98 protein-coding genes (1 of these 98 only partly in view) are annotated in these 114705 nt (G+C 64.2%); 50 read left to right on the top strand and 48 right to left on the bottom strand.

Features of this window, described 5'->3' with window-relative positions; genetic code table 11:
- Positions 1-167, top strand: the 3' end of a protein-coding gene (locus AC07X4_RS04875) for an ATP-binding response regulator (RefSeq protein ID WP_291438328.1). Its footprint begins 1732 nt before the window's first position; 167 of the gene's 1899 nt are visible here — the last part of the coding sequence; its start codon lies off the left edge, out of view; the stop codon is at positions 165-167.
- Here the strand turns inward: AC07X4_RS04875 and AC07X4_RS04870 are convergent.
- From AC07X4_RS04870 to pilV, 9 genes are all read right to left on the bottom strand, one after another.
- Positions 139-1578: a coniferyl aldehyde dehydrogenase gene (locus AC07X4_RS04870; protein WP_099730788.1), complete on the bottom strand. Its 1440-nt coding sequence runs from the start codon at positions 1576-1578 to the stop codon at positions 139-141. The two genes, AC07X4_RS04875 and AC07X4_RS04870, sit on opposite strands and share 29 nt — an antisense overlap.
- Positions 1579-1725: 147 nt before the next feature.
- Positions 1726-2079 (bottom strand): hypothetical protein, encoded by a 354-nt coding sequence (locus tag AC07X4_RS04865; RefSeq protein ID WP_099730789.1) that lies wholly within the window; start codon positions 2077-2079, stop codon positions 1726-1728.
- A 75-nt stretch (positions 2080-2154) separates the two neighbouring features.
- Positions 2155-4761 (bottom strand): ATP-dependent chaperone ClpB, encoded by a 2607-nt coding sequence (gene clpB / locus AC07X4_RS04860; protein ID WP_056064941.1) that lies wholly within the window; start codon positions 4759-4761, stop codon positions 2155-2157.
- A gap of 220 nt (positions 4762-4981) precedes the next feature.
- Positions 4982-5560 (bottom strand): GspH/FimT family pseudopilin, encoded by a 579-nt coding sequence (locus tag AC07X4_RS04855; RefSeq protein WP_156379533.1) that lies wholly within the window; start codon positions 5558-5560, stop codon positions 4982-4984.
- Positions 5548-6063, bottom strand: a complete 516-nt coding sequence (locus AC07X4_RS04850; protein ID WP_056064943.1) for a type IV pilin protein — start codon at positions 6061-6063, stop codon at positions 5548-5550. The genes AC07X4_RS04855 and AC07X4_RS04850 overlap by 13 nt, the downstream gene beginning before the upstream one ends.
- A complete protein-coding gene (locus AC07X4_RS04845; protein ID WP_494739416.1) occupies positions 6060-10490 on the bottom strand; it encodes a pilus assembly protein in 4431 nt (1476 codons plus the stop codon). Before AC07X4_RS04845 ends, AC07X4_RS04850 begins: the two co-directional genes overlap by 4 nt.
- A gap of 14 nt (positions 10491-10504) precedes the next feature.
- Positions 10505-11149 (bottom strand): pilus assembly PilX family protein, encoded by a 645-nt coding sequence (locus tag AC07X4_RS04840; protein WP_082522486.1) that lies wholly within the window; start codon positions 11147-11149, stop codon positions 10505-10507.
- Position 11150: 1 nt separating this feature from the next.
- The gene (locus AC07X4_RS04835; RefSeq protein WP_255356918.1) at positions 11151-12155 is read right to left on the bottom strand and encodes a PilW family protein; all 1005 of its coding nucleotides are present in this window, start codon (positions 12153-12155) and stop codon (positions 11151-11153) included.
- A 44-nt stretch (positions 12156-12199) separates the two neighbouring features.
- Positions 12200-12850, bottom strand: coding sequence for a type IV pilus modification protein PilV (pilV, locus tag AC07X4_RS04830; protein WP_494739415.1), 651 nt, complete (start codon positions 12848-12850; stop codon positions 12200-12202).
- Between the two features lie 415 nt (positions 12851-13265).
- Here pilV and AC07X4_RS04825 point away from each other — a divergent pair, with 415 nt between their 5' ends.
- Complete coding sequence (locus AC07X4_RS04825) at positions 13266-13646, top strand: hypothetical protein (protein ID WP_494739422.1); 381 nt, start codon at positions 13266-13268, stop codon at positions 13644-13646.
- A gap of 78 nt (positions 13647-13724) precedes the next feature.
- On the opposite strand, the gene AC07X4_RS04820 is transcribed toward AC07X4_RS04825, so the two are convergent.
- From AC07X4_RS04820 to AC07X4_RS04780, 9 genes are all read right to left on the bottom strand, one after another.
- A complete protein-coding gene (locus AC07X4_RS04820; RefSeq protein ID WP_494739414.1) occupies positions 13725-14843 on the bottom strand; it encodes an acyltransferase family protein in 1119 nt (372 codons plus the stop codon).
- A gap of 240 nt (positions 14844-15083) precedes the next feature.
- Positions 15084-16214 carry an ABC transporter substrate-binding protein gene (locus AC07X4_RS04815; RefSeq protein WP_494739413.1) on the bottom strand — a complete coding sequence of 377 codons (1131 nt, stop codon included), beginning with the start codon at positions 16212-16214 and terminating at the stop codon, positions 15084-15086.
- Between the two features lie 282 nt (positions 16215-16496).
- Positions 16497-17450, bottom strand: a complete 954-nt coding sequence (locus AC07X4_RS04810; RefSeq protein ID WP_494739412.1) for an NAD(P)H-dependent flavin oxidoreductase — start codon at positions 17448-17450, stop codon at positions 16497-16499.
- 134 nt (positions 17451-17584) lie between these two features.
- Positions 17585-19375, bottom strand: a complete 1791-nt coding sequence (locus AC07X4_RS04805; protein ID WP_494739411.1) for an acyl-CoA dehydrogenase — start codon at positions 19373-19375, stop codon at positions 17585-17587.
- 76 nt (positions 19376-19451) lie between these two features.
- Entirely contained in the window at positions 19452-20405 is a 954-nt protein-coding gene (locus AC07X4_RS04800) for an electron transfer flavoprotein subunit alpha/FixB family protein (protein ID WP_494739410.1), read from the bottom strand.
- The gene (locus AC07X4_RS04795) at positions 20406-21155 is read right to left on the bottom strand and encodes an electron transfer flavoprotein subunit beta/FixA family protein (protein WP_015015119.1); all 750 of its coding nucleotides are present in this window, start codon (positions 21153-21155) and stop codon (positions 20406-20408) included.
- Between the two features lie 225 nt (positions 21156-21380).
- The gene (locus AC07X4_RS04790) at positions 21381-22709 is read right to left on the bottom strand and encodes a mechanosensitive ion channel family protein (RefSeq protein ID WP_056058390.1); all 1329 of its coding nucleotides are present in this window, start codon (positions 22707-22709) and stop codon (positions 21381-21383) included.
- Positions 22710-22720: 11 nt separating this feature from the next.
- Positions 22721-23512 (bottom strand): enoyl-CoA hydratase, encoded by a 792-nt coding sequence (locus tag AC07X4_RS04785; RefSeq protein ID WP_494739409.1) that lies wholly within the window; start codon positions 23510-23512, stop codon positions 22721-22723.
- Positions 23513-23652: 140 nt separating this feature from the next.
- Entirely contained in the window at positions 23653-24558 is a 906-nt protein-coding gene (locus AC07X4_RS04780) for a histone deacetylase family protein (RefSeq protein ID WP_056058384.1), read from the bottom strand.
- Positions 24559-24659: 101 nt separating this feature from the next.
- Between AC07X4_RS04780 and AC07X4_RS04775 the strand changes: the two genes are divergently transcribed.
- The 6 genes from AC07X4_RS04775 (at position 24660) to AC07X4_RS04750 (ending at position 31979) form a co-directional block, all read left to right on the top strand.
- On the top strand, positions 24660-25580 hold the full coding sequence (locus AC07X4_RS04775; RefSeq protein WP_056058381.1) for an AAA family ATPase: 921 nt from the start codon (positions 24660-24662) through the stop codon (positions 25578-25580).
- Positions 25581-25583: 3 nt separating this feature from the next.
- Positions 25584-26627, top strand: coding sequence for a DUF58 domain-containing protein (locus AC07X4_RS04770; protein ID WP_494739408.1), 1044 nt, complete (start codon positions 25584-25586; stop codon positions 26625-26627).
- Between the two features lie 125 nt (positions 26628-26752).
- On the top strand, positions 26753-28792 hold the full coding sequence (locus tag AC07X4_RS04765; protein ID WP_494739407.1) for a transglutaminase TgpA family protein: 2040 nt from the start codon (positions 26753-26755) through the stop codon (positions 28790-28792).
- Between the two features lie 139 nt (positions 28793-28931).
- On the top strand, positions 28932-30044 hold the full coding sequence (mltB, locus tag AC07X4_RS04760; RefSeq protein ID WP_494739406.1) for a lytic murein transglycosylase B: 1113 nt from the start codon (positions 28932-28934) through the stop codon (positions 30042-30044).
- Positions 30045-30219: 175 nt separating this feature from the next.
- On the top strand, positions 30220-31212 hold the full coding sequence (locus AC07X4_RS04755; RefSeq protein ID WP_056058370.1) for an ABC transporter ATP-binding protein: 993 nt from the start codon (positions 30220-30222) through the stop codon (positions 31210-31212).
- Between the two features lie 5 nt (positions 31213-31217).
- On the top strand, positions 31218-31979 hold the full coding sequence (locus tag AC07X4_RS04750) for an ABC transporter permease (protein ID WP_056058402.1): 762 nt from the start codon (positions 31218-31220) through the stop codon (positions 31977-31979).
- Between the two features lie 60 nt (positions 31980-32039).
- Here AC07X4_RS04750 and AC07X4_RS04745 read toward each other — a convergent pair whose 3' ends face one another.
- Positions 32040-33383, bottom strand: a complete 1344-nt coding sequence (locus AC07X4_RS04745) for a branched-chain amino acid ABC transporter substrate-binding protein (RefSeq protein ID WP_082522338.1) — start codon at positions 33381-33383, stop codon at positions 32040-32042.
- A gap of 92 nt (positions 33384-33475) precedes the next feature.
- On the opposite strand from AC07X4_RS04745, the gene AC07X4_RS04740 reads away from it, so the two are divergent.
- Complete coding sequence (locus tag AC07X4_RS04740; RefSeq protein ID WP_099730807.1) at positions 33476-33865, top strand: Hsp20/alpha crystallin family protein; 390 nt, start codon at positions 33476-33478, stop codon at positions 33863-33865.
- A 152-nt stretch (positions 33866-34017) separates the two neighbouring features.
- Here AC07X4_RS04740 and AC07X4_RS04735 read toward each other — a convergent pair whose 3' ends face one another.
- The 5 genes from AC07X4_RS04735 to AC07X4_RS04715 all read right to left on the bottom strand — a co-directional run bounded on the left by AC07X4_RS04735 (position 34018) and on the right by AC07X4_RS04715 (position 40162).
- Complete coding sequence (locus AC07X4_RS04735) at positions 34018-35223, bottom strand: ABC transporter permease (protein WP_494739405.1); 1206 nt, start codon at positions 35221-35223, stop codon at positions 34018-34020.
- Positions 35223-35999: an ABC transporter ATP-binding protein gene (locus AC07X4_RS04730; protein WP_494739404.1), complete on the bottom strand. Its 777-nt coding sequence runs from the start codon at positions 35997-35999 to the stop codon at positions 35223-35225. The genes AC07X4_RS04735 and AC07X4_RS04730 overlap by 1 nt, the downstream gene beginning before the upstream one ends.
- Complete coding sequence (locus AC07X4_RS04725) at positions 35996-37360, bottom strand: efflux RND transporter periplasmic adaptor subunit (protein ID WP_298432374.1); 1365 nt, start codon at positions 37358-37360, stop codon at positions 35996-35998. The genes AC07X4_RS04730 and AC07X4_RS04725 overlap by 4 nt, the downstream gene beginning before the upstream one ends.
- Before the next feature lie 156 nt (positions 37361-37516).
- Entirely contained in the window at positions 37517-38968 is a 1452-nt protein-coding gene (locus AC07X4_RS04720; protein ID WP_494739403.1) for an efflux transporter outer membrane subunit, read from the bottom strand.
- A 198-nt stretch (positions 38969-39166) separates the two neighbouring features.
- Positions 39167-40162 carry an AraC-like ligand-binding domain-containing protein gene (locus tag AC07X4_RS04715; RefSeq protein WP_494739402.1) on the bottom strand — a complete coding sequence of 332 codons (996 nt, stop codon included), beginning with the start codon at positions 40160-40162 and terminating at the stop codon, positions 39167-39169.
- A 219-nt stretch (positions 40163-40381) separates the two neighbouring features.
- On the opposite strand from AC07X4_RS04715, the gene AC07X4_RS04710 reads away from it, so the two are divergent.
- Genes AC07X4_RS04710 through AC07X4_RS04685 form a run of 6 tightly spaced genes read left to right on the top strand, consistent with a single transcriptional unit; the run spans position 40382 to position 46359 of the window.
- Complete coding sequence (locus AC07X4_RS04710) at positions 40382-41590, top strand: amino acid ABC transporter substrate-binding protein (RefSeq protein WP_494739401.1); 1209 nt, start codon at positions 40382-40384, stop codon at positions 41588-41590.
- 4 nt (positions 41591-41594) lie between these two features.
- Positions 41595-42473, top strand: a complete 879-nt coding sequence (locus tag AC07X4_RS04705; RefSeq protein WP_494739400.1) for a branched-chain amino acid ABC transporter permease — start codon at positions 41595-41597, stop codon at positions 42471-42473.
- Complete coding sequence (locus AC07X4_RS04700; protein WP_494739399.1) at positions 42470-43402, top strand: branched-chain amino acid ABC transporter permease; 933 nt, start codon at positions 42470-42472, stop codon at positions 43400-43402. Before AC07X4_RS04705 ends, AC07X4_RS04700 begins: the two co-directional genes overlap by 4 nt.
- Complete coding sequence (locus AC07X4_RS04695) at positions 43395-44153, top strand: ABC transporter ATP-binding protein (protein ID WP_494739398.1); 759 nt, start codon at positions 43395-43397, stop codon at positions 44151-44153. The genes AC07X4_RS04700 and AC07X4_RS04695 overlap by 8 nt, the downstream gene beginning before the upstream one ends.
- On the top strand, positions 44150-44860 hold the full coding sequence (locus AC07X4_RS04690; RefSeq protein ID WP_494739397.1) for an ABC transporter ATP-binding protein: 711 nt from the start codon (positions 44150-44152) through the stop codon (positions 44858-44860). Before AC07X4_RS04695 ends, AC07X4_RS04690 begins: the two co-directional genes overlap by 4 nt.
- A 47-nt stretch (positions 44861-44907) precedes the next feature.
- Positions 44908-46359 (top strand): aldehyde dehydrogenase, encoded by a 1452-nt coding sequence (locus AC07X4_RS04685; protein WP_494739396.1) that lies wholly within the window; start codon positions 44908-44910, stop codon positions 46357-46359.
- Between the two features lie 63 nt (positions 46360-46422).
- On the opposite strand, the gene tsaD is transcribed toward AC07X4_RS04685, so the two are convergent.
- Together tsaD and AC07X4_RS04675 are read right to left on the bottom strand one after the other, a co-directional pair.
- A complete protein-coding gene (tsaD, locus tag AC07X4_RS04680; RefSeq protein ID WP_494739395.1) occupies positions 46423-47463 on the bottom strand; it encodes a tRNA (adenosine(37)-N6)-threonylcarbamoyltransferase complex transferase subunit TsaD in 1041 nt (346 codons plus the stop codon).
- 44 nt (positions 47464-47507) lie between these two features.
- The gene (locus tag AC07X4_RS04675) at positions 47508-48668 is read right to left on the bottom strand and encodes a branched-chain amino acid ABC transporter substrate-binding protein (protein WP_056743995.1); all 1161 of its coding nucleotides are present in this window, start codon (positions 48666-48668) and stop codon (positions 47508-47510) included.
- 257 nt (positions 48669-48925) lie between these two features.
- Here AC07X4_RS04675 and AC07X4_RS04670 point away from each other — a divergent pair, with 257 nt between their 5' ends.
- From AC07X4_RS04670 to AC07X4_RS04655, 4 genes are all read left to right on the top strand, one after another.
- Entirely contained in the window at positions 48926-49552 is a 627-nt protein-coding gene (locus tag AC07X4_RS04670; protein ID WP_056058325.1) for an ANTAR domain-containing response regulator, read from the top strand.
- Between the two features lie 518 nt (positions 49553-50070).
- Positions 50071-51315 carry a CmpA/NrtA family ABC transporter substrate-binding protein gene (locus tag AC07X4_RS04665; RefSeq protein WP_056743994.1) on the top strand — a complete coding sequence of 415 codons (1245 nt, stop codon included), beginning with the start codon at positions 50071-50073 and terminating at the stop codon, positions 51313-51315.
- Positions 51316-51378: 63 nt separating this feature from the next.
- Positions 51379-52341 carry a nitrate ABC transporter permease gene (gene ntrB / locus AC07X4_RS04660; RefSeq protein WP_494739394.1) on the top strand — a complete coding sequence of 321 codons (963 nt, stop codon included), beginning with the start codon at positions 51379-51381 and terminating at the stop codon, positions 52339-52341.
- Positions 52338-53171, top strand: coding sequence for an ABC transporter ATP-binding protein (locus AC07X4_RS04655; RefSeq protein ID WP_260668096.1), 834 nt, complete (start codon positions 52338-52340; stop codon positions 53169-53171). Before ntrB ends, AC07X4_RS04655 begins: the two co-directional genes overlap by 4 nt.
- Before the next feature lie 227 nt (positions 53172-53398).
- Here the strand turns inward: AC07X4_RS04655 and AC07X4_RS04650 are convergent, their stop codons facing one another.
- Positions 53399-53836: a CBS domain-containing protein gene (locus tag AC07X4_RS04650; protein WP_436077855.1), complete on the bottom strand. Its 438-nt coding sequence runs from the start codon at positions 53834-53836 to the stop codon at positions 53399-53401.
- A 42-nt stretch (positions 53837-53878) separates the two neighbouring features.
- Positions 53879-54133, bottom strand: a complete 255-nt coding sequence (locus AC07X4_RS04645; protein WP_494739393.1) for a hypothetical protein — start codon at positions 54131-54133, stop codon at positions 53879-53881.
- Positions 54134-54372: 239 nt separating this feature from the next.
- On the opposite strand from AC07X4_RS04645, the gene AC07X4_RS04640 reads away from it, so the two are divergent.
- Entirely contained in the window at positions 54373-54663 is a 291-nt protein-coding gene (locus AC07X4_RS04640) for a DUF4148 domain-containing protein (RefSeq protein WP_056058312.1), read from the top strand.
- Between the two features lie 84 nt (positions 54664-54747).
- A complete protein-coding gene (locus AC07X4_RS04635) occupies positions 54748-55041 on the top strand; it encodes a hypothetical protein (protein WP_056743987.1) in 294 nt (97 codons plus the stop codon).
- A 159-nt stretch (positions 55042-55200) separates the two neighbouring features.
- Here AC07X4_RS04635 and AC07X4_RS04630 read toward each other — a convergent pair whose 3' ends face one another.
- Genes AC07X4_RS04630 through AC07X4_RS04615 form a run of 4 tightly spaced genes read right to left on the bottom strand, consistent with a single transcriptional unit; the run spans position 55201 to position 58594 of the window.
- On the bottom strand, positions 55201-56220 hold the full coding sequence (locus AC07X4_RS04630) for a TRAP transporter substrate-binding protein (RefSeq protein WP_015015151.1): 1020 nt from the start codon (positions 56218-56220) through the stop codon (positions 55201-55203).
- 48 nt (positions 56221-56268) lie between these two features.
- On the bottom strand, positions 56269-57561 hold the full coding sequence (locus AC07X4_RS04625) for a TRAP transporter large permease (protein ID WP_494739392.1): 1293 nt from the start codon (positions 57559-57561) through the stop codon (positions 56269-56271).
- Positions 57562-57563: 2 nt separating this feature from the next.
- Entirely contained in the window at positions 57564-58076 is a 513-nt protein-coding gene (locus AC07X4_RS04620) for a TRAP transporter small permease (protein WP_192419845.1), read from the bottom strand.
- Entirely contained in the window at positions 58073-58594 is a 522-nt protein-coding gene (locus AC07X4_RS04615) for a gluconokinase (protein ID WP_494739391.1), read from the bottom strand. The genes AC07X4_RS04620 and AC07X4_RS04615 overlap by 4 nt, the downstream gene beginning before the upstream one ends.
- 168 nt (positions 58595-58762) lie before the next feature.
- Here AC07X4_RS04615 and gntR point away from each other — a divergent pair, with 168 nt between their 5' ends.
- The 7 genes from gntR to AC07X4_RS04580 all read left to right on the top strand — a co-directional run bounded on the left by gntR (position 58763) and on the right by AC07X4_RS04580 (position 66660).
- On the top strand, positions 58763-59788 hold the full coding sequence (gene gntR / locus AC07X4_RS04610) for an HTH-type transcriptional regulator GntR (RefSeq protein ID WP_494739390.1): 1026 nt from the start codon (positions 58763-58765) through the stop codon (positions 59786-59788).
- A 538-nt stretch (positions 59789-60326) separates the two neighbouring features.
- Entirely contained in the window at positions 60327-61094 is a 768-nt protein-coding gene (badH, locus tag AC07X4_RS04605) for a 2-hydroxycyclohexanecarboxyl-CoA dehydrogenase (protein WP_494739389.1), read from the top strand.
- Positions 61095-61131: 37 nt separating this feature from the next.
- Positions 61132-61914 carry a 2-ketocyclohexanecarboxyl-CoA hydrolase gene (badI, locus tag AC07X4_RS04600; RefSeq protein WP_494739388.1) on the top strand — a complete coding sequence of 261 codons (783 nt, stop codon included), beginning with the start codon at positions 61132-61134 and terminating at the stop codon, positions 61912-61914.
- Between the two features lie 20 nt (positions 61915-61934).
- A complete protein-coding gene (aliB, locus tag AC07X4_RS04595) occupies positions 61935-63092 on the top strand; it encodes a cyclohexanecarboxyl-CoA dehydrogenase (protein WP_494739387.1) in 1158 nt (385 codons plus the stop codon).
- A 71-nt stretch (positions 63093-63163) separates the two neighbouring features.
- A complete protein-coding gene (aliA, locus tag AC07X4_RS04590) occupies positions 63164-64807 on the top strand; it encodes a cyclohexanecarboxylate-CoA ligase (RefSeq protein WP_494739386.1) in 1644 nt (547 codons plus the stop codon).
- A gap of 60 nt (positions 64808-64867) precedes the next feature.
- Complete coding sequence (locus AC07X4_RS04585) at positions 64868-65860, top strand: Bug family tripartite tricarboxylate transporter substrate binding protein (RefSeq protein WP_395453475.1); 993 nt, start codon at positions 64868-64870, stop codon at positions 65858-65860.
- Positions 65861-65883: 23 nt separating this feature from the next.
- On the top strand, positions 65884-66660 hold the full coding sequence (locus tag AC07X4_RS04580) for an enoyl-CoA hydratase-related protein (protein ID WP_494739385.1): 777 nt from the start codon (positions 65884-65886) through the stop codon (positions 66658-66660).
- Between the two features lie 50 nt (positions 66661-66710).
- Here AC07X4_RS04580 and AC07X4_RS04575 read toward each other — a convergent pair whose 3' ends face one another.
- The gene (locus tag AC07X4_RS04575; protein ID WP_056743974.1) at positions 66711-67208 is read right to left on the bottom strand and encodes a MarR family winged helix-turn-helix transcriptional regulator; all 498 of its coding nucleotides are present in this window, start codon (positions 67206-67208) and stop codon (positions 66711-66713) included.
- A 316-nt stretch (positions 67209-67524) separates the two neighbouring features.
- Complete coding sequence (locus AC07X4_RS04570) at positions 67525-69174, bottom strand: methyl-accepting chemotaxis protein (protein WP_146871537.1); 1650 nt, start codon at positions 69172-69174, stop codon at positions 67525-67527.
- Positions 69175-69662: 488 nt separating this feature from the next.
- Between AC07X4_RS04570 and AC07X4_RS04565 the strand changes: the two genes are divergently transcribed.
- Positions 69663-70877, top strand: coding sequence for an MFS transporter (locus tag AC07X4_RS04565; protein WP_056058267.1), 1215 nt, complete (start codon positions 69663-69665; stop codon positions 70875-70877).
- A 258-nt stretch (positions 70878-71135) separates the two neighbouring features.
- On the opposite strand, the gene AC07X4_RS04560 is transcribed toward AC07X4_RS04565, so the two are convergent.
- On the bottom strand, positions 71136-72917 hold the full coding sequence (locus AC07X4_RS04560) for a bifunctional protein-serine/threonine kinase/phosphatase (protein ID WP_494739384.1): 1782 nt from the start codon (positions 72915-72917) through the stop codon (positions 71136-71138).
- A 332-nt stretch (positions 72918-73249) separates the two neighbouring features.
- Here AC07X4_RS04560 and nirB point away from each other — a divergent pair, with 332 nt between their 5' ends.
- The 7 genes from nirB (at position 73250) to AC07X4_RS04525 (ending at position 82833) form a co-directional block, all read left to right on the top strand.
- On the top strand, positions 73250-75697 hold the full coding sequence (gene nirB, locus AC07X4_RS04555) for a nitrite reductase large subunit NirB (protein ID WP_494739383.1): 2448 nt from the start codon (positions 73250-73252) through the stop codon (positions 75695-75697).
- 20 nt (positions 75698-75717) lie between these two features.
- On the top strand, positions 75718-76530 hold the full coding sequence (locus tag AC07X4_RS04550) for a type IV pili methyl-accepting chemotaxis transducer N-terminal domain-containing protein (RefSeq protein WP_056743962.1): 813 nt from the start codon (positions 75718-75720) through the stop codon (positions 76528-76530).
- Between the two features lie 68 nt (positions 76531-76598).
- On the top strand, positions 76599-77000 hold the full coding sequence (gene nirD / locus AC07X4_RS04545; protein ID WP_005798149.1) for a nitrite reductase small subunit NirD: 402 nt from the start codon (positions 76599-76601) through the stop codon (positions 76998-77000).
- Positions 77001-77127: 127 nt separating this feature from the next.
- Entirely contained in the window at positions 77128-79965 is a 2838-nt protein-coding gene (locus tag AC07X4_RS04540) for a nitrate reductase (protein WP_494739382.1), read from the top strand.
- A 168-nt stretch (positions 79966-80133) separates the two neighbouring features.
- Positions 80134-81057 (top strand): DNA-binding protein YbiB, encoded by a 924-nt coding sequence (ybiB, locus tag AC07X4_RS04535; RefSeq protein ID WP_494739381.1) that lies wholly within the window; start codon positions 80134-80136, stop codon positions 81055-81057.
- Positions 81054-81887: a uroporphyrinogen-III C-methyltransferase gene (cobA, locus tag AC07X4_RS04530; RefSeq protein ID WP_494739380.1), complete on the top strand. Its 834-nt coding sequence runs from the start codon at positions 81054-81056 to the stop codon at positions 81885-81887. The genes ybiB and cobA overlap by 4 nt, the downstream gene beginning before the upstream one ends.
- A 241-nt stretch (positions 81888-82128) precedes the next feature.
- Entirely contained in the window at positions 82129-82833 is a 705-nt protein-coding gene (locus tag AC07X4_RS04525; RefSeq protein ID WP_288851533.1) for a methyl-accepting chemotaxis protein, read from the top strand.
- Positions 82834-82921: 88 nt separating this feature from the next.
- Here the strand turns inward: AC07X4_RS04525 and AC07X4_RS04520 are convergent, their stop codons facing one another.
- Positions 82922-83410 (bottom strand): acyl-CoA thioesterase, encoded by a 489-nt coding sequence (locus AC07X4_RS04520; protein WP_056058237.1) that lies wholly within the window; start codon positions 83408-83410, stop codon positions 82922-82924.
- A gap of 118 nt (positions 83411-83528) precedes the next feature.
- Here AC07X4_RS04520 and AC07X4_RS04515 point away from each other — a divergent pair, with 118 nt between their 5' ends.
- Positions 83529-84662: a sterol desaturase family protein gene (locus tag AC07X4_RS04515; protein WP_494739379.1), complete on the top strand. Its 1134-nt coding sequence runs from the start codon at positions 83529-83531 to the stop codon at positions 84660-84662.
- A gap of 27 nt (positions 84663-84689) precedes the next feature.
- On the opposite strand, the gene AC07X4_RS04510 is transcribed toward AC07X4_RS04515, so the two are convergent.
- Positions 84690-85172, bottom strand: a complete 483-nt coding sequence (locus AC07X4_RS04510) for a DUF4124 domain-containing protein (RefSeq protein WP_494739378.1) — start codon at positions 85170-85172, stop codon at positions 84690-84692.
- A gap of 232 nt (positions 85173-85404) precedes the next feature.
- Here AC07X4_RS04510 and AC07X4_RS04505 point away from each other — a divergent pair, with 232 nt between their 5' ends.
- The 3 genes from AC07X4_RS04505 (at position 85405) to AC07X4_RS04495 (ending at position 90511) form a co-directional block, all read left to right on the top strand.
- A complete protein-coding gene (locus AC07X4_RS04505) occupies positions 85405-86589 on the top strand; it encodes an ABC transporter substrate-binding protein (protein WP_494739377.1) in 1185 nt (394 codons plus the stop codon).
- 319 nt (positions 86590-86908) lie between these two features.
- The gene (locus AC07X4_RS04500; protein ID WP_494739376.1) at positions 86909-89131 is read left to right on the top strand and encodes a TonB-dependent siderophore receptor; all 2223 of its coding nucleotides are present in this window, start codon (positions 86909-86911) and stop codon (positions 89129-89131) included.
- 132 nt (positions 89132-89263) lie between these two features.
- Complete coding sequence (locus tag AC07X4_RS04495) at positions 89264-90511, top strand: BaiN/RdsA family NAD(P)/FAD-dependent oxidoreductase (RefSeq protein ID WP_056058225.1); 1248 nt, start codon at positions 89264-89266, stop codon at positions 90509-90511.
- Between the two features lie 120 nt (positions 90512-90631).
- Here the strand turns inward: AC07X4_RS04495 and AC07X4_RS04490 are convergent, their stop codons facing one another.
- Positions 90632-93883, bottom strand: a complete 3252-nt coding sequence (locus AC07X4_RS04490) for an EAL domain-containing protein (protein ID WP_121942335.1) — start codon at positions 93881-93883, stop codon at positions 90632-90634.
- 309 nt (positions 93884-94192) lie between these two features.
- Here AC07X4_RS04490 and rpsU point away from each other — a divergent pair, with 309 nt between their 5' ends.
- Positions 94193-94405, top strand: coding sequence for a 30S ribosomal protein S21 (gene rpsU, locus AC07X4_RS04485; RefSeq protein ID WP_007833691.1), 213 nt, complete (start codon positions 94193-94195; stop codon positions 94403-94405).
- 213 nt (positions 94406-94618) lie between these two features.
- On the top strand, positions 94619-95065 hold the full coding sequence (locus AC07X4_RS04480; RefSeq protein ID WP_055400197.1) for a GatB/YqeY domain-containing protein: 447 nt from the start codon (positions 94619-94621) through the stop codon (positions 95063-95065).
- Between the two features lie 89 nt (positions 95066-95154).
- On the opposite strand, the gene AC07X4_RS04475 is transcribed toward AC07X4_RS04480, so the two are convergent.
- A complete protein-coding gene (locus tag AC07X4_RS04475) occupies positions 95155-96099 on the bottom strand; it encodes a LysR substrate-binding domain-containing protein (RefSeq protein ID WP_436074746.1) in 945 nt (314 codons plus the stop codon).
- A 124-nt stretch (positions 96100-96223) separates the two neighbouring features.
- On the opposite strand from AC07X4_RS04475, the gene AC07X4_RS04470 reads away from it, so the two are divergent.
- The 3 genes from AC07X4_RS04470 (at position 96224) to AC07X4_RS04460 (ending at position 99245) form a co-directional block, all read left to right on the top strand.
- Positions 96224-97327, top strand: coding sequence for a tartrate dehydrogenase (locus AC07X4_RS04470; protein WP_494739375.1), 1104 nt, complete (start codon positions 96224-96226; stop codon positions 97325-97327).
- A 136-nt stretch (positions 97328-97463) separates the two neighbouring features.
- On the top strand, positions 97464-97877 hold the full coding sequence (locus AC07X4_RS04465) for a hypothetical protein (RefSeq protein ID WP_494739374.1): 414 nt from the start codon (positions 97464-97466) through the stop codon (positions 97875-97877).
- Positions 97878-98348: 471 nt separating this feature from the next.
- Positions 98349-99245 (top strand): LysR family transcriptional regulator, encoded by an 897-nt coding sequence (locus tag AC07X4_RS04460; RefSeq protein ID WP_099730850.1) that lies wholly within the window; start codon positions 98349-98351, stop codon positions 99243-99245.
- 22 nt (positions 99246-99267) lie between these two features.
- Here the strand turns inward: AC07X4_RS04460 and AC07X4_RS04455 are convergent, their stop codons facing one another.
- Genes AC07X4_RS04455 through AC07X4_RS04445 form a run of 3 tightly spaced genes read right to left on the bottom strand, consistent with a single transcriptional unit; the run spans position 99268 to position 100477 of the window.
- Complete coding sequence (locus AC07X4_RS04455; protein WP_146871551.1) at positions 99268-99525, bottom strand: hypothetical protein; 258 nt, start codon at positions 99523-99525, stop codon at positions 99268-99270.
- Complete coding sequence (locus tag AC07X4_RS04450) at positions 99522-99947, bottom strand: VOC family protein (RefSeq protein ID WP_494739373.1); 426 nt, start codon at positions 99945-99947, stop codon at positions 99522-99524. Before AC07X4_RS04450 ends, AC07X4_RS04455 begins: the two co-directional genes overlap by 4 nt.
- Positions 99947-100477 carry a helix-turn-helix domain-containing protein gene (locus AC07X4_RS04445; RefSeq protein WP_494739372.1) on the bottom strand — a complete coding sequence of 177 codons (531 nt, stop codon included), beginning with the start codon at positions 100475-100477 and terminating at the stop codon, positions 99947-99949. The genes AC07X4_RS04450 and AC07X4_RS04445 overlap by 1 nt, the downstream gene beginning before the upstream one ends.
- 237 nt (positions 100478-100714) lie before the next feature.
- On the opposite strand from AC07X4_RS04445, the gene AC07X4_RS04440 reads away from it, so the two are divergent.
- Positions 100715-101476, top strand: a complete 762-nt coding sequence (locus AC07X4_RS04440; RefSeq protein WP_494739371.1) for an NAD(P)-dependent oxidoreductase — start codon at positions 100715-100717, stop codon at positions 101474-101476.
- A 115-nt stretch (positions 101477-101591) separates the two neighbouring features.
- Here AC07X4_RS04440 and pmbA read toward each other — a convergent pair whose 3' ends face one another.
- The gene (pmbA, locus tag AC07X4_RS04435; RefSeq protein ID WP_116747641.1) at positions 101592-103034 is read right to left on the bottom strand and encodes a metalloprotease PmbA; all 1443 of its coding nucleotides are present in this window, start codon (positions 103032-103034) and stop codon (positions 101592-101594) included.
- A gap of 64 nt (positions 103035-103098) precedes the next feature.
- On the opposite strand from pmbA, the gene yjgA reads away from it, so the two are divergent.
- The 3 genes from yjgA to AC07X4_RS04420 all read left to right on the top strand — a co-directional run bounded on the left by yjgA (position 103099) and on the right by AC07X4_RS04420 (position 105481).
- Entirely contained in the window at positions 103099-103770 is a 672-nt protein-coding gene (yjgA, locus tag AC07X4_RS04430; RefSeq protein WP_056058197.1) for a ribosome biogenesis factor YjgA, read from the top strand.
- A complete protein-coding gene (gene mog / locus AC07X4_RS04425; RefSeq protein ID WP_494739370.1) occupies positions 103763-104362 on the top strand; it encodes a molybdopterin adenylyltransferase in 600 nt (199 codons plus the stop codon). The genes yjgA and mog overlap by 8 nt, the downstream gene beginning before the upstream one ends.
- A gap of 63 nt (positions 104363-104425) precedes the next feature.
- The gene (locus AC07X4_RS04420) at positions 104426-105481 is read left to right on the top strand and encodes a hypothetical protein (protein WP_494739369.1); all 1056 of its coding nucleotides are present in this window, start codon (positions 104426-104428) and stop codon (positions 105479-105481) included.
- A 32-nt stretch (positions 105482-105513) separates the two neighbouring features.
- On the opposite strand, the gene cysE is transcribed toward AC07X4_RS04420, so the two are convergent.
- Together cysE and AC07X4_RS04410 are read right to left on the bottom strand one after the other, a co-directional pair.
- A complete protein-coding gene (gene cysE / locus AC07X4_RS04415; protein WP_494739368.1) occupies positions 105514-106296 on the bottom strand; it encodes a serine O-acetyltransferase in 783 nt (260 codons plus the stop codon).
- Between the two features lie 36 nt (positions 106297-106332).
- Positions 106333-107145 carry an RNA methyltransferase gene (locus AC07X4_RS04410; RefSeq protein WP_494739367.1) on the bottom strand — a complete coding sequence of 271 codons (813 nt, stop codon included), beginning with the start codon at positions 107143-107145 and terminating at the stop codon, positions 106333-106335.
- A gap of 175 nt (positions 107146-107320) precedes the next feature.
- Between AC07X4_RS04410 and AC07X4_RS04405 the strand changes: the two genes are divergently transcribed.
- The gene (locus AC07X4_RS04405; RefSeq protein ID WP_146871559.1) at positions 107321-108274 is read left to right on the top strand and encodes an inositol monophosphatase family protein; all 954 of its coding nucleotides are present in this window, start codon (positions 107321-107323) and stop codon (positions 108272-108274) included.
- A 200-nt stretch (positions 108275-108474) separates the two neighbouring features.
- On the opposite strand, the gene AC07X4_RS04400 is transcribed toward AC07X4_RS04405, so the two are convergent.
- The 3 genes from AC07X4_RS04400 to AC07X4_RS04390 all read right to left on the bottom strand — a co-directional run.
- A complete protein-coding gene (locus AC07X4_RS04400; protein ID WP_056743920.1) occupies positions 108475-109605 on the bottom strand; it encodes a response regulator in 1131 nt (376 codons plus the stop codon).
- A 24-nt stretch (positions 109606-109629) separates the two neighbouring features.
- Positions 109630-114498 carry a PAS domain S-box protein gene (locus tag AC07X4_RS04395; protein WP_494739366.1) on the bottom strand — a complete coding sequence of 1623 codons (4869 nt, stop codon included), beginning with the start codon at positions 114496-114498 and terminating at the stop codon, positions 109630-109632.
- 45 nt (positions 114499-114543) lie between these two features.
- Positions 114544-114705 (bottom strand): EAL domain-containing protein (locus AC07X4_RS04390; protein WP_494739421.1); only part of this gene is annotated, 162 nt, incomplete at its 5' end.

Below are 114705 nucleotides of genomic sequence, written 5' to 3'. Positions count from 1 at the left end.
TACTGCACAAGCCGGTGTCCACCGGCCAGCTGCGCGATGCGATGGTGCAGCTCATCACCCAACCGCCGCTGCCTGCTGCCAGGGTGGACGACGAACCGGAAGACGGTCAGACAGCACCCGGGCAACTCACACAAAGCACTACAACCAGCGGCGCAGCAGCCCCATGACCTGGTCGAACTTGGCCCCATAGGGCGGATAGAACAGCGAGCCCATGGCCCAGCGCGACTGCACCAGCACCGACTTCTGGTGGCAGAAGCGCAGGAACCCCTGCTCGCCGTGGTAAGCGCCCCAGCCACTGTCGCCCACACCGCCAAACGGCAGGTTGTCGTGCGCAATGTGCATCAGCGTGTCGTTCACCGTCACCCCGCCGCTGACGGTGCGGCGCAACACGTCGTCGCGCACGGCCTCGCTCTGGCCAAACCAATAAAGCGCCAACGGGCGGGGCCCGCTGTTGATGTGGGCAATGGCATCGTCCAGCCGCTCGTACAAGATCACGGGCAGGATGGGACCAAAAATTTCCTCCTGCATGAGCTGCATTTGCGAGGTGGCACCAAACACCAGCGTGGGCAGCATCTGGCGGCTTGCACCGTCGCCCAGCGTTCCCACGGTGGGCACCACAGGTTTGCCGTCGGTAGGGTCGATCGTGTGCACCTCTGCCCCTTGTGTTTGCGCCTGCTGCAGCATCGTGCGCAAACGGGCATGGTGGCGGGGCGTGATGATGGAGGCGTAGTCGGCGTTGCCCTCGATGGTGGGGAACAGGCGCGCCACTGCGGCCCGGTAAGCCTGCGCAAATTCGCCCTCACGGCCGCGCGGCAGCAGCACGTAGTCGGGGGCAATACAGGTTTGCCCCGCATTGAGCAGTTTGCCGTGCGCAATCTTGACGGCCGCGTCCGCCATGTCGCAATGGCCGTCGATGATGCAGGGCGACTTGCCGCCCAGCTCCAGCGTGGTCGGTGTCAGGTTCTGCGCTGCCGCCTGCGCCACCTTGCGGCCCACCGCCGTGGAGCCTGTGAACACCAGATGATCGAAAGGCAACGAGGCAAAGAATGCGGACAGGTTGGCGTCTCCCTGCACCACACAGAATTCGTCGGGGGCAAAGAACTGCGCCACCAGTAGCGCCAATTGGGCCGAGGTATGGGGCGTCAACTCGCTGGGCTTGAGCATCACGCGGTTGCCCGCAGCCAGCGCGGTGATGGCAGGTGCCAGGGCCAGTTGCACCGGGTAATTCCACGGTGCAATCACCCCCACCACCCCCATGGGCTGGCGCTGGATGAAGGCGTGGGCCGGCTGAAGGTGAATCGGCGTATGCACCTTTCGGGGCTTGACCCACTTTGCCAAGTGGCGCAGCGTGTGCGACAGCAAGGTGCGCAGCACCAAGAAGTCTGCCACCTCCGTGAGGCGGGGTGACCGCATGCCAAAGTCGGCCTGCACGGCCGCCGCCAGCACAGGCCCATTCTCATCGAGCAACTTGCGCAAGCGCAGCAAACGCTCTCGCCGCACGAGCAGCGGCACGTCCACGTGCGCACGGCTGGCCTGGAACTGAAGATCGAAATGTGCGCGGATATCGGCTGGTGTCATGGACGGATGATAGGAGACACCCCCGATGGGCGCGTCACAAAAAGGCAGGCGCCCTAGGGTTGACGCCCGTAGGCTTACGCTCGTACCACGGGGCTCTCATGCAATGGGGTTGGTGGCAGCCAAAGTGCAGCGGCCGCCACTGCCACGTCAACGCACTTCGCGTGCTTCTACGTCAGTGACCTGTGCCGCCCCCGGCAGGATGCCGCCACGGCGCGATGCGGCGGCGTCTTCACTGGCGCCTTCAGGCGCACTATTGCCTCGGCGGCCAGCAGACCACCGCTGCGTAGACCGAAAGACCGTGCTGAAGCCTGTGCGTGGGTCCACACCCATCACCCACGGCGTCACCGGTCGTCCTGTCAGGCGCGCCCAGCCTGCACGCAGCACCCACACCAGCGCAAGCAACATGGCTGCGACCAAAAGGCTGGCAAACAGGACCAAGCCCATGGCAATGACGACCAGACGCAACAGAAAGCTCACGACACCCGCAACAAAATCATTCAAACGACACCTCTCCTTCACAACTTGGGATGCAGATTGCGGTGCTGAATCACACCGCAACCGCTTCCCGAGCCCACATCACTCTTGCGGGGCGACTCCGAACTGGAACACGCCAGGCTCCAGAACAGGGTTGACGGTGACCGGAATCACACTCTTGGGTGGGAATCGCCCTTCCAGCAACAGCTTGGACAGCGGATTCTCTATGCGCTGCTGAATCGCCCGCTTGAGCGGCCGTGCGCCAAACACGGGGTCGAACCCCACCTTGGCCAATTCTGCCAAGGCAGCGTCGGACACCTGCAACTCCAAATCCATCTTCGCCAACCGGGATTGCAACAGCTGCAGCTGGATCTTGGCGATCGAGGCAATGTGCTGGGCATCCAGCGCATGGAACACCACGGTCTCATCAATGCGATTCAGGAACTCAGGCCGGAAGTGGTTCTTGAGTTCACCCCAGACGGCTTCCTTGATGTCTTCCGAATCCTGCCCCACCATGGCCTGGATCAGATGCGAGCCGATGTTGCTCGTCATCACGATCACCGTGTTCTTAAAGTCCACGGTGCGGCCCTGGCCGTCGGTTAGGCGGCCGTCGTCCAGCACCTGCAGCAACACGTTGAAGACGTCGGGGTGGGCCTTCTCCACCTCGTCGAGCAGCAGCACGCTGTAGGGCTTGCGGCGCACGGCCTCGGTCAGGTAGCCACCCTCCTCGTAGCCCACATAGCCGGGCGGCGCACCGATCAGACGGGCCACCGAGTGTTTCTCCATGAACTCGCTCATGTCGACGCGGATCAGGTGGTCTTCGCTATCAAACAGGAAGCCCGCGAGCGCCTTGCACAGCTCGGTCTTGCCCACGCCCGTGGGGCCGAGGAACAGGAACGATCCAGTGGGCCGATTGGGGTCACTCAGCCCCGAGCGCGAACGACGAATCGCATTGGCCACTGCGGCAATCGCCTCTTGCTGGCCCACCACACGCTCGTGCAGCTTGGACTCCATCTGCAGGAGCTTGTCTTTTTCGCCCTGCATCATCTTGGCCACGGGAATGCCCGTAGCGCGGCTCACCACTTCAGCGATTTCCTCAGCGCCCACCTGCGTGCGCAGCAGGCGGCGCGTGGCGGGCGCGCCGTCCTTGCCAGCCTCTTGCGCTTGGGCTTCCTTCAGCTGCTTTTCCAACTCAGGCAGCTTGCCGTATTGCAACTCGGCCACCTTGTTGAAGTCGCCTTTGCGAGTGAATTCCTCGATCTGAAACTTGAGCTTGTCGATGGCCTCGCGCACATGAGCGCTACCTTGCGCCTGGGCCTTTTCAGACTGCCAGATCTCGTCGTAGTCGGCGATTTCCTTTTGCAGCTTGGTGATCTCTTCCTCGATGAGCGCAAAGCGTTTTTGTGAGGACTCGTCCTTCTCGCGGCGCACCGCTTCGCGCTCGATCTGCAGCTGAATCAGGCGGCGGTCGAGCTTATCCATCACCTCAGGCTTGGAGTCCATCTCGATCTTGATCTTGGACGCGGCCTCATCGATCAAGTCGATCGCCTTGTCAGGCAGGAAGCGGTCCGTGATGTAGCGATTGCTCAGCTCGGCCGCAGCGACGATCGCTGGGTCGGTAATGTCCACGCCGTGATGGACCTCATACTTCTCCTGTAAGCCGCGGAGGATAGCAATGGTCGCCTCCACGGTGGGCTCGCCGACCAGGATCTTCTGGAAGCGCCGCTCCAGTGCTGCATCCTTTTCGATGTACTTGCGGTATTCGTCGAGTGTGGTGGCCCCCACGCAGTGCAGCTCACCACGCGCCAGCGCGGGCTTGAGCATGTTGCCCGCGTCCATCGCGCCCTCGCCCTTGCCCGCGCCTACCATGGTGTGCAGCTCGTCGATAAAGACGATGGTCTGGCCTTCGTCCTTGGCCAGTTCGTTGAGCACGCTTTTCAGGCGCTCTTCAAACTCGCCCCGGAACTTGGCACCCGCAAGCAGCGCGGCCATGTCGAGGCTGAGCACGCGCTTGCCCTTGAGGCTCTCGGGTACTTCGCCCGCCACAATGCGCTGGGCCAGGCCTTCTACGATGGCGGTCTTGCCCACGCCGGGCTCGCCGATCAGCACAGGGTTGTTTTTGGTGCGGCGCTGCAGCACCTGGATGGCACGGCGGATTTCGTCGTCGCGGCCAATCACGGGGTCCAGCTTGCCAAGGCGAGCGCGCTCGGTGAGATCCAGGCAGTACTTGGCCAGAGCACCACGCTGGCCTTCGGCCTCTGCGCTGTCCATCTTCTGACCGCCGCGCACGGCCTCGATGGCGGCCTCCAGGCTCTTGCGCGTGAGGCCGTTGTCCTTGGCGATCTTGGCGGCTTCGCCCTTGCTGTCGATCACGGCTAGCAAAAACAGCTCGCTGGCGATGAACTGGTCACCGCGCTTGATGGCCTCTTTCTCGGTGGCCTGGAGCACACGCCCCAGCTCGGGGCCACCTTGTACCTGGTCGTTGCCTTGCACCTGGGGCAGGCGCTTAACCGCCACCTCGGCCCCCGCCAACAGGCCGGGTACGTTGGCGCCCGCACGCTGCAGCAGCGCCTTCGGGCCATCGTCCTGTTGCAGCATGGCCTGCAGCACATGTACCGGCTCGATGTAAGCGTGGTCATTGCCTAGTGCAATGCTCTGTGCATCGCTCAGGGCTTCCTGGAATTTGGTGGTGAATTTGTCGAGACGCATGGTCTATGTCCTCCGAATTGCACTGAACTTGAGGCAGGGGGTGCCTGATTTCAAGACAGTTTTTCGTTTGGATATTGACCTGCATCAGCTGCAAGTTGCGGTTGAAGCTGCAGCTCAAGGCGGACCGCTCAAACAATTTAAAAACACTCAACATTGAACGTATCGCCCAAAATTTCAGGGAACGCGATAGCCTAAATACGTGCGGTGCTCCTCGGATTGTTTATTGCGTCGCTGAACTGGTGCAGCTTGTATCGGCACTCGGTTTGCACGCCCTCACCCGGCCCGTACGGGCCACTACCACACGCCGGGTTTCCTCCAGCGCACTGGTACTAGGTGCGTCCGTCCTAGCGATGGTCAAACTAAGTGCCACAGGGGCAGCGCTGTTGTCCACGGAATAGCCCGAGTTATCAAATTTAATATAAGGGGTCGAACCTGCGGCAATATTGTTACCGGTGATGCTGAAATAACTCTTGAGCGCGTCTTGAGTTTGAACGGCTATGTCAGTCCCCTCAGTGTAAGCATTATCACGATTCGTATCCACGTAAACGATCCAACCACTATTCCAGCCAGTTCCCTTGGGAACAACAAACGCATTCCTACCTGTCTTCATGGCCTCACCTTTCGCGGCATTCACCGCGGCCAATAACGAATTGGTTAGCGAGGTAAGCTCTGAATTACGCTGATATTGAACAAAACTAGGCACAGCAAGCGCTGCCAAAACTGCTGCGATAGCTATTGTGACAATAAGTTCAATAAGGGTAAAACCAGCATTACGATTTTTCATAATCATGGCCAACATAGTTTCGGGTCCGTTGCTGCAGCCGTACCCGTGCACGATTTCGTACCGGTAGTCGTCATCTGCAACGCCCCCACCTGGGGATCGGCCTTCACTGGTGTCGCTATCACTCTAACGCAATCGCCAATGGAAAGGGTACTAGAACCGGCAGGACAAGTATCTGAACTTAATATGTAATGAGAATTTGCCAACGTATCACCCGAAAAGGTCTTAAACGGCACAGACGTTGCGGTAACTCCCCCACAAGCTGAGCCGGGGGAGGTGGCAGTCGCGGCGCCCGTCGAAGAATTCGTGGTGAACCCGAGGTAGCAATTCTGCTGAGTGGCGTAGCGCTCTTGTTGCTGAATTAACTGCGCCACGGCAGTCCTGCCCTGTGCTCTACGGCCCTTGAGGACAGAGTCAGTGTAAGCAGGATAAGCAACAGCAGCTAGTATGCCAATGATTGCTACAACAATCATGAGTTCAATTAACGTGAACCCTGCGGAATATTTTTTTACTCTATTCATGGCGCATTCTTCATATCTTGATAATTAAAAATTTGCCGCCAATTTAAGCGTCCAATAGTTTCTTTTGTCGTAACTGGAGGCGCGCTCGTATCAATGCCGCTCTGCGCTTGAGTAAAGCGACGCAATGTTGTCGTGCGAACGCGCCGCCCGGTGCTATCGGAAGGAGTAACCACCGTCTCTGAATCGCTCGATAGAAGCACTGGGGGGCCAAGTAAACCGAGGCTAGAGGGAACATAGGACCCCGACCCACTGTTAATACTCAAGAAATATTGGTTGCCACTACCCAGAGTGTTAGAGCAAGAACCCGCCCCCGAAGTAGTAGAGCCGGGGATCTTAGAGTTGACAGCAGCCGACAATGTTCCTAGATCAAGTGCAGCTTGATCGATTCTTTCTCCAGACACTGGCAAATCAAAATACCAACCAGCTCGGCTAGTTGTATCGGCATTGGTCGCCGGGCGCCCCCACTTGAAGGCGCTTACCGCAATGGCCTTGGTGGTAGTGTTTACTGTACCTGCTTGCAGGCGCCCTCGGCCGGTAATAACACTCGCCCCTGCCGGTGAATCATCGGCAGTAGTAGTGCCATTGTCATAGACAGCATATAAAGACTGGGTTGTTGTGGAAATATTATCACCTGACTCCAAATATTTACCAGTTCCGAAAACCACATAAAAAGACTCCAGCCCACCGACAATTGGACCGGCAAAAGGAGTTGGAGCTGCAAAAATAGGCTGCACCTTAGGACTCGCGTCTCCGGTACGGGCGATGTATAACGGATAAGGAACAGGGCTGCCGGCGCTCCCCTTATCAAAGAACGACAATTTATCCATATTCCAATCTGAAGGCGCCTTGCCTGCAAATTTGAGTCTCCAAAGAGCGCCATGAAGGTCACCCATGTAGATATCGGTCATCTCGCCTTGGGTACCATATAGAGCGCTAAAGTTGGCTAATCCAGTGGCATTGCTTGAAATCAAACTGGAATCCGTGGGGACGGAAACCTTGTAGTAGTTATTACCCAATGACCACGCTGCGCCAGAAGGCTTATCTAGCGCAAGCAGAAAGAGTGCAGGCTTACCAGTAGCGCTAAATCTACCATCCGCATCAGGAACATAGTTATTCACCCCGCTACCAACTACAGCAAACCAGCGATATGTAACTGTTGAGCTAGTGCCACTGGTCTTTATTTTTAGTATCTTTGGCTCGCCTACAACCTGACCCATATCTTCATCGTCGGCGCGAGTGAACTCCCACATTACACTGGATGCACTAAAATTGGAAGGATTGGATACGTCCAATGCGAAAACTCCGGAGCCCCCTCCTCCAGTACCAGATACGAGAACCGTCTTCCAATCAGTACTTGCCCCTGTATTCGCGACTTGAGCTTCTGAAACTACCGATGGGGCATCAACATAGTTTTGGTGATTATTAGCAAAAGAAGGATCAGTTAAGGCTGATAAATTACGTCCAAGCCAACTGGGAATGTAAGAGAACAACTCATCGCCTGTCGTGGCGTTAAATGCATGCAGCATCCCGTCGTTTGCCCCTGCAAAAACGGCTGGCGTACGCGAATCGTAGGCGGCCCGGAATGCGGTGTACCCGGTTCCGGTGAACGCCTTTGACGGCGCACCAGAATATGAAATATTGGAATTTACGATATCCCCTAACAAAGAGCTACGGACTCTGAAGGGAGCCCCTTCTTTGGTTCTGTCACCACGGAGATAGGCAAGCCTGTCAGCCCCAAGACCATCTGAAGCAGCAGCAGGGCTTGACTTATTCAACTGATCTTGCAGCGCCGTGTCAATAGCTGTCCAAGTAAATGCGGTGGCAGTGGTGGTGGATGTAGCCCCCACACGGCCCACGAAGATCTTGCGATTGGTGGCCGGCGAAATCATATTATCCAACCGCTGAGCGGCACTCCAAAGCTGAGTGCCGACAACAAGATTATTGCTGGCGTCCTGCGTAACAGGCTCGGCAACCACATCGCCGCTCCAGTTACTGGTATCGAATTTCGCAGAGTAAGAAACAGAGTTACTAGTAACCTTGCTTCCAGTACTCAACCCCCCGCCCGCAACGCTTCGGGCACTTGTAGAAGCTCTACTGAAGATCTCATCGAAAGCGGTGAGCACCTCCCGAGCCGGAGAAGTTTTCGACGTGTTATAAACATAATAAGTATTAGCCTCACCCGCCTCGTTGGCTTTCTGCCAGACATTATTATTATTTACATTGTTTTGATCTTTGAATGGATTACCTTTGACATTGTATGGTTTTTGACCGGGATTGGTAGGATCTGTTTCAAATCCACCATATTTAGCAGCCATAAAGAATTGATTGGCTGTGCGGCGAGTATTGTCGTCGTTCTGAGCACCATATTCATTCACGTCAAACACGAAAGTTTTGACACGTAGCCCAGGACGCTGTTTAGCTGAATCAGCTGTCCACCCTGTACCTCGGATGTCATGCGTCCTTGCCCAATACGCCGAGCCCATAATTTGACTACGATCAGTCCCAGTAGGCACACTGTTATTTGCCGTATTTGGATTTGAGATAGACTGCGTATTCCCCTGCCCATCCAAATAGGTACCAGTGGTATTTTTTTCGAACTTCTGAACAATACCCCGCCAATAATTTATGTCAGGAATATTATTGGCAGCACTGGCAGTAGGAAGACGATTGCCATCGTGGGTGTTTATATCACCCACAACCACAATATTACTCTTTACGCAAGAGTAGTCGCTAGCATTGCTACGACCATCTCCGTATGGGTCAGTCCAAGATGTAAAGTAGGGGAAGCCATCTGCCATCGTTGCTGTAATGGTGCCGCTGATAGAGTCGGCGCTCGGCTGCAGGCCTTGCAAATAACGAAGTGTCTCGTAGTGCAACTCACCAACGGGGTCATATTTCTTGTATACCCCGGGTGTAGGCCCAGTGCGACCGAATTTATTCAAATAATTGATAACCCCGCTGATGGCGGGCGAAGAATTAGAGTCCGGATTATCGTAAAAAACCCCTGTATTCGCATTCCACTCAGCTTTTGGATTTCCACCCGACGGAGTATTATCCTGCCCAGTAATACTATAAGTCTTCGCCCCGACATATTTCATGGGTGCGCGAAGAACTCCACCATAGCGCCCACCAGAGTTATAACTGGCTGTTTGATCCAGCAAATAACCAAATGCTGCGAGCCGCATTTGATCACTGTATTTTTGAATTACACCGGTAGGTTTGTAGTTACCGCTTGGGTATTGCTTGCAAAAATTATAGTTACGAGAATCCTGCAAAGTGCCAGATACAGCATTACATACTTGTACCCGAGCATAGAAAAATCCATCAGAATTTAGCGCTGCTGTGGATGTTGGCGGTGTCCAAGACCCGGAGTAGTCAGCAATATAGCAACTCTTGGATTGACCCGACCAAGGATCTCCAAAAACCGCATTGGTGCATGAAACACCATTGTATGCGGGCGCTACTTTCCACTTATTGGTTCCACCAGATTTTGCACCATACCAGACCTCTTTCACGCCTGTGAAACTGCATGTTGCATTTTCAGCAGCACATAGTGTGGAGCTGCTGGGCCGATTGGACGTGCTGTTTGTAATCGGACCAATGGCCGTGGAACTGGTACTTGCACCCAATGTATATGCTGAAGTGTTGCCACAACCTCCCGTTTGGGAAGTTCCAAAATAAATACGATTCAGAGTGTTGGCAACGTAGATGTCACTGCCGTTAGCGGCAGTGATCATGGCAGTGGGAACGGCCCCCCAGTAAGTCCCAGCGCCACCACCATCTTTTGACAATTGCTTCGCTGGAAAGTTGGTGCTGTTCCACATACAAGTGGGATCACCATTAGGAATAACGGCACGCTGCAAAATTGTCAGAGATGCCGTATCGATATACCGATCCCCGCCGGACAGAGCGAGGCGAAGCATGTCAATCGCTGAACTCGACGCCCAATTCAAAAAATTACCACTGAATGCATTCGAACATTTACGAGCCGCAGCCGCGCCGATACGGTCAAAGCGCTTGTAGTCGGCAACAGTTTGTGTACCAGTAGGCGTCTCTAAAGGGGCATCATTATAAGAATAGCAACTTTCAGCATCATAATAACCCAGATACTCCTTTGCAGAGTTGTAGGTATTATCCGTACTGCCACCAGGAGTGTATTGGGCTCCAACAGTTGGAAATTCGACAGACAACGCAAGCGCCAAAGCTGGCTTATCGACGACGACAGCCGCATACAAAGGCTCTGTGGCAAGCGCCACAGCCGGAATCGCAGGGGGAGTTCCGCTTCCAATTGCGACAAAAGAAACAGCGATAACAAGTGGCGCCAACCCCCACGCAAGATATGCGGCTCGCGTGCCGGGCAATACATCTTGAAATTTCCGACGCATGTTTGCGCCGACAATCACCAGATTTTCAGACAATTTTGACATATTCGTTTCACCACTCAATTTCTATAAATCATCTGAACCACACCTTGCGTCTCTCCATTAGGACCAAACCCCATCGATGTGACTCTATAGATATAGGAGGGACCAGACCCTGCCGTGGGATCGGTGGTTCTATAAGATTTCACGCCGTATCGGTCAAGAATGGGTTCTATGACATAGCGAGGTGGCTTTGCTGGCTGTATACCCTTGACTCCCGACGGAAAATCCCGTCCTGTGTATGTGCCCAACTGTACCGACTTCGCACCAGTGCTCGAATCCGTGAAATCAACAGTCAACCATGCAGGTTTACCAGCTTCTTTCAGCGCACATAGACCAACACTTTGTCCCGAGTCGCCACAGTTGTCTATGAACTTAGCGAGATCTACATCACCTCGCTTGAATATAGTATTGCGCTTGTTTGGAGAGGCTGCAGGGAGGCCTTCAATATCAAACTCTGCATCTATCAAGCCTGCTTCAGCCCCCTGCCAAGCGATCTGCATATCTCTTTCATTTCGAGTCCCACGCTCGCCCATCATGGATATCTGTATGCCCCCCACACCAAGCACCGAAACCACGATAAGAATTAGCATCACAACGATCAGCGAGAGCCCGTGCTGATTCATTGATATTTGATTTATTTTCTGCGAATATGCTTTTTTCATATCAGTACTCGCCCTGAAAATTGCGCAGATGTACCGTAAACGTAACGACTTGCCTCAAACGATTATCCGTTGTAGGCGTGTAAACAGTACCTGGGTCTGTCGTGTTGTTGGCAAAACCGGATCCTTTGGTGCCACTCGCAGATCCTTTAGAAATTCCCAGGGGATAAAAAGTTTGGCTGCTGCTATCGATAGCAGAGCCAGGTGGTCCACGCAGTACGACGCCAATTCTTATACTTCTGACACGCTGCCAATTAGCATATGTAGCAGCATCATTGCCAGCGACCGTAAGCTGATCTGCCCGTAAATATCGCTCGGGAATCGAGTCAGCTGAAGTGGATGGAATAGGTACAGTTGTGTTCCCTGGCGCAATACCATCGACGCCATAAAGAACCTGAAAATTCTCGACCCCAGAAATAATAGGCTGCACGTCATAAGGCGCTGCACCAGTATCCGATCGCGAGCACAAAAGAGAAGGCTCGCCGTCTAATCCGACGCCCACATGGAGAATACTGACCAGTTTATCATCCAGTCCTGTAGGGATCGCCGTAGATGCAACACCCGCGCAGTCAATCATGGTACTGTCTGAGGCTGTAGCATCCGGAGTTGACGAGCTAGTTTGATGCCTCAGTACCAGAATATCACTTCCATAGCCAACCTGTCCGGATGTGCGTGTAGTACCTGAATCCCAAGTCGCAGTAGATGTACGGGAGGCATTATTCAATCCAAAAACGTTTGGCGGGGGAGTGCCCGCTCCGTACGATTGATTTGTTTTGGCAGTTGTATCGGTTGCAAACCTGATATCTCTATAACCAGCCTGCACGCCGAGGCGCTGGGTAAGGCTTTGCAAATACCGCCCGTTATCACGCAACTGCGAGGCTGCATCAACTGCAGTAAACCCTTGGCGAGAAATCAACAAAGAAGCAGCGGCCGCAAGAGCAATCAACAAGCCTAGAGCCATAGCCACCATCAGTTCAATGAGAGTGACCCCTTTTTGGAGGCTAGTCACTCGGTGGCGCCTCCCAAATCCATCACGGAAAGTTGAGCGCTTAATCATGTCACGTTCCCACTGGTCACAGGAACCACTACGTAGGGTCGGCTCGCGCTGTCGCTTGCCCTTTCGAGTGCTGCGCTGCCGGTTTGGCTTTTGTCCGTCACAGTCCGCGTCCAACCGATTTTGATGAACACGATTTCATCAGCCCCCGTTGCGTTGCAGGTCCATTGAGGAAGGCCACTGGAGTCGTATGGAGTGCCGTCAAAACACACAGTGACGCGAGCGTCGGGCAGATCAGCCGCTACGCGAGCCAGCCAATCCGTCATTTCTGCAGTGGCAACATCCAGCGTGGATGTGCAACCGGTAGATGCATTACCGACAGCCATGCAATAGCTAGGCGATGAAATAGTCATTGACGTCACCAAGTAGGGATTAGCAGCCGCAGTGGTTTTTACGGCAATTTCTTTGTTGCCACGCATCATTTCAGCTAACTCGCGGGCATAAACCACTGCCTGAGCTTGAAGACGGGCATCACGATTAGCCTGAAGTGCAAATGCTTGCATGCCCACGGTCCCCAACATGCCGAAGGCCAAAATTACGATGGCTACCAAGATCTCCACCAAAGTGAAGCCGCCTTCGTTTCGGCGAGTATCCACATTTTGAGCGGATGGTTGGTAGCGGATTGCGCCACATGAAGATCGAGATTTCATGCACATATCTTACGAAGCGACTGGTATTTAGGGTAGGCGCAGCCGAACCGCTTGTGCGCTCGGATTGACCGTCGAGCGCCAAAGAGAAGTTCAACAGCCTCGAGCATGCAGTTGCGTCCTCACACTGCGCTGACAAGTTCCATCAAAGACAAGTACGCGGGCGGGAGCCCAGTGCCCCTGTCTGAACTCCATGCGCTCAGAGCCGCGCTAACCACTGGTTGACTAATGTTTGTGGCGATGCCTGCGCATTAGGTTTTTGCTTCACGCAAGCGATCGTGACTTGAGGCCGTCTGCGGACCCCTCGAGCATGTTTACAACCAAACCGTCAGCAAAGGTCCATTTGCGCAGTTGAAGTATGTTTCAGCTCAATGTCCATTTGTTGTTACCTGCATCTCCAGAGACAATGCTGCTCAACATGACTTCTTCGCAGCGCCCCGAACGCCAGCAAACTTCCGACGCATTCGACCCGGATTCAACCTTGGCATTCCAGCGTCGCATGGAACGGGCGCCGGAATGGTTTTGTTCTTTTCTCGCGGGCAACAGTCGGGAAAAGAGCCGCTTGCGCCGCGAGATGGCCACCATGAGAGGCTCGGTGGTCTGGCTGGTGCAGCAGCGCCGCCAGGGCACCTGGAGTGCCGAGGAACGTGCCCACCTGCGGGATGTGATGCGGTCTGCCTCTTCGGTCAGCCCTTATCTTTTTATTTGGGTGATCCCCGGCTCGATGCTGCTGCTGCCCTTCATGGCGTGGTTTCTGGACAAGCAGCGCAAACGGCGGGAACGCAAGCTTTTGCGATAGCACTGCACTGAGCTGAAGGATATAGCGCGCTCAAAAAGACAGCCCAGTCGGCCTGCCCCTGCGGTCCCAGCCTAGGGGCTACGCCCAGTTGCTGGTAATGACCACCAGCATGCCAGCCCCCACCAGCCCCAGTTGCCAGCGCAGGGCCGTCGACCACGATGGCACATGACGCTCCACTCGCAGATACAACAGACGCCCAGCTGCCAGCGACAGCACAAACGCCAGGAGCATGCCCACTGCGTTCAGCGCTGGTGATGCAGGCCAGAGGTGGCTGACCACCGCGTTCACGAGCAAGCACACGGCAAAGTGCACCAGAAACACCGAGTACGACATCTGGCCGAGCTTTACGAGCGGCGACACACCGGAAAAGCTGCGCATGCGCGCAGAGCGCATCGCCACCACCAGGCACAAGGCCGTGACCGCAGCTACGGCAATGCGTGCCCGGAAATCCACCGCCAGCGCTGCCCCCACCAGCAGCGCCATGAGGCAGACCCATGCCTGGGCCTGCGGGGCCCGCACCGCCCAGTAGGCCAGCATGCCCAGGCCGTAGGCACCAAAAAAGTACAGCGCCCACATGTCCAACCCCGCGATGCGGTTGAAAACCCATAGAGAGGCAGCAGCCACCAACAGCACCAGCCCCTGAGACAAGGCCGCTGCATGGTGCTGTACCCAACGCACAGGCAGCGCACGTACCCCGGCCAGCATCAGCACGGTCAGCGCAAAGAGTTGAAAGTCGATGGCCACGTACCACACGCCAGCCGACAAAGCGCCTTCACCCACGATATCCTGTAGCAGCAAGGCGTTTGCCAACAGTTGGGACAAGGTGGGTTGGTCGGGCACAGAGTGGTGCTCCATCCAAGGCCGCACGAGGGCGGCGACCACCACCGCCAGCATCAACGCCACGGCGTAAGGCACTACCAGACGCACAAACCGCTTGGCAATGGCGGCGCCGGCGTGGTCAAAACGGGCTACGCCCTGGGGCGCAAGGCTCGCAGCAGCCAGGTACCCACCCAACACCAGAAACACCTGCACCGCCATGCGCCCATAGTCATATAGCCACGCTATGAGTGCTGGAGCCAAGGGATGGGCGATGTCTGACATCGGGCCATAGAAGGCCAAGTGGTGCCACACGATGGTGGCGCAAGCCATGCCCTTGATCATGTCGATCAAGGGTGTGCGGGATGTGGACGAGGACATAGGGCGAGGTGTTGAATCCCTGCGGACAGTGCGCCGCTGGATATCCGGGTTCCCTCCGCGCTGATTCGCCTGCTGCGCAAAGCAGCAAGGCGAACTGGACCGAGGATGGAACAACAAAACCCGCTATTGTCCTCCGTTAGAGGATTTTTTGCACAGCTGCACTGTCTCCCGCTGGTCTGCCATCACCTGCAGCGGGCTCGATGAACGAGAGTCCGCCCACCGCACGAAGCGTGGAGACCCTCAGTAACGCAGACTGCCTTCCGCGTCCACGATAGCCAGCTCCACATAGGTCGATCCATTGTGGTTGCGCGGCGAATACTTCACGCTGAAACGACCAAAAGCAATTTCACCAGCTTCTTCCATCGTTTTGGAGAACGACTCGGTAGTTAGGTTGCGCCCCGCGCGGCGTAGCCCTTCCACCAGCAAGCGTGCGTGGACAAAACCTTCAAACTGTGAAGCCGAGGGCTGAGCGCCGGGCGACTTGGCACGCAGCAGGCTCAGATATTCGGCCACCACCGGGATGGTGGTGTTGCGCAGCGAAGGCATGATCTGCGCCAGGATGATGCCCCGCGCCTTGTCCCTGAGTTCGCGCTGGATCACGTCCATGCTGGCCACCGAGAACCCGTAGTAAGCAGGCCGCGCTGCCGTGGCCTGCACGGCCTTGATGTAGCTGGTGAAGGTGGTGCCGCCCGTGGCCACGATCACAGCCTGGGGCTGGGCTTTCTCGGTTGCTTGCGCGGCTGCGGCAAAGTCGGGCTGCTTGGGGTCCACCTTGATCTCGGCCAGGAAGGGCAGCTTCTCCTCTTCCGATGCTTTCTTGAGCTCGCCCGCCAGTGTCTTGCCCAGGCCATCGTCCTGAAAGAACACGGCTACACGGGTGATGCCTTGCTGGCGCAACTGCGACACGATCTTGCTGGCCTCGTTCGCATAACCCGCACGCACATGGAACACATAGGGATTGAACGCCTCCCGGAACACCGAGGCACCCGTGACGGGGCCAAACAGCACAGTGCGCTGCTCCTTGATCAGCGGCAGGATGGCCGCCGTCTGCGCCGTACCGGTGCTATGGAAAATCATGAACACCTTGTCGTTCTCCAGCAACTGGCGCGTGTTTTCCACGGCCTGTTGCGGGTCGAAAGCATCATCGAGTGTGATGTACCGGATCATGCGGCCATGTACCCCCCCCTGCGCGTTCACCGCGTCGAACAGCAGTCGCGAGCCCTCGCCGTACTGCGCCGTCTGCGGCCCGAGCGGTCCCGACAGCACGACCGAGGCACCCAGCCGGATTTCATCGGCGGTCACGCCTTCATTGCGGGCATGAACCAGGGTGGTGGCGCACACGGCCAGCAGGCACACAAAAGCACGGAACATCAGGCATCTCCCTCGCAACATGGTGACAAGGCCGGCGAACGTGGCACCGGCATTCATTGATTATTTTTCATCACCATTATCGGTAGGGGACTTCTCCTCCTCACGCGGGTTTCCCCTCGGGTGCGTCACCGCAAAGACACCGCTCGAACACCTCCCACAAAGACATTCGCCCGCCATGTGTGGATACGCATGGCGGGCGAAACAAACGGCGGGGTGAGGGAAGAAGGACGGCCGAACGCCCCCAGAGGCACAAAGCCAGCGCCCCTCACACAGAGCGCAGATTCAGAGCTTGAGACGGGCCCGGGCTGCCTCGTATTCACCGCGCAACTTGGTGACCAGTTCGGCGGTGCTGGTCACGGCGCTGATTGAGCCGATGCCCTGGCCGCAGCCCCAAATGTCCTTCCAGGCCTTCTTGGCGTCGCCGCCAAAGTTCATCTTGCTGGGGTCGGACTCTGGCAGGTTGTCCGGGTCCATGCCGGCCGCGCGGATCGAGGGCGCCAGGTAGTTGCCATGCACGCCCGTGAACAGGTTGCTGTAGACGATGTCGTCCGAGTTGCCGTCCACGATGGCTTGTTTGTAGGCCTCGCTGGCGCGGGCCTCATGGGTGGCGATGAAGGCCGAACCGATGTAGCCAAAGTCTGCCCCCATGGCCTGTGCAGCCAGCACCGCGCCGCCACTGGCGATAGAGCCGCTGAGCGCCAGCGGGCCGTCGAACCACTGGCGGATTTCCTGGATCAGCGCAAACGGGCTCTTGGTGCCAGCATGACCACCAGCACCGGCCGCCACGGCGATCAGGCCGTCAGCGCCCTTCTCAATCGCCTTGTGCGCGAACTTGTTGTTGATGATGTCGTGCAGCACCACGCCGCCCCAGGCATGCACGGCCTGGTTCACGTCCTCGCGCGCACCCAGGCTGGTGATGATGATCGGCACCTTGTACTTGGCGCACACCTGCATGTCGTGCTCCAGCCGGTCGTTGCTCTTGTGCACGATCTGGTTGATGGCAAACGGCGCAGCAGGCTTGTCGGGATTCGCCTTGTTGTAGGCCGCCAAGGTCTCGGTGATCTCGGCCAGCCACTCGTCCAGCAGTTCGGCAGGGCGGGCATTGAGCGCGGGCATGGAGCCCACCACACCGGCCTTGCACTGCTCGATCACGAGCTTGGGGTTGCTGATGATGAACAGCGGCGAACCGATGACGGGCAGCGACAGGTTTTGCAACACGGGAGGCAGTTTGGACATGGCAACAACTTCCAGAACAAGAATAGGGATGGAATAGGCCGGATGCGCTAGTGAATCATGCGTCCGTAGCTATCATTTTTATATCAAGGCCCCTGCCCCGCAGGTGGCCTGTCTCCTCACGGCACGTCAGTCCTTCAGAAGGCTTCCAGCGCCAGCTCGGTCACGCTGGCCGCGCCTTCCACAATGCTGTCGCGCAGGCCTGGGGCCTTCACCAGGATGTGGTCGGCATAGAACTGGGCCGTGGTGATTTTTGCGCGCATGAAGGCTTCGTCCTGTCCCTTGTGCAACAGGTCTTGTGCCACCAGCAGGCTGCGTGCCAGCTGCCAGCCCGCCACCACATTGCCCGCCAGCATCAGGTAGGGCACGCTGCCCGCAAACACGGCGTTGGGCTGGGCCTTGGTGCCACCGGCTACAAAGTCGATCACATCGAGCAGCGCCTTGCGCGCCGCCGTCAGGCGTTTTGCCACGGCCAGCGCAGCGGGCGTGCCACTGGCCAGCAGGTCGGCCTCGGTCTTCTCGATCTGCGCAGCGATGCCCTTGGCCACCTGCCCGCCATCGCGTGCCGTCTTGCGGCCGACGAGGTCGTTGGCCTGGATGGCGGTGGTGCCTTCGTAGATGGTCAGGATCTTGGCGTCGCGGTAGTACTGCGCGGCGCCAGTTTCTTCGATGAAGCCCATGCCACCATGCACCTGCACACCCAGGCTGGTCACTTCCAGGCTGGTCTCGGTGCTGTAGCCCTTGACCAGCGGCACCATGAATTCATAGAACGCCTGGTTCTGCTTGCGCGTGTCGGCATCGGGGTGGTGGTGTGCGGCATCAAACGCCGCAGCCGCCACCGTGGCCATGGCACGGCAACCCTCGACGGTGGCGCGCATGGTCATGAGCATGCGCTTGACGTCGGGGTGGTGAATGATGGCGGCGCTGGCGTTGATGCTGCCGTCCACGGGGCGGCTCTGCACGCGGTCTTTCGCGTACTGCACAGCCTTTTGGTAGGCGCGCTCGGAGATCGCGATGCCCTGCATGCCCACGGCGTAGCGGGCCGCATTCATCATGATGAACATGTACTCCAGGCCCCGGTTCTCCTGGCCCACCAGGTAGCCCACCGCGCCGCCGTGGTCGCCAAACTGCAGCACGGCCGTGGGCGATGCCTTGATGCCCAGCTTGTGCTCGATGCTCACGCAATGCGCGTCATTCCGCGCGCCCAGGCTTCCGTCCTTGTTGACCATGAACTTGGGCACCACGAACAGGCTGATGCCCTTGACGCCCTCCGGCGCGCCCTGCACGCGGGCCAGCACCAGGTGGATGATGTTTTCGGCCATGTCGTGCTCACCGTAGGTGATGAAGATCTTGGTGCCGAAAATCTTGTAGGTGCCGTCGGGCTGGGGTTCTGCACGCGTGCGCACCAGGGCCAGGTCCGAGCCCGCCTGGGGTTCGGTCAGGTTCATGGTGCCAGTCCACTCGCCGGTCACCAGCTTTTCGAGGTAGGCGGCCTTGAGTTCATCGCTGCCTGCTGTCAGCAGCGCCTCGATGGCGCCGTCGGTCAGCAGCGGGCACAGCGCAAAGCTCATGTTGGCGCTGTTGGTCATCTCGATGCAGGCCGCGCCGATGGTCTTGGGTAGGCCCTGGCCGCCAAAGTCGGCGGGGTGCTGCAGGCCTTGCCAGCCGCCTTCGCCATATTGGCGGAAGGCTTCCTTGAAGCCGGGGGTGGTGGTGACCACACCGTCTTTCCAGCTCGACGGGTTCTTGTCGCCTTCCCAGTTGAGCGGCGACAGCACCCCTTCATTGAACTTGGCGCACTCTTCCAGCACGGCGGCGGCCGTGTCCAGCCCGGCATCTTCAAAACCAGGGATTTGCGCGATCTGTTCAATGTTGGCCAGGTGCTCGATGGCGAACAGCATGTCCTTGACGGGGGCGGTGTAGCTCATGGGTGTCTCCGGGAAAGCGAAATTTCGTCAAAAAAAAGGCATCGCGAGCGATGCCTTTGTGTGCACAGGGGCGTTCTTACAGGGCCTTGACCAGTTCAGGCACAGCCGTGAACAGATCCGCTTCCAGCCCATAGTCAGCCACGCTGAAGATCGGTGCCTCAGGGTCCTTGTTGATCGCCACGATCACCTTGGAGTCCTTCATGCCCGCCAAGTGCTGGATAGCACCCGAGATACCGGCGGCCACATACAGCTGCGGTGCCACGATCTTGCCCGTCTGGCCCACTTGCCAGTCGTTCGGTGCGTAGCCCGCGTCCACCGCCGCGCGGCTGGCACCCAGGGCGGCGCCCAGCTTGTCGGCCAGGGGCGTCATGACTTCGTCGAACTTTTCCTTGCTGCCCAGCGCACGACCACCGGAGACGATGATCTTGGCAGCGGTCAGCTCGGGGCGGTCGCTCTTGGCGATTTCGCTGCCCATGAAGCTGCTCTTGCCTGCGTCGGCCGTGGCGGCAGCGGTTTCAACTTGTGCGCTGCCACCGGTGGCGGCTGCGGCGTCAAAGCCGGTGGTGCGCACGGTGATGATCTTGACGGCATCTTGGCTTTGCACGGTGGCAATGGCGTTGCCGGCGTAGATGGGGCGCTCAAACGTATCGGCCGTGCCAGAGGCACCCTGCGGTTGCGTCACTTTGGTGATGTCGCTGATCTGGGCCACATCGAGCTTGGCCGCCACGCGGGGGGCCACGTTCTTGCCGCTGGCGGTGGCGGGGAACAGGATGTGGCTGTAGTTGGATGCGATGGCCAGGACTTGGGCGGCCACGTTTTCTGCCAGGCCGTGTTCCAGGCCAGGGGCGTCTGCGTGGATGACCTTGGCAACACCGGCTATTTTGGAGGCGGCTTGTGCAGCAGCTCCGGCGTTGTGGCCGGCCACCAGCACGTGCACGTCGCCACCGCAGGCCACTGCGGCCGTGACGGTGTTCAGCGTGGCGCCCTTGATGGACGCGTTGTCGTGTTCAGCAATAACGAGTACCGACATTTAGATCACCTTCGCTTCGTTCTTGAGTTTTTCGACCAGGGCGGCCACGTCGGCCACCTTGATGCCAGCGCCGCGCTTGGCGGGCTCGGTCACCTTGAGGGTCTTCAGGCGCGGAGCCACGTCCACGCCGAGGTCTTCGGGCTTGACGGTATCGAGCTGCTTTTTCTTGGCCTTCATGATGTTGGGCAAGGTGACGTAGCGGGGCTCGTTCAGGCGCAGGTCGGTGGTGATGACGGCTGGGAGGGTCAGGGCCAGGGTTTCCAGGCCGCCGTCCACTTCGCGGGTCACGCTGACCTTGTCGGCAGCCAGTTCAACCTTGCTGGCGAACGTGGCCTGGGGCAGGTCGGCCAAAGCAGCCAGCATCTGGCCGGTCTGGTTGGCGTCGTCGTCGATGGCTTGTTTGCCCAGGATGATGAGCGAGGGTTGCTCTTTGTCCACCAGGGCCTTCAGGAGCTTGGCCACTGCCAGGGGCTGCAGTTCCACGTCGGTCTCGACCAGGATGGCGCGGTCGGCGCCAATCGCCATGGCAGTGCGCAGGGTTTCCTGGCACTGGGCCACGCCGCAGGAGACTGCGATGACTTCGGTCACCAGGCCTTTTTCTTTCAGGCGCACGGCCTCTTCAACGGCGATTTCGTCAAAGGGGTTCATGCTCATCTTCACGTTGGCGATGTCCACACCCGTGTTGTCCGACTTCACGCGGACCTTCACGTTGTAGTCCACCACGCGCTTGACAGGGACCAAGACCTTCATTGCTGCGGCTCCTAGAGAGTTGGTTGAATTGACGTTTACGTAAACTAGAACATTCTATGTCGCACTGCAGCGAAAGCGCTACGGAGCCACCACACAGACTGCACAATCACAAAAAAGAACGATCGTGCTTTTTGTGAATTATAGGCGAGTGAACCCGGACAGTGTCTAGAGTTTGCTGTCGCCTGCGCTACCGGGCACCCGCCGAGGTATCGCCCTGCAACTGGATCAGCCCGCCGAAGCCGGTGCTGGCGCGGGAGCCCCGCCCGGCGACATCGCTGCAGGGACTGCGCCATCGACCTGCACATGCATGACCCGCTGGGGGTAAGGGATTTCGATCTGGTGGGCCCGCAGCGCACTCAGGATGGCCCGGTTGATGTCCGAGCGCAGTCCCAGGGATCCGTTTTCAGGGTCTGCAATCCAGAAGCCCACGGTGAACTCCAGCCCATCGGCCCCGAAGGCCGACAGCGCGGCGCTGGGGGCGGGGTCACGCAGCACGCGCGGGCTGACCAGGGCGGCATCGGTGAGCAACTGGGCCACCTGGTCCACATCGCTCTCATAGGCCACGCTGACCACGGTGGACATCCACACGCGCGGGTCTGACAGCGACAGGTTTTCCACCCGCTGGGTGATCAAGAGTTCGTTGGGCACGATGGATTCGCGCCCCGAGGGCGAGCGGATGACGGTGTAGCGGGCATTGATCTGCGTGATGCGCCCCTCGAACGTATCGAGCTTGACGTTGTCGCCGATGCGCATGCTGCGCTCGGCCAGGATCACAAAACCGCTCACATAGTTGGCCGCCAGCTTCTGCAGGCCAAAGCCAATGCCCACGCCGACCGCACCGCCCAGCACCGACAGCGCAGTCAGGTCGATGCCCACCGACGACAAGGCCACCAGCAAGCCCACAAACACCAGCAGCGCCCGCACCGCATTGCTCACCGCCTTGCGCAACGACAGCTCGGCACCCGTGGCCGAGCGCAGCAGCCGCGACTCGATGGCCGCCGAGATCCACAGGGCAATCAGCAGCACTGCCGCTGCGGTGACCGCCCCTTCGATGATGGTGCGCACCGACAGCGTCGCCCCGCCCACTTTCCAGTGGATCTGGTCCAGCTCGTCCAGCACCAGCGGCAGCAGCCCTGTGACCCACAGCACCATGCCTAGCCACGCCATCCAGGAGATGGAGCGCTCGATGGGCCGCACCCAGGCAGCGTCCGGGTAGGCCACCTGCAGCACCTTCACGCCAATGCGAATGACCACCAGCGCCACCAGCACCGGGATCGCAATCTTGAAAGCCGCCAGCGCCACCCAATGGTGCAGCAGGGTGCGCGCGATGTAGGCCAGACTCAGCAGCACCAGGGGGAACAGCGCGCCATCCACGATGCGCACACCAAACAGGATGGAGCGCGGGTCGCCCCGGCGCAGGCCGCGCTGGAGCAGCGCCACCAGCCCCCAGGCCAGGCCCACGCAGACTGCCAAAACAGCCAGCTCCACCAGCACCGTAGGGCTGAGAAAGGCCTGCACCCAGAGGCCCACATCGTCGAGCATCGGCTTGTCCATCGTGCGGCGCCTCAACGCTTCCAGGCGGGCTGGCGTTTTTCGGCAAACGCACGGGCACCCTCCTGGGCGGCCGAGTCCATCATGTTGGTGGCCATGGTCTGGCCTGCCAGCTGGTAGGCGGCATCGATGCCCAGCTCGCGCTGCTGGTACACCAGCGCCTTGCCCATGGCCACGGCCACGCGGGGCTTTTGCAGGATGGATTGCACCAGTTGCTCGACCTCGGCATCCAGCGCATCGGGGGGCACCACCCGGTTCACCAGCCCTTGCGCGAGTGCAGTGGGCGCATCCATGAAGTCGCCGGTGAGCAACATTTCCATCGCCCGCTTGGCGGGCACATTGCGCACGAGCGGCACGCTCGGCGTTGCGCAGAACAGGCCGTAGTGGATGCCACTGGTGGCAAAACTCGCGCTGTCGGCCGCCACGGCCAGGTCACACTGCGCCACCAGCTGGCAGCCTGCGGCCGTCGCCATGCCCTGAACCCTGGCGATCACGGGTACTGGCAGCTTGTGGATGGTCAGCATCATGCGGCTGCATTGTGCAAACAGCTTTTGGTAGTACGCCAGGTCCGGGTTCGCCGCCATGTCCTTGAGGTTGTGCCCGGCACAGAAGGCCTTGCCTGCTGCGGCCAGCACGACCACGCGCACAGCCTCGTCGCGGCCCGCATCGTCCAGCGCCTGTTGCAGGGCTGTCAGCATTTCAGAGCCCAACGCATTGAAGCGTGCAGGGTCGTTCAAAGTGAGGGTGATCACACCGCGCGTATCACGGGTGATCAGCAGCAGCTCGTCAGAATTTGGAATCGTCATGTTGTTTCTCCTGTGCACAGCAATGCGAGGGGCGTTTGAAACAGGCGCGCATGAGGCCAGTGCCACCGTGGAGCTGGCTCCGCCAGGCCACGGGTGGCGTCCCCCTCAGGGGGAAGACGCCGCAGGCGGCTCAGGGGGAGTCAAAGATCAGCCAGGACCCGCAAATGCGCCTCCACACTGCGCGCCAGCGGCCCCATCACGTAGCCACCCTCCAGGCACGACACGATGCGGCCCTTGGAGTAGCGCCGGGCCACGTCCTTCACGCGCTGGGTGATCCAGGTGTAGTCCTGCTCGGTCAGGCCCAGCTGGCCCATGTCGTCCTCGCGGTGGCCATCAAAACCGGCGCTCACAAAAATCATCTCGGGCTTGAAGGCCTCCAGCCGGGGCATCCACATCATCTCGATGATCTCGCGGATGTCCATGCCGCGCGTGTATGCAGGCACCGGCACGTTGACCATGTTGGGGGCCGGGTCGTGGTCGCCGCTGTAGGGGTAGAACGGGTGCTGGAAGATGCTGACCATCAGCGCCCGCGGGTCATTGGCCAGGATGTCTTCGGTGCCATTGCCGTGGTGCACGTCAAAGTCCACCACCGCCACCCGCTGCAGGTTGTAGCGCTGCAGCGCATATTTCACCGCCACCGCCACGTTGTTGAAAAAGCAGAAACCCATCGCCTTGTCGCGGCACGCATGGTGCCCTGGGGGGCGCACGGAGCAAAACGCATTTTCGACCTCGCCCGCCATCACCGCATCGGTGGCGGCCAGCGCGGCACCCGCAGCACGCAGCGACGCCTTCCAGGTGTGGGCGTTGATGGAGGTGTCGGTGTCAATCTGCGCATAGCTGGGGCCGCCGGCCATCAGCTCTTCGTTGAGCCGGTCAGACATCCCGCGCAAGGCGGCGATGTGCATGCGGCCATGGGCCAGTTCGATGTCGGCCAGCGAGGCTTCCGGGGCTTCGTAGCGCTCCAGCGCATCCCCTACGCCGGTGACCAGCAAACGGTCTTCAATCGCATCCAGCCGCTCGGGGCATTCGGGGTGGCCCGGGCCCATCTCGTGCTTCCAACAATCCCGATGGGTGAAATAGCCCGTCTTGCTCACAGTCTTGTCCCCGCGTCTCGCATTTTTTGCCGTTTTTCGGATAACGTCGTGCCATGAATGCACAGCACAAGATCAAATCGCTTCTGGATCAGCTTAACACGGTGATCGTGGGCAAAAAGGCCCAGGTTCAGGACTGCGTGGCCTGCCTGCTGGCAGGGGGGCACCTGCTCATCGAAGACGTGCCGGGTGTGGGCAAGACCACCCTGGCGCACGCGTTGTCCCACACCTTTGGGCTGCAGTTTTCGCGCGTCCAGTTCACTGCCGACCTCATGCCCAGCGACCTGACCGGCGTGTCGGTGTACGAACGCGGCAAGGAAGCCTTTGTGTTCCACCCCGGCCCGGTGTTTGCCCAGGTGCTGCTGGCCGACGAAATCAACCGCGCCAGCCCCAAGACGCAAAGCGCCCTGCTGGAAGCCATGGAAGAAAAGCAGGTGTCGGTCGAGGGCGAAACCCGCGCCCTGCCCCACCCCTTCTTCGTGATCGCCACCCAGAACCCACACGACCAGCTGGGCACCTTTGCGCTGCCCGAGTCACAACTTGACCGCTTCTTGATGCGCATCTCCATCGGCTACCCCGACCGCGCCGCCGAGCGCCTGCTGCTGTCGGGCGCCGACCGGCGCGACATGGTGAGCAGCCTGCTGCCCCTGCTGTCCGCCGACGAACTGGCCGAGCTGCAGCGCCAGGTGCAGGCCGTGCACACCGCAGACCCCCTGCTCAACTACGTGCAGGACCTGATCGCCGCCACCCGCTCGGGGCGCTGGTTCTTGCAGGGCCTGTCGCCCCGCGCGGGCATTGCCATGCTGCGCGCCGCCAAGGCCCAGGCGCTGATCAGCGGGCGCGACTATGTGGCGCCGGACGATGTGCAGGCCGTGCTGCCGCAAACCATTGCCCACCGCCTGGTGCCCGTGGGCGACGCCGGGCGCGGCGCGGTCGAGCAGGTGCGCGCCATGGTCGATGCCGTGCCGCTGCCCTGATCAATGGAATCCGCCGCCCACCCTTCCCTCACGACGACCACGGGCTGGCGCGGCGTGGCCGCGCGGCTCAGCCCCGTGGCGCGCCTTCGCAGGCGCTTCCAGCGCTGGTGGCAGGCACGCCTGCCGCTGTCCGACACGCTGCAGCTCACCCAGCGCAATGTCTACATCCTGCCCACCAGCTCGGGCTGGATGCTGGCGCTCACGCTCGTGGTGCTGCTGGTGGCCTCCATCAACTACCAGCTCAACCTGGGCTACCTGCTGACCTTTTTGCTGGCTGGCAGCGCGGTGGTGGGCATGCACATCTGCCACGCCAACCTGCGCGGGCTGACGCTGCACCTGAAGGCACCCGAGCCACATTTTCTGGGCACCAGCACGGCGTTTGAGATCCAGCTGTCCAGTGATCGCAAGTCGCCGCGTTATGGCATTGCCCTGGCCGTGCACGGCACCGGCAAGGCCGAACACCACTGGGCCTGGACCGACGTGCCCGCCCAGGGCCAGGCCAGCGTGCAAGTGGCCTTCCAGCCCGGGCGCCGGGGGCTGCACCGCGTGCCCACCCTGACGGCCGAAACGCGGTTTCCGCTGGGCACCTTCCGCGTGTGGACCTATTGGCGCCCTGCTGCCGAGGTGCTGGTGTACCCCGCGCCCGAGGTGCCGCCACAACCCCTGCCGCCGGGCGAGCCCCGCGCCGGGGGCACGGGCAACGCGCCGTCGCAGGGCATTGGCGAATTCGACGGCGTGCGGGCCTACCGGCGGGGCGACCCGCTCAAACTGGTGGTCTGGAAGAAAGCGGCGAAGTCGCTGGCCACCGGCACCGATGACCTGGTGAGCCGTGACGCGCAACAGGCCCAGCGGCACGAGCTGTGGCTGGACCTGGCCCACGCCGCCTTGCCCAACCATGAGGCACGCGTGTCGCGCCTGACGGCCTGGGTGCTGCAAGCCGACCGCCTGGGCCTGGACTATGGCCTGCGCCTGCCCGGCACCGAGATCGCGCCCGACACGGGGGCCGCCCACCGCCGCCGCTGCCTGGAGGCGTTGGCCCTGTGTTGACCTGCCACTGCCCATTCCTGCCGAGTTTGGCCCCTATCGGCTCCAAGCGCATATTCTTATTGCCCGAATAGCTATCAAATAAATAGCACCATGAAATCCATCCTCCCCCGTTCCACCGCTCAGCCATGACCCTGCGTCAGACGCTCAACGCACTGCCGCGCGACGCGCGCGACACGCTGTTCCTGCTCGTCGTGATTGCGTGGGTCATCGCCCCGCAGGTCAACGTGTTGCCTGTATGGGCGAGCCTGCTGGCGGCCGGACTGATGCTGTGGCGCGGCTGGCTGGCCTTCAAGGGCCGCCCGCTGCCGACGCGCTGGGTGCTGGCCGTTCCGCTGGTGATCGCGGTGGCGGGCACGCTGTACACCCACCGCACCATCCTGGGCCGTGATGCAGGGGTGACGCTGATCGTGATGCTGCTGGCGCTCAAGATGCTGGAACTGCGCGCGCGGCGCGACGCGCTGGTGGTCTTCTTCCTGGGCTTCTTCACGATGATCAGCAACTTCTTCTTTTCGCAGTCGCTGTTCACGGCCGCTGCCATGCTGGTGGCGCTGCTGGGGCTGCTCACGGCGCTGGTCAATGCCCACATGCCTGTGGGGCGGCCACCGCTGTCGCAGGCACTGCGCACCGCAGGCACCATGGCGCTGCTGGGCGCGCCCATCATGGCGGCGCTGTTCATGCTGTTCCCGCGCATGGCGCCGCTGTGGGGCATGCCCAGCGACACCATGAGCGGCCGCAGCGGCCTGTCGGGTGTGATGAAGGTAGGCAACATTGCCGAGCTGGCGCTGGATGACACGGTGGCCATGCGCGTGCGGTTTGACACCCCTGACGGCGCCGCGCCACCGCAGAGCGACCTGTACTTCCGCGGCCCCGTGTTCGGCACCTTCGACGGCGTCGAATGGCACCCGGTGTCGCCCCGCCCCGGCGATTATTCGCAGGCACGCACCAGCACCGTCGCCAACCTGCGCGTGCAAGGCCAGCCTGTGCGCTACGAAGTGACGCTGGAGCCCCACCAGCGCCCCTGGCTGCTGCTGCTGGACGCTGCGGTGGACAAACCTGCCGTCGCGGGCATGGACACCTTCATGACGCAGGACCTGCAGTGGCTGACCACCCGCGCAGTGACCGATGTGGTGCGCTACAAGGCCGAAAGCTACCCACAGTTTGCCCATGGCCCCAGCGCCCCCAACGCCGCCCTGCGCACCTATACCGAGCTGCCCACCGGCTTCAACCCCCGCACGCTGGCGCTGGCCCAGCAACTGCGCAACGACCCCCAGCTCAACCCCAACCCCGCGCAAGACAACGCCGAGGCCCTCGTCAATGCCGCCCTGAACCGCCTGCGCACCGGCGGATATGTGTACACGCTGGAGCCCGGCGTGTACGGCCAGCACACGGCCGACGAGTTCTGGTTTGACCGCAAGGAGGGGTTTTGTGAACACATCTCCTCGGCCTTTGTGGTGCTGATGCGTGCGCTCGACATCCCGGCCCGCATCGTCACCGGTTACCAGGGCGGCGACCGCAACCCCGTGGACAAGCTCTGGACCGTGCGCCAGAGCGACGCCCATGCCTGGGCCGAAGTCTGGCTCTCCGGCCGGGGCTGGGTGCGGGTGGACCCCACGGGCGCCGTATCGCCCGGCCGCACCGGGGCCTTTCAGAGGCTGCGCGCGCCCCAAGGGGCGTTTGCCACCGCCATGGGCACGGTCATCAGCCCGGGTCTCGCGCAGAACCTGCGCGCCGTGTGGGAGGCCGTCAACAACAGCTGGAACCAGTGGGTGCTCAACTACACCCAGAGCCGCCAGCTGGACCTGCTCAAGTCCCTGGGCTTTGAGTCGCCCAGCTGGCAGGACCTGACCATGGTGCTGGGCATCCTGATCGTCGTGGCGGCCCTTGGGGGCATGGGCTGGAGCCTGTGGGAGCGCAGCCAGCACGACCCCTGGCTGCGCCTGCTGGCCCGCGCGCGCCAGCGTCTGGCCCGCGCAGGCATGGCATTGCCCGACACCTTGCCGCCCCGGGCCATGGCCGAGCGGGTGCAGGCACAATTCGGCGCACCCGCTGCGGCGGTGGCCGACTGGCTGCTGCGGCTGGAGCGCGTGCGCTACGCCCCCCACCCGGAGGCCGCCCTGGGCGATTTGCGGCGGGAGTTCCGCAGCCTCGCCTGGCCGAAACAGTGAATCATCCCCTGAGCGGCTGCGCCGCTTCCCCCAGGGGGACGATGCCCTCGCTGCGGGGCGGCCCTTGCTTGGCATCCCTGGTCTTGGAGCGCGCCGGTATCAGGCGCTGCAGGGAGCCACAACATGACGAACCATTGACATGAAGAAGACAGCATCATGGACCACGGCAGCTATATTTTTGATAGCTGCCTGTGCATTACCCGCTAGCGCAAAGCCCGAAAATCAACCCAAACCGGCGGCCCCGAAGGCACATGCCAAAGCCGGCCAGGCCCACCAGGGGCGGGCCAGTGCCAAGGCCCCGGTGCTCTACGCATCGCGCCCTGAGGCCATGGACTTTGCCGACGACCTAGCCACACGGCGGGACCTGGACCGCGAGTGGGTGCGCCAGGCCATCGGGCAGGCGCATTTCTTGCCGCAGGTGCCCCGCCTCATGCTGCCGCCCGCCAAGGGCACGGCCAAGAACTGGCGCGTGTACCGCAGCCGCTTCATCGACCCCATCCGCATCCGTGCAGGCGTGCGGTTCTGGCAGGAGAACCAGGCCATGCTGGAGCGTGCCGAGCGCGAGTTTGGCGTGCCCGCCGAGATCATTGTGGGCATCATCGGGGTAGAGACTATCTACGGCCAGCAGATGGGCACCTTCCGTGTGATGGACGCGCTGGCCACGCTGGCGTTCGACTTTCCCTCCGCCCACCCGCGCGCCAAGGAGCGCACCGAATTCTTCCGCCGCGAGCTGGAGCAGTTCCTGAGCCTCACCAACCGCAGCAACACCGACCCGTTCGAGCCGCGCGGCAGCTATGCCGGCGCCATGGGCCTGGGCCAGTTCATGCCATCGAGCTGGGTGCGCTACGCGGTGGACTTTGATGGCGACGGCCGCGTGGACCTGTTCAAGAGCCCGGCCGACGCCATCGGTTCGGTGGCCAACTACTTCCGCGGCCACGGCTGGACGCCCGGCATGCCCACGCACTTTGGGGTGCAGTTCGACAATGCGCGCCTGAAGCTGGACGACCTGCTCGCCCCCGACATCCTGCCCACCTTCAGTGCCGCCAGCATGTTGGCCAAGGGCGCTGTGCTGGATGCCCACGGCGTGCAGCACACGGGCCCGCTGGCGCTGGTGGAACTGCAAAACGGCAACGATGCGCCCAGCTACGTGGCAGGCACCGAAAACTTCTACGCCATCACGCGCTACAACTGGTCAAGCTACTACGCCATGGCCGTCATCGAGCTGGGGCGCGAGGTGGCGGCGGCGCGCTGACCGCTGCCCCACCGCTGCGAGCCACTCGCTGAACGGCGCAACCCGGGGGTTTCTGCGGGCTCGGAGCCCCCGCCCAGCACACTTGTGCAAGTCAGTCCACAATGCCCGGCTGTGACCGCTTGCACAGCGGCCCGGCCACGGCGGAACGCCCTGGCCCTCCCAGAGAACCCTCCCAATGCCTGCATCACCTTCTCCAGCACCCGACACGGACGCCATCGTCCGTGTACGCGGCCTGAGCAAAACCTACGCCGGCGGCTTTCAGGCACTCAAGAACATCGACCTGGACATCCGGCGCGGCGAGATCTTTGCCCTGCTGGGGCCCAATGGCGCGGGCAAGACCACGCTGATCAGCGTGATTTGTGGCATGAGCAATGCCACGGCGGGGTCCGTCACGGCCGATGGGCACGACACGGTGCGCGACTACCGCGCAGCCCGCGCTGCCATTGGCTTGGTGCCCCAGGAGCTGCACACCGACTCGTTCGAGACGGTGTGGGCCACGGTGAACTTCAGCCGGGGGCTTTTCGGCAAGGCCCCCAACCCCGCGTACATCGAGAAAATCCTCAAGGACCTTTCGCTGTGGGACAAGAAGGACAACAAGATCCTCGCGCTGTCGGGCGGCATGAAACGCCGCGTGCTGATCGCCAAGGCACTGTCGCACGAGCCCAAAATCCTGTTCCTGGACGAACCCAGCGCCGGCGTGGATGTGGAGCTGCGCCACGACATGTGGCGCCTGGTGCGGGAACTGCGTGACGCGGGCACCACCATCATCCTGACCACCCACTACCTGGAAGAAGCCGAGGACATGGCCGACCGCATCGGCGTGATCCGCAAGGGCGAGTTGATCGTGGTGGAAGACAAGGCCGTGCTGATGCGCAAGCTGGGCAAGAAAGCGCTGGCCATCACGCTGCAGCAGCCCATGGCGCAAGTGCCCGCACCGCTCGCCCGCTGGCCTCTGGCCCTGAGCCAGGGCGGCACCGTCCTGACGTACACCTTCGACACGCAGCAGGAAGACACCGGCATCGCCGCCCTGCTGCGCGCCCTGACCGAGCACGGCATCGACTTCAAGGACCTGCACTCCAGCGAAAGCTCGCTCGAAGACATCTTCGTCAGCCTGGTGCACCAGGACAAGGTCCCAACCCCTTCGCCCCAGAAAGCGATCCCAGCATGACCGGTGTGAACCTGCATGGCGTGCGCGCCATCTACCGCTTCGAAATGAACCGCGCCTTCCGCACCTGGATGCAGAGCCTCATTGCGCCCGTGCTCACCACCGCGCTGTACTTCATCGTCTTCGGCTCCGCCATTGGCTCGCGCATGGGCGACATCGGCGGGGTGAGCTATGGCGCCTACATCATCCCCGGCCTGCTCATGCTGTCGCTGCTCTCCGAAAGCATCTCCAACTCGGCCTTTGGCATCTACATGCCCAAGTGGTCGGGCACCATCTACGAACTGCTGAGCGCGCCGGTCAACTGGGTGGAGGTGCTGCTGGGCTACGTGGGTGCGGCAGCCAGCAAGTCGCTGCTGGTGTCGGTGCTCATCCTGTCCACCGCCCGGGTGTTCGTTCCGTACGAGGTGGCGCACCCCGTGTGGATGGTGGGCTTTTTGGTGCTCACTGCCGTCACGTTCTGCCTGTTCGGCTTCCTCATTGGCCTGTGGGCGGACAGCTTTCAAAAGCTGCAGGTCATCCCGCTGCTGGTGATCACGCCGCTTACCTTTCTGGGTGGGGCGTTTTACAGCATCAGCATGCTGCCACCGTTCTGGCAGACCGTCTCGTTGTTCAACCCGGTGGTCTATCTCATCAGCGGGCTGCGGTGGGCGTTCTATGGCCATGCCGACGTGCACATCGCGGTGAGCACCAGCATGACCTTGGTGTTCATGGCAATGTGCCTCGCCGTGGTGCGGTGGGTGTTCAAGACGGGCCACCGCATCCGGCGCTGAGCGCGATCACCCCGGCCGCCCCGGCCGCCCGGGGCGGACCCACGCATCAGTAACGCTGCATCAATAGCGCTGCATCTGGCAGCTGTGCGGTTGCTGCGCCTTGGCCGCCGCGATCTGCCGCACCACGCGGAAGCCGTAGCCCGAGCCTTCCACGTCGAACTTCACGCCGGGGGCGCCTTTCTTGTCCATCACGCCCACCGCCAAGGCCTGCTGGAACTGGTGGTCGGCCGCGCGCATGGTGCCGCCCTGGCCGGCCAACTGCACATTGGCCGACTCCATCTGGCGCGCAACGGCCACCACATCGGTGCTGCCCGCGCGCTCGATGGACTGGGCGAGGGCCTCCACCATCAGCTGCATACGCATGTGCACGTAGTCGTCCTGCGGCTTGGGAAAGCGTGTGCGGAAGGATTGGTAGAACGCCTCGCTTTGCGCGCCCGGCACGTTGGGCAGCCAGTCGGCCACGGCCACCACCTTGCCGATGCCCGCGTCGCCAATCGCGGCGGGAGCGCCCAGCGCGTTGCCATAGAAGGTGTAGAAGCTGCCCTCGTAGCCCACATCCCGCGCGGCCTTGACCAGCAGCGTGAGGTCATTGCCCCAGTTGCCGGTGACCACGGCCTGCGCGCCGCTGGTCTTGATCTTGACGGCATAAGGCGCAAAGTCCTTCACGCGGCCGATGGGGTGCAGCTCTTCGCCCACCACGGCCACATCGGGGCGCTGGGCAGCCAGCTGCTTCTTGGCCTCGCGCAGCACGGCCTGGCCAAAGCTGTAGTCCTGGCCGATGAGGTAGACGCTCTTCAAGGCCTTGTCCTCGCGCATCACCTCCATCAGCGCGGCCATGCGCATGTCGGCATGGGCATCAAAACGGAAGTGCCAGAAGCTGCACTTCTCATTCGTGAGGATGGGGTCCACCGCCGAGTAGTTGAGGAACAGCACGCGCTTGTTCGGCTCGCGCTCGTTGTGCTTGTTGATGGCCTCGATCAGCACGGCGGCCGTGGACGACGAATTGCCCTGCAGGATGACCTGCGCACCATCGTCAATCGCGGCGCGCAGGGCAGACAGGGCTTCTTCGTTCTGGCCCTTGCTGTCGTAGCGCTCCAGCACCAGCGGGCGGGGGCCGCCGCTGCTGGCAGGCAGCTGCACGCCGCCGCGTGCGTTCACGCGCTCCATGGCCCAGTAGATGTTGCGGTACACAGCCTCGCCCGTGTTGGCAAACGGGCCCGACAGGCTTTCGATGAGCGCCAGCTTGACCGGCCTGGCCTGGGCCACGGCTGCCGAGGGCGGGGTCTGCGCTTGCGTGGCAGGCGCCAACGCCACGGCGCCTGCAAGGGCCAGTGCGGCTGCCCAAACGGTGTGACGTAATGCCGCAGCGCCTGATTTCAAGCCCACAGATTGCAATTTATTCATGGCATTTTTCCCTTGAAATGCGGCGTGGCCGCACACACCTCTCTGCCATGCGGCGACCACGTCGAGAGCCGCGCAGTGTATAGGAGTTACCCATGATCTTCGCCCCCGTGATCCGCCGCGCCGCTTATGCCCAAGCCCCCCGTTCCGCCGACCTGGCGCTGCAACGTTTTCTGATGGGCGCGTTGGCACAGCCTGCCGCAGCACCCGCTGCGGGCTGCACCGTGACGCAGGACGAAAAGGCCACCACCTTGCAGCTGGACGTACCCGGCCTGGCCCGCGAACAGCTCTCGATCAGCATTGAAGGCCAGGTGGTGCAGGTGCAAAGCGTGGAAGGCGCACCGCGCAAGGTGCAGCGCGCGTGGGAGCTGCCCACCGAGATCGATGCCAGCGCCAGCACCGCCAAGCTGGAAAACGGCGTGTTGACCCTGACGCTGGTCCGCCTGGAGCCCGTGAGCAAGGCCACCACGCTGACCATTCACTGAAGCCAGCCGCTCCCAAGGCGATGGCGCATGACAGCCATCGCTATATTTTCAATAGCAATCAAGGCATGATGCACTAGCGCTTCATGCCTTTTTTGCTTGTTTTTTCTTCCAGGGCACCCGGTCAGGCGCCATTCGGCAGCCCACGGCCCTGCTCACTCATGCCGCAGCGCATCGATGGGGTCCATGCGCGCCGCGCGCCGCGCCGGGAAGTAGCCGAACACCACGCCAATCCCGGCCGAGAACACGAACGACAGCAGGTTCACGCCGGGGTTGAAGATGTAGGGCACCCCCATCAACCCCGACAGCGCAAGCGACGCGCCCGTCGCCAGCACGATGCCGATAAGCCCGCCGAGTGCAGCAAGCACCACGGCCTCGATCAGGAACTGCAGCAGCACCTCGCGCTCCAGCGCACCGATGGCCAGGCGCAGGCCGATCTCGCGCGTGCGCTCGGTCACGCTCACCAGCATGATGTTCATGATGCCGATACCGCCCACCAGCAAGCTCACGGCGGCCACGGCGCCCAGCAGCGTGGTCAGCACCTTGGTGGTGCCCGAGAGTGTGTCGGCCAGCTGCTTGGTGTCCAGCACATTGAAGTTGTCTTCGTCCGAATCCGACAGCTTGCGCAGCTCGCGCAGCAGCTGAGTCAGGCTGGCCTTCACCCGCTCGGGGTCGCTGCCATCCTTCATGGACACCAGCAGCGTGTTCACCCGCGTGTTGCCGGTCACCCGACGCTGCAGCGTGCGCAGGGGCACCAGCACGGTGTCGTCCTGGTCGTTGCCAAACGCGCCCTGCCCTTTGGACGCGAGCACACCCACCACCTCGCACGAAAACGCCTTCACACGCAGCTGGCCGCCCACGGCATCGGCCGTGCCAAAAAGCTCGCGCCGCACGGTTTCGCCGATCAGGCACACGGCGGCGCCCGCGCGCAGCTCGGCATCGCTGAACACGCGGCCATTGCGCACCGTCCAGTTGCCAGTCTCCAGCCAGGCGTTGGTGCTGCCGATGACGCTGGTCGTCCAGTTGCGCCCGCCCACCACCGCCGTGGCGGCGGCGCGTGCCTCGGGCGCCACGGCCAGGATGCCGCCGATCTGCTGCGCGATCATGTCGGCATCGGTGTCTTTGAATGCCGGGGCGCTGGTGCCGCCACCGGGCCCCATGCGCTGGCCAGGGCGCACCTGCAGCAAGTTGGTGCCCAGGCCCGATATCTGGTTCTGGATGGCCAGCGTGGCGCCATTGCCCAGCGTGACCATGGTGATCACCGCGCTCACACCGATCACGATGCCCAGGATGGTGAGGAAAGAGCGCATCAGGTTGCGCCGGATGGAACGCAGCGCCAGCAGCACGGTGTTGAGCAGCATCAGTGGCCTCCTGTGTCCGAAACGGTCACAGCCGCTGCGTTCGATCCCGCATCCCCATCCAGGCCCTTGGGATGCGGATTGGCAGCGTCGCTGTCCACCACGCCATCCACAAACCGCACGATGCGTCGGGCGTACTGCGCCATGTCGGGCTCGTGCGTAACCATCAACACGGTGATGCCGTGGTCGACATTCAGGCGCCACAGCAGGTCCATGATCTCGACACTGCGCTGGGTGTCGAGGTTGCCGGTGGGCTCGTCGGCCAGCAGCACATCGGGCTCGGTGACGATGGCGCGCGCAATCGCCACGCGCTGCTGTTGGCCACCCGACAGCTCGGCGGGCGTGTGGTGCTCCCAGCCCTTGAGGCCCACCGCATCCAGCGCCCGAGCCGCAGCGGCGTGGCGCGCCGCTGCGGACTCGCCCCGGTACAGCAGGGGCAGCTCCACATTCTCTTGCGCCGAGGTGCGCGCCAGCAGGTTGAAGCCCTGGAACACAAAGCCAAAGTAGCGCCGCCGCAGCCGTGCCCGCTCGTCGCGCGAGAGTGACTCCACATGCACGCCCTTGAACAGGTATTCGCCCGTGGTGGGCCGGTCCAGGCAGCCCAGCGTGTTCATGGCCGTGGACTTGCCCGAGCCGCTGGGGCCCATGATGGCCACAAAGTCGCCCTGCGCAATGTCCAGGTCCACGCCCTTGAGCGCCTGAAAGGCCAGCGCCCCTTCGCCATAGACCTTGGTCACGCCACGCAGGCGGATGATGGAGGTGTCGCCCGCCACGCTCATGGCTTGGCCCCTGCCGCGCGCTGATCGGTGATCACGGCCATGCCGGGCGTGAGGCCCTCGCCCGTGACCTCGGTATGGCGGCCATCGCTGATGCCCACCTGCACATCGATGGGCTTGGCGGCACCGTCCTGCAGCACCCACACCTGCCGCGTCTTGCCCGCGCCATCGCCCGCCTCGCCCCCCGCACCCGGTTTGCGTGGGCCCGAGCCAGACCGTGGCATGCGCGGCATGAGCTGCGACATGATGCCGCCACCACTGCCGCTGCCAGACGCGCCGGGCTTGGCACCACCCGCTCCGGGCTTCGCATCGGCCCCTGCGGCCTGCGCAGGCGTGAAGCGCAGCGCCGTGTTGGGCACCAGCAGCACGTCCTTGCGTTCAGTGGAAGTGATGGTGGCAGCGGCCGTCATGCCGGGGCGCAGGCTCATGTCGCTGTTGTTCACCTCCAGCCAGGTGATGTAGGTGACCACGTTGTCCGTCTTGGTGGAGCCAAACGAGACGCGCGTGACCTGGGCCGGGTAGCGGCGCGAGGGATAGGCACTGACCGTGAAGCTCGCGTCCTGCCCCACTTTGACCGAGCCCACATCGGCCTCGTCCACGCTCACATCCAGCCGCAGCCGCGTGAGGTCTTCGGCCACGGTGAACAGCGTCACCGCTTGCAGCGAAGCGGCCACGGCGTTGCCAGGCTCCACCGTGCGGGTCAGCACCACGCCGTCGATGGGCGAGCGGATGGAGGCCTTGGACAGGTTGGTCTCGTCGGTGGACAGCGCGGCGCGTGCGTCCTCGACCGTGGCGCGGGCGCTGGTTTCATCGGCGCGGGCGCGGTCCAGCGTGGCGCGACCTGCGTCCAGCTCGGAGGCCGAGGGCACCTTGCCGCCGGACAGGCGGGCCACTTCTTCGAGCCGGCCAAAGTTGGCAATGGCCTCCTTGGTGGTGGCCACGGCCTGGGCCAGGCGGGCCTGCGCCGACGCCAGCGAGGCGCGCGAGCGCAGCACCTGCGATTCGAGCTTGGCGGTGTCCAGCTCCACCAGCAGCTGCCCCTTCTTGACCTTGTCGTTCACATCCACCAACACGTTGCGCACAGTGCCCGACAACTCGCTGCCAATGGTGACCGAGCGCGTGGGCTGCAGCGTGCCATTGGCCGACACAGTGAGTGTGAGATTGCCCCGGCGCAGCTCTTCGGTGACATAGGTGGGTGCAGTGCTGGCACTCTGGCGCGATTGCCAGGCGTACAAGCCACCGCCCACCACCACGAGCGCGGCCACCCCCAGCCACACGGTAGTGCGCTGCCACCAGCGGCGGGGACGGTCGGCACCCAGGAGTGCTTCGAGGCTGGACGGGGGAGAGGAAGGTTTATCAGTCATAAGATCAAATCAGTTACTCATAGCGCATGAAACTGGCGCGGCCAAAGTGCAGGCAGCAAGCCAAGGTCCGCCCCGCAGTGAAGGCTGCGTCCCCCAGCCCGCATTGCGCAGCAATGCGAGAGCGGGGGGAAGGCGCGCAGCGACTCAGGGGGGGCTTCATGTCTTCCAGCCGCCGCCCAGCGCCTTATAGAGGCGCACATGGTCTGCTGCGACCGCAGCGGTGGTTGTGGCCACGCTCTCTTGCGTGGACAGCAGCGTGCGCTGCGTCTCCAGCACCGCCTGAAAGTCGATGAGACCACTGCTATAGCGCTGCTGCGCCAGCAGCGCGGCATTGCGGGCGGCGTCTGCAGCGGCCGTGAGACGCTCCAGTTTTTCCCGGTCGCCACGCAAGGCCACCAGCGCGTTCTCCACATCCTGCAGCGCCGTGAGCACGGTGGCTTCGTAGGCCACACGGGCCTGCTCCAGCGCGGCAGACTGCACGCGCACCTGGGCGCGGGCGGCGCCACCATCCAGCAGCGGGATAGACACGCTGCCCAGCAAGGCACTGGTTACCGCACTGCCCCCCGACAACGCGCCCAGCGTGAGTGCACGCAGGCCCAACGAGCCACCGAGGGAGAAGCTGGGGTAGCGCGCCGCATCGGCCTGCGACACGCGCGCCAGGGCGGCTGCAATGCGCTGCTCGGCCGCACGCACATCGGGGCGTTGGCGCAGCGTCTCGGCCGGGATTGCCAGCGCCAGTTCTGCGGTGGGCTGCGGCACGGGCGCACCGGTGGCCAAGGTTGCGTCGAGCGCGCCGGGCACCTGGCCTGTCAGCACGGCCAGGCTGTAGCGCGACTGCGCCAGGCTGGCTTCCAGGCTGGGAATCTGGGCGGCGGTCTGCTCGGCCGCTGCACGGGCCTGCTCGGTGACGAGCGAGGTGGTGAGCCCGGCCTGCAGGCGCCACTGGGTGATCTGCAAGGTCTCCTGCTGGCTGGCCAGGTTGCTGCGCGCAATGGCCAGGCGCTGCTGCAGCCCGCGCAGCTCGATGTAGTTAACGGCCACCTCGGCGGCCAGCGATACCTGGACGTCAGCCAGGCTGGCCTCGGCCGCGCGGGCGTCAGCCTCGCTGGCGCTCACGCCGCTGCGCAGGCGGCCAAACACATCGGGCTCCCAGCTCGCATCAAAACCGGCCTGGAAGGTGTTGCCCGTGCTGTTGCTGGCCCGGCTGCGCTGCGCCGAAGCCGATGCACCCACGCTGGGCAGCAGGCCGGCCGATTGCACATCCACCTGCGCACGCGCCTGCTGCAGCGCGGCCTGGGCGGTGCGCACGCTGGTGTTGGCGCGCAACGATTGCTCGACCAGCGAGGTGAGCACAGCATCGTCAAACCGCTGCCACCACTGGGCCAGGGACGTAGCCGTAGCCCCTTGTGCTGTGCCGTTGCCCCCCGCAGACCAGGCGGGGGGAACGGCCACTGCGGGCAATGCGCCATCCGTGGGTGCCAAGCTGGCACAGCCCGCGGTGGCCAGCACGCACAACAACAAGGCCGTTTGCCTCCACGGCACAGCACGCAAAGGTGGCGCTGCGCGGGCAGTGGGTGTGCCGGGAGAGGCCAGTGGGAGAAAACGCATGGGCAATGGCTACGCAGGGGAAAACCCCATTGTGAGCAGCGATTGCGCCCACAAGGTACCCACTGGGTCAAGCCCGCGTAAAGAATTGATGCAAGGCAAAGGTCACGCCACTGCATGCCTATGCATGCGTATGGGTAGAAAGGGTGACCGTGCTTTGCCGTACAGACGGCCCCACACGCAAGTGGGCCGGGGCGCCGGTCAGTGGGCGCGCAGCGATTCGTCCCGCAACAGCCCCACCGGTGCCAACACGCGGGCCCGGTATTCGCTGGGGCTGCACCCCACATGCGAGCGGAACGCGCGGCTGAAATGCGCGCTGTTGCTGAAGCCCCAGGACAGCGCAATGTCAGTGACCGAGCGCTGCGCATGCGCCGGGTTGCGCAGGTCGCGCAGGCAGGCCTCCAGGCGGCGGCGCTGGATCATGGCGGCCAGGGTTTCCTCGTCATCAGCCACCGCGTTGTACAGGTGCCGCTTGCTGCAGTTGAGCGCCTGGGCCATGCGGTCGATGGTGAGGTCGGGGTCGCCCAGGTGGCGGTCGATGTACTGGCTGATGCGGTCACGCAGGGCCTCGCGCTGCGACAGCAGGCTCTGCTGCCCGTTGCGCTCCAGCAGCGACAGCTGTACCAGGTGCGTGATCACATCGGCCACGCCATCGGCGGCTGCGTCGGACATGGTGGGCAGCTCGGCAAACGCGGCGCGCATGGTGTCCCAGGCCAGCCGCGACACGCCACTGGTGCCCGAGAACCGCTGCACCATCAGGTCATCGAGCTTGAGCTTGCGCTCGGGCAGCTGTTCCTTGGGGATCATCAACACCATCTGGCGCACGGCCTCGGGGTTGCTCACGGCGTAGGCGCGTGTGGTGTCGTACACGCTCCACTCCCCCGGCGACAACCATACCTGGCGACCGTTCTGCTCAAAGCACGCGCGCCCTTCGAGCTGGGCGACCACCTTGATGTAGGCCCGGTCGCTGCCCCGGATGAGGCTGGGGGTGCGCACCACGCGGTGGCGGCTCACGTCCAGTTGGCACAGGTTCACATAGCCCGCCTGGCCCGAGGTGATGTGGCCTGCAAAGGCATCGTCACCAAACGCGTCGGACTCCAGCCCGCCAATCAGGCGCCACACCGCATCGCCCCACAGGTGCAGGCGGTCGCGCGCAGGCACGGCGTCGGTGGATACCTCGGTCAGGGGGTGGGCCATGGTGTCTCCAGTGCGGGTTGCGCAAGCCTGATGGTTATGCGGCTGAATTATCGGACGCCCCGTTACCCCGTGCCACCGAGGGAAATCCGGGTAAACCCGCTGCCGTCTGCACGCTGAGGCAAGCGTTTTGTGCACGCTGAGCGCAGCGCGCAGGGGCGGGTCTGCCTACGATTCCCGGCACGGCGTGCACCACGCAGGCCCCATCCGAGGAGACACACAATGACAGCACACCAACCCTCCAAGCGCCAGTGGATCAAAGGGGCCGCCGCCACGGTCGGCACCCTGGCCGTGGCACCCCAGCTGTGGGCCCAGGGCAGCAGCGCGGCACCCGTGCGCATCGGTTATGCCATTGCCCGAACGGGCCCCTGGGCGGCCGGTGCCCAGGTGAGCCAGGAGCCCAACTACCTGCTGTGGGCCGAGCAGGTGAACGCAGCGGGGGGCCTGAGCGTGAAGGGCACCAAGCGCCCCATCGAACTCATTGGCTACGACGACCGCAGCGAGACCGAAACCTGCGTGCGCACCTACGAAAAGCTGATGGGCAGCGACAAGGTGGACCTGATCCTGCCACCCTGGGGTTCGGGCGCCAACTTCGCCATCGCGCCGCTGGCCAACCGCTTCGGCTACCCGCTGCTGGCACCCACGGCGCTGTCGCGCAAGCTGATCGACATGAACCTGCCCTACTTCTTCTCGCTGCTGCAGCAGCCCGACAAGATGATGGGTGCGCTGGTGGACATGCTGGTGGCCAACAACGTCAAGACCATTGCCATCGTCTACATGGACGATCTGTTTGGCCTGGAGAACTTCGCCGCGCTGAACAACGCCCTCAAAAAGACCAGCATCCAGGTGCTGGAGCGCAAGAGCTACCCGCTGGGTGTGAAGGACCTGGCGCCCGTGCTGCGCGGCATCAAGGACCAGAACCCCGACGCCTTCATCGGCATCACCTACCCGCCCGACACCATCCTGGCCAGCCGCCAGGCGCGCGAGGTGGGCCTGAACCCCAAGTTCTTTTACGCATCGGTGGGCACGGCCTTCCAGCTGTACAAGAACGTGATGCAGGCCAACACCGAAGGCGTGATCGGCATGGGCTCGTGGAGCGTGAAAACCAGCCCCGAGGCCAAGGCGTACTTCGACGCGCACGTGAAGAAGTTCAACAAGGAGCCCGACCGCTGGGCCAGCGGCCATGCCTGGGCAGGCCTGCAGATCCTGCAGCAGGCCGTGGAGAAGGCGGGCCTGGACCGCAAGGCCCTGCGCGAGCACATCGCCAAGAACGAGTTCCAGACCATCCTGGGCGGCATCCGCTTCCAGGGCAGCGAGAACGCGTCCATCCCCGGCACCGTGAGCCAGTGGCAGGGCAGCGACTTCGAAGTCGTGTGGCCCAAGTACCGAGCCACCGCGCAGTTGAACACCGCGAAACCAGCCTGGAAATAACAAAGTGTCTCTGACTTCCTGGGCCGAACTGGTCGCCAGTGGCCTCATCACCGGTGGCATCTATGCGCTGGTGGCCATGGGCCTGAACCTGCAGTACGGGCTGATGCGCATCATGAACATCTCGCATGGCGAGTTCCTGATGCTGGGCGCCTTCCTCACCTGGTCGGCGCACACCCTGTGGGGCATCTCGCCATTGCTGCTGATGCCGCTGGCTTTCATCGCATTGTTTGTTTTGGGGGTGGTGGTGCACGCGCTGTGCTTCAAGCGCCTGGCAGCGCGCGCGCCCAATGTGGACGTGTTCGAGGCGCGCAGCCTGATGGTGGGCTTTGGCCTCATGTTCCTGGTGCAGAACACTGCCCTGCTGATCTGGGGCGGTGACCTGCGTGGCTATGAATACCTGGCCGACCCGGTGCAGATTGCAGGCATGCGCTTCACTGAAAACAAGCTGGTGCTGTTTGGCGTGGCACTGGCGCTGTCGGCCGCGCTGATTGCGCTGCTCAAGCTCACGCTGCTGGGCAAGGCGGTGAGGGCGCTGATGCAGTCGCCCACGGGCGCGCAGCTGGTAGGTATCAACACGCGGCGCCTGCACCCGATGATGTTTGGCATTGGCCTGGGCCTGTCGGGCGTGGCGGGTGCGCTGCTGTCCATGACGTATGAGATTTCTCCGTCGATGGGTGAGCCCTACACCGTGACGGCGCTCATCGTGATCACGCTGGGCGGCTTTGGCAGCCTCGCGGGCAGCCTGGCCGGCGGCCTGCTGCTGGGTCTGGTCGAGGCCCTGGGCATGCACTTCAGCAGCCCCTCTCTCAAGATGCTGCTGAGCTATGCGGTGTTCATCGGCGTGCTGATCTGGCGCCCCAACGGCCTCTTCTCCAAAAAATGAAATCCATCCATTCCAACAAGCCCTGGCTCGCGCTCGCCGTGGGCACGGCCGTGGTCGGCACCCTGCCCTGGCTGGTGTCCGAGTTCGTGGCCTCGGTGCTGCTCAGCTGCCTGATGTACATCGCGCTGGCCACCAGTTGGTCGCTGTTCTGCGGCGCCACGCGCTACCTCTCGCTGGCTACGTCGGCCTTCTTCGGCATTGGTGCGTACACCAGTGCCACGCTGCTGACAGTACTGCCCTGGCCGCTGGTGATCTTGTCCGGTGCGTTGATTGCCTCCATCGTGGCGGTCGTGATGGGCGCTGCCGTGCTGCACCTGCGCGGCACCTACTTTGCAGTGCTCACCTTCGGTATGACAGAGCTGATACGCCACGCGGTGACCTTTGTCGAAAAACAGGTGTCGGGCACCGTGGGCCGCGTGCTCACGGTGGTGCCCAGCAACGAGACCGTGTACCTCACCGTGCTGCTGATCGCGGCGGCGGCCATTGCCACCGCCATTGCCATCCAGCGCAGCCGTTTTGGCCTGGCGCTCTCGGGCATCGGTGCCGACGAGCAGCGTGCGCAGACCCTGGGTGTGGACACGCGCCTGGCCAAGATCGCGGGCTTTGGCATCACCGCGGCCTTTGCAGGCGCCGTGGGCGCGGCCATGGCCGTGCGCTGGACGTACATCGAGCCCGCAGCGGTGTTCAGCCCCTTTATCGGCTTCCAGACGGTGCTGATCGCGTTGATTGGCGGCGCGACCAGCATTGGCGGCCCCATCCTGGCGGCCATCGTGTTCAGCCTGCTGGCCGAAACCCTGCGCCTGCAGCTGCCTTACGGCTACATGGTGGTGTTGGGCCTGCTGCTGATTCTGTGCGTGATGTACTTGCCCAATGGCCTGGCCACGCTGTGGCAACGGCGCAAGCCTGCTGCGGAGGCGCACCATGGCTGAAGCACTTTTGACCATTGACAGCGTGACCGTGCGCTTTGGTGGCCTGACTGCCGTGGATGGCGTGAGCGCCACGCTGCACACGGGCGAACTGATCGGCATTATCGGCCCCAACGGTGCGGGCAAGACCACATTCTTCAACGCCATCTCGGGCGTGCAACCGCCTACCTCGGGCACGCTGCACTGTGGTGCCGACAACCTGACCGGCAAGGGCCCGCACCACTATGCGGCCCACGGCATTGCTCGCACCTTCCAGACGCCGCGCGTGTTCCCTGACATGACGGTGCGCGACAACGTGCGCTTTGGCATGCAGTTCGCGGGTCGCCACCGCCAGGGGCCCGAGGGCCTGCGCAGCGAGGGCGAGATCCTGGCCATGCTGGGCCTGGCGCACCTGGCCGACCGCCCCGCTGCCGACGTGACGCCGTCGCAGCAGCGTCTGCTGGAGATCGGCATGGCGCTGGGCACACGCCCGCGCCTGTTGTTGCTCGACGAGGTGGCCGCGGGCCTGACAGAAGCGGAGGTCGATGCCATGGCCCAGCGCATCCGCCGCCTGCGCGACGACTGGGGCCTGACCGTGGTGTGGATCGAGCATGCGGTGACCACGCTGCTCCAATACGTGGAGCGCGTGCTGGTGCTACACCAGGGCCGCAAGATTGCCGACGGCACACCCGCCGAGGTGGTGCGCGACCCACAGGTGATCGAGGCCTATCTGGGTGACGAAATGACAGCCACCAACGAAGGAGCCACGGCATGAGCGGCGCACACCTCACCGTGCAGAACCTAACCACGGGCTACCACGGCTTTCAGGTGCTGCAAGACCTGGCACTGGAAGCAGCGCCCGGCATCACCGTCATCGTGGGCCCCAACGGCGCGGGCAAGACCACGCTGCTCAAGGCCCTGGCGGGCCTGCTGCCGCGCCAGGGCGCGGTGACGCTCGATGGCCAGGCCGTGCCTGCGATGAACGCCACGGCCTGCGTGCAACGCGGCCTGGCGCTGGTCGCCGAAGGTCGCCAGCTGTTCCCGCAGATGACGGTGACAGAAAACCTGGAGCTGGGCGGCTGGCTGGTGCCGTCACGCGTGCGCGCCGAGCGGTTGCACCAGGCGTTTGAAGACTTTCCCCGCCTCAAGGAACGCGCCCATCAACTGGCCGGCACCATGAGCGGCGGCGAGCAGCAGATGGTGGCCGTGGCCCGCGCCATGATGAGCGGCCCGCGCCTGTTGATGCTGGACGAGCCCTCGCTGGGCCTGGCGCCACGCATGGTCGATGAGCTGCTGGCCATCGTGCAGCGCATTGCCGCACAAGGCGTCACCGTGCTCATGGTGGAGCAGAACGTGCGCAAGGCGCTGCAGATCGCGCAGCGCGGCTATGTGCTGGAGCGCGGGCGCATCGTGGCCTCGGGCGAGGCATCGACCCTGCTGCAGTCCGACGTGGTGCGCCAGGCCTACCTCGGCGTGGCCTGAATACCTTCCCCCTTTTTTCATCTGTTCTTTTTCAGGAGCTTTCATCCATGACTGCCATTTCCATGCTGATCAACGGCGAGCGCGTGCAAGCCACTGGCGGCGCCACGTTTGAGCGTCGCAACCCGCTCGATGGCTCGGTAGCCACCACGGCCCCTGCCGCCAGCGTGGCCGACGCCAAGGCCGCTGCCGACGCGGCCGCCAAGGCCTTCCCGGCCTGGTCGGCCCTGGGCCCCAACGCGCGCCGCGCGCTGCTGCTCAAGGCGGCACATGCGCTGGAGGCGCGCACGGCCGACTTTGCGGTGGCCATGGCGGCCGAGACCGGCGCCTCGGGTATGTGGGCGGGCTTTAACGTGCACCTGGCTGCCGGCCTGCTGCAAGAAGCCGCCGCCCTGACCACGCAGATTGCCGGCGAAGTGATTCCGTCCGACGTGCCCGGCAGCCTGGCCATGGGTGTGCGCCAAGCGGCGGGCGTGGTGCTAGGCATTGCACCGTGGAACGCACCCGTCATCCTGGGTGTGCGCGCCATCGCCACGCCGCTGGCCTGTGGCAACACGGTGATCCTGAAGGGGTCGGAGCTGTGCCCCGCCACACACGGCCTCATCATCGAGGCGCTGCAGGAGGCCGGTTTGCCCCCCGGTGTGGTGAACTTTGTGACCAACGCACCCGCCGACGCAGGCGCCGTCGTCGAGGCCATCGTGGCCCACCCGGCAGTGCGCCGCATCAACTTCACCGGCTCCACCAAGGTGGGCCGCATCATTGCGCAGACCTGCGCCAAGTACCTCAAGCCCGTGGTGCTGGAACTGGGTGGCAAGGCCCCGCTGCTGGTGCTGGATGACGCCGATATCGACGCCGCCGTGGCGGGCACCGTGTTTGGCGCGTTCGCCAACTCGGGCCAGATCTGCATGTCCACCGAACGCATCATCGTAGACAACGCCGTAGCCGATGAATTTGTGGCGAAGCTCGGTGAGCGCGCCAAGGCACTGCCGCTGGGCGACCCACGCAAGGGCCCCGTCGTGCTCGGTTCGGTGGTGGACATGGCCACCGTGCACCGCTGCAACGCCCTGATCGACGACGCACTGGCCAAGGGCGCCAAGCTGGTCTGCGGCGGCAAGAGCGACAGCACGCTGATGCAGGCCACGGTGCTCGACCATGTGACGGCCGAGATGGACATCTACCGCGAAGAATCGTTCGGCCCCGTCAAACCCGTGGTGCGCGTGAATAGTGTCGAGGAAGCCGTTGCCTGCGCCAACGACAACGAGTTCGGCCTGTCATCCGCCGTGTTCAGCCGCGATGTGGCCAAGGCGTGGAATGTGGCCGCACGCATCGAGTCGGGCATCTGCCATGTGAACGGCCCCACGGTGCATGACGAAGGCCAGATGCCTTTTGGCGGCGTGAAAAGTTCGGGCTATGGCCGCTTTGGCGGCATGGCCGGGGTGCGTGAATTCACCGAATTGCGCTGGATCACCGTGCAGACTACCCCGCGCCACTATCCGTTCTGACCATCAAAAAAGATAGCACCTAGCGCATGATTTACCTGCGCCAGGTGCCACTTTTCTTCAAAATCACATCGTGATGGCATCCAGCGGCCAACGCGGCTTCACGTCAAAGGCGTAGTCGGTGTTGGCCTGCTGCTGCCCAGCCTGCAGCCGCATCGCAGCCGCCATGGCAATCATCGCGCCGTTGTCCGTGCACAAGTGCAGCTCGGGGTAATGCACACGCACCTTGGCAGCGGCACAGGCGGCATTGAGCTGGGCGCGCAAGTGTCGGTTGGCACCCACACCACCGGCCACCACCACGCGCTTGAGGCCGGTCTGCTTGAGCGCGGCCAGCGTCTTCTTCACCAGCACTTCGACAATCGCAGCCTCGGTGCTCGCCGCCAAGTCTGCCTTGCGCGCTTGCAACTCATCGCCCAGCTTCTTGGCCTGCGTGAGCACCGCCGTCTTGAGCCCGGCGAAAGAGAAATCAAGGTTGCCGCTGTGCAGCAGCGGGCGTGGCAGCTTGAAGGCCGTGGCATCGCCCTGCTCAGCCAAGCGCGACAGCGCAGGCCCACCGGGGTAGCCCAGGCCCATGAGTTTGGCGGACTTGTCGAACGCCTCGCCAGCCGCATCGTCAATGGTCTCGCCCAGAATCTCGTAGCGGCCCACGCCATCCACGCGCATCAACTGCGTGTGACCGCCTGATACCAACAGGGCCACAAAAGGGAATTCAGGCGGGTCAGCGCTGAGGAAGGGTGACAGCAGATGCCCCTCCAGATGGTGTACGCCCAGCACCGGTTTATTCAGCGCAGCGCCCAGTGCACATGCCACACCGGCACCCACCAGCAGCGCACCAGCCAGGCCCGGGCCGCGGGTATAGGCCACCACGTCTACGTCAGCCAGCGACTGGCCGGACTCGGTAAGCACCTGCGTGGCCAGCGGCAGCACGCGGCGGATGTGGTCACGGCTGGCCAGCTCGGGCACCACACCACCATAGGCCTGGTGCATCTCGATCTGACTGTGCAGCGCGTGCGACAGCAGCGTAGGCACGGCATTGCCCGTGGAACGGACCAATGCCACGCCCGTCTCGTCGCACGAAGATTCAATACCCAGGATCAGCAAGCTCATGCCCCGAGTGTAAAACCCGGGGCCGATCCGTCCCGGAGGGCTGTTTACCAGCGGTCCGACCGCATGCGCAGTTCCCAGTTGCCGCTGCGCAGCTCGTACACACCCACGGCGCCGTAGCGTTGCTCGCCCTTCTCATCCCAGGTCATGGTGCCAATCACTGGGGCATAGCCGTTGATGCTGTGCAGGGCCTTGGTGATTTCCTTGGGGTCGGCGGACTTGGCTTTCTGGATGGCCGCCGAAAGCACATACGTGCTGTCGTAGCTGTAGTGGCCACCGTAGGCCGGAGGCTTCTTGAAGGCGGCGATGTACTTTTCAAGGAAGGGCTTGCCGGTGGTGAACTCCTTGGCTTCCAGCACTGGCGAGGTGGCGTACAGCCCCTGCACGATGCCCGCGCCCTTGGTCATGTCGGTGGTCTTGATGGTGTCGCCACCCAGCAGGCTGACCTTGGTGTGGTCTACCTTCTTGAGCGCTTCGAGCAGCGCCAGGGCCTGGAAGTCGTTGAGGGTAGAGACAATCACCTCCACGTTGGCGGCCTTGAGCTCACCGGCCAGCTCGTCGAAGGCCACGGTCTTGTCGTCGAACGACTTGCGCACCACTACTTCCTTTTTCTCGGCCTTGAGCTGTTCGGCAGCGCCATCGGCCAGGCCCTTGCCGTAAGGGGTGCCGTCGTCCAGCGCGGCGTAGCGGTTGGCGCCCAGCTGCGTGGCCGCAAAGGAGCCGATGGCGCGCGCCTGCAGGGTGTCGTTGGCCACCATGCGGAACGTGGTGGGGAACCCGAGCTGCGTGAACTTGGGATTGGTGGAGATGGCGATTTGTGGAATGTCCTTGGCGGCGTAGATGGGGGCGGTCTCAATGCTCACGCCCGAGTTGAGGTGGCCCACCACGGCTACCACACCCGCATCCACCAGCTGCTGGGCGACCGCCTTGCCGGTGGTGGCGTCGGCCTTGTCATCCACGGACACAACCTCCAAGGTCACGCGCTTGCCGTCCACGGTGTAGCCGGACTTGTTGAGTTCCTCCACCGCCAGCTTCACGCCATTGAGCAGATCCTGCCCCAGGGCGCCCAGCGGGCCGCTCAAGGGCTGTGCAACACCAATTTTGATGGTGTCCGGCACCTTGCCGCATCCGGTCAGGAGTGCAGCAGTCGCCACTGCGGTCAAGGCCAGGCTGGCCGAGAAGCGCCGCCGGTTCATGTGCTTGTTCATGCAAAAAACTCCATTTCAGTGTGTCTGTGCGACCAGATGTATATGCGACGCCCTGCTGAGCGGGCTACCGGGTATGCCCTCCCACGGTGTCAGTATTAGCAACTTTCAGGCCCCACAACGGGGGCCAGGGCACCCAGGCCTGGCGGGCCTGGGGCTGGTATGGGCCCTGGGTGAAAGCCCATCGCGACGGCGCTCTGGGGCCGTGCACCACCCCGGCGCACCAATTTGTGGCGTAAAAATTGCTTATGCTTACGGGTATGAATGAGGCTTTGCGCATCGTGGTGGTTGCCCCGGATCTGGCAGTCGCCGACCCTGACGACGAACACGCCGTGGAGCAGGCGGAACGGTCGCGGGCGCTGCGCATCGGGCTGCTGGAGAACAACTTCAACCTGGTGGCCACGCTGCCCGCCGACGTGTTTCTGAGCGAGCGCATTGCCCAGCTGCAGCCTGACCTGATCATCGTGGACGCCGAGAGCGAGGCCCGCGACGCGCTGGAGCATGTGGTGATGGCCACACGCGACGAACGCCGCCCCATCGTGATGTTCACCAACGATGAAGACACCTCGCACGTGAAGGACGCGGTGGCGGCCGGTGTGTCTGCATACATCGTGGCGGGCCTGGCACCGCAGCGCATCCGCCCCATTCTGGACGTGGCCATGGCCCGCTTCCAGCACGAACAGGCTTTGCGCGCCGAGCTGGCCGACGCCAAGACCGAGCTCAAAGACCGCAAGACCATCGACCGCGCCAAGGGCCTGTTGATGCAGCGCCAGGGCCTGACCGAACAGGCCGCCTACGAAAAGCTGCGCAAGACCGCCATGGACAAGGGCCTGAAGCTCGTGGACGTGGCCCAGCGCATGCTGGACGTGATGGATCTGCTAGGGTAAAACCAGAGAACAGCCCCCTGAGCGGCTGCGCCGCTTCCCCCTTCTCTCGAATGATTGCGTCATTCGGGAAGGGGGACGATGCCCTCGCTGCGGTGCGGCCCTTGCTTGGCATCCCTCGCCTGGGCCGCGCCCAATTCCAAGGCCCCTCCCAAATGGTGCGCCGCACAAAGGCAGTGCGAACACACTGATCACAACAAGAACATCCCTGCTGCAAGCCCCGCAGGCGTGTAGCGCTTATTGATCAAGCGCAGACAGCTATCTATTCCATAGCAACCAACGCTCCAACATGGCGCAGCGCACGCTGGCACGCGCTTTGCATTGCACAGTGCAAGACCAATGCAGGTCTGACCACTGACAGCACTGACCCAACGGCGGGCCGGTGCTGGCAAGGAGCCCCGGACCCGTTCCAGGCTCCACCCAGGACAAAGGCGTCCCCACCCGCTCCCGGCGTTGCTTTGATGCAGCCAGGCGCAGTGTGAGGACGCCTTTTTTGTTTTTCACGCCACCAGGGATGCCCCATGACCGATCTGTTGAAAACCAGCCTCAACCGCCGCACCGTGCTGCAGGCCGCCACCGTGGGCGCTGTGGGTGTAAGCCCCGCGCTGCGCGCGCTCGTCCACGCAGCGGGCTCCGACGCCCCCGAGAAGAAGGAAGTCAAGATCGGCTTCATCCCGCTGACCGACTGCGCCAGCGTGGTCATGGCTTCGGTGCTGGGCTTCGACAAGAAATACGGCGTGACCATCGTCCCCAACAAGGAAGCCAGCTGGGCCGGCGTGCGTGACAAGCTGGTGAACGGCGAACTGGACTTTGCCCATGTGCTCTACGGCCTGGTCTATGGTGTGCACCTGGGCACCGCCGGCCCCAAGAAGGACATGGCCGTGCTGATGAACCTGAACAACAACGGTCAGGCCATCACCCTCTCCAAGGCCCTGGCCGACAAGGGTGCGGTGGATGGCCCGTCCCTGGCCAAGCTCATGGCCAGCGAGAAGCGTGAATACACATTTGCGGGCACCTTCCCCACCGGCACCCACGCGATGTGGATGCACTACTGGCTGGCAGCGGCGGGCATCAACCCGCTGTCGGGCGCCAAGCTCATCACCGTGCCCCCGCCGCAGATGGTGGCCAACATGCGCGTGGGCAACATGGACGGCTTTTGTGTGGGCGAGCCCTGGAACCACCGCGCCATCATGGATGGCATTGGCATCACGGCAAACACCACGCAGGACATCTGGAAGGACCACCCCGAGAAGGTGCTGGGCACCACGGCCGAGTTCGTCAAGAAGTACCCCAACACCACGCGCGCCGTGATGATGGCCGTGCTCGAAGCCAGCCAGTGGATCGACGCCAGCCTGTCCAACAAGATGAAGATGGCCGAGACCGTGGCCGGCAAGGCGTATGTGAACACGGGTGTGGACGCCATCAACCAGCGCATTCTGGGCCGCTACCAGAACGGTCTGGGCAAGACCTGGGACGACCCCAACCACATGAAGTTCTTCAACGACGGCGCGGTGAACTTCCCCTACCTGTCCGACGGCATGTGGTTCCTGACCCAGCACAAGCGCTGGGGCCTGCTCAAGAGCCACCCCGACTACCTGGCCGTGGCCAAGGAAGTGAACCAGGTGGACCTGTACAAGTCGGTCGCCAGCGCCATGAAGATCAGCGTGCCCAAGGATGTGCTGCGCACCAGCAAGTTCATCGACGGCGTGGTGTGGGATGGCAAGGACCCCGCCAAGTACGCCGACGGCTTCAAGATCAAGGCCTGACGGCAACCCTGCCCCAGCGCCCGCCCGGCCACCCCGCAAGCAAGCCCTGCACAGGAGAACACCATGGTCAGTGCCGTCTTTCACTCCCCGTTGGATGCAGCCCCCGTGGCCGCACAGAATGCTATGAATACTGTAGCTGCAAGCGCATCATCCACTAGCGCAAGAAGCCAAAAGGCTGCGATATCTGCCCCCAAGGCGCCTGCAACGCCCTCCAGCGTGGCCACTGGCCGCGACTGGTCCGCCCTCTCGCGCAGCTTCTGGCTGGCCGTGCTGCCGCCGCTGTGTGGCCTGGGCCTGCTCGTCGGCCTGTGGGCGGTGGTCTCCACCACCACGGGCGGCAGCATCCCCAGCCCCAAGGACACCTGGCTACAGGCGCTGGAAGTGTTCAGCAACCCCTTCTACCGCAACGGCCCCAACGACCAAGGCGTGGGCTGGAATGTGCTGATGAGCCTGCAGCGCGTGGCCATCGGCTTCGGCATGGCGGCGCTGGTGGGCATTCCGGCGGGGTTTGTGATCGGACGCTTCAACTTCCTGTCGCGCATGTTCAATCCGCTCATCAGCCTGCTGCGCCCCGTGTCGCCGCTGGCGTGGCTGCCGATCGGTCTGCTGGTCTTCAAGGGCGCCAACCCGGCGGCCATCTGGACCATCTTCATCTGCTCCATCTGGCCCATGATCATCAACACCGCCGTGGGTGTGCAGCGCGTACCGCAGGACTACATGAACGTAGCGCGCGTGCTCAACCTGAGCGAATGGAAGATCGCCACCAAGATCCTGTTCCCCGCCGTGCTGCCCTACATGCTGACCGGTGTGCGCCTGGCCGTGGGCACCGCGTGGCTGGTGATCGTGGCGGCCGAGATGCTGACCGGCGGCGTGGGCATCGGCTTCTGGGTGTGGGACGAGTGGAACAACCTCAACGTCAAGAACATCATCATCGCAATCTTCGTGATCGGCATCGTCGGGCTGCTGCTGGAGTTTGCACTCATCAAGCTGGCCACCGCATTTACGTTTGAAGAGGTGAAAGCATGAACACGACAGCTCCATCCACCCACCCTTCCATGAGCACCAAGTTCATCGAGATCCACGGCGTCGAGCAGACCTTCAAGACGGCCAAGGGCCTGTTCCCGGCGCTGCGCGACATTCACCTGACGATTGCCAAGGGCGAGTTCGTGGCGCTCATCGGCCACTCGGGCTGCGGCAAGTCCACCTTGCTCAACCTGATTGCCGGCCTGACCACGCCCACCAACGGCGCGCTGCTGTGCGCCAACAAGGAGATCAAGGGCCCGGGGCCGGAGCGCGCGGTGGTGTTCCAGAACCACTCGCTGCTGCCCTGGCTCACCTGCTTTGACAACATCTACCTGGCCGTGGAGCGCGTGTTTGGCGCCAAGGAAACCAAAGCCCAACTCAAGGCCCGCACCGACGCCGCACTGGCGCTGGTGGGCCTGACCCACGCGGGGCAAAAACGCCCCGGTGAAATCTCGGGCGGCATGAAGCAGCGCGTGGGCATCGCCCGGGCCCTGAGCATGGAGCCCCAGGTGCTGCTGATGGACGAGCCCTTCGGCGCGCTCGACGCCCTGACCCGCGCCAAGCTGCAGGACGAGTTGCTGGAGATCGTGGCGCGCACCCAAAGCACCGTGGTGATGGTGACCCACGACGTGGACGAAGCCGTGCTGCTGTCCGACAAGATCGTGATGATGACCAACGGCCCGGCCGCCACGATTGGCGAGGTGCTGACCGTGGACTTGCCCCGCCCCCGCAAGCGCGTGGAGCTGGCCGAGGACCCGCAGTATGTGCACTACCGCAAGGCGGTGATCGACTTTCTGTACACGCGCCAGGGGCACGTCGAAAAAGCCGCTTGAGCGGCCGGTCAGCAGCGCACCCGGCCGCCCAAAACAAAAGGGCTCTGACCAGATCGGTCAGAGCCCTTTTTCGCTGTGTCCGCTTGGCAGAGCCGCCGCACGCGCGCAGCTCCAGACCAGCGCACCCGCGCAAGGGCTGCCCCGCCGCTCTGGGTGCGTCCCCCATCCCGCATGGCGCAGACCTTCGAGAGAAGGGGGAAGGCGCGCAGCGCCTCAGGGGGTTGCTCCTAGTGACTCCCGGTGATGTAGTTCTCCAACTGCTCAATGATGAATTTCTGCTCGGAGATGATGTCCTTGACCAGGTCGCCAATGGAAATCATGCCCACCAGCTTGCCGTTGTCCACCACGGGCAGGTGGCGCAGGCGGTTGTTGCTCATGAGCTGCATGCACTGCTCGCTGGTCTGGTCCGGGCGCACAAACATCACGGCCGAGGTCATCACATCCTTGACCTGGGTGACGGCTGAAGTGCGCCCCATGAGGGCGATTTTTCGGGCGTAGTCCCGCTCGGTGAAGATGCCGACGATGGACGCGCCCTCGGTCACGATGAGCGCGCCAATGCCCTTGTCAGCCATGAGCTGGAGGGCGTCCAGCACGGAAGCAGCAGGGCTGATGGTATGGACGGTGGCATCGGGTTTGGACTGAAGAATCTTGGCGACTGCGGTCATGGAAACCTCCCTCGTGAAAACGGAAACGGGCACAGGGAGATTTCAGCCCATAAGCCCCGTGGGCGCAACCCGCGCAAGCCCCATGTGCGGCGCTTTTTGATCATCTGTTGCACGGCGAATGCAACGGATGTTTCTGCGCAGTTGCATACCGCCTTGCGCGAAACAAACTGAAAAGAAGCGAAACCGCGGCGAGACGACGCCCCCGGCCTGCCCCGGCACGATGGAGCCCATGTTCAACGCACCGACCACGTTCACCTCTGCGGCATCTGTTGCCTGCCAGCGCCCGGCGGATTCCATGGCAAACCGCCAGGGTTCCGAGGGTAGGCAGACACGGCAGACGGCCCGGAAGATTGTTTCCAATACTGGAACAGTTAGTTCGCGACTCAGTGGTTTTTCTCTGAACAGCACCGGCGTACAGTTCATCCCATCGATGAGCCGAACCCGCAAGGCGACTCACCGAACCCGGTGCGAAGCGAGTCGTTTCTGATCTTCACCCGGTTTTTTGAGACGCTTTTTTAACTTCAAGGATTTCCATCATGAACAACACCGCACGTTTCCTGTCTATCGCCGCTGTTGCTGCTTTCGCTTCTTTCGGTGCCCAGGCCGACGAAGCCGACGCTTCGCAGTTCGCCACCCAATTCGAAACCAGCCGCACCCGCGCCGAAGTGATCGCCGAAGCCGCTACGGCTGTGCAAATGCGCAGCCAAGAGCCCGCAGGCTCCCGCGTGGTGACCTACAAGTCCACGGCTGACCGCGCTGCCGTGCGTGCCGAAGCTGCTGCACAAGCCATGCGCACTGGCCGCGTGGGCCCTGCTGAAGGCGGTTGATTCAATTTTTTGAATCCACAGCTTCACCCACCGCGTATTCCAGACACCTCGTTCCCATTTTTCGAATTTCATAGGAGTTTCATCATGAACAAGACTGCCCGTTTCCTCTCCATCGCTGCTGTTGCTGCTTTCGCCTCTTTTGGTGCCCAGGCTGACGAAGCCGATGCTTCGCAATTCGCCACCAAGTTCGAAACCAACCGCACCCGCGCTGAAGTGCAAGCCGAAGCCGCTACCGTGGCTCAAACACGCAGCATTGAACCCGCTGGTTCGCGTGTGGTGACCTACAAGTCCACCGCTGACCGTGCTGCTGTGCGTGCCCAGGCTGCTGAAGCTGTGCGCACTGGCCAGATCTCTTCCGGCGAAATCGGCTCCCTGTAATTGGACCGGCCTGCACTTCGGTGCAGATGAAAGATTGCAAATGCCAAAAGGCCGAGGCCCCAACAGGGGTCTCGGCCTTTTTCATGGCGCTTCGCGACACGGAGAGGTTCGAAGCCTGCCATCGACAGCTCAAAGGCTGCCAATGGCGTCCACCCCGATTTACTTGCCAGCGCGCGCCTGGGCCACGGCCCCTTGCACTTCCTTCCACAAGCCCTCGCCCACGTTGGCGGCAATGCTGGCGTTCACGGCGCTGAGCTTTTCGCGCATGCGGTTGGCTTCGGCGGCGGGCAGTTCGTTGACCTGCATGCCCTTGCCCTTGAGGTCGGCCAGCGCCTTGTCGGCCTCGGCACGCGTGTCCTGGCGCTCGAAGTCGCGGCTCTTCTTGGCGGCGTCGAGCAGCACCTTCTGCTCAGCCTTCGACAGGCCATCCCAGTACTTCTTGCTGACCAGCACGATCCAGGGGCTGTAGACGTGGTTGGTCACCGTGAGGTACTTCTGCACCTCATAGAACTTGCTCGACAGGATGGTGTTGTAGGGGTTCTCCTGGCCGTCCACCGTCTTGGTTTCCAGCGCGGTAAAGAGTTCGGAGAACGGCAGCGGCACAGCGTTGGCACCCAGGGTCTTGAAGCTGTCGAGGAACACGTTGTTCTGCATCACGCGCAGCTTGATGCCGTCCATGTCTTCGAGCTTGTTGACCGGGCGCTTGCTGTTGGTGAGGTTGCGGAAACCGTTCTCCCAGTACACCAGGCCCACCAGGCCCTTTTCCTGCAGCTTGTCCATCACCTTCTGGCCCACGGGGCCATCGAGCACCACGTCGGCTTCCTTGGCGTTGTTGAACAGGAACGGCGTGTCCCAGATCGCCATTTCCTTGGTGATGCCCACCAGCGTGGCCGTGGAGCCCACCATCATCTCCTGCGCGCCGCCGATCAGGGCCTGCTGCATCTGCACGTCAGAGCCCAGCGCAGCAGCACCTATGGCGCGAATCTTCATCTTGCCGCCCGAGGCCTTTTCCACTTCCTGGGCAAACAGTTTGGTGGCCCGGCCCTGGTTGGAGTCCTCGTTGAGGCCGTAGCCAAAACGGATGATGCGCGGCTTGAAGTCTTGGGCTGCGGCCTGGAACGAGCAGGTGATGGCAGCGACCGACAGGGCGGCCAGCAGGGTGCGACGGAAAGTTTTCATGGTTGTCTCCATTGGCAAGAAAAACGGGGAAGAGGAGCAGGCAAACGGCTAGCGCAGCCAGACGACGGGCGCAGTCACGATCTGCGGGAAGACCACCAGCAGCGCCAGGATCAGCACGTAGGTGATAAGAAACGGGTTCACGCCCTTGATGACGCTGTGCATCGAGATGCGCCCCACCCCGGCCACCACGTTGAGCACCGTGCCCACCGGCGGGGTGATGAGGCCGATGGCGCCGTTGAGCACGAACATCAGGCCGAAATACACCGGGTCAATCCCCGCCTTGACGGCGATGGGCAGCATCACGGGCGCAAAGATCAGGATGGTGGGCGTGAGGTCCAGCGCCGTGCCGATGAGCACCAGCACGATCATCATCACAGCCATCAAGAGGCGCGGGTTCTCCACCAGCGGGCCCAGCCAGTTCGTCAGCACATTGGGCAGGTCGGCCAGCGTGATCATGTAGCTGGCCACTTGGGCACCAGCACACAAAAACATCACGATGGAGGTCGTCTTGGCCGCCCGCACCAGCACGCCGTAGATGTCGGCAAGCTTCATCTCGCGGTGGATGAACAAGGCCACCACCAGCGCATAGAACGCAGCCACCACGGCGGCCTCGGTGGGCGTGAACACGCCGGTCTTCATACCGCCGATGATGATGAGCGGCATCAGCATCGCCCAGAAGGCGCGCACGGTGGCGCGCAGGCGGTCCTTGACGGGCAAGGGCTCGCCCTGGGGCAGGTCCATGCCGCGCAACACCCAGCGCCAGGCAAAGATGAGACCCACGCCCATCATCAGCCCCGGCACGATGCCCGACACGAAAAGCGCCGAGATCGAGGTATTGGTCGTCACACCGTAGATCACAAAGGGCATGGACGGCGGAATGATGGGCGCGATGATGCCGCCCGAGGCAATCAGCCCGGCGGATGTGTTCATGGGGTAGCCCTGCTGGCGCATCATGGGCAGCAGGATGGTGGCCAGCGCGGCGGTGTCGGCCAGGGCCGACCCGCTCATGCTCGCCATCAGCACCGCAGCGCCAATGGCCACATAGCCCAGCCCACCCCGGATGTGCCCCACCCAGGCCTGCGCCATGTCGATGATGCGGCGGCTGATGCCGCCGGAGTTCATCAACTCACCCGCCAGGATGAAGAAGGGCACGGCCAGGAGCGGAAAGCTGTCCACCCCGGCCACCAGGTTCTGTGCGAGCAACTGCGCATCCCAGAAGTCGAGCACCCAGGCCATGCCTGCGCCCGTGAGCACCAGGGCCAAGCCCATGTTCATGCCCGTGCCCATCAGCACCAGCATGCCCAGCGAGAAAACGAGAAAAGCCTGCGCTTCGGGTCCCATGGTCACTCCACCTCAGCGCCATGACCGAGGTCCAGCGGCTTGCGTTGAATCAATTCGATGGTTGCCATCACACCAATGGCCACCGCGCACAAAAAGGCCGGCAACGGCAGCAGCGCCGCCGGGTAGGCCATGACGACCGAGCGGCTGCCCATGCCCACCACCACCTGCTGCCAGGCACCCCAGGCCAGCATCGCGCTGGCGGTGATCACCAGCAGCCGGATCACGGCCGTCAGCAGGCCAAAGGCCACCGGGCGCTTGGCCAGCAGGCCAGCCAGGCTGGTGAAGGCCATGTGTTCGCCTGCCGGATACGCCGCTGCGGCACCGATGAACACCATCCAGACGAACAACAGGCGCGACAGCTCTTCGCTGGCTGCCACGCCGCTGCCAAAGCCGTAACGCAGCACCACGTTGATGAACACTGCCACGGCCATCACACCCAGGCAGCTGGCCATGAGCACCTGGGAGATCCGCGCAAAGCGGCTCTGTGGCACGGCATGTTGTGCAGGGGAACTCATGCGGTCTCCTTTGTTGCCAGCCAGGCCGAGGCCTGTTGTTGCAGCGTGGGCAGGTCCAGCAATGCATCCAGGCGCAGCACGCCCGTTTCGCCCACGGGGGATTCCAGCGTGGCGAACTGGCTGTCCACCAAGGCACTGGAGAAAAAATGGGTGCCCGCTCGGGCAGCCACCCGCTGGCCGGCGTTGGCGCGGTCGATCTCCAGAAAGACAAAACGCAGACCGGGGCAAGCATTGCGCAAGCGGTCCCGATAGGCCCTCTTGAGCGCAGAGCAGGTCAGCACCACCCCGCGCGGCTGGTCCTGCAGCAGCTTTCCCAACGTGGCCAGCCAGCCTTCACGGTCCGCATCGGTCAATGCGATGCCCTGGCGCATCTTTTCGCGGCTGGCGGGGCTATGGTGGTCGTCCCCTTCGATCAGAGGCAGGCCCTCGGCCTGGGCCAGGGCGGAACCCAGGCTCGACTTGCCGCAGCCGGCCACGCCCATGACAACCACAAAAGCCGGTGACGCTTGAAAACTCATATTGGTAGCGCTATCCAAACAATCCATAAAAAAGGCATCCGCTCTGGATGCCGCACCATCTGTAGCAACTTCTGCAACTTGATCCAAAATGGCTCCTGTTGCGTTGCCCATCAGCCTGGACAGCGCTATCCTAACCAGATCAAACTCAACCCCCATGAGGGTTAACCCTTGAACAAACCCGAGACAAAACGCCGCTCCAGCGGCCGCATCACGCTGAGCGACGTGGCCAAGGCCGCCGAGGTCAGCCCCATCACTGCCTCCCGCGCCCTGCGGGGAGAACGCGGCGTGGCGCAAGAACTGGTGCAGCGCGTAAAAGCCGCCGCTGAGCAATTGGGCTATGTGCCCGACCCCGCAGCGCGCGCACTCGCTTCACAGCGCAGCGTGCAGGTGCCTGTGCTGGTGCCGCTGCTGTCCAACGCGCTGTTTGTGGACGTGCTGGAGGCCGTGCATCGCACGTTGTTCCCGCAGGGCTACCAGGCGCTGATCGGCGTCACGCACTACGACCCGCAAGAGGAGGAGCAGCTGCTGCGCACCTACCTCGCGCACCGTCCGGCCGGGCTGCTGGTCACCGGCTTTGACCGCACCGAGGCCGCGCGTCACCTGATTGCCGCCAGCAGCGTTCCCTGCGTGCACCTGATGGAGATGACCTCGGCCCCCGGCGTGTTCTGCGTGGGGTTTTCGCAGCAGGATGCAGGCCATAGCATGACGGACCACCTGCTGGCGCGAGGCTACCGAAAGATCGCTTTTGTGGCCGCCCAGCTGGACCCCCGCACCATGCAGCGCGCAGAGGGCTACCGCCGCTGTCTGCGCGAAGCGGGCCTGTACGACCCCAAGCTGGAGCTGCTGAGCCCGCAGCCCTCATCGATGCGGCTGGGTGGGGAACTGCTGGAAGAGCTGCTGCGCACCCGCCCCGGTGTCGATGCCGTGTTCTTCTGCAATGACGACTTGGCCCAGGGCGGCCTGCTGGCCGCGCAGCGCCTGGGTCTGTCGGTGCCCGGCCAAGTGGCCATTGCGGGCTTTAACGACCTGGCAGGCAGCGACCAGATGCTGCCGCCGCTGACCACGGTACACACGCCACGCTCCGCCGTGGGCGAGGCCAGCGCACGCATGCTGCTGGCGCTGATGCGCGGCGAGGTGCCAGAGCACAACTCGGTGAATCTAGGGTTTGAGCTGACGGTGCGCGAGAGCACCTGACCCCTCTCTCCGCGGCGCCCACCGGACGCCACAGCGCCGCACAGACCTACGCCAGGACCCGGCGGCTACGCGGTCGCTCGTCTCGCGCAGACAACCCATCTCCTCACTATCGCTCAGGCCAGGGTGAGCGCCGTCGCACGCCACAACCGTCGCGTGCGCCCCCCCCACTTTGCCCACCTTTGAGCTCACGCCTCCCACCGGCTCTGCAGACGGTACGAGACCCAGACAGTCACGCAGCGCACGCCGTCGCGGCGGTACCTCCTACCCAGCATGCGACTGGAGTCAGCGCACAGAGCTCTCACCTCAATTTAAGACAATATATTTTCACAAAGGCAACAAGAAGTTTTTATCAAAGGTGTTCTTATCCACCGATAAATCTATCGATTATTGGGAAAAATTCGGGTTAACACCTACCCCACCACAAACGACAACTGTTTGACATATTTAATTTGCATCACTAAGATAAGCAAATATGTTGTCTTAATTGCCTTCTGCTGTTGTAGCAGGGGGTGTGCCCCGAACTACTCAGGAGAGAACCATGCGCAATCTGAATGGAAAGACCGTGATCGTGACCGGCGGCGGCGGCGGCATTGGTGGGGCCACCAGCCGCCGCTTTGCCGAAGAAGGCGCCAAGGTGGCTGTGTTCGACATGAACCTGGAGGCTGCGCAGAAAGTGGCCGAAGGCATCCAGGCTGCAGGAGGCGTGGCCCAGGCCTTTCAGTGCGACATCACACAGCGCCCCCAGGTAGACACCGCCGTGGCAGCGGCCGAAGCTGCCCTGGGACCCATCGATGTGCTGGTCAACAACGCCGGCTGGGATGTGTTCAAGCCTTTCACCAAGACCGTGCCTGCCGAATGGGACAAGCTCATTGCCATCAACCTGACGGGTGCACTCCACATGCTGCACGCCGTGCTGCCCGGCATGGCAGAGCGCAAGAAGGGCCGTATCGTCAACATCGCGTCCGATGCGGCGCGCGGTGGTTCGTCCGGCGAGGCGGTGTACTCCGCGTGCAAGGGAGGGCTGGTGGCCTTGTCCAAGACGCTGGCCCGGGAGCACGCCCGCCAGAACATCACCGTCAACGTGGTCTGCCCCGGCCCCACCGACACCGCACTGCTGGCCGGTGTGGCTGAAGGCGCCCGCGACCCCACCAAACTGCTTGAAGCGTTTCGCAGCGCTATCCCCCTGGGCCGCCTGGGCCAGCCCGATGACCTGGCCAGCGCCATTGCCTTCTTTGGCAGCGATGACGCGGGCTTCATCACCGGCCAGGTCATCAGCGTGTCGGGCGGCCTGACCATGCACGGTTGATCCCCGGATACCTCCTTACCTTTACCGAGAGAACACCATGAATTTCGAAGACATCCTGTACGAAGTGCGCAACGGCGTGGCCTGGATCACCATCAACCGGCCCGACAAGATGAACGCCTTTCGCGGTCAGACCTGCGACGAAATCATCAAGGCGCTGAACAAGGCCGGCTATGACCGTGATGTGGGTGCCATCGTGCTGGCCGGCGCTGGCGATCGCGCTTTCTGCACTGGCGGCGACCAATCGGCCCACAGCGGCAACTACGACGGCCGCGGCACCATTGGGCTGCCTATGGAAGAGCTGCACACCGCCATCCGCGACGTGCCCAAGCCCGTGATCGCCCGCGTGCAAGGTTTTGCGATCGGCGGCGGCAACGTGCTGGCCACCATCTGTGACCTGACCATCTGCTCCGACAAGGCGCAGTTCGGTCAAGTCGGTCCCAAGATGGGCTCAGTGGACCCCGGCTACGGCACGGCTTTCCTGGCCCGGGTCGTCGGAGAAAAGAAAGCGCGCGAGATCTGGTACCTCAACCGCCGCTACAGCGGCGCCGAGGCCGTGGCCATGGGCCTTGCCAACTTCTGCTTCCCGCACGACGAGCTGGATGCAGAAGTGCAAAAAGTTGGTGAAGAGCTGTGCGAGCGCAGCCCCACCGCGCTGGCCATTGCAAAGCGCAGCTTCAACGCAGACACCGCCCACCAGGCTGGCATTGCGGGCCTGGGCATGTATGCGCTCAAGCTGTACTACGACACCGAAGAGTCGCGAGAAGGCGTGAACGCTTTGAAAGAGAAGCGCAAGCCCGAATTCCGCAAGTACGTGAAGTAAGCAACCGCCGGAGAAGAACGATGAACCCGAACCCGTACATCAACGAAGACCTGCAGGCACTGGCTGAAACGGTGCGCCGCTTTGCGCAGGAGAAGGTCGCGCCTGGCTTTTTGGAGCGCGACAAGACCCGGGTGCTGGACCGCGCCCTGCTGCGTGAAATGGGCTCGCTCGGGTTCATCGTGCCGGAGTTGCCCGAGCAGTTCGGCGGACTGGGCATGGGGTGTCTGGCTGCGGGCTTGATCCACGAAGAGATTGCCCGCGCCGACCTGAGCTTCTCGTACCTGAATCTGCTGGCATCGCTCAACGCGCAGATCCTGTCCAAGTATGGCAACCCTGACGTGGTCGGCCCCTGGCTGCAGAAGCTCATTCAAGGCGAAGCGATCTGCGCCATCGCCCTGACCGAGCCGCGCGGCGGCTCCGACGCCGCCAACCTGCGCCTGAAGATCGACCGCGATGGCGACCATTACGTCATCAACGGTGAAAAGACCTCCATCTCGGCCGCCGACCAGGCCGACATCACCGTGGTGTTTGGTCGCACCGGCACACCCGAGCAGGCCGCGCATGGGGTGACCGCCGTGCTGGTGCCCATGGATACACCTGGCATCACCACCAACCGCTTTGACTGCCATGGCCAACGCGCCATTGGCCGCGGCTCGATCTTTTTCGAGAACGTGCGCGTGCCCATCAGCCACCGCCTAGGCGACGAGAACAAGGGCTTCGTGCAGGTAATGCACGGCTTTGACTTCTCGCGCTCGCTCATCGGTCTGCAATGCTTGGCCGTGGCGCGCGTGGCACTGGAGGAAACCTGGGAATACATCACCCAGCGCCAGGCCTTCGGCCAGCCGCTGTCGGCGTTCCAGGGCGTGACGCATCCGCTGGCGCAGTACGACACCGAGGTCGAAGGCGCTCGCCTGCTGTGCCTGCAGGGACTGTGGCTCAAGGACAAGGGCCTGCCGCACACCGCAGAAGCCGGCATGGCCAAGTGGTGGGGCCCCAAGCTGGCCTACGACGTGATCCACCAATGCCTGCTGTGCTTTGGCCACGGCGGCTACGACCGCGGACTGATGGAGCAGCGCCTGCGCGACGTGCTGGGCTTCCAGATCGGAGACGGCACGGCGCAGATCATGAAAACCATCATCGCCCGCGCCCGAGCCGGCCGCAAGTTTGTGCCTGCCTGAGCGCCCCCCCTGAGTCACCACAGCTCACCGCAGGCCACGGATCACCCACAACAACACCAGGAGACAAGACCATGGAATTTGACGCTGTACTGCTCCCCCCGCGCCGCACGCAGCGGGTGGCCGAAGGCCACTGGCGTGACCGCACCATCAACGATGCGCTGGACGCCTGCGTGGCCATCTGCCCCGACAAGCTGGCGCTGACCGCGCTGCAAGTGGAAACGGGAGCCACCACCCGCTTTACCTACCGCGAGTTGGCACGCATGGCTGATCGCGTTGCCGTGGGCCTATCGCGCCTGGGCGTGGGCCGGGGCGACATCGTGGCGTGCCAGTTGCCCAATTGGTGGCAGTTCACGCTGACCTACCTGGCCTGCTCGCGCATCGGTGCCGTAATGAACCCGCTGATGCACATCTTTCGCGAGCGCGAACTCTCGTTCATGCTGCAACATGGCGAGGCCAAGGTGGTGATTGCGCCCCAAACCTTTCGGGGCTTTGATTTTGAGCAAATGATCACCGCCCTCCAGCCCACCCTGCCGCACCTCAAGCATGTGGTGGTGGTCGGTGGCAGTGGTGCCAACAGCTTTGACGCCCTGCTCAGCGGTCCCGAATGGGAACAGCAGCCCGATGCGCAAGCCATCCTGACCGCCCACCGCCCCGGCCCCGACGAAGTCACCCAGCTCATCTACACGTCGGGCACCACGGGCGAGCCCAAGGGCGTGATGCACTCGGCCAACACCGTGATGGCCAACATCATCCCGTACGCCGAGCGCTTGCACCTGGGTGCCGACGACGTGGTGTTGATGGCCTCGCCCATGGCACACCAGACGGGCTTCATGTACGGCCTGATCATGCCCATCCTCCTACAGGCCAGTGCCGTGCTGCAGGACGTGTGGGAGCCCACCAAGGCCATTGCACTGATCAATGCAGAGAAGGCCAGCTTCACCATGGCCTCCACGCCGTTCCTCACCGATCTGGCGCGTACGGTGGCTGACAGCGGCGTAGCCGTGCCCAGCCTGCGCACCTTTTTGTGCGCTGGCGCGCCCATCCCTGGTCCGCTGGTGGAACAGGCGCGCAAGGCGCTGGGCGCCAATATCGTCTCGGCTTGGGGCATGACCGAGAACGGCGCTGTCACGCTCACCCGTCTGGAGGACGACGATGAACGCTCTTTCAACACCGATGGCTGCCCACTGCCTGGCGTGGAGATCAAGGTGGTGGATGTGGACGGCAACGCCTTGCCGCCAGGCGAGCCCGGCAAGCTGCTGCTGCGCTCATGCTCCAACTTTGGCGGCTACCTGCACCGCGCACACCTGAACGCCACCGACGCCGACGACTGGTTCGACACCGGCGACCTGGCCCGCATCGACGAGCGCGGCTACCTGCGCATCACCGGCCGCAGCAAGGACGTGATCATCCGCGGCGGCGAGAACATTCCGGTGGTTGAAGTCGAGTCGCTGCTCTATCGCCACCCCGCCATCGCCATGGCGGCCATCGTGGCCTACCCTGACGAGCGCCTGGGCGAGCGGGCCTGCGCCGTGGTGGTGCCCAAGCCCGGGCAGACCATCGACCTGCCAGGCCTGGTGCAGTTCCTCAAGGACCAGAAGATTGCCGTGCAGTACATCCCCGAGCGCCTGATCGTGCGAGACGTGATGCCAGCCACACCGTCCGGAAAGATCCAGAAGTTCAAGCTGCGCGAAATGCTGCGCGAACAGGCTGCCTGAAGGTTGCCACCGTTTTCCCGTCGATCACTACTACACAACAAACCAGCAGGAGACAACGACATGCTTACACACCAACCTTCCCCCATCCGCAGACGCCTCATCCAGTCTGCCGCCCTGGCACTCTGTGTCCTGGGCGCCATCGGCACGGCGCATGCGCAGGCCTGGCCCACCAAGCCGGTCAAGATCGTGGTCGGCTTTGCCCCAGGCGGCACCACCGATGTGATGGCACGCGTCATGGCCCAGTCGCTCACCGAAGCGCTGGGCCAGCCCGTCGTGGTGGACAACAAACCTGGCGCCAGCGGCAACGTGGCAGCGGCCGAAGTGATTCGCGCACCTGCAGACGGCCACACCTTCCTGATTGCGCCTACTTCGTTCGAAACGGCCAACCCTTTCCTCTTCAAGCAGAGCATTGCCCCGGCCAAGGACCTCACGCCCATCGCGGGCGTGGGCCGCAGCCAGATGTACCTGGTGGTCAAGCCCCAGTCCACCTTCAAGGACGCCAGGGAGTTTGTGGCCTATGCCCGCGCCAACCCGGGCAAACTGTCGTACTCCTCCGCAGGCCCCGGCACGCCACCGCACCTGGCGGGCGAGTTGTTCAAGAAGGTCACCGGCGTGTTTGCAACGCACATCCCTTACCGGGGCGCAGCGCCTGCATTGCAGGATGTGATGGCCAACCAGGCGGACTATGTTTTTGACCCAGGCATTGCCTTCCCGCACGTGCGCGCAGGCAAGGTACGCATGCTGGCCGTGGCAGGGGCCAAGCGGTCGTCGTTCTTCCCGGACGTGCCCACGCTGGCAGAGCTGGGCTTCAAGGGTGCGGAGCTGGACATCTGGTTTGGTATGTGGGCCCCCAATGGCACGCCTGCAGACGTCACGGCACGTATGGCCCGGGAGATCGCCAAGGTGCTGGCCCTGCCCAGCACCAAGAACCGCTATGAATCGCTGGGCGCCGAGCCCGTGGGCCTGGACAACGCCGAGTTCCGCACCCTTCTGACCGAAGAGACCAAGCTGCTGTCTGGCCTGATCCAGGAAGCCAAGATCAACATCGACTGACCCGGCCACCCGCCACACCCACCATGAATGACGCTTTGGTACTGACGGAAACCCGGGGCCGGGTGGGCGTGATCACGCTCCACAGGCCCCAGCAGCTCAACGCACTCAACGACGCCCTGATGGACCAGCTGAGCGCCGCCCTGCTGGCCTTCGATGCGGAAGACGATGTCGGCGCCATCGTCCTCACCGGCAGCACCAAGGCATTTGCGGCCGGTGCCGACATTGCAGCCATGGCCGACTGGTCGTTCATGGATGTGTACCGGGGCGCCTTCATCACCCGCAACTGGGAGACCATTCGCCAAGTGCGCAAACCGGTGCTGGCGGCCGTGGCAGGCTTTGCCATGGGCGGCGGCTGTGAGCTGGCCCTGGCCTGCGACATCATCGTTGCCGCTGAATCAGCCCGGTTCGCGCTGCCTGAAATCAAGCTCGCCATGCTGCCGGGCGCGGGGGGCACGCAGCGCCTGCCGCGCGCCATCGGCAAGGCCAAAGCGATGGACATGTGTCTGTCGGGCCGCATGCTCGATGCGCAAGAGGCCGACCGCTATGGTCTGGTCTCGCGCGTCGTACCCGACGCCGAGTTACTGGACCGCACGCTCACCCTCGCGGCGCAGATTGCCGGCTTCTCGCTGCCCGCACTCATGGCCATCAAGGCATCGGTCAACCGCGCCTGGGAAAGCCCGCTGACCGAAGGCATTCTGTTTGAGCGCCATGCGCTGTACGAGCGCTTTGCCAGTGCCGACGCCCACGAGGGCATGCACGCGTTCCTGGACAAACGCGCCCCAGCGTTCGAACATCGCTGAGCTGAAGGCCCCGATCGCCCCCAACCGGCAGCGGGAAGTCCTTAGCAGGCTCAGCCCTCGGACTCCGCGCCAGTATCCAGGCGCTGCATGTTGTCCAGCAGCTTGAGCAGGTAGTGCAGCGTGTGGGTGATGTCTCCCACCGAGAATTCGTCCAGCGCCTGCTCGTAATATGCATCGATCTTGGGCCGGGCCTTGACCAGCCACGTCATGCGTCCGGACTCGGTCATCTTGATCAGGCGGGAGCGGCGGTCCTTCTCATCGGTCTCCATACAGATGTGGCCATCGCGCTCCAGGCGTCCAATCACCCCCGCGAGGTTCTGGCGGCTGACCAACAGGTAGCGCGCCAGCTCGTTCACCCCCATACCCTGCTGCGCTTCTTCGCGCGAAAGGGCACCCAGCACCGCCCATTGCTGCGTGGTCAGCCCCTCGCTCTCCACCGCTCGCGAACCGGTTTTATGCAACAAGTTCGCACATTGGTACAGCCGAAAAAACAGCCGGTTAGCCAGCTCCATACGGGCAATCTGTGCTTTGGAATCAGGGTGGTGCATACGTGAGTTCTTAGTGGGTTGTGCAGACTGCAACCGCGCGGCAATCAAGTCAACATATTGTCTCACTTCAACATCCACCCCGCACCACTCCATCACGATCAACCCAACCACCGGTTTTGTCTCTTGCCCTTTGAACAGAATGAGTCCATGCACGCGGTGCGCAACACAGTCATTGGCGATCTGCCGCTGATCGAAATCCACAACCCACCGAAAGCGGTTGCGCAACGGGCCAACGCCCTCGGCACTGGGAGCGGGCGGACCATAGGGGAGACAACACCGTCATCGCGCGCTGTAGCTCGTGTGGTTGATTGGGCCCTCAGGCCGCCGCCAGGGCCCTGCTGCTGGATGAGGCCTTCATCTCCTTGCGCAGCGCCACAGCATCGCGCGACTGGGTGGGTGCCGACGCGTCGATGCGGAACACCTGCACCGTCTCGGTCATGGTCTGCGCCTGGCCATTGAGCTGCATGGCCGAGGCGGCGTTCTCTTCCACCAGCGCGGCGTTTTGCTGCGTGATGGTATCGAGCTGCGCCACGGCCGAGTTTACCTGCGAGATGCCGCTGAGCTGCTCGTTGGAGGCGCTGTGGATCTCGCCAATCAGTGTGTTGACCCGGCGCACCAGCTCCAGCGACTCGGTCATGGTTTTCTGCGCAGCGTCGGTTTTTTCATGGCCCTCGGTCACCTTGGTGGCCGAGTCGTCGATGAGCTGCCGGATCTCCTTGGCGGCCGAGAGCGTGCGGTGCGACAGGCTGCGCACCTCGGAGGCCACCACCGCAAAGCCCCGCCCCTGGTCCCCGGCGCGCGCAGCCTCCACTGCGGCGTTGAGGGCAAGGATGTTGGTCTGGAAGGCAATGGAGTCGATCAGCTGCGTGATCTCGCTGATGCGGCCGGATGCGGCCTGGATCTGCTTCATGGTGCTGGCCACACCATCCACAGCGGCACTGCTGCGCTCGGTGACCTGGGTGGCCTGGGTCGCCAGCACCGTGGCCTGGCGCGCGGATTCGGCGGTTTGCTTGACGGTGCCGGTGATTTCCTCCATCGACGCGGCTGTCTGCTGCAGGTTGCTGGCCTGCGCCTCGGTGCGCGACGACAGGTCCTGGTTGCCCTGGGCAATCTCGCGGGTGGAGACCTGCATGTGCTCGCTCTCCTGCCGCGCGTCGCGCACGATGGACAGCAGGTTCACGTTGAGCTGCGCCAGCGCCTTTTGCAGCTGGCCCACCGTGTCGCTGCGCGATGCCGATATCTTCTGGGTAAGGTCGCCCGCGGCCATGCGGTTGGCCCACAGCAGCATCTGCGACAACGGCGCCACCGTGACCTGGTGCAGGTAGACCGCCATGCCCAGCGCCAGCACCACCACCCCCAGCCACGCGGCCCCTGACGCCAGCGACAGCGTGTGCCCGCCCAGCAAGGCAGCGCACCACGAGGCCACCACCAGCAGCAAGGTACACACCATCATCTTGCCCATGGGCCCCAGCGCCAAAGCCCTGGCTACACGGCCCCACAGAGTGTCTTTGACCAGTTGCCCGGCCGACAGCCGGTGCACCAGCGTGCCCGCCTGCTTTTCGGCCTGCATCTGCTTGTACAGCGACTCGGCCGCCTGGATCTGTTCGCGCGTGGCTTCGGTGCGCACCGACATATAACCCGTGGGCTGGTCGCCCTGCATGAGCGGAGTGACGTTGGCCATCACCCAGTAAAACGTACCGTCCTTGCGCCGGTTCTTGACCGGGGCCGACCAGGGGATGCCTTTGGCGATGGTCTCCCACATGTCGCGGTAGGCCTCCTCGGGCATGTCGGGGTGTCGCACGATGTTGTGGGGCTGGCCCAGCAACTCTTCCTTTTCGTAGCCGCTGACCTCGATGAACATCGGGTTGCAGTACAGGATGCGGCCCTTGAGGTCCGTGGTGGACACCAGAGTCTGGCCCTTGGGAAACGCATATTCGTGCTGGCTGACCGGCAGATTGACGCGCATGGGAACCCCATTTCGTAGACGCCTTGTCGCTCCCTGACCGGGCAACACGGCAGTGGAAAAGCCGAACACATCCTATGACGAAGGCCATGGATTTGAAACAGATAAATAGCGCCTCAATCGCCAACTCACCAACTCAGTGCGCAACACCAACACTGTGCGTCGCACTCCGCTGCAACGCACCAAAGTGAGCATCCGGCAGAAAATGCGCTTCATTTTTGATAGCTGGCAGTGCTTAACTCACAAGCGCTTTCTGGCAATTTCCTCACAATCCCTCCCCCATACCGGCACTGGCATAGCCATTGCTTGCCATAAGGCGCGGCCAACGCTGGCCGCGTGTCAGCCCGGTGCAATGGCGGATTGGGCGAACAGGACGTTGGCGTCTTCATGGAGTGCGTTGGGGCTGGTCAGCCCGCGCAGCCCGTGTGGACGCCTTTTTGTTTTCTGGCCGGGCGAAGGGGTCACCCCCTCAGCCCTTTGCACTCACACCCATGCATTACTTCAGAGAGTTCCTCAAATCCGGCCACGCGCCCACGCTGTGGGCGTCGTTTCTGTACTTCGGCTTTTCGTGCGCGGTGTGGGTCATCAACGGTGCGATGGCGCCGTTCATCCGCGAGAGCTTCCAGCTCTCCCCCACCCAGATGGGCATGATGCTGTCCATCCCGATTTTTGCGGGAGCGCTGATGCGGTTTCCGTTGGGCATCCTGGCGCAGTACATCGGCCGCAAGCGCGCCACCCTGGTCGAGATGGCCGGCATCTTTTTGGCCATGGGCTATGGCTACCTGTTCGTGCACACCTTCAACGACCTGCTGGCGCTGGGCATCCTGCTGGGCGTGGCGGGGGCGAGCTTTGGCGTGGCGCTGTCGCTGGGCTCGGGCTCGTTTCCACCGCGCTACAAGGGCCTGGCCATGGGCATCGTGGGCGCAGGCAATGTGGGCACTGCCGTGGCAGCGCTGCTGGCGCCTGCCCTGGCGCAGAAGTTTGGCTGGCAGGCGGTGTATGGCTTTGCCGCCGTGAGCGTGGCCGTGCCCGCCGTGGTGATGGCGGTGTATGCAAAGGAACCGCCAGACCTCGCGCCCCACGCCACGTTTCGCGAACACATTGCCTGTCTCTTTGAAAAAGATGGCTGGGCGTTCAGCCTGATCTACGCCGTGACCTTTGGCGGCTTCATCGGTCTGACGGCCTTCCTGCCCAGCTACTTCTACGACCAGTTTGGCGTGAGCAAGGTGCAGGCAGGGCAACTGACCATGCTGGCCGCCTTTCTGGGTGCGGCACTGCGGGTGATGGGCGGCTGGCTGTCCGACCATTGGGGCGGCGTCAACACGCTCACGGGTGTGCTGGCCATCACCGCCGTGAGCATGGTGCTGTGCGGCTTGGCCGAGAACTCCTTGCCGGTGACGATGCTGCTGTTCCTGGTGTGTTTTGCGGCACTGGGCGCGGGCAACGGCGCGCTGTTCCAGCTGGTGCCGCTGCGCTGGCCGCTGTCCACGGCCGTCGCCGGCTCGATGATTGGCGAGATCGGCGCGCTGGGTGGCGGCCTCATCCCCAACGGCATGGGCTTTTCGCGCCAGTACACCGGCACCTACCTGTGGGGCTTTGTGGGCATTGCGGTGTGCGCCGCTGCCATGCTGGTGCTGTTGCGGGTCATGCAGATCCGCTGGACCCGTACGTGGGCAGAAAAGGGCGGTCGGGCACGCAGTGCCTGAGCTGGCGTAGCCAGCCAAGGCGCAGCATTGCCAGCGCTTTCGCCAGAAGGGTGGCCGTGCGCGTAGCGCATGACCGGCGCAGCCGGGGAGCGCGCCAGCGCTTGCCACACTTTCGCCAGAAGGGTGGCCGCGCCCGGGGCGCGTGAACGTCCGTAGTCAGTCAACGCGCCGACCACCCAAAATTTCAAGCCCAATCGCCGCCAAGCGCATTTCTCATATGCGTCGATAGCTATAATTTCAATAGCAAATCCATCGATCTCATCGCGGCAAAAACAGCAGCCAATACACCAGCAACAGGTTCACCAGCACACTCACCGCCAGCGCGATCTTCCACAGCGCCGTGGCATCGCGCTGCATCAGCGGCTGCGGTCCAGGGGCGGACAAGGGACGCGAAGCCCCCCGCTCCAGGGCCAGCAGCAGTTCCTCGGCAGTTTCAAAGCGTTGTGTGCGCTGGCGGGCCACGGCCTTCAAGGCGATCTGGTCGAGCCAGATGGGCACGCTGGGGTTGTGGCGGCTGGGGGCCAACGGGTCGCGGTGGTAGCGGCCCAGCTGGTACTGCACCACCTCGCCATAGGGCAGGCGCCCATGGCTCAGCAGCTGGTACAGCGTGACGCCCAGGGCGAACAGGTCGCTGCCCGCATCGGGCAACTGGCCAGCGGGGTCCCCGTTCTTTTCATAGCCCGGCCACTGCTCGGGGTTCATGTGGCTGGGGGTGCCTGCGTGCAGGCGGCGCGTGGCCTCGGGCTCGCGGCCCGACAGGGCCACGCCCAGGTCCAGCACCCGCAACACACCGTCGTCGCCCAGGTGCAGGTTGTCGGGCTTGATGTCGCGGTGCACCACCCCTTGCCGATGCAGCCAGCCCAGCACCTGCGCCGCCTGCATCACCACCGACACGGCCTGCGGCACGCCCAGGTGCTGGCGGCCGCGCAGGCGCTGGCCCAGGGTCTGGCCCGCATGCCAGTCATAGAGCAGATAAAACGCACTGGCGCCAGGGCTTGCACCGCCCTGCTCTGGCGGCCAGGTGTTCAGGCGCGCAAGGTGCACCGCCGCGTGGCCGGACTGCATGCGCCGGGCCACCCAGGCCTCATGCGCCAGAGTGGCGCGCTCCTGCGCATCGTGCGAGCGGGCGGGCACCAGCGTCTTGAGCGCGTACAGCCGCTGTGTGGCCGGGTCGCGCACCTGGTAGATGCGGTGCACCCCGCTGTCGGCCACCAGCGCGGTCACCACCAGGCCATCCACCGGCTCGCCCACCTTGAGCAGCGGCAACACTGGCAAGTGCTGCGCCCGGCGGGACTCATCCTGCAAGGTAGCCTCCAGCGCCCCCTGCACCCGCACCACCAGCGCGGTCACGTTGTCGGTGCTGCCCCGGCGCAGGGCTGCGCGCGTGATCTCCTCGCTCAGCGCCTGGGCGCTGGCGGCACTGGCGGTGTTGGCATCCTGTGGCTGCAGCAGCAACTGGCGCAGTTCACGCTCGGGCAGGCTGCCGTGCACGCCATCGGACAGCAGCACCAGCAGGTCGCCGCTGTGCAGTTCGCCCTGGCTGTAATCCACCACCACATGGTCGTCCAAGCCCATGGCGCGGGTGAGCTGGTGCGCCAGGTCACGCTGCGCCATCACATGGTCGGTCGTCAGCAGTTGCAGCCGGCCGCCCCGCAGCAGATAGGCGCGCGTATCGCCCACATGGGCCAGCGTGTACGACTGGCCGCGCAGCACCACGGCGGTGAGCGTGGTCAGGCCCACGGCTGGCTGGCGGCGCCGGTTCATCGACGCGAGCCAGCCGTTGTGCGCGCTCAGGATGCGGTCCAGCGCCACGGTGGTGTCCCAGGTGTCGGGCGTGGCGAAGTAGTCGTTCACCAGCGTTTTCACCGTGGTCTGTGCGGCTTCGCGGCCCTTGCCTCCGGTGCTTACACCATCGGCAATGGCAGCGATGGCGCCGCGTTCGCGGTCGCGCCCCTGCCCCTGCACCAGGGCGGCAAAGTCTTCATTGACTTCGTTGCGCCCGGCCTGCGAGGTATGGCCGATGTCCAGTTCAAAACTCATGCACCACCTCCATGCAGGTTCCATGCCCAAGGTGGTGCATGCACGCACCGCGCCGCGCAGCCGAGCCACCCGTCAACACCCAAAACTCCGCCCTCTGCAGGGCGGACAACACCGGATCACCCCACATCAGTGCACAAACTCTGGCACGGGCATTGCTTACCCGAAGCAACGGCCCAGCTGGGCCACGCAATTCAGCGGTGCAACGGCGCACCAAGGGGTTGTACGGACGAAGGCGTCCCCACATGCGGTTTCGATGGAATGTCGGAGCTGCATCGTGTGGACGCCTTTTTTGTTTTTTGCATCGCCCAGGCGATGGAACCGACGGAGTCACGATGAAAAAGCTCAAACTGGTGATGGTGGGGAACGGCATGGCCGGTGTGCGCACGCTGGAAGAGCTGCTCAAGATTGCCCCCGATCTGTATGACATCACGGTCTTCGGGGCCGAGCCGCACCCCAACTACAACCGCATTCTGCTGTCGCCCGTGCTGGCGGGCGAGCAGACGATTGACGAGATCATCCTCAACGACTGGCAGTGGTACGCCGACAACCACATCACGCTGCACACCGGCTTCACGGTGACCGATGTGGACCGCGTGCGCCGCGTGGTCACCGCCACCAGCAAAGACGGTGACGTGATCACCGCCGAGTACGACCGCCTCATCATGGCCACGGGCTCCAACCCCTTCATCCTGCCCGTGCCCGGCAAAGACCTCCAGGGCGTGCTGGCCTACCGCGACATTGCCGACACACAGGCCATGATCGACGCCGCCGCCACGTACAAGCACGCCGTCGTCATAGGAGGCGGCCTGCTGGGCCTGGAGGCTGCCAACGGCCTCATGAAGCGCGGCATGACCGTGAGCGTGGTGCACGTGATGCCCTCGCTGATGGAGCGCCAGCTCGATGACGTGGCGGGCAAGATGCTGCAGAAGTCGCTGGAAGACCGTGGCATGCGCTTTTTGATGGGTGCGCAGACCCAGGAGCTGGTGGGCAATGCCGAAGGCCGGGTGGCCAGCGTCAAGTTCAAGGACGGCACCGAAGTGCCCGCCGACCTGGTGGTGATGGCCGTGGGCATTCGCCCCAACACGCAACTCGCCGAAAAGATGCGCCTGCACGTGAACCGCGGCATTGTCGTGAGCGACACGCTGCAGACCACCACCGACGCCCGCATCTATGCCGTGGGCGAATGCGCGGCACACCGGGGCATTGCCTATGGCCTGGTGGCCCCGCTGTTCGAGCAGGGCAAAGTGCTGGCCAACCATTTGGCCGAGTTCGGCATTGGCCGCTACCAGGGTTCGCTCACCTCCACCAAGCTCAAGGTGACAGGCATCGACCTGTTCAGCGCAGGCGACTTTCAGGGCGGCGACAACACCGAAGAAATCGTGATGAGCGACCCCTTTGGCGGCGTGTACAAAAAGCTGGTCATCAAGGACGACAAGCTGGTGGGCGCCTGCCTCTATGGCGATACGGTGGACGGCAGCTGGTACTTCAAGCTGCTGCGCGATGGCCGCAGCGTGACCGACATTCGCGACAAGCTGATGTTTGGCGAATCGCATCTGGGCGACACCGGCCACCAGGGCCAGAGCAAGGCCGCCGCCATGCAGGACAGCGACGAGGTCTGCGGCTGCAACGGCGTGACCAAAGGCGCCATCTGCAAGGCCATCAAGGACAAGGGCCTGTTCACGCTGGATGAAGTGCGCAAGCACACCAAGGCCAGCGCATCGTGCGGATCGTGCACGGGCCTGGTCGAGCAGATCATCATGTTCACTGCCGGTGGCGACTACAGCGCCACGCCCAAGACCAAGGCCATGTGCGGCTGCACCGACCACGGCCACCAGGCGGTGCGCGACGCGATCCGTGCCAACAAGCTGCTGAGCATTGGCGATGTGTTCAAGTTCATGGAGTGGAAGACGCCCAACGGCTGCGCATCCTGCCGCCCCGCCGTCAACTACTACCTCATCAGCACCTGGCCCAAGGACGCGAAGGACGACCCGCAAAGCCGCGCCATCAACGAGCGCAGCCACGCCAACATCCAGAAAGACGGCACCTACAGCGTCATCCCCCGCATGTGGGGCGGCGAAACCACGGCCGACGAGCTGCGCCGCATTGCCGATGCGGCCGACAAGTACAACATCCCCACCATCAAGGTCACAGGGGGCCAGCGCATCGATTTGCTGGGCGTGAAGAAGGAAGACCTGGTTAACGTGTGGAAGGACATCGGCATGCCCAGCGGCCATGCCTATGCCAAGGCACTGCGCACCGTGAAGACCTGCGTGGGCAGCGAGTGGTGCCGCATGGGCACCCAGGACAGCACCCAGATGGGCAAGGACCTGGAGCGCGCCATGTGGCGCATGTACGCGCCGCACAAGGTCAAGTTCGCAGTGTCGGGCTGCCCGCGCAACTGCGCAGAAGCCGGCATCAAGGACGTGGGCATCATCGGCGTGGACAGCGGCTGGGAGATGTACGTGGCCGGCAACGGCGGCATCAAGACCGAGGTGGCGCACTTCTTCACCAAGCTCAAAACCGCCGAAGAAGTGCTGGAGTACACCGGCGCGTTCTGCGAGCTGTACCGCCAGGAAGGCTGGTACCTGGAGCGCACCGTGCACTACGTGAGCCGCGTGGGCCTGGACTATGTGAAAAAGCGCATTCTGGAAGACCACGAAGGCCGCAAGGCGCTGTGGGAGCAGCTGCAGTTCGCGCTGGACGGCGAGCCCGACCCCTGGTTCGAGTTTGACAAGGCAGCCGTGGACACGCGCCAGTTTGCCCCGCTGACCGCTGCCTGAAGCGCCCGGAGCCCCACACCATGCAACGCCGCACCTTGCTGACCGCCGCCGGCTACACCACGGCCTGGAGCACCCTGGGCATCATGTCGCTGGGCACCGCCCAGGCCCAGGTCACTGACCTGAACGACGCCATCAACAAGGCAGGTCGCCAGCGCATGCTGAGCCAGCGCATGGGCAAGGCCTGGCTGGCGTTGGCGCACAAATCCGACACGCCAGCCGCGCGCGCCGTGCTGGACCAGTCGCTGGCGCTGTTCGAGCGCCAGCTGGGCGAACTCAAGGCCTACGCGCCCTCGCCCACCATCCGCGACACCTACACCAAGCTGGAATCGGCCTGGACCGACCACAAGGCCACGCTGCTGGGCACCAGCCCGTCGCGCGACGGCGCTGCCGCCTTGCTGCAGGCCGACGCCAAGGTGCTGGCCCTGGCCCACCAGGGCACCGTGCAGTACGAAGCCGCCTCGGGCAAGCCCGTGGGCAAGCTGGTCAACGTGGCAGGCCGCCAGCGCATGCTGAGCCAGCGCATGGCCAAGTTCTGCCTGTCGGCCATGCTGGGGGTGGACACCTCCACCGCCACCACCGAGATCGCCAAGGCGCGCGACGAGTTCATCAGCGCCACCGAGCTGCTGCGCAATGCCCCACAGGCCACCGATCGCATCCGGCAAGAGCTGCTGCTGGCCGATGGCCAGTGGGTCTTTTTCGACGCCGCGTTGCAACGCCTGGGCACAAGCAACAACACCTTCCGCCAGGTGTCTGAAGTGTTTGTGAGCAGCGAAAACCTGCTCGCCAGCATGGACCGCGTGACCGGCCTGTATGCAGCGCTGGGCAGCAGCTGAAGGCCTGCCCTGCAACGGCACCACGCGCGCCCCCGACACCCCACCGAACAACACCAAGGACGATTCCCATGACCACCAACAACCCAACCCCTGAATGGAAGCTGATCTGCCGGGTGGACGACATCCCCGTGCTGGGCTCACGCCGCGTGGCGCGCCCCCAGGGCCTGGACGTGGCCATCTTCCGCAACGACGCCGGTGGCGTGTTCGCGCTGCTGGACCGCTGCCCGCACAAGGGCGGCCCGCTGAGCCAGGGCATCGTGTTTGGCACCCATGTGGCGTGCCCCCTGCACAACTGGACCATTGGCCTGTGCGACGGCCAGGCCTCGGCGCCCGATGAGGGCTGCACGCCGAAGTTTGCCGTGAAGGTGGAAGACGGCGCGGTGTACCTGGACGCGAGCGAGCTGGCGACGGTGGCCACGGATTTGACGCGCCCCATCGCAGGGCCTGCGCGCAGAACGGTGGGCGTGTGAGCGGTGGAGAGTGTTGCGCCCCAGGCGCCGCATGCGTACCCGGCGAGGACACGACAGCACTATCAAAACAATAGCTGACAGCGCAACATGCACTAGCGCCTGAGGCCAAAACAACCCCAACCACGCCATGCAAGAAACCAAATCCACCTGCCCCTACTGCGGCGTAGGCTGCGGCGTGATCATCGAAAGCACAGGCACCCAGATCACCGGTGTGCGCGGCGACCCCACACACCCCGCCAACTTTGGCCGCCTGTGCACCAAGGGCTCGACCCTGCACCTCACAGCCACCAGCCCGGTCACCCTGCAAACCCGCCTGCTGCACCCCCTGCAACGCGCACAGCGCAACGAAGCCGCCCTGCCCGTGACCTGGGATGCCGCACTGACGCTGGCAGCCGACCGGTTCGCCCACACCATCGCCCAGCACGGCCCTGATGCCGTGGGCTTCTACGTCAGCGGCCAGTTGCTCACCGAGGACTACTACGTCTTCAACAAACTGGCCAAGGGCCTGATCGGCACCAACAACATCGACACCAACTCGCGCCTGTGCATGAGCAGCGCTGTGGCGGGCTACAAGCAAACGCTGGGTGCCGACGCGCCGCCCGCCTGCTACGACGACGTGAACCACGCGCAGTGCCTGTTCATCGTGGGCAGCAATGCGGCCTGGGCGCACCCCATCCTGTTCCGCCGCATCGAAGACGCACGCGCCGCCAACCCGGGCATGAAGGTCATCGTGGCCGACCCGCGCCGCACCGACACGGCGGGCATGGCCGACCTGTTCCTGCCCATCCAGCCCGGCAGCGACGTGATGCTGTTCAACGGCATGCTGCACATCATGCTGTGGGAGGGCTGGGTCGACACCGCCTACATCGCCGCACACACCACGGGCTTTGACGAACTCAAGGCCCTGGTGCGCGACGCCACGCCCGAGCGTGTGGCGCAGACCTGCGGCATCAGCGTGGCCGACCTGACCACCGCCGCCAAATGGTTCGCCACCTCCAAAGCCACCCTGAGCCTCTACTGCCAGGGCCTCAACCAAAGCAGCAGCGGCACGGCCAAGAACGCCACACTCATCAACCTGCACCTGGCCACCGCGCAGATCGGCAAACCCGGCGCGGGCCCCTTCAGCCTGACCGGCCAGCCCAACGCCATGGGTGGGCGCGAAGTGGGTGGGCTGGCCAATTTGCTCAGCGCCCACCGCGACCTGGCCAACCCGCAGCACCGCGCCGAAGTCGCCGCGCTGTGGGGCGTGGCCGATGTGCCATCCAAGCCCGGCAAGACGGCGGTGGAGATGTTCCAGGCCGCTGCCGACGGCGAGATCAAGGCCCTGTGGATTGCCTGCACCAACCCCGCGCAAAGCATGCCCGACCAAGCCACCGTGCGCCGCGCCCTGCAGCGCGCCGAGTTTGTGGTGGTGCAAGAAGCCTTTGCCACTGCCGCCACCTGCAACTACGCCGACCTGCTGCTGCCCGCCACCACCTGGGGTGAAAAGACCGGCACGGTGACCAACAGCGAGCGCCGCATCTCGCGCGTGCGCACTGCCGTGCCCGCACCCGGCCTGGCGCGCCACGACTGGGCCATTGCGGTGCAGTTTGCGCACGAGCTGGAGGCACGCCTGCGGCCTGGTGCACCCACGCTGTTCCCCTACGCCACAGACGCTGCCGATATGGGCGCAGAAGCCGTGTGGAAGGAGCACCGCGAGAGCACACGTGGGCGTGACCTGGACATCACGGGGCTGTCCTGGGAGATGCTCGAAGCCCAAGGCCCGCAGCAGTGGCCGCTGGAAGATGGCACCACCACCGGCAAGGCCCGCCTGTACGAAGATGGCGTGTTCCCCACCGCCGACGGCCGCGCGCGTTTTGCTGCACACGCATGGCAACCCACCGCCGAGCCCCGCGAATCGCGCTACCCCTTCAGCCTGACCACGGGCCGGCTGCGCGACCAGTGGCACGGCATGACCCGCACCGGCACGCTGGGCCGCCTGTTTGGCCATGTGGCCGAACCCAGCCTGCAGATGCACCCGCAGGACATGGAGCGGCGCAGGCTGGCCAGCGGCGACCTGGTGCATGTGACCAGCAAGCGCGGCTCCATCGTGGTGCCCGTGCAGGCCGACACCACGCTAGGCCTGTCGCAGGTGTTCATGGCGATGCACTGGGGCAGCGAATTTTTGAGCGGCGTGTCCTCCACCGGCGAGCGGCTGGCGGGTGTGAATGCGCTCACCACCTCGGCGTTCTGCCCCACCTCCAAACAGCCCGAGCTGAAACACGCGGCCGTCAAGGTGCTCAAGGCCGAACTGCCGTGGACGCTGCTGGCCATGGCCTGGCTGCCTGCCGAAGGCGCACTGGCAGCGCGCGAAGCCTTGTCCGCACTGATGGCGCAGTTTGCGTTCGCCAGTTGCGTGCCCTTCAGCAACAACACCCCGCTGGATGAGCCCGGCCGCGAGCGCACTGGCGTGCTGCTGCGCGCCGCCGCCCACGAGGCACCGCCCGATGCGTTGATTGCACAGATCGAGGCCCTGCTGGGCATGGCAGGCGCCGACACGCTGCGTTATGCCGACAAAAAACGCGGCCAGCGCCGTGCCGCACGGCTGGCGCGCCAGGGCGACAACACCACGCTCGAAGGCATCGTGCTCGCTGGCGACACCAGCGCCGAAGGCTGGCTCAAGACCCTGCTGCAGGAAGAGCTGCCTGCACAGACCTACGGCCGCCTGCTGCTGGTGCCCGGCGCCAAGGCCCCCGTGGCCGTGCAGTCGCGCGGCAAACCGGTGTGCACCTGCTTCAACGTGACAGACGCCGCCATCACCGCCCAACTGGCGCACTGCCATGGCACCGACGACGACCGACTGGCGCAACTGCAAGGCCAACTGCGCTGCGGCACCAACTGCGGCTCGTGCGTGCCCGAACTCAAGCGAATGGTGAGATCCACGGGACCGCTGGCATCCAAACCGCTCGCGCAGGCCGTCATATAACCAAAAGTTCTCTTGCTTGCAGGAAAATAGCCCTCGAACCAACAAACCCCACCAGGACTTGTGCAACAGGGCTCCAGCTAGGCGCTTTCGGCGCGGACAGTACGCCTGTACGGCAAGCCGAAACAACGACGCTGGCGCCCTGTTTCACAAGTCCCGCCAACAAAAGCCATGGGCATTAGCCAGTACATCAAGGAAATCGGCCGCGGCGCGCGCGGCGCCAAGCCGCTGACGCGCGAGCAGGCCACGGACCTGTTCGGCCAGGTGCTGGATGGCGCCGTGACCGATCTGGAGATTGGCGCCTTCTGCCTGGCAATGCGCATCAAGGGCGAGACGTCCGAAGAGATGTGCGGCTTTCTGGACGCCACCCACCAGCGCCTGGTGTTGCTGCCCGCCACCGACCGCCCGCTGATCGTGCTGCCCAGCTACAACGGCGCACGCAAGCTGCCGGTGCTGACGCCGCTGCTGGCGCTGCTGCTGGCCCGTGAAGGGTTGCCCGTGCTGCTGCACGGCATGCGCACCGAGGCGCGGCGCGTTTTGGCATCGGATGTGCTCAATGCGCTAGAAGTACCTGCCCTGAAAGCTCCTGAAAAGATAGCAAATGGCACGGTCCGCCATATCCACACCCAGCACCTTCACGCAGGGCTGGCACGCCTGCTGGCCGTGCGCGAGGTGGTGGGCCTGCGCAACCCAGGGCACAGTGTGGTCAAGCTGATGAGCCCGTGCGCGGGGCCGTCGGTGGTGGTCACGGCGTACACGCACCCCGAATATTTCGAGATGCTGCAGAGCACCTTCCGCACCCTGGGGATGAACGCCTTGCTCTCGCGCGGGCTGGAGGGCGAGGTCGCCACGGACCCACGCCGCACCCCCCGCTACGACGGCTTTGTGCACGGCGTGCATACGGTGCTGGAGGCACAACAACCGGGCACGGCCAGCGAGGTGCCCGGTCTGCCCGCCGAGATCGATGTGGCCACCACAGCCACCTACACGCGCCAGGCGCTGGCGGGCGATTTGCCCATTCCACACGCCATTGAACGGCAAGTGGAACATATCTTGCGACTGGTCGATCAAACCGTTTCGGAGACATCCCCATGAGCCGCCCCACGCCTTCCACCACATCGCCCACAGCCCCACCCCACCTGGGCACCGGCGGCAGCTGCACGTTGGTGGGCGCAGGCCCGGGCGACCCGGAGCTGCTCACCCTCAAGGCGCTCAAGGCCATCCAGGCGGCCACCGTGCTGCTGGTGGATGACCTGGTGAGCGATGCCATCGTGGAGCACGCATCGCCCACGGCGCGCATCGTCTACGTGGGCAAGCGCGGCGGCTGCAAAAGCACGCCACAGGCCTTCATCGAAAAGCTGATGCTGATGGCCGTGAACGAAGGGGAGAACGTGGTGCGCCTCAAGGGCGGCGACCCCTTCATCTTCGGCCGGGGTGGCGAAGAGGTAGAGCACCTGCGTGCCGCCGGTGTGCAGGTCACCGTCATCAACGGCATCACCGCAGGCCTGGCGGGCCTGACCTCGCTGGGCGCACCGCTCACGCACCGTGAGCATGCCCACGGCGTGGTGTTTGTCACAGGCCACGCCAAGCCCGGTGACGCGGGCACCGACTGGCGCCAACTGGCCGCCACGGCGCGCGACGCCAAGCTCACGCTGGTCATCTACATGGGTGTGAGCGGCGCCGCCACCATCGAGCACGAGCTGCTCACCGGCCTGCCCGCAGACACACCGGTCGCCGTCATCCAACACGCCAGCCTGCCCCACCAGCGGCATGCCATCACCACCCTGGGCGCGCTGCACGCCACCATCACCCGCGAAGGGCTGGCCAGCCCCTCGGTGATTGTGGTGGGCGATGTGGTGCGCGGAGTCGCACTGGCCGTGCAGGACGCTGGCGCCGTGCCGTCGCAGGCCCGGCGCGCGGGCTGAGCACACACAACGACCCCCACAATTCCACAGGCCCGAGTGCGCGCTGCGCAGGTCGGAGATGCACCGTGCGCGAGCGCAAACCAATGTGCTTCAGGGCACGCCCACGCGCTGCGCAGCCGCGTGTTTCATCAAGCCTGGCCTCCCGCTCCACAGCACCGCATTGGGTCACGCGGCTTTACACACATTGGCCCGGGTATTGCTTGAAGACATGCATCTGAATGCAACACGCACAAGGAACACCATGGCAGCCTTCCCCCTCCCCGCACGCACTTCCAGCATGCCCACGCTGTCGTCCTCTGCACAGGCTCCATCGCGCGATGGGGGCATGTCGCTCGTCAACATTGCAGCGCGCCAGCGCATGCTGTCGCAGCGCATGGTGCTGCAAACCGTGCTGGCCGCGCGCGGCAGCGACCTGCACCTGAAGGCCGCGCGCAGCTCGCTCACGCTGTTCACCGACAGCCAGGCCCGGCTGGTGGACACGCCCCGCCACCTCGATACCGCCAGTGGCGAAATCATCCGCAAGGCCTACCACGGCCCCCAGGGCGTGGGCGCCACCATCGACGCGTTTGCCCAGCAGGTGGGCACGGCGCTGGACCTGGCCGAGCGCCAGAGCCCGCGCGTGGAAGATGCGCTGGCCCGCTTGGTGGAAACCACCGACGGTGTGCTAGACGCCCTCAACACGGCCACCACGGCGTTCGACCAGGTGAGCAAGGCGCAGTCCGAAACCCTGATGAAAGAGCTGGCCGGCATCGTGGCCTCGATCCAGACCGTGGCACGCGAGGCCAAGGTGGTCAGCTTCAACGCCCAGGTGATGGCAGCGCGTGCCGGGCAGCACGGGCGCGAGTTTGCTGTGGTGGCCAATGTGTTGTCGGGCATCACCAACGAAATTGACGGTCTGTCCCTGCAGGCGGTGTCATTGGCCGGACGCAGCCGCAACGCGGCCTGAGCAGCACAGCGTGAGGGACAGAGAAAAGGCCTGGGGCGATGCGCCCAGGGCCTTCGAAGGCGTCCATTCAAGGCGCCCACTCAACGGGTTACTGCCCGGCGGTTTCTCGCACTTGCTGAAACCGCTGTGCCAGTTCCTTGCGCAGCGTCTTGCGGATCACCGCAGCGTCCCAGCGGCGGCGTTCGTCGGGGGTGGAAGGCGACAGTGGCGGCACCTGCACGGGCTTGCGCGCCTCATCCACCGCCACCATGGTGAAAAAGCAGCTGTTCACATGCCGCACCACCTGCGAACGGATCTCTTCGGCCACCACCTTGATGCCGACTTCCATCGACGAGCTGCCCGTGTAGTTCACGCTGGCCAGAAAGGTCACCAGCTCGCCCACATGGATGGGCTGCAAAAACATCACCTGGTCCACGCTCAGCGTCACGGTGTAGCAGCCCGAATAGCGGCTGGCGCACGAGTACGCCACCTGGTCCAGCAGCTTGAGGATGGCGCCGCCGTGCACGTTGCCCGAAAAGTTGGCCATGTCGGGCGACATGAGCACGGTCATGCTGAGTTGGTGTGAAGGGATGTTCATGCAGCGATTTTAGAAAGCTGCGTGTGCTGCGTCGCGTGCAAGTTGAGCCCCGTGCACAGCGGGTGGCGGCTTCGCTACACTCGCGCAGCACCTGCTGACCGGGTGCGAGGAGGAACCGATGATCGAACTAGAAAAACTCAACGAATTCACCGAAAGCCATGGCGCATTGCGCACCGGCAAGGGACTGGTGTCGGGCGTGATTGCGCTCACGCTGGCCATCCTGTGCTTTCTGGGCGTGCTGGCCTTTCACTTCCCCGAGTACCTCACCACGCCGCAGCTGCGCAAAAGCTACGACGTGACGGTGATCCGCAACATCATGCTGGTGGCCATGGCGATTGCGGGCGGCATCTCGCTGGTCAACATTGTGTTCAACCGTGCCCGCTGGCTGGCCACCTTCGCCTTTGCCATCGTGGCGATTGCCGCGCTGCTGGGCGGACACAAGGTGGAGGTGGACCCCAACTTCCCCGACAACACACCCTATATCGGCCTCGACTGGTTCATCCTGGACCTGCTGGGCAGCTCGCTGATCTTCATCTTCATCGAGAAGCTGTTTGCGCTGCGCAAGGACCAGCCCATCTTCCGCGCCGAGTGGCAGACGGACTTTCACCACTTCATCGTCAACCACATGGTGGTGGGCTTTGTGCTGCTGGCCACCAACCTCATCGTGCACAAGTTCTTTGGCTGGGCGGCGAGCGACGGCATTCGCGGCTGGGTGCAGGGGCTGAACTTCTGGGTGGCACTGTTCCTCATCATCCTGGTGGCCGACCTGGTGCAGTACTGGACGCACCGCGCCTACCACGAGGTGCCACTGCTGTGGCGCCTTCACGCCGTGCACCACAGCGTCAAAAGCATGGACTGGATGGCGGGCTCGCGCCAGCACATCCTGGAGCTGCTGATCACCCGCACGCTGGTGCTGGCCCCCATCTATGTGCTGGGCTTCAGCAAGGAAGTGATCGACGCATACATCGTGGTGGTGGGCTTCCAGGCCGTGTTCAACCACGCCAATGTGAGCGTCCGCCTGGGGCCGCTGCGCTACGTGCTGGTCACGCCCAACTTCCACCACTGGCACCACAGCCAGGACCAGGAGGCGCTGGACAAGAACTACGCCGCGCACTTCGCGTTTCTGGACTACCTGTTTGGCACCGCCGTCAAAAGCACCAAGCTCTGGCCCGAGCACTATGGCGTGCTGGGCGACTACGTGCCCAACGGCTTTGTGAAGCAGTTCAAGTTTCCGTTCACCTGGAAGGGGTGAAGAGTTCTCTTTGACAGGGCCGCTGTCTCAGGGCATCGCCGCCAGCTCTCGCTCAAGCACCCGCAGTTGCTCGCGCAGGGCCTCGGTCCGTTCTTCACACGCGGCTTTGGCATCGGCGGCCTTTTCCGCACCCTCCTGCACAAACTGGTTGCCCGACGGCAGGTTGCCGCGCCGCAGCGGCCCTGCCGTGGCCACGGCATTGGGCTGGGCCGTGCATTCACGCTGGTTGCGCTCGATAGCGGCGCGCGCCTGGGGGATGCCCTGGGTCTGCAGGTAATTCTTGCGCTGCCAGGTGGGGCCAAACGCGCCCTCGGCCAAAGGCGCTGCGGGGGGCTGCACCGGGGTGGCGCCACGGGTGGTGGGGCGCACGTCGATCTTCTCGCCCTCGCCCGCACAAGGCGCGTCCTGGAACGACACCTTGCCATTGGCGTCCGTGCACTTGTTGATGGCCCAGGCGGGGGCCAGGCAGCCCAGCGCCAGGGCACAGATGGCGTAGCGGATCAGAGTCATGGTGTCTTCCTTGGCAGGTCCATGCCACATGCTACCGCGCCGCATGGGGCGGGACGAATCGCACCGTTTTGCGCGGGTGCCGACAGAGCCATGGGTGGATAGACACATGTCCCTAAGATGACGCGCCCCCGGTAGAAACCCGGTGCGTGCCGGGCACAGCGCCCTCCTACCATCGCCGCTCTTCGGGGCCTCGCAGCCCTTTGAATCGGTTTTTTGCTGGAGATGCTGTGTGATGAAGACCCCGAATGCAAATGCATGGCCCGCCGACCAGGGGCTGCCCCTGGCGCGCCGCCGCAGCCTGGTCCTTGCGCTGGCCGGTAGCGCGGCCCTGGCTGGCCTGCCCGCCCGCGCACAGCCCGCCGGCGGCGGCAAGGGAGATATCCTCATCGGCCGCTCAACCGCACTGTCAGGCGGCATGGCGCCGTTTTTGTCGCCCATCCACGAGGGGCAGGAAGCCGCCGTGGAAGACGCCAACGCCAAGGGCGGCATCGGTGGCCGCAAGATCCGGCTGGTGTCGCTGGACGATGGTTTTGACGCCCGCCGTGCGCTGGACAACGCCAAGCAGCTGAGCGAAAAAGACGGCGTGCTGGCACTGTTTGGCGTGGCCGGCACATCGCAGGTCATGACGCTGCTGCCCTACCTGGCGCAGACCAAGCTGCCGCTGATCTCCGTGTACACCGGCAGCCCCGCCGTCCGCGCGCAGCAGCACCCCTACCTGTTCACCACCCGCGCCAGCTATGCCGACGAACTGGTGAAGATCGTGCGCAACCTGGTGGCCGTGCAGACCTCGCGTATCGCAGTGGCCTACGAAAACAATGACTTCGGCAAACTGCTGCTGCCCCTGGTCGAAAAGACGGTTGCCGCTGAAGGCGCGACGCTGGCGGGGTCGCACGCACTGGCCTCATCGGGAGAAGACGCGAACGATGCAGCCAAAGCCCTGGCCGCGCGAAAGCCGCAGGCCGTGCTGCTGGTGGCGGCCGGCCCGTCCGTGGTGGCCTATGTGCGGGCCAACCGCGCGCACCTGGGCGTGCCCATCTACACCTTGTCGCTGGGTGCAGGCAGCGCGGTGCTCAAAGCGCTGGGCGACGACGCGCGTGGCCTGGCCGTGGCGCGCACCGGCCCATCCCCCACCAAGCCCACCATTGCGCTCACGCGCGACTTTCAGGCCTCCATGAAGCGCCACGACAAGCCGGCGGACTACGACCGCTATACCGGCTACATGGACGCACGCGTGCTCATCGAAGGCCTGCGTGCTGCAGGCCCCCGCGTCACACGCGCCAGCCTGGTCACGGCCATGGAGGGCCTGGGCAACCTGGACCTGGGCGGCTTCAGCTACCAGTTCAGCCCGCAGAACCACCATGGGTCCAACTATGTGGACATTGCGGTGGTGGGCACTGGCGGGGTGTACAGGCAGTAAGCGCCGCGTCAGCAGTCGCTGGCGGCTTCGGCGCCAGCGGGCCTGCAGGGCATGGCACACCGCGTGGGCGTGCCGCAGTGCCCACCACAGCGCCACGCAAAGGCATCACCCTGGCTACCAGGTGCAGCGGACTGCGTCCCACCCGGTGAGTTGTGCCACCAGAACAACAAAAACCCGCACCTTGGGGGCCATATCTGCCATGTTTTTGCGAATAGTTCGCATTTGTATTTAAAATTTTACAAATCCCAGCCAGCCGTGCATCCCGTCGGAGGAGCGTTGCCAGCCAGCCTGCCAACGCATTTCCCCCAGGAGCCCTTTTATGCACGCACCCCGCAGACAGCTTGTCTGTGCCCTCCATCCTCTGGCGGTGGCCGCCTTCCTCGCAGCCAACATGATGGGCACCGCCAGTGCCCAGACCACCGCCGGGTCACCAGCGCCCGCCGCCGAACCCTCCCTCTCGGGCACAGCCAACACCGACCAGGTCGTGGAGCCCAAAGCGCTGGACAGCGTTACCGTGTCGGGCGCGCGCGAGAGCGCGTCCACCCGCCTTCAGCTCACCCCGCGTGAAACGCCGCAGTCCGTCAGCACGGTGACGCGCGCGCAGATCGAGCGCCAGTCGCTCACCAGCATCGACGCCGTGCTGCGCAACGTGAACGGCATTGCCGTGAGCTTCTACGACACGCAGCGCCCGCTGTACTACGCGCGCGGCTTCCAGATCACCGACTTCCAGACCGACGGCCTGCCCAGCTACAGCAGCAGCACCAACCAGGAGTTCGACACCGCGCTGTACGAGCGCATCGACATCGTGCGCGGCGCCAACGGCATCCAGACCGGTGTGGGCGTGCCTTCTGCCACCATCAATATGATCCGCAAGCGCCCACAGCGCGAGTTCGCCGCGTCTGTGGCGCTCACCGCCGGGTCGTGGAACCTGTACCGGGGCGAGCTGGACATCAACGCACCGCTCAACAGCGACGGCAGCGTGCGCAGCCGCCTGGTCGTGGCCCCGCAGAAGAAAGACAGCTTCCGCGACCGCTACTCCGAGGACAAGACCGCCCTGCTCGCCGCGGTGGAGGCCGACATCGGCACCGCCACCGTGGTGTCGCTGGGCTACCAGCGCCAGTCCAACGACCCCAAGGCGCCGATCTGGGGCACCATCCCGCGCTTTGCCACCACGGGCGTGCCCATCGACCTGCCGATCTCCACCAGCTTCTCGCCGCCCTGGACGCGCTGGGAGCGCACCTCGGGCACGCTCTATGCCACGCTGGACCACCAGATCAACGACGACTGGAGCTTGAAGGCCGCGCTGAACCACACCGAGGGCGACACCTTCCGCCTGAGCACTTACGGCTATGGCGCCACCACCAGCCAGGCCCCATTCATCAACCCGGTCACCGGCGCGGGCACCACGCTGTACGCAGCCGTGAGCGGCAGCAGCGAAAAGCAGGACACGGTAGACGCCTACCTGTCGGGCAAGTTCGAGTTGGGCGGCCGCAAGCACGACCTGGTGGTGGGCATGAGCTCCACCCGCACCGCCACGCGCACCGATGGCTACACCTCGGTGGCGGGCTGGAGCTATGTGATCCCCAACATCTACACCTGGGATGGCAACGCGCCCGCACCCACCTATTCCAAGACCGGCGCCTGGCGCACGCAGATCACGCAGCAGACGGGCTTGTTCGCCTCGGCACGCTGGCGCGTGGCCGACCCGCTGTCGGTGCTCACCGGCCTGCGCCTGACCGACTGGCACCGCCACTCCGACACCTATGGCACCACCGGCAGCTATGCAGGCCGCTCGGCGATCCAGGACGAGAACCGCAAGGTCACGCCCTTCATCGGCGCGGTGTACGACATAACGCCCACCCTGTCGGCCTACGCCAGCTACGCGCGCATCTTCAACCCGCAGAACTACAAGGACCGCAACAACAATCCGCTGTCGCCCGTCATCGGCAGCAATGCCGAGGCTGGCCTCAAGGCCGAGCTGTTCGAGCGCCGCATCCAGGCGCACTTTGCGGTGTTCCAGACCAAGCAGGACAACTTCGGCGTGCGCGACAGCGCCATCACCACACCGCTGCCCGACGGCAGCCTGCCCTACGTGGCCGTGAACGGCACGAAGTCCACCGGCTTCGAGCTGGAGTTCGCAGGCATGGCCACCCGGCAATGGCGCGTGAGTGCTGGCCTGACCCGCGCCAAGGTCACGCGTGCCCCCACCGACCTGATCTACGCCAACATGCCCGACTACCTGCTGCAACTGGGCACGGACTACCAACTGTCGGGCGCGCTGGCGCCGCTGTCGGTGGGCGGCAACCTGACCTGGCAAAGCGCCATCGAGGGCTTCAACATCCCGCACCCCAGCGGCACGGTGACGGTAAAACAGTCGCCCAAGGCCATCCTCAACCTGCGCGCATCCTGGCAGTTCAACCCCAAGGTCAGCGCCACGCTGGCGGTGAACAACGTGACCAACCAGAAGTACTGGGCCAACCTGGACTACGGCAACTATGCGGACCCGCGCAACCTGAGCGTGACGCTGCGCGCAGCGTTCTGACCGGCCTACCCGCAACACAAGAGGGAGAGAGGGGGCGACCGGGGCTTGCGCCGCAGCGGCATCGCGCCGTGCGGAGCAGGCCCCGGGGCAGCCGGGGGACAATCACGCCTTTGTCCCTTTTGATGCCTTCCCGTGTCCCTCCCATTTTTTGACGCCATCATCATCGGCGCCGGCGCTGCCGGCCTGTTCTGCGCGGGCCAGGCGGGCCAGCGGGGCCTGAAGGTCTTGCTCATCGACCATGCCGACAAGGTGGCCGAAAAGATCCGCATCTCGGGCGGCGGGCGCTGCAACTTCACCAACCGCGACCTGGACCCGGCCGCGCCGCACAAACACTTTGTGGGGCAGAACCCGCAGTTCTGCCGCTCGGCGCTGTCGCGCTACACGCCCGCCGACTTCATCGCGCTGGTGCAAAAGCACGGCATCCCGTTTCATGAAAAGCACAAGGGCCAGCTGTTTGCCGACCGCTCGGCCGAGGACATCATTGCCATGCTGCTGGCCGAGTGCGAGGCGGGTGGCGTGACCCGCTGGCAGCCCTGTAGCGTCAAAAAAATAGACTTTTTGGCATCAAGCGCTAGTGAATCATGCCCGGGCAGCTATCAAATTGATACCGATCGTGGGCCGGTGTCGGCGGGTGCGCTGGTCATTGCCACCGGCGGCTTGTCCATCCCCAAGATCGGCGCCACCGACTTTGGCTACCGGCTCGCGCAGCAGTTCAGCATCCCGCTCATCGAGCGCAAGCCGGGCCTGGTGCCGCTGACCTTTGACGGCGCGGGCTGGGCGCCGTATGCGCAGCTGGCGGGGCTGGCGCTGCCGGTGCAGATCAGCACAGGGGCCAAGAAAACTCGCATGGCGTTTGACGAAGACCTGCTGTTCACCCACCGGGGCCTGTCGGGCCCGGCGGTGCTGCAGATCTCCAGCTACTGGCAGGAGGGCACGCCCCTGGCCATCAACCTGGCGCCCACGGTGGACCTGCCCGCCGCGTTGTCGCAGGGCAAGGCCCGCTCGCGCAAGCTGGTTGCCAACGAGCTGGCCACCTTGGTGCCCAGCCGCCTGGCCGACGCCTGGGCCAGCCGCGAGGCCGACTGGCAGCGCCCCATCAACGAGGCCAGCGACAAGGCCCTGGCGCGCCTGGCCGAGCAGCTGGCGCGCTGGGAGCTGACGCCCACGGGCACCGAGGGCTACAAAAAAGCCGAGGTAACGCTGGGCGGCGTGGACACGCGCGTGCTGTCGCAGCAGACCATGGAGTGCAAGACGCAGCCCGGCCTGTACTTCATTGGCGAGGTGGTGGACGTGACAGGCTGGCTGGGCGGCTACAACTTTCAGTGGGCTTGGGCCAGCGCGCATGCCTGTGCGCAGGCGCTGGCAGCAACACCCCCCTGAGGCCCTACGGGCCTTCTCCCCGCTCTCGCTACGCTACGCTGCGCGGGCAGGGGGACGACGCCCTCGCTGCAGGGCGGCCCTTGCCCGGCGTCCCGCGCGTGCGCGGCGCCCGTTTGACCGCTACGCTGCCGCCGCCTCTCGCGTCAACAATCCGCAATGCTGTCGGGCCCAGGCCTCCAGCTCCGGCACCGGCAGCGGGCGGCTGAAGTGGTAGCCCTGCAGCTCCTCGCAATCCAGTGCACTCAGCACCTGGGCTGTGGCCAGGTCTTCCACGCCCTCGGCCACGATGCGCAGCCCCAGCGTGTGGCCCAGCGCGATGATGGCGCGGGTGATGGCCATGTCGGCCGGGTTGGCGAGCATGTCGCGCACAAAGGACTTGTCCACCTTGAGGCGGTCGATGTCAAAGCGCTTGAGGTAGGCCAGGCTGGAATACCCGGTGCCAAAGTCGTCGATGGACAGTTGCACACCCAGCGCCTTGAGCGCCGCCAGTTGCTGCTCGGCCGCATGGGCGTTGTCCATGAGCTGGGACTCGGTGATCTCCAGCTCCAGCCGGTGCGCCGGCATGCCGGTGCGCAGCAGCAGGGCCTCGATGTCGGTGACCAGCGCGGGGTCGGACATCTGCGCGGCCGAGAGGTTGACCGAGATCGACACCCGGGCCAGCGGGTGTGGCATCAAGGCATCGCCAGGGCCCGCCTCCAGCGCCAGCTGTTGCCAGCGCACCCACTGCTCGCAGGCTTGCTGCAACACCCAGCTGCCAATGGCGCGGATCATGCCGGTCTCTTCGGCGATGGGGATGAACTCGCTGGGAGGGATGGAGCCCAGCACCGGGCTGGTCCAGCGCAGCAGCGCCTCCACGCCCAGCAGCTGGGTGCCCTGGGCGCTCAAGCGGGGCTGGTAGTGCAGGCTCAGCTCGTGGCGCTCCAGCGCGCGGCGCAGCTGCTGCTCCATGGTCTGGCGGGCCACCGCACGCTGGTCGGTCTCCATGGAATAGAACAGCGCCATGTCACGGCCGGTGGTTTTGGCCTCGTACATGGCGGCGTCGGCGCGGCGCATGAGTTCGTCAATGTCGCTGCCATCCTCGGGGTACACGGCGATGCCCACGCTGCAGGACACATTGAGTTCATGCCCCTCCACCGGGTGGCTCTGGCGGATGAGCGGGATCAGCCGCCGCTCCACCAGCTGCTGCACATCCTCGCGCCCGGCCACGTCGCGCATCACCACCACAAACTCGTCGCCGCCCAGGCGGCTCACGGTGTCGCGGCTGCGCACGGCCTGCGTAAGGCGTGCGGCCACCGAGCGCAGCAGGCCATCGCCAATGTGGTGGCCCAGCGTGTCGTTGATGGCCTTGAAGCGGTCCAGGTCGATGAACAGCACCGCCACCTTCTCACCCGTGATGGGCGCCTGTGCCAGCGCCATCTGCAGGCGCTGCACACACAGCGATCGGTTGGGCAGCTCAGTGAGCACATCGTGGTGCGCCAGGAACTGGATGCGCTCCTCGTTGAGCTTGCGGTCGGTGATGTCGATGGCAATGCCGATGTGGTTGGCCACCGCACCGCCCTTGCCCTCGCGCACGGCCGACACCATGAGCCAGGCCGGGTAGGTCTCGCCCGAGCGGCGGCGAAACCGCACCTCGCCCTGCCACGACTCCTTGTCGAGCATGGTGCGCTGGATCTGCACCGACAGCGGCTCGGCGCCCGCCTCTTCCAGCAGAAAGCCCAGGTCTTCGCCAATGACCTCGTAGAAGTCGTAGTGCGTGCTGCGGCAGAACGCCTTGTTCACGCTGATGATCTGCTGCTCGGCGTTCATGATGATGATGCCCTCGGACGAGGCCTCGAACACCTTGGCCCAGAGCTCCAGGCGCTGCTCCATCACCTTGAGCACGTTGATGGGTGTGAAGGCCGTGAGCACCGAGTCGCGCCCCTGGAACTGCAGGCGCCGCGCCGACAGCACGGCCCACGAGGGCTCGGGGCTGCCCTTCCAGCGCACTTCAAATTCATCGACCGAGCCCTGGTCTGCCAGGCGCTGAAAGAAGCGCGCGCGCACGCCGGGCTCCAGCCCCACGGCCCAGGGGTCGGTCTTGCGGCCCCCCAGCCAGTGGGCCGCGGGTGCGTTGGAGTGCAGCACCTCGTGCTCGGGAATCGACGTGACCACCATGGGGATGGGGAAGGCCTCCACCAGCTCGCGCTGGGCCTCGGCCGCACGGGCGCTGGCGGCCAGCTCTTGCTGCAGCACGCGGTCGCGGTCGAGCTGGGACAGCATCTCGTTGAACGCGGTGACCAGGCGGCCGATCTCGTCGCGGCTGGCCCAGTGCGCGCGTAGCGTGTGGTCGCCGCTCTTGCGCACCTCGTCGGCCACGCGGGCCAGTTGCTGCAGCGGTTTGGCGATCTGGCGCGCGACCAGGGTGACGAGCGAAAGGATGCAGCCCAGCAGCACCAGCGCCGTGCCCAGGTGCAACCACATGCGGGCAAACAGGCTGTCGGCGCGCTGGTTCAGCAAACGCTCCAGGTCCACAATGCCCACCGACCAGGCATCGCGCAGCGCGCCCAGCACCTGCGCCTCCTGCACGCCCACTTGTGCCACCGTCAGGCGCGACTCGCCCGACGCAATGCCCTGCAGCAAGGCCTGAAAGCCCTCCTGCGCCGCCTTGAGCGCCTCGCGCTGGCGCACTAGCGCGGCCCGCATCTCGGGCGAGCCTGCAATGAAGGCCTGGTTGTAGTCCGACTCGATACCCAGCATCACCGCATCCAGCCGCCCCACCAGCGTCAGCAGCTCGGACGACCACTGCGGCCCGCGGCGCGACGGCGCCGCGTTCAGGAAGCTGACGGTGTCATGCACCGCCTGCAGCAGCTCGGGAAACCGCAGCACCACCAGCGACATCACGTAGTAGCTGTCCAGGTCCGGGTCCAGGATCAGGTTGGACTGGTTGCCCACCGTGGTGAGCAGCTCACGCCCCTCGCGCAGCAGCTGGCTGCGCAGCCGGGTGAGCGTCTGCGGATCAGCAGCTGGAGCGCCCCCTTGGGGCTGGCCCGTCAGCTGCTGCAGCGCCACGCCAAACCGCTGCCCCACATCGGCCGTGTGCAGTTGTTCGTCGTGGGCTGCCCGTACGGCGTCCAGGCGGGTCAGCACATCGGCCACTAGCGGAGGCTGCTGCGAAGCATCCAGGAACTGCCCCATCAGCCCATCGCGCACCACGGCCGCATAGGTGGTGCCCACCACTTCCTTGCGCGTGAAATCAATCGCCAGGTACTTTTCGTGGATCAGGATGCTGGAGACGTAGATCACCGCCGTCAGGTCCAGCAGATAGATGAGCATGAGCTTGCGGCCCACACTGAGCCGGCCCAGCCAACCCGATACGCGGTGCATGAATGCCATGGTGTCTGCGGCGGGGCCGCCCGGGCGGATGGCCAGGGCTCTCCACCGGTGAATAGGAGTGTTACAACGTGAAGCAACTTCCGCGCCATTGCGGTGCGGCCCGGCTGTGAGAAGCCCACTGGACTCCCTGTTCGGGGACAGACCGGCAATCCTTGCGCTCTGGGCGTGGATAAAGGCTATAATCTCCGGCTTTGCTGGCAATGCCCCGTCGGCCAAATACTAGTTACAGACGGGGAAACCGCTTTGTACGGACTTGAGGCCCGATCTCCCCAAGCCCCTCTGCAGGCACCATTTGGAAAACATTAGCTAATGACTACGATCCGCGTAAAAGAAAACGAACCCTTTGACGTTGCACTGCGCCGCTTCAAGCGCACCATTGAAAAGCTCGGCCTGCTGACCGACCTGCGCGCCCGTGAGTTCTACGAAAAGCCCACCGCCGAGCGCAAGCGCAAGAAGGCTGCTGCCGTGAAGCGTCACTACAAGCGCGTTCGCAGCATGCAACTGCCCAAGAAGCTGTACTAAGTACCGCTTTGGCCCCGTTCTGATACGGAGTGCCGACAAACCCGCGCTAGGGACGCCAAGCGCGGGTTTTTGTTTTTGGGGTTTGCCAAAAGGCTTTCTGGCGTCGTTGCAACGCCTTGCCGTAGCAGCACTACTGTCTGCGGCGTTGACGCCTAGCCAGAAAGCCTTTTGGCAAACCCCTGTTCTTGTCTAAAACCAACCAAGGAAGCCGCCATGAGCCTCAAGGACCAGATCACCGAAGACATGAAGACCGCCATGCGTGCCAAGGACAGCGAGCGCCTGGGCACCATCCGCCTGCTGCAGGCCGCGATGAAGCAAAAGGAAGTGGACGAGCGCATCGTGCTGGACGACGCGGCCGTGGTCGCCATCGTGGACAAGCTCATCAAGCAGCGCAAGGACTCGATCACCGCCTTTGAAGGCGCAGGCCGCCAGGACCTGGCCGACAAGGAAAAGGCCGAGATGGCTGTGCTGCAGGCCTACCTGCCCGAGCGCATGTCGGCCGAAGAAACGCTGGCTGCCGTGAAGGCCATCGTGGCCGAAATCGGCGCATCGGGCCCTGGCGACATGGGCAAGGTCATGGGCGTGGTCAAGACCCGCCTGGCGGGCAAGGCCGATATGGGCCAGGTGTCGGCTGCCGTGAAAGCGGCACTGGCGGGCTGATCGGCCCTGCGGTCGTGCCCACGGTACGACCGGTATCTTTTTGATAGCTGCCAGCGCATGTGAGACGTGCGCTGGCAGCTATTTTTGCTTCAAACCGAGGCGTTTGCACCCACACCGGTCTTTGCGCTGCGCGACGCCCACCCGTCGCGAAAGAGCGCCTGCAAAAACTCCACGCACACCCGCACTTTGGCCGAGCGCTCCAGCCGCGTGGGGTAGACGGCCCACACATTGGCTTCTTGCTGCCACTGCGGCAACACCTGCACCAGGCGCCCGGTCTGCAGGTGCGCGCCCACATCCCACAACGAGCGCAGCACCACGCCACGTCCGTCCACCGCCCACTGCACGGCCATCTCGCCGTTGTTGGCCGACAGCGGGCCACGCACCTTCACCGACTCTTCCTGCGCACCGCTGCGCAGGCGCCACACGCCAAACGGGTGGTCGCGCTCCTTGATCACCAGGCAGTCGTGCGCTGCCAAATCGGCCACCGTGCGCGGCGTGCCCTTGCGCTGCAGGTAGGCAGGCGCTGCACACAACACGCGGTGGTTGTCGGCCAGGCGGCGGGCGATCAGGTGCGGCGCAATTTCGTCGCCCACGCGCACGTCCAGGTCAAACCCTTCGCCCGCCACATCCACCAGCCGGTCGAACACTTCCAGGCGCACCTGCAGCCCCGGGTGCTGCTCCACCAACCGCGACAGCGCAGGCGCCACGATCTGGCGGCCAAAACCAAAGCTGCTGCTCACCCGCAGCAGCCCGCGCGGCTCGCTGCGCGTGACGGCCACCTCCTGCATCAGCTGCTCCATATCGTCCAGGATGCGCTGCGCCCAGTGGAAAACACGCTCGCCCTCCTCCGTCACCGCCACGCGGCGGGTGGTGCGGTGCAGCAGCTTGACCTGCAGGTCCTGCTCCAGCAGGCGGATGCGTTTGCTGACGTAGGCGGGCGAAGTGCCCAGCTCGGTGGCGGCGCCGCCAAAGCTGGCCTTGCGCACCACGGCCGTGAACACGCGCAGGTCTTCCGCTGCAGGATTTTTATGCACGATGTGTGAAGGATAAGGCCACAGTTGGCGGATTGTAGTTATCGGAAGCGCTGTGAACAATGCAGGCCATGCCGCTGGCTGCACCCTGCAGCCGCACCCTCGAAGCCATTGCAAGGACCGCTTGATGACCTCCTCCACTGCCCCCAAAACCTACCGCATCGCCCTCATCGCCGGAGACGGCATTGGCAAGGAAGTGCTGCCAGAAGGCCTGCGCGTGGTGCAAGCCGCCGCAGCGCGTTTTGGCATTGCGCTCGAAACCACTGCCATCGACTGGGCCAGCTGCGACTACTACGCCGCCCACGGAAAAATGATGCCCGACGACTGGAAGGCGCAGCTGGCGGGCATGGACGCGATCTTCTTCGGCGCCGTCGGCTGGCCCGCCACCGTGCCGGACCATGTGTCGCTGTGGGGTTCGCTGCTCAAGGTCCGCCGCGAGTTCGACCAGTACATCAACCTGCGCCCGGTGCGTCTGTTTGAAGGCGTGCCCTGTCCCCTGGCGGGCCGCCAACCCGGTGACATCGACTACTGCGTGGTGCGCGAGAACACCGAGGGCGAGTACACGTCACTGGGCGGCATCATGTACGAGGGCACCGACCGCGAGATCGTGATCCAGGAATCCGTCTACTCCCGCCACGGCGCCCACCGCCTGCTGAAGTTCGCGTTCGACCTGGCGCAAAGCCGCCCCAAAAAGCATGTCACCCTGGCCACCAAAAGCAACGGCATCGCCATCAGCATGCCCTGGTGGGACCAGCGTGCCGACGACGTGGCCCAGGCCTACCCCGAGGTCACGCTGGACAAGCAGCACATCGACATCCTCACCGCGCGCTTTGTGCTGCAGCCCGGCCGCTTTGATGTGGTGGCTGCCACCAACCTGTTTGGCGACATCTTGAGCGACCTGGGCCCGGCCACCACCGGCACCATCGGCCTGGCGCCCTCGGCCAACCTGAACCCCGAGCGCACGTTCCCCAGCCTGTTCGAGCCCGTGCACGGCTCGGCACCCGACATCTATGGCCAAAACATCGCCAACCCGATTGCGATGATCTGGTCGGGGGCGCTGATGCTGGACTTCCTCACCCACGGCCAGGGCGCGGGCAGTTTGGCACACGATGCCATCGTGGCGGCCATCGAAGAGGTGATCAAGAGCGGGCCGCGCACGCCGGACCTGGGAGGAAGCGCCAGCACAACGCAAGTGGGACAAGCCATCGCGGAGCACGTTGCTGCAGCCTGATCGGTGCCCGGCGTCACGAACGCATCACTGTTGGCAACGAGCGCCCGTCACCAGCATTGAACTGCCCCAGCACGGCTGCAGCACCGGTACTGCCGAATCGATAACTGCCCCACTCCATCCCCTGAGCAAGGCCCCCATGAAGCCCATCACCACCATCTTTTGCGCCGCCGCCATGGCCTGGCTGGCCGGCAATACCTATGCATGCAGCTGCAAGCTCGCCTCTGCGCAAGCAAATGCTCCACAGGCCACGGTCGTGTTCAAAGGCGTTGTGACAGAAGAGATCGTCGACCCTGCGAATAAAAACGAGTACCGAGCCCTTTTCAGGCCCACGACCATCTACAAAGGCGATCAGGCCACGGCCATCACGGTGCACACTCGGGGCGACGAGGGAAGTTGCGGCGTGCGGTTCGCCAAGGGGTCCGAGCACATGGTGTTCGCCTTCCAATCAGGCCAACGGCTGCGCACCAGCCTGTGCAGCACCTGGCCCATCTCCAAGAGCTATGCCGGCCATACCGCCGAAGTCGAGAGCCATTTCAACAAGCGCAAGTAACCACCCTCAGGCCCCACACACGTCGGATGCCCCGTTTTACCCATGACACTGCGGGGGCGGACTGAGGCGAAGGCGACTGCCGGCTGACCAGCAACGAGCCATCACTCCTGAAACGATAGCTACCAGCGCATGAATTACCTGCGCTACACGCCAATTTCACTCAAATATGGATCTCACCCCCCACCTGGGGGCACCCTGAACTGCTCGGTGGCGCGCCGCTCGGCGCGCGCAGCAGCGGCAGCCCACCGATCCGTGGCGCTGCGCGCGCCCGCCACGGCCCAACGCAGCGCATGCAGAAATACGACTATGGCGACGGTTCGCACAGGTCGCTGGCGGCCCACAAGGTTTGAAGCAGAGACGGCTCTGGGGGCAGTGGTGTGGGGATGCGGGTGTTTCATGGCCCCGCAATGCTCTCGCCGGGCTTACCATCTGTAAAGTTGAATTCAATGACGATTCACTTCACAAAAGCTGATGCGTAACCTCAATCTCGACCAGTTGCAAACCCTGATCGCCATCGCCGACCTGGGCACCTTTGCGGCTGCCGCGCAGGCGTTGCACCTCGCGCCGCCCACGGTGAGCATGCACATCAAGGAACTGGAATCGCGCCTGGGCGCCGAGCTGGTGGTGCGCGGGCGGCGGCAGGCCGACCTCACCCCCGCTGGCGAGGTGCTGGTGCGCGAAGGCCGCCAGCTGCTGCTGGCCAGCGATGACCTGGTGGAACGCGTGCGGCGCCACGCATCGGGCCGCGAAGGCATGGTGCGGGTGGGTGTGTCGGCGGGTGTCAGCACCCGGCTGCTGCCACGCATGCTGGAGGCGCTGGCGGCACGCAGCCCCGGGGTTGAAATCCGCCTGGAGGCCGTGGGCTCGGCCGAGTCGATGCAGCGGCTCAAGGCCGGTACACTGGACATTGCCATCGTCGCCAGCCCCCAGCCGCCGCTGGCAGAGGTGCGCCAGACCCCCTGGCGCAACGACCCCATGGTGGCCCTGCTGCCCGCCGCGTGGGACGCGCCAGACCGCGTCGGCCCCGACTGGCTGGCAAGCCGACGCTGGGCTTCGTTTGCGCCCGCCACGCAGATGCATGGGCTGATTGCCAACTGGTTTGGTCAGGCAGGCCATCACCCGCGCCCCTTTCTGGCCCTGAGCTACCCGGGCGCCCTCAAAAGCCTGGCCGTGGCCAGCCAATGCGCCGCACTGCTACCGATGGAGGAGGTGGAGGACCTGCAGGGCACGCCCGATGTCCAAATCCGCCCGCTGCAACCGCCGCTCATGCGCCCCATGGCCGTGGCGCACCGCCACCAGCCACCGCCCTCGCCCGCCGTGGAGGGCGTGCTGGAGTTGCTGGCGGACTTTGCAGATTTCGCAGAGTGATGGCGGGACACACCGCGCGCCGTCACGCGGGCGGCAAGCCCTGGGCGCCCGGGGCAGGCCGAACAGAAGACCGGACAGCAAGCCGCTGGAGGTAGGGTTGCACGAACAGGTACAACCCCGTCAACAGCAGCAGTGCCAGCGGCGGCAGGGGCGCGTACGTGACCCAGTCCGGCGGGTTGCCTGCACCCTGGGCGCGAGCCACAAAATTGGCGATGACGGCCAACGTGAACGCCATCGACACCCAGCGATGGAACCGCCGAATTCCCGCACCGGCGCTCATTGCACACCTCCAGCGGCTAGCTGGATCATCTTCCAGCCGTTGCCCGCCGGGTCCCGAAAGCCCGCGTCCACGTTGCCGTACCGGTCCACGGGCTCCTGTGTGAACTCCACGCCCAGGTCGCGCAGCCGGGTATACGCGCCGCGGCAGTCCGACACATGCAACACCAGCGGCGGCATGGCGCCCTTGGCCACCATGGCGCGCAGGGCTTGCGCCGTGGCCTCGTCGTGAATGGGTGGGCCGGGCCTGAACAACCCCAACTGAAAGCCCGGCTGGTCGGGGTGCTGCACCGTCAGCCAGCGGTAGGGGCCATTGCGCACATCCGTGTGCACCTGAAACCCGAGCTTGCCCACATAGAACGCGAGCGCTTCGTCCTGATCGTCCACATACACGCCCACCACGGCAATGCCTTGGTTCTTCGTCATCAGATCTCCTTGGTTGTTGATGACGGGTTTGTACCTTCCGCCAGGCGGCGGCGCTTCTCCGAAACTGCGGTGGTGAGGTCAGGGCGTTGTGCGGCTTTCAATACGCATGCCGGCACCTTGTCCAGTGGCTCCAAGCGGGCCTGGGCCTGAAGGCGCACCGCACTGGGGCTCTGCCCCGTGATGTCGCGAAAGGTGCGGCCGAAGGTGCCCAGGCTCTCCCAGCCGGTGGCAAACGCAATCTCGGTGATGGGCAAGTCCGTGTCGCGCAGCAGCGTGGTGGCCTGTTCGATGCGGCGGGTCAGCAGGTAGCGGTGGGGCGGGATGCCAAACGCCTGCCGGAAGGATCGTGCGAAATGCGCGTCGGAGACGCCGCTGACCTCGGCCAGCCGCTGCACTGGCCAGGCCTCATGCGACGCGGCGTCCATGCGGTCCTTGGCGCGCAGCAGACGGCGCAACAGGGCCGGGTCTTGCGGCGCATTGGGGTCAGCGGTATGGCCGTTGGCTGGGGGCTTCGGGGGGACGACAGGCATGGTGGGCACAGCATATCGCGTGTCCGTCGGCGTTCCTGCACCACCTGTACGGCGGCAGGCAAGACCCGGGAGAACCCGCAGGCAAAGACAAGCACTGTGAACAAAGTCACCGTCTCCGCGATGGGCCTCACCCGCCGTTAGCGCTGCTGAGACGATGGCATGGAATCATCGCGGCATCGCCCGTCGATGACTACCCGGCCATCGGCAGACCTTTCCTCAATCCTCTCGCGAATCATCATGAAGCGTCTTCTCATCCTGGGAGCCACGGGCTCCCTCGGCCGCCACGTACTGCAGCAAGCTGTTGCGGCGGGCCACCAGGTGTCAGTGCTAGTGCGCAACCCTGCCCGGCTGCCCCAGGACCTTCGATCACGCATCACGATGCACCAGGTGGACCTGGGGTCCGTGGCAATCAGCGCCTTGGCAGACATCATCCGGGGCCACGAGGCGTTGATCAACTGCGCGGGACTCGTCACCGAAGGTCGCGCGTTTGTCGACCTCGTGGACCGCATTGTCTCCAGCGTGGAGTCCCTGGCCCCCGCAGAGCGGCCAACCTGCTGGTTTCTAGGGGGCGCTGCGGTGCTCGACATCGGCCAGACAGGCCGCCGGGGTGTTGAACTGCCCAAGGTGCGCGACACCTATTGGCCGCACAAGAAGAACTTTGAGCGCCTGAACACCTCATCCCTCGATTGGCGCCTGCTGTGCCCCGGACCGATGGTCGACCAACCCGCGCTGGGGATCCCCCGGCTGCGCATCGCCGCGGACCAGCTGCCGGTCTCCGTGCCAGCCTTTGCGGGCAGGCTACCCAGCCCATTGATGCTGCTGCTGTTCGCATCGAAGGTGCCGCAGATGATCGTTCCCTATGCCGACGCAGCCTCTCTGATGCTGGCCCATCTCGAGCCCCGGGATGCGATGTCCCGGCACCGCGTCGGGCTCGCGCTGCCCGTGGGCATGCGCGGGAAGAAAGACACCTGGGCGGCCAAGCCCCGCAGTGCCACCTGACGAAACCCTCCATGAAAAAAGGCCCTCGCAGTCACGAGGGCCTGGGGCGGGAGAGTTGCAGAAAACCCGCATCACAACAGCCACTGGCGGTATCCGCCCGCTGCGGACGCGAACATCAGCTGCCTGCCACCTTCATGCGGTTGACCAGGATGGAACCCACCGTCTTGGCGCCATAGTTATAGGCATCGGCACCCACGGCCTCGATGCCCTTGAGCATGTCCTTGAGGTTGCCTGCAATTGTGATCTCGTGCACGGGGTAGGCGATCTTGCCGTTCTCGACCCAGAAGCCGCTCGCGCCGCGCGAATAGTCGCCGGTGACGTAATTCACGCCCTGGCCCATCAGCTCCACCACAAACAGGCCCGTGCCCAGCTTTTGCAGCATGGCGTCCAGGTTGTCGCTGGCTTGCGTGAGGCGCGATGTCATCACCAGGTTGTGCGAGCCTCCGGCGTTGCCCGTGGTCTTCATGCCCAGCTTGCGGGCCGAGTAGCTCGACAGGAAGTAGCCCTGCACGCGACCACCCTGCACCACCTTGCGCGGCGCCACGCGCACGCCTTCTTCGTCAAACGGCGAGCTGCCTTTGCCACCCAGGATGAAGGGGTCTTCCAGGATGTCGATGTGCTTGGGAAAAACCATCTTGCCCAGCGAGTCGAGCAAGAAGCTGCTCTTGCGGTACAGCGAGCCGCCACTGATGGCCTGCACAAAACCGCCCAGCAGGCCAGCGGCCAGGGTCGATTCAAACAGCACGGGGCATTGCGTGGTAGGGATCTTGCGGCTGCCCAGGCGGCTCAGCGCACGCTGCGCGGCGTAGCGGCCCACGGCCTCGGGCGAGGCCAGGTCGGCTGCGTTGCGCATCGAGCTGTACCAGGCGTCGCGCTGCATTTCGGCGTTCTTGCCGGGCAACGAGGCGATGGGGGCCACCGAGAAACTGTGGCGCGAGCTGGCATAGCCACCGCGAAAGCCGCGTGTGTGAGCGCTGAAGAAATGGCTTTGCTGGGCCGACACGCCAGCACCTTCGCTGTTGGTGATGCGGCGATGCGTCTTGAAAGCCGCGGCCTCGCAGGCCTTGGCCATCTCTGCGGCTTCTTCGCTGGTGATGGCCCAGGGGTGGAAGAGTTGCAGGTCGCGGTGCGTCTCCTGGGGCGCGATATCGTCGGCGTCGGGCAGGCCAGCCACGGGGTCTTCGGCCGTGAAACGGGCGATGTCATAGGCCGCTTGCACGGTCTGCTCGATGGCCTTGGTAGAAAAGTCCGACGTGCTGGCGTTGCCTCGGCGGTGGCCGATGTAGACCGTCACGCCCAGCGACTTGTCACGGTTACGCTCCACGTTCTCCAGCTCACCCTTGCGCACGCTGACCGACAGGCCACAGCCCTCGGACGCCTCGGCGCCCGCGTCGGTCGCACCGAGCTTTTTGGCATGGGCCAGGGCGCGGTCCACCAGGTCTTCAAAAAACGGGCGGCTGTAGCTGAAGCCGCTGTCAGGGGTGCGGGAGGTGGCAGCTGCGGGCACAGCAGCCAGCGCGCCGGGGGTGCGCGGGGCGCGGTTGGAGGGTTTGTTCATAGCGGCAGCTATGATACTTGCCACTGCGGCGCACCCTGCGCCCGCCTCTCTTTGCCCCCACCCCATGTCACGCAAACCCAAAAAAGGCTACTTTGTGCGAGGCCAGTTCGTTGCCGAAGGCAGCGAACTGGACATTCAGCTCAAGGCCGAACTCAAAGGCACGCCCGATGCCAGCCGCACCGATCTCAAGCGCGAGAGCGACGAACTGCAGGACCTGGGCAAGGAGCTTTTGAACCTGCGCGCCGACCTGTTCGACGCCGTGGGCCTGCCCGACAAACTGGTGGAGGCGCTGGCCGAGGCCAAGCGCATCACCAACTTTGAAGGCAAGCGCCGCCAGATGCAGTATGTGGGCAAGCTCATGCGCAAGCTGGAGCCCGAACTGGTGCAGGCCGCCCGCCAGGCGCTGGAAGAGCAGCACAAGGGCTCTGCCACCGAAAAGCTGCAACTGCATCTGGCCGAGCAATGGCGCGACCGCCTGATTGCCGACGACGACACGCTGGCCGCGTGGATGGCCGAGCACCCCGACACCGACACCCAGCAGCTGCGCGCGCTGATCCGCCAGGCCCGCAAAGATGCGCAGCCTGCGGGCAAGGAGGCCAACGTCCAAGTCTCGCAAGGCCTGGCGCCCCGCAAGGGCCGGGCATACCGCGAGCTGTTCCAACTGGTGCGCGAGCACCTGGGCGGCACCGGCACGGCAGATGCCAGCGACACCGACGAGGACAACGACGATGAGTGAAGCCGTCCACGACGCCGTCAAGATCGGCATCGTCTCCATCAGCGACCGCGCCAGCAGCGGCGTCTATGAAGACAAGGGCCTGCCTGCCTTGCAGGACTGGCTGACGCGTGCGCTGTATAACCCCATCACCTTCGAGTCGCGTCTGATCCCCGACGAGCAAGCCGGCATTAGCGCCACGCTGATCGAACTGGTCAACGCAGGCTGCAGCCTGGTGTTGACGACTGGCGGCACCGGCCCTGCGCTGCGCGACGTGACGCCCGAGGCCACGCTGGCCGTGGCGCACAAGGAGATGCCGGGCTTTGGCGAGCAGATGCGCCAGATCAGCTTGAAGTTTGTGCCCACCGCCATCCTCTCGCGTCAGGTCGCTGTGATCCGAGACCAGAGCCTGATCATTAATCTGCCTGGTCAGCCGAAGGCGATTGCCGAGACGCTGGAGGGGCTGAAGGACGCCAATGGCCAGCAGATCGTGCCGGGCATCTTCGCCGCCGTGCCTTACTGCGTAGACCTGATCGGTGGGCCGTACCTGGAAACGCGGGATGAGGTCTGCAAGGCGTTCCGGCCCAAGAACGCTGTCCGGCCCAAGACCGCCTGAACCGCCTGCGGGCCAGCGCTGGCCCACGGGCGAACGCTCCCCCCATCGCCCATCACACAGACGATGAAGTACCTTGCCTTCGCCCTCCCCCATCTGCTGATAGTCGCCCTGGCCTTGTGGATGTATGAGCGCATACGCGCCATGAAACAGCGCCAGGATGCTTTGGTGAAGGACCTCAAGGGCCGGCACTACTGGCGCATCAACCTGGCCCGCCCCGCATTTTTTGGACGCTGGATGCGGCTTATGGCTTTCGAAGCCAAGGGCGTGCTGATCGACGATGGAGAAGCATTCCGCATCCGGGGGCATTGGGCCAAGACGGGCAAGGCTTTCGAGTCGTTGGTGCCCAAATCGGGGCTGAAGGTCGAGTGGCTGGGCAACCAATCCATCAAGACGGGCAACATTCACTGGGCTCGGCTGGACACCCCCAAAGGCCAGGTGCTGTTCACCGCCGATACCGGCTGGAGCGCCGGGCCGTCGCGCGAGGCCTTGTGCGACATCTTCCGCTCGGCGTTTCCCGACTATCCGCTGGACGAAGAGAACACACACGATTTCGCACTGGAGAAGAACCCTCGCAGCCTGGGCGCGACGGTCCTGTTCCTGGGCCTGATGCTGTTTGCGCTGCTCGACAGCTTTGTGTTCTCCGGCTACGAGCTGACGGATGCGCAGCTCTTCAGCATCCTGCGCTCGCCCCTGACCTGGCTGGTGGCGTCGGTGGGCATCGCAGCGTTGGTGGCACTGTGCTACCGCTTCTTCGCTGCAGGGCGCATCCCCTCGCGCGAATCGATGGCGCTGGCCCTGATGCTGGGCGCCGTATCGGCCGGGGCTGCCCTGCCCGTGCTCAAGCGGGTAGACCAAATGCTGGCAGGCTCGGTGTCAGAAGACCACGCATACCGCCTGTCGGGCACCTATCGGCTGGAGCCCATCGACACCGCGCAGGGCCTGCCGCCACTGAAGTTTCCGCGCATGCGGGACTATTGGGAGCAATGGCCCGATGGCAGCGAACACCGCATTCCGCTGATGCACGGACCGCTGGGGCTGTGGCAACTGGACCACGCAAAGTTTGATCCGCCCATCGTGGCTTTCTACGAAAAGAAGAGCAGCAAGCCTGGCAAGCACTGAGCCCGCAGTGCCCCCACGCAACGGCAGGAAGCCTACTTGCCCACCAGCTCGTTGAGCTTGCCCGCCTCAAACTGCTCCTTGATCGCCGCGTCACAGGGCACACAGTCCTTGGCCTGCAGGTTGGAGGCAGAGAGCTTTTCGATCGCCTGCCACAAGAGCGCGATCTGGTGCTCTTGCGATGAAGCATTGTCGATCAACCCACGCATGGCCTGCGAGAGCGGATCGTCCTCCTGCGTGATGCCGTAGGCGGTGAATTTGCGCGATGGCTGGGGTTCGGTCACGTCGGCGCTCTGGCCTTCCTTGGACGGGATGATGCGTGCCGGGATGCCCACGGCCGTGGCGCCAGCGGGCACGGGTTTGATGACCACGGCATTGCTGCCGATCTTGGCGCCGTCGCCCACTTCAAAGCCGCCCAGCACCTTGGCGCCGGCACTCACCACCACATCTTTGCCCAGCGTGGGGTGGCGCTTGGTGCCCTTGTAGAGCGAGGTACCGCCCAGGGTCACGCCCTGGTAGATGGTGCAGCCATCGCCGATCTCGGCGGTTTCGCCCACCACCACACCCATGGCGTGGTCGAAGAACACACGCTCCCCGATCTTGGCGCCGGGATGGATCTCGATGCCGGTGAACCAGCGCGCAAAGTGCGAGATGAAGCGCCCCAGCCACTTCAGGCCGTGGTGCCAGCACCAGTGCGCGGGGCGGTGCAGCCAGATCGCATGCAGGCCCGGATAACAGGTGATCACCTCCCACGTGCTGCGCGCGGCAGGATCGCGGTCGAGGATGCACTGGATATCGGAGCGCAAGCGGGCGAGCATTGGTTGTTATGGTTATTTGTAAATGGGCTGCACAGTCTATCGTTTCGCCTGCGCCGTCTCGATCATGGCTTTGGCGACACCTCTCAAGATGTGGATTTCCTCGGGGCTGAGCTGCGCGCGGTTGAAAAGCTGGTTAAGGCGGGGCATGAGCTTCTTGGGCGCCGCCGGGTCCAGGAAACCGATGGATGTGAGCGCCTGCTCCCAGTGGCCCAGCATGCCCGCCACCTGGGCAGCGTCGGCCAACGCACGCGGCGGGGTGGCGTCCTGCACCGCAAAGCCGCCCAGCGCCTGGCGCCATTCGTAGGCGATCACCTGGATGGCCGCACCCAGGTTGAGTGAGCCGAAGCCGGGGTTGGTGGGAATCGACAGCGCCACGTGGCAGCGGTACACATCCTCGTTGGTCATGCCAAACCGCTCCGAGCCAAAGAGAAAGGCCACACCGGCCTGCGGGGCCGCACTCGGGTCTGCAGCGGTGTCGTCGGCTGCATTTTTAGGGTTTTTGGCCTCTTGCGCTAGTGTTTCATACCTGAGTAGCTCACTTTTTAATAGCGCTTCAAAGTGCGCACGCGGCGCTGCTGTGGGGGGGCCAAAATCGCGTGGCGTCATGGCCGTGGCGCACAGGTGGCTGATACCGTCGAGCGCCTCGTCCAGCGTGGCGACGATGCGTGCGTTGTTCAGCACATCGAGGGCGCCGCTGGCGCGCTGGATGGTTTCCTCGCGCCTGAGCACGTTAGCCCAGCGCGGAGCGACCAGCACCAGGTCGTCAAACCCCATGGTTTTCATGGCACGGGCGGCGGCGCCCACATTGCCGGCGTGGCTGGTGTTGATCAGGACAAAACGGGTCTTCATGGACAGGCGGAGCGAGAGGGGGAAAGCGGCCAGTTAGGCAAAAAAGGGCACTGCGGGTAAAATCCCGCCCTCTATTGTCGCCGCCCGCATCGCCGGGACGGGTCGGACCTCCCCGCTCATCCTGTACGCAGACGCCCGCGCCATCTTGGCCGCGCGCTGCCAACCACCACAATTTATGTCGTCCAATCTGCACCCCATGCTCAACGTGGCCATCAAGGCCGCACGCGCCGCCGGCGCCATCATCAACCGCGCGGCCCTGGACGTGGAATCGGTGCGGATCTCGCAAAAGCAGATCAACGACTTTGTGACTGAGGTGGATCACGCCTCCGAAAAGATCATCATCGAGACGCTGCTGACGGCCTACCCCGGCCACGGCATCCTGGCTGAAGAGTCGGGCAAGGAATACGGCGCCAAGGATTCGGAATTTGTCTGGATCATCGACCCGCTGGACGGCACCACCAACTTCATCCACGGCTTTCCCGTGTACTGCGTGAGCATCGCGCTGGCCGTCAAGGGCAAGGTCGAGCAGGCCGTCGTGTACGACCCCACCCGCAACGACCTGTTCACCGCCACCAAGGGCCGCGGCGCCTACCTGAACGAGCGCCGCATCCGCGTCTCCAAGCGCACCCAGCTCAAGGACTGCCTGATCTCCACCGGCTTCCCCTTCCGCCCGGGCGACAACTTCAAGAGCTACCTGAACATGATGGCCGACGTGATGCAGCGCACCGCCGGCCTGCGCCGCCCCGGCGCCGCTGCGTTGGACCTGGCCTACGTGGCTGCGGGCTTCACCGACGGCTTCTTTGAAACGGGTCTGTCGATCTGGGACGTGGCAGCGGGCTCGCTGCTGGTGACCGAGGCCGGCGGCCTGGTGGGCAACTTCACGGGCGAGGCTGAATTTCTGGAGCAGCGGGAATGCCTGGCAGGCAACCCCCGCATCTACGGCCAGCTGGTGCCCATCCTGGGCAAGTACAGCAAGTTTGCGAGTGCTGGCGACAAGGCGGCCGTGCGCCAGGCGGCTGCGGCGGATGCGCCTGCCACCGACACCCAAGACACTAATGAAGGCGCGGAAGCAGCAGAACCAGCCGCCCCGAAGGCCGACACCGCCAAGGGCGAAGACGCGCCGTTCTAAACCCATTCCCGCACGCAGCCATGAAGCCTGGGCACGATGTGCCCTAGGCGGGTCTCGTAGCTGGACCGTTCAGCGGGCGGGGCATACACGAGGGCAGCCGCGTAAGGGCCGCCCCGCCGTGCTGGCTGCGTTCCCCTTCCCGCATTGCGCAGCAATGCGAGAGAAGGGGGAAGCGACGAAGTCGCTCAGGGGGTTGTCCGCTACACCGGGTCAGGATACTTCTGCGCGATGCTGCGGAAGTCTTCTGCAATGTCCACAAACGCGTCCACCATGTCGGGGTCAAAGTGCGTGCCCTTGCCCCGCACGATGGTGTTACAGGCCTGGTCGTGCGAAAACGCAGGCTTGTACACGCGTTTGCTGATGAGCGCGTCGTACACGTCGGCCACCGCCATCAGGCGCGCCGACACCGGGATGGCGTCGCCCGCCAGGCCCTGCGGGTAGCCAGAGCCGTCCCACTTCTCCTGGTGGCTGTAGGCGATCTCCTTGGACACGCTCAAAAAGGCCACGCGCATGCCCAGGCGCCGCTCGGCCTCGTCAATGGCATTGCGGCCCAGTGTGGTGTGGGTCTTCATCACCTCGAACTCCTCCACCGTGAGCTTGCCGGGCTTGAGCAGAATGCTGTCGGGGATGCCGATCTTGCCGATGTCGTGCAACGGGGCCGACTTGTACAGCAGCTCGATCATGCGGTCGTTCAGCACATGCTCAAAACGCGGGTGGTGGCGCAGGCGTTCGGCCAGGGTCTTCACGTACAGCTGGGTGCGGCGGATGTGGTTGCCCGTCTCGTTGTCGCGCGTTTCGGCCAGGGAGGTCATGGCCATGATGGTCACGTCCTGGATGGCCTGCACCTCCAGCGTGCGCATGGCGACCTCCCGTTCCAGGTAGGCGCTTTTGTCGCGCAGAAAATCGGCGGTGGCCTTGAGCGCCAGGTGCGTGTTGACGCGCGCGAGCAGGATCGGCGGACTGATGGGTTTGGTGATGTAGTCCACAGCACCCAGGGCCAGTCCCATGCGCTCGTCGTCGGTGTCGGAACGCGCCGTCAGGAAGATCACCGGGATGTCGCGGGTGGCAGGCGCCTCCTTGAGGCGACGACAGACCTCGTAGCCATCCACCTCGGGCATCATGATGTCCAGCAGGATCAGATCGGGCGGCGTGGCCGACTGGGCAATTTTGAGGGCCTTCTCCCCATGGTTGGCCACCTTCACCACATAGTGCTCGCGCAGCAGACTGCCCATGAGCGTGAGGTTCTCGGGCGTGTCGTCCACCACGAGCACGGTGGCAATCGGCTTGTCAACCAAGGTCGCCGGGCTGGAGGCAAAAGGCGCGTTGTCCATGCAAATGTCCTGCGTGAATGCCGTTCAGGGGGTTTCGAGGGCCGGGGATTCGGAGCCTGGCACCGCAGCCAGGGCTTCCAGCGCCTGCTCGAAATCGAAATTCAGGGTGTGCTTTTCAACGACCTGGAAGGCGCTGCCCAGCGCCGCCTTGAGCACCACACCATTGTGTTGGAAAAATTCAGTGGCTGCAGGATCGTCCTGCTCCAGCAGGTGGCGCAAGTGCTGCCCTGCCTCGGCGGGCGTCATGCCGGCCCCCGGCGCCCTCGCAGTGGGCGCCAAACCTGATTCAGGTGTCGTTCCCGCTTGCACGGCCTGCAGCACCCAGTCCTGCAGCCCGTGCAGCAAGGGCTGCAGCGCAGCCCGCAGCTCAGCCAGCAGCGGCACGATGGCCTCGTTGCCATGGCGAAAGCGCAGCGCGTGCTCCAGCGCCTGTGCGCGGTCCGACACGGCCTGTGCGCCAATGTTGGCTGCCACCGACCGCAGCGTGTGGGCCAGGCGCTCGGCCAGTGCGACATCGTGCACCGCCAGCGCACGCTGCAGCTCCGGCAACACCGGAGCCTGCCCTTGCACAAAGCGGCGCAGCATCTCGGCGTACAACCCTGTCTTGCCCAGCGCACGCTGCAGGCCCAGTTGGGTGTCCAGCCCCGGCAGATCAGGGACATCCACCGGCAGCCACCCTACGGCCGCAGCACTGGTGGCCGCTACCGGCGCGGCCACTGGAGCCGCACTGCTGCGAGCGGGCACAACCGCCGCACCGAGACCCTGGCGGGGGCGGATCCAGCGCGCCAGCGCGGCCCACAGGGCTGCAGGTTCGATGGGTTTGGCAACATGGTCGTTCATGCCCGCCGCAAAGCAGCGCTGGCGGTCCGCCTCCATGGCGTTGGCCGTCATGGCGATGATGGGCAACTGCGCGTAGCGCGGGTTGCCGCGCAGCAGTCGTGTGGCCGTCTCGCCATCCATGATGGGCATCTGCATGTCCATCAGCACGGCGTCGTAATGCTTGCGCTCGATATGGTCGATGGCGATCTGCCCGTTCTCGGCCACGTCGACGGCAAAGCCCGCGTCCAGCAGCAGCTCCATGGCCACCATCTGGTTGAGTTCGTTGTCCTCGACCAGCAGCACGCTGGCGCCCCGGATGTCCAGCGGCAGCTCGTCGGCAGCGGGGGCGGGAGTGGCCGCACGGCGCCCCTCCGTGCCCGATGCCTCCAGCGGCTGCATCAGGGTGTCGAACAGCAGCGAGGCATTCACGGGCTTGATGAGCACGGTTTCGATGCCCTGCGCACGCGCGGCCCGCATCACGTCTTCGCGCCCGTAGGCCGTGACCATCAGCATCTGCGGCACCTTGGGCATGCCCAGGCTGCGAATGTGGCCCGCCAGCTCCACGCCGTCCATGCCTGGCATGTGCCAGTCCAGCAGCAACAGGCCAAACGGCTGGTGCTGTGCCATGGACTCGCGCAGCCGGTCCAGCGCCTCCAGCCCCGAATGCGCCTGCTCCACCACAAAGCCCATCGCCTGCAGCATGTCGGACAGCACCGTGGCAGCGGTATGGTTGTCGTCCACCACCAGCACCCGGGTGCCCCGCAGGTCGGGCGGAGGTAGCAGCACACGCGCCGCTGCACCACGCTCCAGCGGCACCGACACCCAGAAGGTGGAGCCCTTGCCGAAACGGCTCTCCACGCCCACCTCTCCGCCCATCAGCTCTGCCAGGCTCTTGCAGATCGCCAGCCCCAGGCCCGTGCCACCATAACGGCGCGTGGTCGAGGTGTCGGCTTGCTGGAAGCTCTGGAACAAGCGCCCCATCTGCTCGTCCGTGAGCCCGATGCCGGTGTCGCGCACCTCGAAACGCAGCCGGACCTGGTTGCCCATCTCCTCCAGCAAGCGCACGGCAATGCTGATCTCTCCGGATTCGGTGAACTTGATGGCGTTGTTGGCGTAGTTGATGAGGATCTGGCCCAGACGCAGCGCATCGCCCACGAGGTTAGGGGGCACATCGCTGGCTACATCGCAGACCAGCTCCAGCCCCTTGGCACCGGCCTTGTAGCCCACCACATCGGACACGCTCTCCAGCATGCGATCGAGCAGGAACGGCTGACGCTCCACCACCAGCTTGCCCGCCTCGATCTTGGAGAAGTCCAGGATGTCGTTGATGACCCCCAGCAGGTGCTGGCCTGCCTGCTGGATCTTGCTCACGTAATCGTGCTGGCGTGGACTCAGGCCCGACTTGAGTGCCAGGTGCGACATGCCGATGATCGCGTTCATGGGCGTACGGATCTCGTGGCTCATGTTGGCCAGGAAGTTGGACTTGAGCGCGGTGGACTCCTCGGCCAACTCCTTGGCACGGCGCAGCTCCTGTTCAGCACGCTGGCGGTCGGTGATGTCCACGAACGTACCAATGGTGCCGCCGGGTGTGCCATCGGGGCGCGCAAAGCCATGCAGCCAGAACAGCGTGTGGTGCAGCTCGCCGTCGGCATAAGGCAAATCGACCTCGCGGTGAACCTTGCGCTCGCCCTCCATGGCCTGTATCGCGTCCTGCTCGAAGCGCGTGCGGGTCTCCTGCGGCAGATAGTCCAGATCCATCACCGTCTTGCCGATGAGCGCCTCGCGCGAAACGCCAAAGGCGTGCTCATAAGCGCGGTTCACGCCGATGTAGCGCCCGTCCGCGCCCTTATAGAAAAGGGGCACCGGGATGGCGTCGATCAACGCCTGCTGGAAATCGAGCTGCCCGGCCACCTGCTCCTCCAGGAGCTTCTGGTCGTGGATGTCCACATTGACGCCCACCACCCGCACCGGCTGGCCCTGGGCGTTGCGGAAGATGCGCGCGGCCTCCAGAAACCAGCGCACCTCGCCATCGGGGCGCACGATGCGCCAGGAGTCGCGCAGGTAGTCCTCGGTGCCTGCAAGGCAGCTGTCGAAATAAGCGCTTGCCTGGTCGCGGTCTTCCGGGTGCAGGCAGTTGAGCCAGAAGTCGCGCCCATCAGGCTGGGTTCCAGGGGGCAGGCCCATCATCTGGGCCAGCTTGTCCGACCAGAGGATCTCGCCGGTGACCAGGTTCAGGTCGAACACCCCGATCTTGCCCGCTTCCTGCGCCAGCTCCAGGCGTTCCTGGGCCTGCTGGATCACACGCTCGGCACGCCGCTGCTCGCTGACATCTTCAATGACCCAGATCGAGGCGGTGCCGAAGTCGTCCATCTTGACGCTGCGGCCCGCCAGGCGCGCCTCGAACTGGCTGCCATCCAGCCTGCACAGGGTAGCGGTCTCGCGCAAGGCCTGGCCCGAGGCCAGTGCCGGCGTGACGCGGGCAGTGAACAGGTCGGCATGGCCCGTCCCGCCAAACAGCACCGACACCCCCAGACCCAGCAGCTGTGATGCGGTGCCGCCCATGAGATCCACAAACGCCGGGTTGAACTGGCGGAACTGTCCGTCGCACACCATCACGATGGGCGGTGCGTTGTCGAAGATGGCGGTTTGCTGTTCCAGCAGTTCGTTGAGCAGGCGTTCGCGACGCTCCAGCTCCTTTTGCGCCTGGATGCGTTCGGACACGTCCTCGTGAAGGCCCACGATGCCGATGCGCTTGCCTCGCCCATCAAACACGGGCGATAGCGTGGCCTCGTCGTGGTAGATGCTCCCGTCCTTGCGCCGGTTGACGAACTGGCCCTGCCAGGACTTGCCCGACAGCAGCGCGGACCACATCAGCTGGTAGGTCTGCGCGGGCGTTTGTCCGCTGGCCACCAGCGATGGCTTTTTGCCACGCACCTCGTCCAGCGAATAGCCCGTGTTGCGCTCGTACTGGGGGTTGACCCAGTCGATGCGGCCGTCGCCATCGGTGATGACCACGGACACCGGGCTGCTCTCCAGCGCCGTACCCAGCACCCTGAACCGCTCCAGTGCACTGGCCACCCGGGCACGGCTGCGCAGCAAGTCCAGCAGCAGCAGGCCCAGAAGGCACAGCAGCACAAAGGCCACCGCCCCAATGCGCGCGCGCTGCGTCGACGACATCAAGGCGCTGATATCGTCCAGCGCCACCAGCTGCCACTCGCCCCCCGGGTCGTGCCAGTCAATGGCCCGGCGTTCGACAGCGTAGGTCACGCCGTTGATCTGGACATCTCCGGTATCGGCCGCAAAGGGCAACGCTGAAGCCACGCCATTGTCGAAATGCCGGCCGAACTGGCGTGTGGCGCGGATGGCATCGATACGCGCCTGCGTGAGCGGCGGCGCTACCGCGAACTGCCATTCGGGGCGCGTGGCGGCAAACGCCACGCCCTGCGGCGATAGCAGCACCATGGGCAGGCCCGCGCGCTTGAGCAGCAGGTCCACCGGCTCAAAACCCACCTTGAACATCACCACACCGATGATGTTGCTCGATGGCGTGTCGCTTTCATAGAGTGGCGCTGCGTAGTACAGCCCACGCTCTTGGGTATTGCTGCCAATGGCGGCATACACACTGTTGGCGCCCTGGATGGCCTGCTGGAAGTACGGGCGGAATGCAAGGTTCAGCCCCGTGGATCGTTCGCCAGGCGTCTCGTGCGCTACCACGGTGCCATCGGCAGACATTACGTACACGCCTTGCACCAGAAAGCGCCCGCGCGCCACGGCCAGGCGGGACAGTGCCTCGGGGTGGTCAGGGGGCAAACGGCCCAGCGCCATGTCCTTGAGCAAAGGCTCGCTCAGGCCCATCAGCGATACCGCCCCGAGCATGGAGCCGCCAGTGGTCTGGGCTTGCAGGGCATCTGCCGTCTGGTGCAACACGCGTGAACGCTCGGTCGCCCGCTCGCCCGCTCGCCAGTGCTGTGCACCCTGCACCACCAGCACCGCGCCGATCAATGCCAGGGCCACCACCACCACCAGGCCACGGATGCCGGGAGCGTTACGGTCCACAAGCTTGTCAAACCACATGCCTACGCCCTTGCCACGCAGGCCAGCCACACCGCAGACGTACCGTCAACCAGCGGGATACAGCAATGCATCGATAGCCTCCGCCGGCCCAGGCCTTCCAAACAGATACCCCTGGAACCCCTCGCACCCGTGCAGCCTCAGGAACGACAGCTGCCCCGTCGTCTCCACCCCCTCCGCCACCACCTCCAAATCCAGGCTCTTGGCCAG

The sequence above is a fragment of the Acidovorax sp. GW460-11-11-14-LB4 genome (genome assembly GCF_059423685.1).
The sequence above is the reverse complement of the archived record's forward strand: the minus strand, read 5'-3'. Positions and strand labels throughout refer to the sequence as shown.

Excerpts from the sequence above, each read along its gene's own strand:
- AC07X4_RS04870 (WP_099730788.1), bottom strand. The coding sequence starts at position 1,578 with ATGACACCAGCCGATATCCGCGCACATTTCGATCTTCAGTTCCAGGCC.
- clpB (WP_056064941.1), bottom strand. The coding sequence starts at position 4,761 with ATGCGTCTCGACAAATTCACCACCAAATTCCAGGAAGCCCTGAGCGAT.
- AC07X4_RS04855 (WP_156379533.1), bottom strand. The coding sequence starts at position 5,560 with ATGTTGGCCATGATTATGAAAAATCGTAATGCTGGTTTTACCCTTATT.
- AC07X4_RS04850 (WP_056064943.1), bottom strand. The coding sequence starts at position 6,063 with ATGAATAGAGTAAAAAAATATTCCGCAGGGTTCACGTTAATTGAACTC.
- AC07X4_RS04845 (WP_494739416.1), bottom strand. The coding sequence starts at position 10,490 with ATGTCAAAATTGTCTGAAAATCTGGTGATTGTCGGCGCAAACATGCGT.
- AC07X4_RS04840 (WP_082522486.1), bottom strand. The coding sequence starts at position 11,149 with ATGAAAAAAGCATATTCGCAGAAAATAAATCAAATATCAATGAATCAG.
- pilV (WP_494739415.1), bottom strand. The coding sequence starts at position 12,850 with ATGAAATCTCGATCTTCATGTGGCGCAATCCGCTACCAACCATCCGCT.
- AC07X4_RS04825 (WP_494739422.1), top strand. The coding sequence starts at position 13,266 with ATGACTTCTTCGCAGCGCCCCGAACGCCAGCAAACTTCCGACGCATTC.
- AC07X4_RS04820 (WP_494739414.1), bottom strand. The coding sequence starts at position 14,843 with ATGTCCTCGTCCACATCCCGCACACCCTTGATCGACATGATCAAGGGC.
- AC07X4_RS04815 (WP_494739413.1), bottom strand. The coding sequence starts at position 16,214 with ATGTTCCGTGCTTTTGTGTGCCTGCTGGCCGTGTGCGCCACCACCCTG.
- AC07X4_RS04810 (WP_494739412.1), bottom strand. The coding sequence starts at position 17,450 with ATGTCCAAACTGCCTCCCGTGTTGCAAAACCTGTCGCTGCCCGTCATC.
- AC07X4_RS04805 (WP_494739411.1), bottom strand. The coding sequence starts at position 19,375 with ATGAGCTACACCGCCCCCGTCAAGGACATGCTGTTCGCCATCGAGCAC.
- AC07X4_RS04800 (WP_494739410.1), bottom strand. The coding sequence starts at position 20,405 with ATGTCGGTACTCGTTATTGCTGAACACGACAACGCGTCCATCAAGGGC.
- AC07X4_RS04795 (WP_015015119.1), bottom strand. The coding sequence starts at position 21,155 with ATGAAGGTCTTGGTCCCTGTCAAGCGCGTGGTGGACTACAACGTGAAG.
- AC07X4_RS04790 (WP_056058390.1), bottom strand. The coding sequence starts at position 22,709 with ATGGACAAGCCGATGCTCGACGATGTGGGCCTCTGGGTGCAGGCCTTT.
- AC07X4_RS04785 (WP_494739409.1), bottom strand. The coding sequence starts at position 23,512 with ATGACGATTCCAAATTCTGACGAGCTGCTGCTGATCACCCGTGATACG.
- AC07X4_RS04780 (WP_056058384.1), bottom strand. The coding sequence starts at position 24,558 with ATGGGCCCGGGCCACCCCGAATGCCCCGAGCGGCTGGATGCGATTGAA.
- AC07X4_RS04775 (WP_056058381.1), top strand. The coding sequence starts at position 24,660 with ATGAATGCACAGCACAAGATCAAATCGCTTCTGGATCAGCTTAACACG.
- AC07X4_RS04770 (WP_494739408.1), top strand. The coding sequence starts at position 25,584 with ATGGAATCCGCCGCCCACCCTTCCCTCACGACGACCACGGGCTGGCGC.
- AC07X4_RS04765 (WP_494739407.1), top strand. The coding sequence starts at position 26,753 with ATGACCCTGCGTCAGACGCTCAACGCACTGCCGCGCGACGCGCGCGAC.
- mltB (WP_494739406.1), top strand. The coding sequence starts at position 28,932 with ATGAAGAAGACAGCATCATGGACCACGGCAGCTATATTTTTGATAGCT.
- AC07X4_RS04755 (WP_056058370.1), top strand. The coding sequence starts at position 30,220 with ATGCCTGCATCACCTTCTCCAGCACCCGACACGGACGCCATCGTCCGT.
- AC07X4_RS04745 (WP_082522338.1), bottom strand. The coding sequence starts at position 33,383 with ATGAATAAATTGCAATCTGTGGGCTTGAAATCAGGCGCTGCGGCATTA.
- AC07X4_RS04740 (WP_099730807.1), top strand. The coding sequence starts at position 33,476 with ATGATCTTCGCCCCCGTGATCCGCCGCGCCGCTTATGCCCAAGCCCCC.
- AC07X4_RS04735 (WP_494739405.1), bottom strand. The coding sequence starts at position 35,223 with ATGCTGCTCAACACCGTGCTGCTGGCGCTGCGTTCCATCCGGCGCAAC.
- AC07X4_RS04730 (WP_494739404.1), bottom strand. The coding sequence starts at position 35,999 with ATGAGCGTGGCGGGCGACACCTCCATCATCCGCCTGCGTGGCGTGACC.
- AC07X4_RS04725 (WP_298432374.1), bottom strand. The coding sequence starts at position 37,360 with ATGACTGATAAACCTTCCTCTCCCCCGTCCAGCCTCGAAGCACTCCTG.
- AC07X4_RS04720 (WP_494739403.1), bottom strand. The coding sequence starts at position 38,968 with ATGCGTTTTCTCCCACTGGCCTCTCCCGGCACACCCACTGCCCGCGCA.
- AC07X4_RS04715 (WP_494739402.1), bottom strand. The coding sequence starts at position 40,162 with ATGGCCCACCCCCTGACCGAGGTATCCACCGACGCCGTGCCTGCGCGC.
- AC07X4_RS04710 (WP_494739401.1), top strand. The coding sequence starts at position 40,382 with ATGACAGCACACCAACCCTCCAAGCGCCAGTGGATCAAAGGGGCCGCC.
- AC07X4_RS04700 (WP_494739399.1), top strand. The coding sequence starts at position 42,470 with ATGAAATCCATCCATTCCAACAAGCCCTGGCTCGCGCTCGCCGTGGGC.
- AC07X4_RS04695 (WP_494739398.1), top strand. The coding sequence starts at position 43,395 with ATGGCTGAAGCACTTTTGACCATTGACAGCGTGACCGTGCGCTTTGGT.
- AC07X4_RS04690 (WP_494739397.1), top strand. The coding sequence starts at position 44,150 with ATGAGCGGCGCACACCTCACCGTGCAGAACCTAACCACGGGCTACCAC.
- AC07X4_RS04685 (WP_494739396.1), top strand. The coding sequence starts at position 44,908 with ATGACTGCCATTTCCATGCTGATCAACGGCGAGCGCGTGCAAGCCACT.
- tsaD (WP_494739395.1), bottom strand. The coding sequence starts at position 47,463 with ATGAGCTTGCTGATCCTGGGTATTGAATCTTCGTGCGACGAGACGGGC.
- AC07X4_RS04675 (WP_056743995.1), bottom strand. The coding sequence starts at position 48,668 with ATGAACAAGCACATGAACCGGCGGCGCTTCTCGGCCAGCCTGGCCTTG.
- AC07X4_RS04670 (WP_056058325.1), top strand. The coding sequence starts at position 48,926 with ATGAATGAGGCTTTGCGCATCGTGGTGGTTGCCCCGGATCTGGCAGTC.
- AC07X4_RS04665 (WP_056743994.1), top strand. The coding sequence starts at position 50,071 with ATGACCGATCTGTTGAAAACCAGCCTCAACCGCCGCACCGTGCTGCAG.
- ntrB (WP_494739394.1), top strand. The coding sequence starts at position 51,379 with ATGGTCAGTGCCGTCTTTCACTCCCCGTTGGATGCAGCCCCCGTGGCC.
- AC07X4_RS04655 (WP_260668096.1), top strand. The coding sequence starts at position 52,338 with ATGAACACGACAGCTCCATCCACCCACCCTTCCATGAGCACCAAGTTC.
- AC07X4_RS04650 (WP_436077855.1), bottom strand. The coding sequence starts at position 53,836 with ATGACCGCAGTCGCCAAGATTCTTCAGTCCAAACCCGATGCCACCGTC.
- AC07X4_RS04645 (WP_494739393.1), bottom strand. The coding sequence starts at position 54,133 with ATGGAATCCGCCGGGCGCTGGCAGGCAACAGATGCCGCAGAGGTGAAC.
- AC07X4_RS04640 (WP_056058312.1), top strand. The coding sequence starts at position 54,373 with ATGAACAACACCGCACGTTTCCTGTCTATCGCCGCTGTTGCTGCTTTC.
- AC07X4_RS04635 (WP_056743987.1), top strand. The coding sequence starts at position 54,748 with ATGAACAAGACTGCCCGTTTCCTCTCCATCGCTGCTGTTGCTGCTTTC.
- AC07X4_RS04630 (WP_015015151.1), bottom strand. The coding sequence starts at position 56,220 with ATGAAAACTTTCCGTCGCACCCTGCTGGCCGCCCTGTCGGTCGCTGCC.
- AC07X4_RS04625 (WP_494739392.1), bottom strand. The coding sequence starts at position 57,561 with ATGGGACCCGAAGCGCAGGCTTTTCTCGTTTTCTCGCTGGGCATGCTG.
- AC07X4_RS04620 (WP_192419845.1), bottom strand. The coding sequence starts at position 58,076 with ATGAGTTCCCCTGCACAACATGCCGTGCCACAGAGCCGCTTTGCGCGG.
- AC07X4_RS04615 (WP_494739391.1), bottom strand. The coding sequence starts at position 58,594 with ATGAGTTTTCAAGCGTCACCGGCTTTTGTGGTTGTCATGGGCGTGGCC.
- badH (WP_494739389.1), top strand. The coding sequence starts at position 60,327 with ATGCGCAATCTGAATGGAAAGACCGTGATCGTGACCGGCGGCGGCGGC.
- badI (WP_494739388.1), top strand. The coding sequence starts at position 61,132 with ATGAATTTCGAAGACATCCTGTACGAAGTGCGCAACGGCGTGGCCTGG.
- aliB (WP_494739387.1), top strand. The coding sequence starts at position 61,935 with ATGAACCCGAACCCGTACATCAACGAAGACCTGCAGGCACTGGCTGAA.
- aliA (WP_494739386.1), top strand. The coding sequence starts at position 63,164 with ATGGAATTTGACGCTGTACTGCTCCCCCCGCGCCGCACGCAGCGGGTG.
- AC07X4_RS04585 (WP_395453475.1), top strand. The coding sequence starts at position 64,868 with ATGCTTACACACCAACCTTCCCCCATCCGCAGACGCCTCATCCAGTCT.
- AC07X4_RS04580 (WP_494739385.1), top strand. The coding sequence starts at position 65,884 with ATGAATGACGCTTTGGTACTGACGGAAACCCGGGGCCGGGTGGGCGTG.
- AC07X4_RS04575 (WP_056743974.1), bottom strand. The coding sequence starts at position 67,208 with ATGCACCACCCTGATTCCAAAGCACAGATTGCCCGTATGGAGCTGGCT.
- AC07X4_RS04570 (WP_146871537.1), bottom strand. The coding sequence starts at position 69,174 with ATGCGCGTCAATCTGCCGGTCAGCCAGCACGAATATGCGTTTCCCAAG.
- AC07X4_RS04565 (WP_056058267.1), top strand. The coding sequence starts at position 69,663 with ATGCATTACTTCAGAGAGTTCCTCAAATCCGGCCACGCGCCCACGCTG.
- AC07X4_RS04560 (WP_494739384.1), bottom strand. The coding sequence starts at position 72,917 with ATGAGTTTTGAACTGGACATCGGCCATACCTCGCAGGCCGGGCGCAAC.
- nirB (WP_494739383.1), top strand. The coding sequence starts at position 73,250 with ATGAAAAAGCTCAAACTGGTGATGGTGGGGAACGGCATGGCCGGTGTG.
- AC07X4_RS04550 (WP_056743962.1), top strand. The coding sequence starts at position 75,718 with ATGCAACGCCGCACCTTGCTGACCGCCGCCGGCTACACCACGGCCTGG.
- nirD (WP_005798149.1), top strand. The coding sequence starts at position 76,599 with ATGACCACCAACAACCCAACCCCTGAATGGAAGCTGATCTGCCGGGTG.
- AC07X4_RS04540 (WP_494739382.1), top strand. The coding sequence starts at position 77,128 with ATGCAAGAAACCAAATCCACCTGCCCCTACTGCGGCGTAGGCTGCGGC.
- ybiB (WP_494739381.1), top strand. The coding sequence starts at position 80,134 with ATGGGCATTAGCCAGTACATCAAGGAAATCGGCCGCGGCGCGCGCGGC.
- cobA (WP_494739380.1), top strand. The coding sequence starts at position 81,054 with ATGAGCCGCCCCACGCCTTCCACCACATCGCCCACAGCCCCACCCCAC.
- AC07X4_RS04525 (WP_288851533.1), top strand. The coding sequence starts at position 82,129 with ATGGCAGCCTTCCCCCTCCCCGCACGCACTTCCAGCATGCCCACGCTG.
- AC07X4_RS04520 (WP_056058237.1), bottom strand. The coding sequence starts at position 83,410 with ATGAACATCCCTTCACACCAACTCAGCATGACCGTGCTCATGTCGCCC.
- AC07X4_RS04515 (WP_494739379.1), top strand. The coding sequence starts at position 83,529 with ATGATCGAACTAGAAAAACTCAACGAATTCACCGAAAGCCATGGCGCA.
- AC07X4_RS04510 (WP_494739378.1), bottom strand. The coding sequence starts at position 85,172 with ATGACTCTGATCCGCTACGCCATCTGTGCCCTGGCGCTGGGCTGCCTG.
- AC07X4_RS04505 (WP_494739377.1), top strand. The coding sequence starts at position 85,405 with ATGAAGACCCCGAATGCAAATGCATGGCCCGCCGACCAGGGGCTGCCC.
- AC07X4_RS04500 (WP_494739376.1), top strand. The coding sequence starts at position 86,909 with ATGCACGCACCCCGCAGACAGCTTGTCTGTGCCCTCCATCCTCTGGCG.
- AC07X4_RS04490 (WP_121942335.1), bottom strand. The coding sequence starts at position 93,883 with ATGGCATTCATGCACCGCGTATCGGGTTGGCTGGGCCGGCTCAGTGTG.
- rpsU (WP_007833691.1), top strand. The coding sequence starts at position 94,193 with ATGACTACGATCCGCGTAAAAGAAAACGAACCCTTTGACGTTGCACTG.
- AC07X4_RS04480 (WP_055400197.1), top strand. The coding sequence starts at position 94,619 with ATGAGCCTCAAGGACCAGATCACCGAAGACATGAAGACCGCCATGCGT.
- AC07X4_RS04470 (WP_494739375.1), top strand. The coding sequence starts at position 96,224 with ATGACCTCCTCCACTGCCCCCAAAACCTACCGCATCGCCCTCATCGCC.
- AC07X4_RS04465 (WP_494739374.1), top strand. The coding sequence starts at position 97,464 with ATGAAGCCCATCACCACCATCTTTTGCGCCGCCGCCATGGCCTGGCTG.
- AC07X4_RS04460 (WP_099730850.1), top strand. The coding sequence starts at position 98,349 with ATGCGTAACCTCAATCTCGACCAGTTGCAAACCCTGATCGCCATCGCC.
- AC07X4_RS04455 (WP_146871551.1), bottom strand. The coding sequence starts at position 99,525 with ATGAGCGCCGGTGCGGGAATTCGGCGGTTCCATCGCTGGGTGTCGATG.
- AC07X4_RS04450 (WP_494739373.1), bottom strand. The coding sequence starts at position 99,947 with ATGACGAAGAACCAAGGCATTGCCGTGGTGGGCGTGTATGTGGACGAT.
- AC07X4_RS04445 (WP_494739372.1), bottom strand. The coding sequence starts at position 100,477 with ATGCCTGTCGTCCCCCCGAAGCCCCCAGCCAACGGCCATACCGCTGAC.
- AC07X4_RS04440 (WP_494739371.1), top strand. The coding sequence starts at position 100,715 with ATGAAGCGTCTTCTCATCCTGGGAGCCACGGGCTCCCTCGGCCGCCAC.
- pmbA (WP_116747641.1), bottom strand. The coding sequence starts at position 103,034 with ATGAACAAACCCTCCAACCGCGCCCCGCGCACCCCCGGCGCGCTGGCT.
- yjgA (WP_056058197.1), top strand. The coding sequence starts at position 103,099 with ATGTCACGCAAACCCAAAAAAGGCTACTTTGTGCGAGGCCAGTTCGTT.
- mog (WP_494739370.1), top strand. The coding sequence starts at position 103,763 with ATGAGTGAAGCCGTCCACGACGCCGTCAAGATCGGCATCGTCTCCATC.
- AC07X4_RS04420 (WP_494739369.1), top strand. The coding sequence starts at position 104,426 with ATGAAGTACCTTGCCTTCGCCCTCCCCCATCTGCTGATAGTCGCCCTG.
- cysE (WP_494739368.1), bottom strand. The coding sequence starts at position 106,296 with ATGCTCGCCCGCTTGCGCTCCGATATCCAGTGCATCCTCGACCGCGAT.
- AC07X4_RS04410 (WP_494739367.1), bottom strand. The coding sequence starts at position 107,145 with ATGAAGACCCGTTTTGTCCTGATCAACACCAGCCACGCCGGCAATGTG.
- AC07X4_RS04405 (WP_146871559.1), top strand. The coding sequence starts at position 107,321 with ATGTCGTCCAATCTGCACCCCATGCTCAACGTGGCCATCAAGGCCGCA.
- AC07X4_RS04400 (WP_056743920.1), bottom strand. The coding sequence starts at position 109,605 with ATGGACAACGCGCCTTTTGCCTCCAGCCCGGCGACCTTGGTTGACAAG.
- AC07X4_RS04395 (WP_494739366.1), bottom strand. The coding sequence starts at position 114,498 with ATGTGGTTTGACAAGCTTGTGGACCGTAACGCTCCCGGCATCCGTGGC.